Genomic DNA, 113,265 nt, shown 5'->3' with positions numbered 1-113,265 from the left:
CCTGAATACGGGCCCCCGTTTCCACGATAGCGGGCTTTAGGGTGTTAGTGGCAGTGTCACCTTTCAGGCCAGGCTCGGTGTAAGTTACTACCAGATCCACAGTGGTCGGCAACTCGGCCGTGAGTGGCTGCTCCGTTTCGGCGTGAAACAGGATGGTTGCTTCCTGGCCTTCCTTCATCAGGTCGGCAAAGGGCACCATGGCCTCGGGCAGTACTACTTGCTCAAAGGTAGCATTGTCCATGAAGGTGTAGCCGTAGTCGTCCTTGTACAGGTACTGGTGCGGACGCTGCTCCACGCGGGCCGTTTCCACCTTCACCCCGGCGTTAAAGGTGTTGTCAATGGTGCGGCCGGTTTTGATGTTACGGAGCTTGGTACGCACGAAGGCCGGGCCTTTACCTGGTTTTACGTGCTGGAATTCGGTGATGACGTGCAACTCGCCGTTGTAGTTCAGAACGAGCCCGTTGCGAAAGTCTGCGGTGGTGGCCATGGTGGGGAAAGAGTTGGAGAGGGAAAATTGGGCACAAAGCTACCGGAAACCAGTGGTTCGGGCACCAATCTTCAACAGTCAGAAAGTGAGTTACTAGGGTGGAAACGCAACGTGCCGCCCCGGAGAGATGGCGGGGCGGCACGTGTCGGGAGTGCAAGTATAGAAGTTTTTCCGCTTGCGAGCCGCCAGGTTAGGCTATTGAGGGGTCCGGTTTGGGGTCGTACGCCCATTTCAGGTATAAAGAGCCCCAAGTGAAGCCCCCACCAAATGCGGCAATAATCAGGTTATCGCCTTTGCGCAGCTGCTGCTCATAGTCGGCCAAGCACAGCGGAATAGTGCCATTGGTGGTGTTGCCGTACTTATGGATGTTGAGCATTACCTTCTCCGGGCCAATACCTACGCGGTTGGCCGTGGCATCAATGATGCGCTTGTTGGCCTGGTGGGGCACCAGCCAGTCAATGGTGTCGGCGCTGAGGCCGTTGCGCTCCGCTACTTGCGCAGCTACATCGGCCATGTTCTTCACCGCAAACTTGAAAACGGCAGCGCCCTCTTGGTAAACGAAATGCTCGCGGTTGGCAACCGTTTCGGCGGAAGGCGGGCGGCGTGAGCCTCCGGCTTTCTGGTGCAGGTATTGTTCGCCGTGCCCATCGGAGTGCAGCTCCTGGTCGAGCAGGCCGAGGCCCTCGGTGTTAGGCTCCAATAACACGGCCCCAGCGCCGTCGCCGAAAATAATACAGGTAGCGCGGTCAGTATAGTCGATAATGCTCGACATCTTATCGGCGCCTACCACAATCACTTTCTTGTAAGCGCCGGTAGCAATAAACTGCGAGCCAGTAGCCAAGGCGTACATAAACCCCGAGCAAGCCGCCTGCATATCGAAGCTGAATGCCTTGGTTGCGCCCACCGCCGCCGAAATGATATTAGCTGTGGCCGGAAATACCAGATCAGGGGTAGTAGTGGCGCAGATGATCAGGTCGATGTCTTCGGCCTTGTTGCCGGTTTTCGCCAGCAGCTGCTCTACAGCCTTGATACCCATGACGGAAGTGCCCTGGTTCTCGCCCTTCAGAATATGTCGCTCCTGAATCCCGGTTCGGCTCATAATCCACTCGTCGGTCGTGTCGACCATGGTTTCGAGCTCCTGATTGGTAAGCACGTAGTCAGGCACATAAGAGCCGACTCCAGTGATGGCAGCGGTAATCTTCATTAGAGAGGGAACAGAAAACGCGGCAAAGGAAAAGTCCGGCTCGGGGGCCGGACTCTGGGTTGCCCTTAAGACTTGAAGGTGTTTTTTATCTGGTCGGCGATGCCAGAGCTGGCCATTTGGTACCCTTGCAGCAGCATGTTGCAGATGGCCAAGGGCGTACTCACACCGTGCCCGATAATGGCGTTGTCGTTGATGCCAAGGATGGGCGAGCCACCCACGGCTTCGTAGTTAAATTTATCGAGGAAGGGGTCGTGAATGTTTTTCTCGGCGATGATGTCGTACACCGATTCCGCCATTTTAAGCACCACGTTACCCGTAAAGCCGTCGCAGACAATTACATCGGCTTTGTCGTTGAACAGGTCACGTCCCTCAATGTTGCCGATGAAGTGAATATGGGGGTTTACTTTTAGCAGCTGGTGCGCCGCCTGAGTAATAGCAGTACCCTTACCTTCTTCTTCGCCCAGGTTCATGAGGCCCACTTTAGGCTTCTCGATACCGAGCACGTACTGAGCATACAAAGAGCCCAACTCACCGAATTGCTCCAGCATTTCGGGTTTGCACTCGGCATTGGCCCCTACATCAAGCATAATGCCCATGCCGCCGTCCAGCTTCGGAACAAAGTTCGCAATGGCCGGCCGCAGCACGCCCGGTACGGCTTTCACGCTGAACATGGCGCCTACCAGCATGGCGCCAGTATTGCCCGCCGAGCAAAAGGCCTCTACCTCACCAGTAGCCAGCATACGGTAACCAACAGCAATGCTCGAATCCTGCTTCTGCTGATAAGCTTTGGCGGGGTGTTCGCCCATCTCAATAATCTGCGAAGCGGGTACTACCAGTAGTTCGGCAGCATCAGGACCGTGCTGGGCCACCAGGGGGCGCACAGCATCTTCCTGGCCGATAAGCACTATCTGGGCCTTGCCGGCCAGCACTTTGGCAGCCAGTACGGCCCCATCGACGGCGGCCTGAGGTGCGAAATCGCCCCCCATTGCGTCCAGGGCTATCTTCATGAACGGAAAATCAAAGAGGTCCGGGAGAGAAGCGTTGCGGAGCATCACAACCCCGGCCGTGCTTTCTTATAGAATCAACAGGGCCGGGGATGCTTACGCTATACTAGTACCGCAATGCGGGTAAGCAGCTATCGGGCGACTATTCTTCGTCGGTATCGGTAGCGGCCGGAGCGGCTACGGGAGCGTAGTCTTTGATGGCTACTTTACCGTTCAGGTACAGGTCGCCGTCAACTACGTAGGCTTTGTGACGCAGGTGCAGTTCGCCGGTAGTCGAGCAAACCGAAACAGCTTTCGGGGTCAGTTTGTAGTGGCTACGACGCTTATCGCGGGTAGCGGAGGAGGTCCGGCGCTTAGGATGTGCCATGGTTCAAAAAGAATTAAGAATTGTGAAGTGAAAATGAAGAATCAAGCCTGACACAGCCTAATTCAGATTTTTGAGCGCGTTCCAGCGCGGGTCGATGCCGTCGTTGTCGTCCTCATCGTCGTCGCCTTCCTGGCGGGTAGTGAAGATGAGCTTGGCATCGGCCTCAGGGTTTTCGTCGGGCTCATTCTGGAAGCGCGGATGCAGCTTCTTCATGGGCAGGGCCAACCCGATGTAGTCAAATAGGTGCTGGGCCAGGGGTAGCGTCTGGGTATCGGGCGTGATTTGCAGCACGTTGTCATCCAGTTCCAGGTTCTGGTCGCCGAAGCGCACCAGCAGTTGCTCCTGGGCTTCTACCTCCTGATCGTACTCATCCAGGCTCCGGTCGCAAATCTGCCGCACCGTGCCGTGCAGATCGAAATCTACGGTGATGAGCCGGTCGGTTTTGGTCAGGGTCACGTCGGCGTGTACCTGGCCATCGGGGATGAGTTGCTGGTCAAACTGCTCAAAAAAGGCCTTGTCCAGGTCAAACGCAAAGCGGTGCGTTTTATCGGCCAGCTTGGCAATGTTGATGTCGTATTGCGAGTCCTTCTTCACGGCTAGTTTGTAGCAGGGGGCAAAAGTAGAAAGTTTTGCCCGGTTTGTAAAAGCAGATGCGGAGTTGAGCGGTGGGCTACGCGTTTTTCAGAATAAAGTCTGATGGAATACCCAGACGCTCGTACAGCCGCTTGGCTAAATCGAGTGTTACGCGGCGCTTTCCGCTAAGGATTTGCGAGAGGCGCCCGGCAGGCACTTCCAGCAGTTCCGCCAGTTCTTTTTGCTTTAGCCGCATTTGCTGGCGCTTCAACTCTATCATCTCCGCCAAGGAGGTTGGCAGATTCGGGATGGGTAGCAGCCCAAGCTTGCTTTCGTAAGTATCAAGGGCCGTAATCAATTCCCGAAACTCAGCTTCCAGGGCAGCATTGCCTTCCACGCCAGCAGCTACCAAAGCATCGAGGCGACGCAGGGCAGTTCGGTAATCAGAAGGAGTGTGCAGCGTCATGCAGAGAAGCTATGAAAAGAAAATAGGCTGAGCCATTGGTTTAGTGGCTACAAAAGTAAGGCACAATTCTGAAAAGGCAAACAAAATTTCGTTTTTGGAAAGAAAGTTTCGCTTAGTAGTAGCTACTCAACGCCCATAACGGCGGCCTCACTGCTTTTTCTGCCGGAATGAGAGGGAGGTACCAGCTTAGTTCTCAAAAAACGAATCTGCTCTTCGCTCTGTGTGGAAATGGCGCAGCTTTAGTTCTTCCCCACGCTTACATAGCAACGGGCTCTTTTCCGCGGAAAAGAGCCCGTTGCTATAAAGAAACTAAGCAATATTACTCGTGGCGGCCGCCGCGTGGGGCCGGACCGGGGATGAGCGGCGTAATTTCGGCCAGGGCCTTGCGTTGCCGCACCAGGTCGCAGGCCATGTAGAGGGCTTCGCGGAAGGAAGTTTCGTCGGCTTTGTACTGGCCGGCAATGCCATAGGCAGTGCCGTGGTCGGGGGAGGTGCGGATGACGGGTAGGCCCGCTGTGAAGTTTACGCCCCGCTCGAAGGCCAGCGTTTTGAAGGGAATCAGACCTTGGTCGTGGTAGAGCGAGAGGGTAGCGTCGAACTGCCGGAACTGGCCGGTGCCAAAGTAGCCATCGGCGGGGAAGGGGCCATACACCAGGTGGCCTTCCTGCTGGAAGTGCTGGAGCACGGGCGTTACCACATCGGCCTCCTCAGTACCGAGCAAGCCATTTTCGCCGGCGTGGGGATTTAGTCCGAGCACGGCTACGCGCGGCTTTTCAATGCCGAAATCCTGCTTAAGCGAGTTCACCAGAATGCGCAGCTTGGCGGTAAGCAGTTCCTGGGTGAGGCGGGTAGGCACGTCTTTAAGCGGAATATGCCCCGTGACGGTAGCTACGCGCAAGTCTTCACTGGCCAAGAGCATCAGGCTTTCCTGAGCCCCGAAGAAGGTAGTGAGAAACTCGGTGTGGCCGGGGTAGCGAAAGTCGTCGGCCTGGGTATTTTCCTTGCTGATAGGAGCCGTTACCAAGGCGTCGAGCAAGCCGGCCTTCAGGTCGCGGGCCGCGGCGAGCAGGCTCTGGCGGGCGGCCGCGCCGCTGGCTTGGCTGGGCTGGCCGGGCGTAAGCGTAAAATCTTCATCCCAGCACGTTACCGCGTTGTGCTTGCCGGGGGCAATATCTTCGGCCTGGCGCACTTGGCGGAAGGTGAGGGGCTCGTGGGCTGCGTCGGCCGGAAAGTCATCGAAAAGCACCGTGGCTGTACCGTACACCACTGGGGTGCAGTACTTGAGCAGGCGCTGATCAAGAAACGTTTTATAGATAATTTCTGGCCCAATGCCGGCAAGGTCGCCGACGGAAATACCAATGCGTGGAAGCATTTGTGGGGGTAATATGGTGATGGAGGGGATGGGACGAGTGTAAAGGCCCTATCTGTCCTCTCGTAATGTGGCATCCTGAGCGGAGCGAAGGACCTCTCTACGAGGGTAACCCACTGCCTGAACTATCGGCTAGAGAGGTTCTTGGCTTCACTCAGGATGACAGGGAGGAAGAAAAAGGGTACGGCTATGCTCGGTTTTTCAAGAACTCATACGTGAGGCGTACGGCAGTGCCCGTGCCGCCCTTGCCCCGGTAAGAATCGGGGGCGGTCAGGAAGGCAGGACCGGCAATATCGAAGTGCACCCAGGGGTAGCCTTCCGTGAAGCGCTCCAGGAACTTGCCGGCCGAAATGGCGCCCGCCTCGGCCTTGCCCAGGTTGCTGATGTCGGCAATGCTGCTCTTAATGTGGTCGGCGTACTCATCCCAAAGCGGAAACTCTACTAACCGCTCGTGGGTAGCATTACCGGCTTTTTTGAGGGCGCTCATCGTTTCTTCCTCCGCCGTACCCATGTACACAATACCTTCTATACCAATAGCGCGGACAGCTGAGCCGGTCAGCGTCGCGTAGTCGAGGACCAGTTCGGGGTCGTACTTCTTGGCGAAGGCCAGGGCATCGGCCAGAATAAGGCGGCCTTCGGCATCGGTATTAAGAACTTCCACCGTGAGGCCGCTGTACATCGTGATGACGTCGCCGGGGGCCAGGGCGGGGCCGCCAGGGCGGTTGTCGGTGGCGGGTACCAGGCCAATGACGTGCAGAGGCACTTGGTTTTTCGCCAGCGCCGAGAGGACGCCCACCACCACGGCCGAGCCAGCCATGTCGCACTTCATTAAATCCATGCTGTTAGGTGTCGGCTTCAGGCTAAGGCCGCCCGTGTCAAACACTACCCCCTTGCCTACCAGTACAATGGGTTTGGCGTTGGTAGCACCCTCGGGCTTATACTCCATAATGGTGAAGGTAGGCGGCTCGGGACTACCCTGGTTTACGGCCAAAAGGCCGCCCATACGCAGGGCCTCGATGCGCACCAAGTCCAGCACCTCCACATGAAAACCAGCCGCGTCACCCGCTTCCTCGAAGCGTTGGGCCAGCTGAGTTGCGTTGAGGTGGCTGTAGGGCATGTTTACCAGGTCGCGGGCCAGGTATACACCCTGCAGTACGTTGTCCAGCTCCTGCACTTTTTCGGCTGTCAGCTCGGGGCTGATAAGGGTGAGCAGCTGCAGGTCAGGCGCTTTCTTGGACTTCTCGTCGGTTTTATAGCCCTCGAACTGGTAGGCGGTAAGAGCTAGGCCCTCTGCCAGGGGTAGGGCGCCCGTGCCGGTCAGGTCATTGATGAACAGCTCCGGTACCTTATCGGCTTTCAGGCGGGCGTGCAGCTGGTGCCCGGCCTTGCGCAGCGCTTCCGCCGTGAGGGCGGCCGTTTTCTTGGCTTCTGCTACCACATAATAATGGCGGTGGCTGTACTGATTAATGCCGAATAGCTTTTCACCGGCCACCAACTGCTCGGTCACGAACTGACGAGCCGGCTCCGGGAGGTCGGCGGCGGCACTGATGGGCAGTTCGGTAGTGCCAGCGGGCAGAATAAATACGGTATCCGCAAAAGAGGGAAAATCCGAGGAGTAAGCAAGAGATAAAGGCATGGGGCAGGTCGGGTAAAGACGGCCGCTACCCCTACCCCGCGCCCCAGGCACAGAGAAACGGTAGCCGCCGACGTATCTTTGGCCGTGAAGGTAGGAGGTAGAAACGAGAGCTAGATTGTCAAGGCCGAGAACTACGACGATGTTCTGTTGCCCTGACGCTTAAATAGCCGCTGAGTTCTTACTTTCTACCCGCTTAAGATTCTTCCCTTCCTCCAGTATGGATTCCGTTAAAGCCAAAAAGCACCTCGGGCAGCACTTTCTCACCGACCCTAACATTGCCCGCAACATTGTGGAGGCTCTGCGCCTGCCCGATGGGGTGCAGGAAGTGCTGGAAATTGGGCCAGGTATGGGCGTACTCACCCAAACCCTGATCCAGCACCCCGAGTACCGCACCTCCGTGGTGGAAATCGACCGGGAATCGGTGGAATACCTGGGCAAGCACTACCCCGCGCTGGAAGGGCGCATCTACTCCCAGGATTTTCTGAAGATGGACCTGGGAAAGCTATACCCAGGTCAGCCCCTGAGCATCATCGGCAACTTCCCCTACAACATCAGCTCCCAGATTTACTTTCAGGTGCTGGCCCACCGCCAGCAGGTGCGCGAGTGCGTGGGCATGATTCAGAAAGAAGTGGCCGACCGCCTGGCCGAAGGGCCCGGCACCAAAACCTACGGCATCCTGAGCGTGCTGCTGCAGGCCTTCTACGACATTGAGTACCTGTTCACGGTGCCCCCGCACGTATTCAACCCGCCGCCCAAGGTCCAGTCGGCCGTGATTCGCCTCACGCGCAACCAAACCGAGCAACTGGCCTGCGACGAGAAGCTGTTCTTCCAGGTGGTGAAGCAGGCGTTCCAGACCCGTCGCAAAACCCTGCGCAACGCTCTCAAGCCCTTCGGAATGCCCGCCGAAGCCACCACCGACCCCATTTTCGACAAGCGGGCCGAGCAGCTCAGCGTGCAGGATTTCGTGGGGCTGACGCAACGGGTGGAGCAGGCGCGGTCAGCGGCGTAAACCCTGGTGGTGCTGACGGGTTATAGCACCGATCTTAGTCCCTAACTTCTCTTCTAGAAGATGTCCCTCTGCCTCGTCATCGACGAAATGCACCCGAACCTGCCGGACTTGTTGCAGGACGTAGGCGTTGAACTGCACTACCGCCCCGACCTTAAAGCTGGTGAAGTGCCGGCCGCGTTAGCCGCGCATCCTTACGAGGGCCTGATTGTGCGCTCCAAAGTCCGCGTGACGGCCGATTTGCTGGCTCAGGGGCCCCAGCTGCGCTACGTGTGCCGGGCCGGGGCCGGGGTCGATAACATTGACGAAGACGCTTTGGCGGCGGCCGGCGTGACGCTACTCAATGCCCCCGAAGGCAACCGCGACGCCGTAGGGGAGTACGCCGTGGGGCTCCTGCTGGCGTTACTGCGAAACATTGTGCGCGCCGACCGGGAGGTGCGCGCCGGGGAGTGGAAGCGCGAGGCCAACCGGGGCGAGGAAATTGGGGGCAAAACCATTGGGCTGCTCGGCTACGGCCACATGGGCAACGCCTTTGCCAAGCGCCTGCAGGCCTTCGACTGCACGGTGCTGGCCTTCGACCACGACCCTCAGGTAGCAGGCAACCACCATGCTACCCTCGTAAGTCTGGCCGAGCTGCAGGCGCGGGCCGAGGTGCTAAGCATTCACATTCCGTACTCGCCGGCCAATCATCACTTCGTGAACGAGGAGTTTCTGGCTGGCTTCCGCAATGCGCTGTGGCTGCTGAACACGGCCCGCGGCGAAGTGCTCGACCACGCCGCCCTGGTGCGGCGCCTGCAAACCGGCCAGCTGCGCGGCGCGGCGCTGGACGTGCTGGAAAACGAAAAGCTCGCCACCCTTACTTCCGAGCAGCAAGCCCGCTTCGACTACCTGCGTGCGGCCCCGAATGTGGTACTCTCGCCCCACGTAGGAGGCTGGAGCTTTCAGAGCTACGAGCGGATTAACCACGTGCTGGCCCGTAAGCTGCGCGAGTTCCTGAGCCAGTAACGCGCCACCTGCGCTGGTAGCTTCGGCACAGTACCCGCGCATTATTTCTCGGTATTTCGTATATTTGCCTAAACCTGATTAGGGGAGAACGGCCAGCTACCTGGCCGTTCTCCTTGTTTTTTGAGCTTACATCACCCTACCATGGCAACCATCAACTATTATACTCCGGAAGGCCTGCAGAAGCTGAAGGATGAGCTGCAGGACCTTAAAATCCGTGGCCGCGCCAAAGCTGCCGACGACCTGCGTGAAGCCCGCGACAAAGGCGACCTGAGCGAAAACGCTGAGTACGACGCGGCCAAGGAAGCCCAGGGTCTGCTGGAACTCAAAATCGCCAAGCTGGAAGAAATTGTGGGCAATGCCCGCCTCCTCGACGAGTCGAACCTGGATACCAGCAAAGTGCTCATTATGAGCAAAGTGAAGCTCAAGAACCTGAAAAATAACATGGTTCTCGACTACACCCTGGTGGCCGAAGAAGAAGCTAACCTGGCCGCCGGTAAAATCTCAGTGAAGTCGCCGATTGGCAAAGGCCTGTTGGGCAAGTCGGCCGGGGATACGGCTGAAATTACCGTGCCTGCCGGCAAACTGCAGTTCCAGATTCTGGAAATCAGCCGCTAAGGCGAAACTACAAGACGGGAAATAGTGAACTGACTATTTTCCGGAGTAACCTCCCAGAAAAGGGCGAAGCCAGCGGCTTCGCCCTTTTCTGTTTTGCCCCGTACTTTGGCATAGCCCTTCGGCTTCCGCAGCGCCACACGGGGAAGCCCTGGGCTGCTACTCCCTCTACCTCACCCTTTCACTATCTCATCCTTTCACCGATGCCTTCCATTTTCTCCCGAATTGTAGCCGGCGAGCTGCCCGCGTATAAAGTTGCCGAAGACGAGCACCACCTGGCTTTCCTGGACATCACGCCACTGGTGGAAGGGCACACGCTGGTCATTCCGAAAAAGGAAGTTGATTACATCTTCGATTTGCCCCCGGCTGAGCTGGCTGCCTTGCACCAATTTGCCCAGCGCGTAGCAAAGGGGGTGCAGGCTGCCGTGCCGTGCCGCCGCATTGGGGTAGCCGTTATTGGGCTGGAAGTGCCGCACGCGCACATCCACCTCATTCCGATGAACCATGTCTCCGACATGAACTTCGCCAACCCTAAAATTAAGGTGGCTGATGAGCGCATGCAGGAAGTAGCCGCTGCCATTACGGCGAAAGTGCCCCAAACCGAAGCAGCCGCAACCCCCGCTGGTGGCCTAAACGCAAAGGGCGCGCGCGAAACCACCGAAAAAAACGCGGCAGCCGCTACCCCTTCCGCCACCGCCAACGACGCGGTGCTACAACAATTGCAGCAGCTGACCCAGGGTTTGGTGTACATGAGCGAATCGGATGCGCCGCTGGAGCCCGTGAGCTACCCCGCCCCGGCCGGTGGCCTTACCGATGCTGCTCTGGCGCAACTGGCGGGCGTGCCGGCTGGCACCACAGTAGAAAAGCAGGAGCTAACCCACTTCCTGCGCAACCACACCGCCGACAAGGGCGTGCTCGGCAACCCCGAGCTGGCCAACCGCTTCAAGGCCCTCCAGATGTACCTGAAGCAGGAGCTGAACGGCGTGCAGGTGTACCGCTTTGGCAGTGGCCCCCAGGTGCCCGTGCTGGTGCTGGGCGAAGCAGAGGGTGGCAAGCTGGCGGGCTTCAAAACCGTGCTGACGGAAACCTAAGCCAAGACCTCCTGCCTTACAGATTGCTTTGTTTACACTACCCCGATAAAAAACCAACAGGGCTGCCTCAGGCAGCCCTGTTGGTTTTCAGCGCCTAATTCAATTCCTTTAGAGAGGAAAAATACGGCTTATGAACGAATGGATGGCCGGCCTGATAGGTGGGCTCGTGGCTGGTGGTGTTATTATGTTGCTGCAAGTACTGCCAGCTTCCCCGGGCCGCTCAGACGGAACATACCGCCGGCACCTGACCCACGCCGAGAAAGTGCAGTTACAGGCCGGGCAGACCGTCACCAAAACCCACCGCACGGCCTCTGATATCTGGGGCAAAAACCACTACGAAGGTCCCCTACGTATTGAGCCCCTGCCAAATGGTAAACTGCGTTTCACCCCTTATGGCAAGTGGCAGCAAACGGAGTCCGACGGGCGGGTTTTTAGCACCTGGGAGTATACCGGCGTAGCGGATGAAACCATCAACCGGGTGTATCACCCCAACGGGGCGCCTGACATCGTACTATACTGGGTGCCCGCCCTGCTGGAGGGCGACTCGGTACGCGAAGAGCGGGTAGTATATTTTAAGTTGGACAGCCCACAGGATACAGCTTTTGTGCAGCACGCTTACTACAAAAACGGCAAGCACCTAAAAAAGGACTTTTGGTCGTACGACGCGCGGGGAAATCGGCCCGTACCAGCCGGCTGGAAATTCGTCCGCTGAATAGTGTAGGTGTACGCCTCCCTACGTGGTAGGGCTATTGGCTGGCCGGCGGCAACAGACCGGGCTCGGACTTGCCTAAGCGCAGGCGCTGGTGAATCCGGTTTTCACGCTCGAATACTTTAATCAGTACGATGAAGTAGGAAAGCAGCAGCGGGCCCAGCACCAGCCCCAGAATGCCGAAGATATTCACGCCCAGTACTACCCCCACCAGCGTAATCAAGGGGTGAATGTTGCCAAGACGACGGGCCAGCAAAATGCGCAGCAGGTTGTCGATGTTCATGATAACTACGATGCCCACAACCAAGATGCCCACGCCCTGGCCGGTATGGTTTTGGGCCAGCTTGAGAATGGCTGCCGGCCCCCACACCAGGGGGGTGCCCAGTACAGGAATGAAGGCCATAAAAAAGGCCACCACGCCCCAGAAGGAAGAATCGGGTACGCCGAAGATGCGCAGGGTGAGGCCCGTAAGCACGGCCTGTACCAGGGCAATCAGCACTTGGCCGAGCACATTGGCATTCACGTTGTTCTTCAGCGAGTCGCCTAGCTCGTGCAGGGTGCTGGGGCGGAAAGGGAGGTAGCGCCGCAAGCCGCGCAGGAAGCCTTCTTCCTGGGTGAACATAAAGTACAGGGTGAACAGCATCAGACCAATAACCACGGTGAAGTGTAGCAGCCCGCTGGCCAAGGACGGTAGGCGCTGACTAAGCCAGCTTACCGCCTGTTGCAGCAGCGTCCGGACGCTTTGTTCATTGGTGAAGGTATAACCGGTTTTCTGCTCGATTTTGTGCAGCACGGCCATAATCTGAGAGGTGTCCTGCCCATACACCCGGATGCGGTCTACCAGCATCAGACTTAAAGCCATGAAGGGTAGAATAATCACCACGAAGGCGAATAGTAGCAGCCCGACGGTCACGAGCTGTCGGTTCCAGCCCCGCTGGTGCACGAGTCCTACAAACCACGGCCGGAACACCACAAAGAGGATTCCCGCCCCCAAAAAAGCCGTGATGTAACTGCCCAGCCCTACCAGAATCAGCACGGAGATGCCAACCAGGCACAGGATCAGCAGCACGTACTGCTGGCGCGCGGTGTAAATAGTGGTGTCCGGGGCGGGAGGCGCGGGAGTAGGCATGGCAGCAGGGGGTAGTGACCGGGAAGAAAAGTACGAATTTGCCCATGGGCTTTACCAGAGGCATGGTCGTGCAAAAGAAAGGAAGCCGAGCAACTGCTCAGCTTCCTTCTGCTTTATCAAGTACGAAAACGCGGTTACTCTATCCCCGAGCGGCGCGCCAACCCTGCCACGGCCAGACCCATCACGGCAATCAGGGCAAACGACACGCGCAGGTTAGTAGCCCCGGCCACGAGGCCGATAACGGGCGGCCCCAGCAAGAAGCCCGCGAAGCCTACCGTTGAAACCGCCGCTAAGGCTACCCCCGGCGACATGGTTTTGGAGCGTCCCGCGGCCCCGTACACCAGCGGCACCACCGACGAAACTCCCAGACCCACCAGCATGAACCCCAGGGTAGCGGGCACCACGCTGGGTAGTAGCACGGCCAGGGTAAGACCCAGGGCTTCCAGCACTCCGCTCAGTACCAACGTGCGCTGGCGACCAAACCGGTCCGTGAACCAGTCGGCAATGAAGCGGCCGGCCGCCATCGTGCTCATGAAAGCCGCGAAGCCTACGCCTACCAGGTCTTTATCGGCCTGAATTACCTTACGGAAGTACACCCCACTCCAGTCGAACATGGTGCCCTCGCAGAGCAGGGAGCAAAACGCCAGTACCCCCAGCAGCAGTAACGACTTATCGGGGAGCACGAAGATGGGCGCGTCGGCGTCGCGAGGGGCATCGGCGGGTAGCAGGAAGGGCCGGGCGATGAACACTCCGCCAATAACCACGGCTGCCATCAGCAGGAAGTGGGGCAGAGGGGCAATGTTGTGGGAAATCATGAACGTGCCAATGGCCGCGCCGGCAAAACCGGCCAGGCTCCAGAGGCCGTGGAAGCTGGCCATGATGGACTTGCCGTAGAGAGCCTCCACGCCCACGGCCTGGGTGTTGATGCTAATATTGGCCATGTTGCTCGCCAGCCCAAACAATACCAGCGCGCCCATAAGCTGCGGAGTAGTGGTTGCCAGCCCCAGCAGGGGTAGGAATGCCGCGTACAGAAACAACCCCAGCACCGTGAGCAGGCGGCTGCCAAAGCGGGCCACCAGCCAACCCGACAGGGGCAAGGAGACCATAGAGCCCACTGGAACGGCCAGCAGCACCCCACCCAGCTCAGTATCCGTGAGCCCAAGCTGCTGCTGCACCGTAGGGATGCGCGCCGCCCAGGTAGAAAAACACAGCCCCTGGAGTAAAAACGAAGCACTGACGGCCACGCGGTGCGTACCTCGGGGCCGTAGGTGAGGGGTAGAAAAGGCGTGAGTCAGCATAGGAAAGCCTGAGATGCAGCCGGAAGATCAAAAAAACACCCATCATACCCCGGTAAGAGGCATGATGGGTGGGAGTATATTGGTCAGAAGAAGCTAACGATGGGCGCGGTGGGAAACGCACCGGGGCAAAGGTCGGAAAAGATTGGCGAATCATTATCCGGCCGCTGCATATGTACGCACTCCTTCTGCCGATGTTGCTGCCGAGCTGGGGGGTAAGCGGTAGCCCTCGCGAGTCGCAGCCCTGGGGCACCGGCACCAAGCAGAAGCGGACCGTTAGCGCGTGGGGCCCGCATCTATCCGCGCCTCCAACTGATCCTGCACGGGCAGGGGGAGTTTGCTGAGTAAATCAAGGCCGGAGGCTTCTTCAATGGCATCTACGCTCACGCGGTAGCGGCTCCAGTCGGGGCTTACGGACTGGTCGTTGGGCGTATCGACGGCCACGATGCGGGCCTGACCGGCGGCAATGCGCTGGAGGTCGTTGGAGCCTTCGGGCAAAATCACCAGTACTTTCCAGATGCGGGCCGGCACCGTTACGCGGCCCTGGTCCAGGGTAGTCATGCGGCCGTTCTGGCCGGTGCCGCCCTTGCCGTAGCTGCCCATTATCACGTAGGCTTCCTGGCCCTGGCGCACTTGGTCGCGGGTCCACTCTTCCAGGCTGCTCCAGGTGCGCTGGTTGTTGTTGCCGGCCTGCGGAATCATGTTGGTCATCAGGAAGGTAGCCGAGTTGTCGTCGAGGTCAGTGGTGCGGTCGGCGGAGGGGCAGTTGTGGCCTTTGTCGAAGCCGGAGCCCGAGTAAGAGTTGCGCGTCACCTGGTAGAACTGGCGGGGTAGGGCGGGGTCGGGGCGGAAGTCATCCTGGCGCGGCGCCTCGCCCATCCAGGCCCGGCTGAGGTGCCAGCTCACCCAGGTAGGGGTGCCGCGCTGGGCGTTGTAGCCGATGGTGAACTGGGGCTTCACCAACAGGTAGTTGGTAGGCATGTTCACGTTGGCCGTAGCCCCGCTGGGGTTACCCAGCGCCATATTATCGTCGCGCTGGCCAGCCTGTTGGCTGGTAGTAGCAGGTGCCGAAGGGGTGCCGGGCAGCTTTGGCGCCGGGGCCGGGGTAGGCGTGCTGGCCACCGAGCCCCCGGCCGCTGCCGCGCCGCTGGCCATTTCCAGGGCAATATCATCGATGTTGAGGCGGCCCTTGCCGCCGTCGGTTTTGCGAATCTCCAACCGTAGGCTACTGGCCGCGCCCCCCTGAAAGGTGGTGGTGAGCAAGCGCGGGCCCTGTACCCGCACGGGCTGCCCAATGCGGCGGAAACTGCGGCCCCCGTCTACGCTGCCCCACAGCTCCCAGGTGCTGGCCGGGTCGGTGCCGTAGGTGGCGCTTTTAATGCGGATGGTCTGCACGCCGCGGGGCGCGTCGAAGTTCATGCGCAGGCGGCCCTGGCCGCGGAGGCGGGCGGCGTGCTGACCGTTTTTGTGGTCCTCATCGGAAGAGCCAATCAACGCATCTTCGAAGTGCCAGGAGCCAGTGGTCAGGTTCTCGTCGGCGGTGGCGTAAGCGCCTTTCTCGGCGGCTTCAAAAGTTTCGGGGAAGCGGCCGGGGCTTTGGGCTGCAGCCGCCGCGCCGGTTTCCACCGGAATGGCTGGCGGCGCATCGGCACTAGGTGCGGTAGGGCGGGAGGTTTCGCGGGAGTTTTGCGAGCAGCCCAGGGCCGTGAGGCTGAGCAAGAGGCCAGAGAGCAGGGGGAGGGAGAAGCGGCGCATAAGAGAGAATGAATCTGCCCGGCGAAGGTAGCAGAACTGGTACACTGCGAAAAAGTGAACCAGCCGCCCCTGCGGTTGAGCTAGGGTCCAAGCATTTCGCGTGCCGGAATATAGCGCGCGGAGGCTTTTGGCCAGATTATCGGCTGGTGCGAGGCCCTGTCTCTTATCCAAGCCTGGTGCAGGAGCCGCCGGATGATTTTGATCAGGAAATAGCTTAAACCAGGGCAGTTCCTACCCCCATTCCGTGCCGGAGCCTTATCCTTGCGGGGGCTGGCTGCGTAGGCATTAGCTCCACTCTAGTCCGAAAACGCCCGAAGCCGTTGCTGCGCGGCTGGGCTCTACTCCTGTTTCGGTATGACCAAAACTGTCTTTATTGCTTCCGCCGAGCCCTACAGCGGCAAGTCGGTACTGGCCCTGGGCCTCGTAAACTTGCTGTTGGGGCAAGCCCAGAAGGTTGGCTACTTCAAGCCCATCATTGCCGGCGACCTTCCCCAGGACCCGCATATTGCTACCGTGCTCAGCTACTTCAAGCTGCCGCTGGCCTACGAGAATACCTTCGCCTTTACCCGTCCCGAAGCCCTGCGCCTGATGGAAGCCGATGCCCAGGGCGAGCTGATTGACACCGTCATTCATAAGTACAAGCAGCTGGAGGAGCGCTACGATTTTACGGTAGTAGAGGGTAGCGACTTCGTGGGGCCTGGCACGGCATTCGAGTTTGATGCCAACGTGTCCATCGCTAAAAATCTGGGCGTGCCCGTTATTACGGTGGCGTCGGGCGAGGGCAAAACCACCGCTCAGATTGTGAGTACGGTGCTTACGGTGCTGCGCAGCTTCGAGGCCCGGGAGGTGCAGGTGCTGGCCGCCGTGGCCAACCGCATTCCGCCCCAGCAGGTAGACGACGTGCGGGAGCTGCTGCGCACCCAGCTGCCGGAGGAAGTGCTGCTGGCCGTCATTCCCGAGGATACCACCCTGCTGCATCCTACCATGCGCGAAATCCAGGAGGGGCTGGGTGGCAAGCTATTACTAGGCGAGGCCGAGCTAAGCAATCAGGTAGATAACTACGTGATTGGGGCCATGCAGCTGCCCAACTTCCTGAACTACCTGAAGGAAAACGTGCTCATTGTAACCCCCGGCGACCGGGGCGACATCATCATTGGGGCCCTGCAAGCCAACCTCTCGGCCAGCTACCCGCGCGTGGCCGGCATTGTACTCACGGCGGGCTCGGAGCCGGAGGAGCCCGTGCGGCGCCTGATTGAAGGCCTGCAAACCATAGTTCCTATTCTGGCCGTGCCTACGGGTACCTTCGAGACGAGCACCCGGGTAGGCGCCATCAAGTCGCGCATCTCGCCCGATAACGTGCCCAAGATTCAGCTGGCCATCCAGACGTTTGAGCGCTACGTGGACGTGCGCGCCCTGCAGGAGCGCATGGTGAGCTACCAGCCCGAGGGCATCACGCCCCATATGTTCCAGTACCGGCTGCTGCAGTGGGCCAAGCGGAAGCGCCAGCACATTGTACTACCCGAGGGCAACGACGACCGGATTCTGCGCGCCGCGGCCCTGCTCCTGCACCAGGACATCGTGAACCTGACCATTCTCGGCAACCCCCAGGAGGTAGCGGCGTCGGCTAAGCGGTTGGGCCTGCACCTGCCCGTAGGCGAGCATCTGCAGGTGCTGGATCCGGTAAACTCCGATTACTACCCCGGCTACGTGCAGGCCTTCTATGAGCTGCGCCGCAGCAAGGGCGTGAACGAGGACATGGCCCGGGACCTGATGCGCGACGTGTCGTACTTCGGGAGTATGATGGTGCACCAGGGCCACGCCGACGGCATGGTGTCGGGGGCGGTGCACACCACCCAGCACACCATCCGGCCGGCCCTGCAGTTCATTAAAACCAAGCCGGGCGTGTCGGTGGTGTCGTCGGTGTTTTTCATGTGCCTGCCCGACCGCGTGGCCGTGTTCGGCGACTGCGCCGTGAACCCTAACCCTACGGCCGAGCAGCTGGCGGAAATTGCCATTTCCTCGGCCGAAAGCAGCCAGGCTTTCGGCATTGAGCCCCGCATTGCTATGCTGTCCTACTCCTCGGGCACGTCCGGAGCCGGCGCCGATGTAGAGAAGGTGCGCCAGGCCACCGAGCTGGTCCGCCAGTTGCGCCCCGACCTGAAAGTGGATGGCCCCATTCAGTACGACGCCGCCGTGGACCCCATCGTGGGCCGCCAGAAGCTGCCCGACTCGGAAGTGGCGGGCCAGGCCAGCGTCCTCATCTTCCCCGATCTGAACACCGGCAACAACACCTACAAAGCCGTGCAGCGCGAAACCGGGGCGCTGGCCATCGGGCCGGTGCTGCAAGGCCTCAACAAGCCCGTCAACGACCTGAGCCGCGGCTGCACCGTCGACGACGTCTACAATACGGTCATCATCACGGCTATCCAGAGCCAGCAGGGGTAGCACGCGGGCGTGGCAGAGTGGCGGTAGCTAAAATGCTGCTACCTCGTTTGCTTTCCTGTAGCTTGCACCCTGATAAAAATGGGAAAGAAGTACACCATTTTCTGAAACAGAAATAGCGTAGCCAACACAGAATATGCCTTCAGGATTTTTTGCTTTACTAGATGATATTTCGGCTTTGGTAAAAGTCAGCGCCGCTAGCCTCGACGACGTGCCGGCGCAGGTAGCCAAAACCACCGGCAAGGTTTCCGGCATCGTCATAGACGACACGGCAGTTACCCCCAAGTACGTCGTGGGCCTGGACCCTTCCCGGGAGCTGTCTATTATCTACCAGATTGCCAAAAAGTCACTCATCAACAAGCTGCTGATTTTAACTCCGGCAGCCTTGGTGCTGGGGTATTTCGCTCCCTGGGCTATTACGCCCATTTTAATGCTGGGAGGGGCGTATTTGTGTTTCGAAGGCTATGAAAAGGTACATTCCATGTTCAGCAAGCACCCCGAGGTGCATCCTGAAAGTGAGCAGGTAAAGGCCATTACGCCCGAGGAGCTGGAGAAAGAGCGCGTTACGGGCGCCGTTAGAACGGATATTATCTTATCGTCGGAAATCATGGCTATTGCCTATAGCCAGGTAACCGATCAGCCCATCGTTAACCAAGTTATCGTGATGCTGGCCGTAGCGGTTTTTATTACCGTAGCCGTGTACGGCTTCGTGGGCCTGATTGTAAAAGCCGATGATATTGGCCTGCATTTGGCCGGGGAAGGGTACGGTCCCACTACCCAGAAATTTGGGCGGGGAATTGTGAAGTTCATGCCGAATTTCCTGCGCATCCTGAGCTACGTAGGTACGGCTGCCATGCTGTGGGTAGGAGCCGAAATCATTGCCCACGGCATTCCGTTTACCGCCCACCTGCTGCACGACCTGGAACATGCTTTAGCCAACGTGCCGGCCGTAGCCTGGCTGGCCAAGGTACTTGCCTGCGGGGTGTTTGGGCTCGTGGTGGGTTTCTTTATTGACCAAATTGTTCGGCTGGTGAAGAAAGTCCTGCCGAGCAAAAAATAGGGAATACCTACAAAGCCCACTCGACAGCCCGGCGGGGAATTCAAAGCTAAAAAGCCAGCTTGGTTTTCTTGCATGAGCTTTCTGCCTCTCTTTTTGCTCTATGAACATATTCGTTGTCAACTCCGGTAGCTCTTCCATCAAGTACCAGCTGTTCCGGTGGCCGGCCCGGCAACCCGTATGCAGCGGACTGGTGGAGCGCATCGGCTACCCCAATGCCACCATCACGCACAAAGTTTATGGCCCGGAGGCTACCCCGGATGCGCCCCGCGAAGTGCGGCGCACCCTGGCCCTGCCCGACCATGAGGCCGGTTTGCGCGAGGTAGTGGCCCTGCTGACGGATGCGGACCAAGGCGTGCTGCGCGACCCGGCCGAAGTGGAAGTGGTCGGGCACCGGGTAGTCCACGGGGGCGAAAGTTTTGCGGCGACAACCGAAATAACTGAGGAGGTAAAAGCGGAAATCCGGCGGCTGTTTGCGTTGGCGCCCCTGCACAACCCGGCCAACCTGCTGGGCATTGACGTAGCGGAGCGCATCTTCCCCCAGGCCCGGCAGGTAGCCGTGTTTGATACGGCTTTCCATCAGACGCTGCCTGAGCACGCCTTCCGTTACGCCCTGCCCGAAAAGCTTTATACCGAGGAGCGCATTCGGGTGTACGGCTTCCACGGCACCAGCCACCAGTACGTGGCAGCTCAAGCCGCTACCCACCTGGGCCTGCCTGATGCCCGCCTGATTACCCTGCACTTGGGCAACGGCTGCAGCGCCGCCGCCGTGCATGGCTCCCGCTGCCTCGATACCAGCATGGGTTTTGGCCCCCTCAGTGGCCTGGTAATGGGTACCCGCACCGGCGACCTGGACCCTTCCGTGGTGCTGCACCTCATGGGCCAACTCGGTTACACGGACGAACAAATCAGCACGCTGGTTAATAAAGAAAGCGGCATGCTGGGCCTCACGGGCCTCAGCGACATGCGCGACATCACCAAAGCCCTGGAGCAGGGCGATGCCCGCGCTACCTTGGCCTACGACCTGTACGCCTACCGCATCCGCAAGTACATTGGGGCCTACGCGGCCGTGCTAGGCGGGCTCGATGCGGTGGTGTTTACGGCGGGGGTAGGCGAAAACGACGCGCTGGTGCGCCGGAAAGCCTGCGAGGGGCTCGAGTTTCTGGGCATTGAGCTGGATGAGCAGGAAAACCAGCTTCGCCGCCCCGGTATTCGGGAAATCAGTCGGCCGGGTGCGCGCGTGAAGGTGCTGGTGGTGCCCACCAACGAGGAGCTGGAAATAGCCAGCCAGTGCGCCACGCTGCTGAAAAGCTAACCTGTAAACTCAGCCACGCTTTGCGGCAACTACCCCATCCTGCAGAGCTGAAGCGTACCGTGTGCAGTCGTTATAATACTACGGTCGCTTCTAGCTCAGGGCGGAATCTGGCCGGCTGACGTTGCACTGCTCCAAGCAGCAACAACTCACATAACGAACCGCCTGCCGGCGTATTGACTACCTACGTTGAAAAGCAGTGCACAACCTCGTCTTAAGTAGGAGGTGGGGCTGCCTTACCCCTCAAAGCTTCTGAATTGTTTTCGTTTCCTTTCCAGATGACTTGTTACTTCAGCTGCCATTTGTATCGTAAGGTGTTGGGGGCCTTACTACTAGGCATGAGCCTCGGTGTTGCGCCAGTGGCAGCTCAGGCGCAACAGGTAGCCCCGGTGGTTAAAACCAAGCAGGGCCGGGTTCAGGGCGTGCAGGAGGGTAGCCTACGGGTATTCCGTGGTATTCCGTACGCCCAGCCTCCGGTAGGCCCGCTCCGCTTTCGGCCCCCGCAGCCGCCGAAGCGCCACCGCAACCCGCTTGCCGCCTTGCAGTTTGGCTCGAAGGCAATGCAAACGACTGGGGCAACCGGGGTGCAGGGCTCCGAGGACTGCCTCTACCTGAACGTGTGGGCGCCGGCCACGGCCAAGCGGCGGCCGGTGGTAGTATGGGTGCACGGTGGGGCCTTTACCGGGGGCTCGAGCCAGGATAACGACGCCTGGACGTTTGCCGCGCAGGATACCATTGTGGCCGTCAGCATCAACTACCGCCTGGGTAGCCTGGGCTTTCTGCACCTGGGCCCGCGCCTAGGACCCAGCTACGCTCAGGCTGGCAACAGCGGCCTGCTCGACGCAGTGGCGGCCCTGCGCTGGGTGCACCAGAACATTGCCGCCTTCGGTGGCGACCCTAACCAGGTAACGGTCATGGGCGAATCGGCGGGGGCAAAGCTGGTAGGCGGCCTGCTGGTGACGCCTGCCGCGCAAGGCTTGTTTCAGCAAGTGATTCTGGAAAGCGGCGCCGTGCAGGCCATCCGCGACACGGCTACTGCCGGGGCCGTGACGCGAGACCTGCTCCAGGCTCTGCATCTGCCCACCGCTGGCGCCCTGCTCACCCTGCCCGCCGATTCTCTGGTGCGGGCTCAGGCACGCTTTGCCAATGGCACCGGGGGCTTGCAGGTGTTCGGGCCCGTGCTCGATGGCAAGACCATTGTGGCGCCTCCCTTGGATTACCTGCGCCAGACGCGGCCGCCCGTACGGGTGCTGCTGGGCACCAACCTAGAGGAAGCGCGGCTGTTCAGTGGGCCCGGCTCGGTGCTGCATGAGCCCAATGAAGAAGGCTTGCGGTTGGTGTTCGGCTCGAAAAACAGCTCCTACGTATGGCAGGCCTACCAGGCGCGCCGCGGCTCCCAGCCGGATCTAGACGCTTGGAATGCAGTTCTGACGGATTACCTCTACCGGCTGGCTACCTACCGCCTGGCGGACCAGCTGGCCGCCCAGGGCACGCCTACCTGGCTCTACCGCTTCGATTACGCGGATGCCCGTACCCAGCCCATCCATGCCCAGGAGCTGGCTTTCGTGTGGAATGCTCCCGCCGGTAGCTCCGCCGCAGCAGCTGCGGCGGCCACGGCCACAGCCCCTAGCAAAGCCTCCAACCCCGCTTTGGCGGCGGCCATGCACGCGCACTGGGCCCGCTTCATGAAAACCGGGCAGCCGGGCCCCAGCTGGCCTCGCTACACCCCGGAACGGCGCGAGGTTATGCTGTTCAAAGCCGATAGCCAGGCCGAGCCCGTGTTGGCTCCCTATGAGGACCCGGCCTTCCCGGTGCAGGGCTACCAAAGATAAGCTGCAGCCCCAGGGCCGTGGGCGGCAATTAAAAAGCTACCCCGTTACTTACTCGTAGACTTCGGCGTTGCTTTGGCCTGCTTCATCTGGGCGGCAAGGGGTAGGCTCGACATGGCCAGGATGGCATTATCGTCGCTCCAGGAGGCGCAGGAAAGGGCCACCTGCCGGCCCTGCCACTTGCAGCTGAAGCCTTCTATCTTGCCCGGGCCATACACGTGCTGGAAGGTGGGTAACACGCGCTGGGCATGTTCGGCGCCCTTCACGATGATAGTAACAGCGGCAAACTGCCCCCGGAAAAACTTGTAGTGAATGCGCGTGGCCGAAAAAGAGCCCAGGCGCAGGTCCTCGTCGGTGCGCTCGTAAATCTTCTCGTCGCCGCTGTCCTGAACGAGGCGCAGGTGCAGGGCCTCGGTGAGCGGTGCGCCAAAGTGCAGGCCCCGAAAGCCATTGCTCTCATCGAGCCGCTGCACCGAACCGGCTTGCTGGGCACGTAAGGAGAGGGGAAGGAGGGCCAGCAGTGCCAAGCCACCAAGACGTTTCATAACAAGCTACAGAAGAAAAGAAAAATCGGCTGGCTTGCGGCTGCGCAGCGCCAGGAGCCGCTAAGCAAACGTCAAGCCAGCCGAAATAGTACCCTTCTTCAACTCCGTCGGCTACCCCTTAGCCCCGCAGAAAGTCGGGGTATACCTGCAGGCATACGGGGGCCGTCATGGGTACGCTCACGCCGGTGGGCGTGAGGCGGCCGGTGCGGGCATCGGCGAAGTAGGTAACCACGGTATCAGACTGCTGATGAGCCACGAGTACTATCCGGCCGGTAGGGTCGAGGGTGAAGCTGCGGGGCGTTTTGCCGGGTAGCATCACGTGCTCCACCAGGCTCAGGCGGCCGCTGCCGGGGTCAATGGCGTACACTACCAGGCTGTTGTGCCCGCGGTTGGAGCCGTACAAAAACCGGCCGTTGGGCGATACGTGCACGTCGGCGCAGGCATTCCACTCGGTGAAGCCGACGGGCAGGGTGGTTATTGTCTGAATTTCGCGGAAGCTACCCTTGCCAGCGTCGTAGGCCAGGGCCGTCATGGTGGAATCCAGCTCGTTGATGAGGTAGGCCCAGGGCTTGCTGGGGTGGAAGGTGAGGATGCGCGGCCCCGCGCCGGGCTTGGTTTGGTGGGCTGGGGTAGGCAGGCGCTGCAGCTTGCCATCAGCCGCCAAGGTGTAGCCGTACACGGTATCGTTGCCCAAATCCACGGCGAAAAAGTACTTGCCGGCTGGGTCAGGCAAGATGCAGTGGCCGCGCGGGTTCGTTTGGTTTTTGTGCGGACCGTGGCCCGTGTGCTGATCTACCGAAGAAGCCGGCTGTAGCTTTCCGCCCTCACCCAGGGGTAGGGCCGCCACCGTGCCATTGCCGTAGTTGGCGACCAGCGCGTGCCGGCCCTGGCGGTCGAGGCTGATGTAGCAGGGAATGGTGCCGCCCGAGGCCTGCTGGTTCAGCAGCGTCAGGCCCCCGCTTTGCCGGTCGATGGCAAAGGCGCTGACGCCCCCATTGGGTGTGCCCTGGTAATTGTCTACCTCATTCACGGCGTAGAGGGTGCGGTGCTGGGCATCCACCGTCAGGAAGGAAGGGCTGGCGCCGCCCCGGGCTCCCGTTACCCGCGTCAGCGCCCCGGTAGCCGGTTCCAGCCGGTAGAGCCAGATGTTGTCCTGCTCCTGGGGGCCGTAGGTGCCCACGTACACCAGGTAGCTGTTGGCAGCGGGGGAGCCTGAACCAGCACGGGCGCAGGCCGCCAGCAGGGCGCTGCCGGCTAGCCCGGCGCTAAGGATTTGAAGAAAATGGCGGCGGCTTTGGGCAGATTGGGGCATAGGAAGGGGGTAGGGAATGGGAATAGAGTGGCCTAAAAATGCATAGAGAAATGCACAACATAGCTGTAGTACCCACTATCAACTCGGCCAGGCCTACCTCCGGGGAGCTTGGCCCGCAACGCCGAGCGCCATTCTCGCGTCCTTGTCCGCTACCTTGGCACCTGAATTACTACCCCTCTCCCTGTATTTATGACGCAATCTTACTCTTCCCGGCTGGCGCTGCTGGCGGCCGTGGCTGGCCTGGCGGCTTTCTCCGCCTGCAATTCCAACACCAAGCCTACCTCCGGCACGCCCGAAACGGTGGATGCCGACTTCGACCGTTACAAGCAGCGCTTCATTGACTCCTTGTGGTACTACAACCCCGAGTGGGCTTCTTCGGCCGGCTACCACCGCTACGATTCCCTGCTGGTGATTCCCTCGGCGGGCCGCCGCCAGACGGAAGCCGCCGCTCTCAAGCGCCGCCGCCAGGAAATGGAAATCTTCAAAGTGGAAGACCTCTCGGTGAACAACCAGACCGACTACCGCCTGCTGCAGAACTACCTGGAGTCGGCGCGCTTCTACGCCGACAGCCTGCGCGACTGGCAGTGGAACCCGGCCGGCTATAACCTGGGCTCCTCGGTGGCCGAAATCCTGAACGGCCGCTACCACCCCCTCGACCGCCGCCTGCGCGCCATCAGCAGCAAGATCAGCCGCGCCGCCGACTACTACGAGGCCGCCAAGCAAAACATCCAGACGCCCACCCGCGAGCATACCAACCTGGCCGTTCTGCAAACCCAGGGCGGGCTGGCCGTATTCGGGCCGGCTCTGCAAGATTCGGTGGCGAAGTCGGGCCTCACGGCGCGGGAGAAAAAGGACCTCACGGACCGCATTGCTACTACCCGCCTCGTAATGGAAGGCTACGTGCGCTTCCTGCAGCAGGAGGTGCTGCCGGCCGGCAAGTTCCGGAGCTTCCGCATCGGTAAGCCGCTGTTCGACCGCAAGTTTGCCCTCGATATTCAGTCGACGTACTCCGCCGACCAGGTGTACCAGAAGGCCCAGCGGCACCGCCAGGAGCTGCTCCGGGACATGGGCAAGCGTGCTGCTCGCCTCTGGCCCACCTACTTCCCCGGCCAAACCGCGCCCTCAGATTCAGTGGCAATGATCAAGCAGGTCATCAGCAAGCTTTCCGAAAAGCACGCTACCCCCGCCGGCTTCGTGCAGGCCGTGAAAGACCAGATGCCTACCCTCGTGAAGTGGGTGGATGACCATAAGCTCTTGACCCAGGACCCCACCAAGCCCCTGGTAGTGCGCGAAACCCCGCTGTACATGCGGGGCAGCGGCGCCGGCGCCAGCATTTCGGCCCCCGGCCCCTACGACAAAGCCGCCAATACCTACTACAACGTGGAGCCACTGGACGGGCAGACGGCGGCCCAGGCCGAAAGCTACCTGCGCGAGTACAACCAGTACACCCTCCAGATTCTCAACATCCACGAAGCCATTCCGGGCCACTACACCCAGCTGGTATATGCCAACCGCAGCCCCTCGCTGGTGAAATCCATCTTCGGCAACGGGGCCATGATTGAGGGCTGGGCCGTGTACACCGAGCGCATGATGCTGGAAAGCGGCTACGGGGGTAACACCGACGAAATCTGGCTGATGTGGGACAAGTGGAACATGCGCGTGACCCTGAACGCCATCCTCGACCACGATGTGCAAGCCGGCACCATCACGGAGCCCCAGGCCGTGGCTTTGCTCCAGCGCGACGGGTTTCAGGAAGAAGCCGAGGCCCGCAACAAATGGCGCCGCGCCACCCTCAGCCAGGTACAGCTGAGCAGCTACTTCACCGGCTCCACCGAAATTTATGATTTGCGCGAGGAGCTTAAAAAGCAGCAGGGCAGTAAGTTCGATCTGAAAACCTTCCACGAGCAGTTCCTCAGCTACGGCAGCGCGCCCGTGAAGTACATCCGCCAGATGATGCTCGGGAAAAACTAAGGAAGCGGGTCGCTCGTTTCAGGCAATTAAAAAACCATTCTGTCATGGAATTTTTCCGGGATGGTTTGTTGTCTGCCGGAGAAGCCCTGAGTTGGGCCACCGAGCTTCAGGCCGACCTTCACCTAGCACTTCCTGCATGAAAGTAATTGACACGAACGACGAAGGTCTCCGCACCATCATCCACGACTACCCCCGCGTGCTGGCCAAATTCACCTCTGAAAACTGCGACGTGTGTGACCTGCTGGCTCCACCCTTCGAGCGTTTCTCCAAGGATGCCCGCTTCCAGAAAACCGTTTTTCTGCGCCTCGATGTCGATGAAAACCCGGTAGCCCGCAAAATGATGGACGCCAAAGTAGCGCCGTTCTTCGTGGCCTACTGCCGGGGCCGGCTGATGGAGTGCGACACCCTCCGCACCGAGGAAGAGGTTCTGAACATGCTCACGCACCTGCAAACCTGCACCGACGAGCTGGTAGCGGCACTTTAACAGGCATCTGCCTACAGAACGGGCGGTGCTTATTTTCTTTAAGTGAACAAAAGGCGGCCGGTTACTACCGGCCGCCTGTTTTGGTACTGGGTTTGGCGGGTACTTGCTGCTACCCAGCCAGGGCCACCAGGCAATACAGGTGGGCAATGTGGTGCGCTAGCCCGCCGCGCGTAGCTTTGTGCTATGTTCTTCGTGCTATCTAAAATCCTGGATTTTCTTATATCGCCTACCGTCTGGCTGGCTGGCCTGCTGGTTCTGGCCTTCTTGCTGCGCCACTCCCGGTGGTATCGTCGGCTGTTGAGGCTGGCTGTTGCCCTGGCCCTGGTGCTGACCAACGGGGCGCTGGTGAACGAAGCGTTGCTGGCCTGGGAGGTGCCGCCCGTAACGCTGCGCCAGTTGGGCCGCCACGATGCCGGCGTGCTGCTGACGGGTATCACGAAGGGCCGCAAGTCGCCGCACGACCGGGTGTATGTGGAGCAGGGCGCCGACCGGCTGCTGCACACGTTGTGGCTGTATCGGGCCGGTCGAATCCGCAAAATCATTGTGTCGGGCGGGTCGGGGGCGTTGGGCGGAACAAAAGGGCAAACTGAGGCCGAAGAGTTGGGCATTTTGCTGCGACTGGCCGGCGTGCCCCGGCAGGATATTCTGCTGGAAACCCGCAGCCGCAACACCCGTGAAAATGCCCTCAACACGAAGGCGGTAGTAGCTCAGCATCCCGAAATCAGGTCTATTGTGTTGATTACGTCGGCTTTTCATGAGCGAAGAGCCTTGGGCTGCTTCCGGGAGGTAGGCCTGCAGCCAGCCGTTTTCCCGGCTTCCTATTACTCCACCGACCGGCAGCCTACGCTCACCTACTGGCTTATTCCCAGCGACGACGCCCCGCGTTTGTGGAGTATTCTGATACACGAAATAGTTGGCTATGCCGTGTACTGGGTGCGGGGCTACCTGTCGTAGCAGCAGCTACCCACTCCGGTAAGTTGCGCCGTTAGCTGCCGCTGGGGCCGAACCGCTCGGTGCGAATAGCTCCCGCAGGCACTCCCTGGGCTACCAGCCCAGTGGCGGCGGATTCTACCAGTCCGTTTGGCCCACAGATAAAGCACTGCGGTGGGGTAGGGAAGCGGCTAACTACCTCGGCCAGCAGGGCTGCATCTAGGCGGCGCTGGTAGCCGGCCCAGCCGGCGGGTGCCTGGCGGGTAAAGGTTAGCAGCAGCGTGAAGGATGAATCAGCGGACGCCATGGCGTGTAGTTCCGGCCCGTAAATAACATCCTCTGGGGTCCGGACGCTGTAAAGCAGCACAGTGGGGTTGTGCACCCCGGCCCGCTGGCGGTGGCGCAGCATGGCCATCAGCGGCACCACGCCCGAGCCCCCCGCTACCAGCAGCAGCGGGCCGGCCTGGGGCGTAGCTTCCCACACGAAATACCCGCCAATGGGCCCGCGCACTTCCAGCTGGTCGCCGGGCGCAATGCCCTCGAAGAGGTAGCCCGATACTTCTCCTTCGTCAATCAGCTCCACGGTTAAGGCAATCTGGCCGGTTTGTTCGGGCGCAGAGGCAATGGAGTAGCTGCGCTGGGCCTGGTAGCCATCGGGGGCAGTGAGGCGGAGCGTGTAGTGCTGCCCGGCCCGGTGGGGCGTCCAGGAGGGTAGGTTCAGCAGAAAGGTTTTTACCCGCGGAGTTTCCGGCAGTACGGCGGCTACGGTAGCTAGCTGCCACTCTAGCCGGCTCATCGGGTGCCAGCGGCCAGGTCCTCGTCATCGTCGAGGTAGCGCTGCTCCTTCCACGGGTCGCCGTACATGCTGTAGCCGGCCCGTTCCCAGAAGCCGGGGGTGTCTTCGGCCAGCAGCTCCAGGCGCTGCACCCACTTGGCACTTTTCCAGAAATAGAGGTGGGGCACTACCAGCCGGGCCGGGCCGCCGTGGTCGGGGGGCAGGGGGTTCCCGTCGTAGAGCAGCCCGATAAAGGCTTTGCCGCCGGTAAGGTCGGCCAGGGGCAGGTTGGTAGTGTAGCCGCCGTAGCAGTGTACCAGTACGTAGCGGGCCTCGGGGGCAGGGCCCGCCAAGTTCAGCAGCGTATCTAGGCTGACGCCCTGCCAGCGGGTGTCAAACTTCGACCATTGGGTTACGCAGTGAATATCTACCGTGAAGTCCTGCTGGGGAAGGGCGTTGAACTCGGCCCAGCTCCACTGCTGCGGAGTCGTCACCAGCCCATCAAGCCCAAACGACCACTTAGCGGTGGCAACCCGCGGCGTAGGGCCCGCGCTGAGAACCGGAAAATCCTGGGTTTCGTACTGGCCGGGGGGTAGTACGTGAGTGCTGGCCGGACGCTTGCGCTGAAAGCCGCGGTTGAAGAAAGGGTTCTGCATCAGGAATAGGGTAGGGATACGTTCGGGAGCAACTTCCCATTGCCAAGGTTGCTCTTTCAGGCCGAAGCAGAAAGGCTGTTGTGCTCTTTCGGAGGCTTTACTAGGTAACCGGGGCACGCCGCGTCGGCTGGGCTGAGGGCTTTATTGCACTGCGGCTTGCTGGGTTTGCCACTGTTCAAACTCGGTGGCGACGATGCGCTGGCCGGTAAGGCCGGTACTGGCGTCGGAGGCGAGAAACACGATGGGGCGGGCCATGATGTCGGGGCTGAGCAGCGAGACGTGGCCCGCCAGGGCTGCGCGCTGCTCCTCCGGAATCATGCCGGTTTCGGTGGCCCCGCCGGGTAGCAGCATGTTCACGTCTACCTGATGTTCGCGCAGGTCTTCGGCCATAATCAGGGAAAGCGACTCGGCCCCGGCCCGCGACGGGCCGTAGGGAATAAAACCCTTGCGCCGCATCGTTTCGTGGTTCATCGATATGTTCACGATTTTGCCATAGCCCTGCGCTACAAACAGTGGGGCAAAGGCTTTGGCTACCAGAAAGTACCCCGTCAGGTTCGTGTCCAGTAGGTTGCGGAAGCCGGCTGCGCTGACGTGGTAGAAGGGCTGGGGCGAGGTCATGAAATCGGGGTTGACCGTGCGCATGCCGATGCCCGCGTTGTTCACCAGCATATCCAGCCCGCCCCAGTGCGCCCGCACCCACTCCACCGTAGCAGCAATGGATTCCTCGTCGCGTACGTCCAGCACCCGAGCCTGTACGCGGCCCTTCAGATGGCTTAGCCGCAGGCAGGCATCATCGAGGGCCGCGCGGCTGCGGGCCGTAATAAGCACGGCGGCACCCGCTTCGGCCAGGGCCTGGGCCATGGCAAACCCCAGGCCGCTGGAGGCGCCCGTTATAAGGGCTTTTTTGCCCGTGAGAAGTTCATTTTCCATGCAGGTAGTGGGTAAGCAGGTGGGGTAGGACAACGCTAGATGTACGGTGCCGGCAGCCCTGTCAGATGCTACGAAACTAAACCTTTAGGGCCCCAACTTGGTTTTTTCGCCTTCCGCTGCTAGGTCGCGCATGGTCGGGTTGGCAGCAGAGCAGGAGCGAGATTTTTCCTCGTCCATCACCGGTTTTTACTACCCCCATCTGTTATGAATACCACTCCGCTTGCCTCTCTATCCCTGTCGGTGCTGGACTTGGCCGCCATCCTGGCGGGCTACACCCCCGCCGATACGTTCCGCAACACCGTGGACCTGGCGCGCCACGCCGAGCAGTGGGGCTACCAGCGCTTCTGGCTGGCCGAGCACCACAACATGGCCAGCATTGCCTCCTCGGCCACGTCCATCCTGATTGGGCACGTTGCGGGCGGCACTTCCAGTATCCGGGTGGGCTCGGGGGGCATTATGCTGCCCAACCACGCCCCGCTGGTTATTGCCGAGCAGTTCGGGACGCTGGCCTCGCTTTACCCCGGCCGTATTGATTTGGGCCTGGGCCGCGCCCCCGGCACCGATCAGCTAACGGCTATGGCCCTGCGCCGCGACCAGCACACCGCTGCCAACGACTTCCCCCAGAACGTGCAGGAGCTGCAAACCTACCTTTCGGCCGAAAACCGGGGTAGCCGGGTACGGGCCGTGCCGGGCGAGGGGCTGGACATCCCGATCTGGCTGCTGGGCTCCAGCACCTACAGCGCCCAACTGGCGGCCATGCTGGGCTTGCCCTTTGCCTTCGCCAGCCACTTTGCGCCTACCTACCTGCACGAGGCCCTGCGCCTGTACCGCAGCAACTTCCGGCCGTCCGCGCAGCTTGCGGAGCCGTACGCCATGGCCTGCATCAACGTCATTGCCGCCGATACCGACGAAGAGGCCGAGCGGCTGGCTACCTCGTTCTATGTATTTGCCCTGGGCATCATCCGCGGCACCACACTACCCTTGCAGCCCCCGCTCGACAGCATGGAGGGCTACTGGACCGACTACGAGGAGGCCGCCGTGCGCCAGATGATGACCTACGTGTTCATTGGCGGCCCCGAAACCATTGCCCGCAAGCTGGAAGAATTCGTGGCAAAAACGCAGGTAAATGAGCTGATGGTCGTCTCCCACATCTACGACCACGCCGCCCGCCTCCGGTCCTACGAAATCCTGGCCGAGCTGAAAGGCACGGCCCGGCATGCCGTACAGGTGGAGGTAGTACCCAACCAAGTGTAAGCACGTTACCCCTTCCAGTGCTGCAAACGCACAAGATATCTGGGGCATCCATAAGTAACCATAGCCCGATTCCTCGGGCGTCTGCAGCAGGCGCGGTGCGAGAAAATTTCGCCTAAAACAAAAAGCCCCAACCAAGCGGTTGGGGCTTTTTGCTGAAAGCTAAGTTTGTAGCGGGTTAGTGCTGGATTACCAGGCGCTTGTTGATGACCTCCTTATCGGTGATGAGGCGCACCAGGTACACCCCATTGGCAAAATCGTGGGCATTCCACTCCAGGGAAATCCGCTGGCTGCTCACCGGGCCGCTGCTGATTGTCTTCAGCAAAGTGCCTTTCGAGTCGTAGATGGCCAGCGAGTAGTGGGTGCTGGGGGCCAGCGTCACGTCCAGGTTGATGCGCTCCTGAGCGGGGTTGGGGTAGAAGCTTACATCGGTAGTAACGGCGCTGCTAGCAGCGGCCACCGAAGCCGCTGGGGTAGCGCCAGGGCGGGCCGCCGTAGCCGAGCAGCTGCCGAGCTTGTCGCCGTGGTTGAGGTGAGCCGCAACGGCATTCGAGCTGACTTCGAGCACCTGACCCTGATGGCATACCAGCACTTTATCCTGGTGCTTTATGCCGCGGGCATCAATCACGGTGATGGTTACGGTAGCGTTGGCGGTACAGCCGGCGGCATTCCGGGCCGTTACGGTAAAGGTGTAGCTGCCGGCTTGGGAAGGAGTGAACTGCACCGTAGCACCCGTGGTAGCGCTCAGGCCGGCAGCAGGGCTCCAGGAGTAAGCCGTAGCCGAGGCAGCTGAAGCCTTCAGCTGCACGCTTTGAGCACCATAGCCCAGGTAAATGGTCTTGGAATCGCCACCGGTATATACCGAGGACGAAGGCTGCACGGCCACCGTGGGCGCCGCTTGGGCCGGCAGGTCCAGCTTACCGTCGCAGTTGCGGTCTTGGCCGCACACATCCTTCGCGGCGGGGTTGATGGCGGCGTCCTGGTCGTTGCAGTCACCGGCCTGGCGGGTGTAGCCGGCAGGAGCAGTGCAGGCCGTTACCGTGGGAGCTGTGGCGTTACCGAAACCGTCGCCATCGGCATCAGCATAGAACACGAGGCCGGGATGCACGGCGGCATTCTGGTCGTCGCAGTCCTGGTCGGCAGGGTAGCCGTCGCCATCGGCATCGGGAATGATGACGGTAATAGCCACGGCGGCTGAGGTAGCCGAAAGATCTTTGTCGTCAAAAGCTTTGGCCGTGAGCGAGTAGTTGCCGGCGGGCACGTTGCTCCAGGTGAAGCTGTACGGGGCCGTCGCATCGGAGCCCAGCAGGGTGGTGCCCTGATAGAATTCTACTTTGCTGATGCTGCCATCGGTATCCGCGGCCGAAGCCGTAAGCGTGATGGTAGCCGGAGCGGAGAAGCTGGTAGCCGTGGGCGAGGTGAGGGCCACGGTGGGCGCTACGTTAGCCGGAGCAGCTCCGCAGCTGGCGCCTACGGTGTACGTATGAGGGGTAGCGGAGGTATTACGCTCGCCGCCACCGGCGCCTACCTGATACGTGAAGTACACGTTCAGAGCCGTGCCAGCGGTTTGGTTGGCAACGGTATAAGTGAAGTCGCCAGCCGAGTTTTTGGTCATGCCATAGCCGGGGCCATTCACGTACACAATGGCCAGGTTGCCGCCCGCCGTAGCGCCCAGCGGATGGAAGGTAAAGGTTACGTTGGAGCCACTGGTTACAGCCTTCCAGCTATAGTCGCCGTTGGGAGCCGTGCCGCAGTAGCCGCCCGCGTCGCCGCCGGGGGTGGTGCCACTGCTAACCGTTACGGCCACCGGAGCCGAGGTAGTGGAAAGGCCCGAGTTGTCGAAGGCTTTGGCGGTAAGCGAATAGCTGCCGGCCGCGGCACCCGTCCAGGTAAACGTGTACGGGCTGGTGGTGCTGGTGCCGAGCAAGGTAGTGCCCTGGTAGAACTCTACTTTGCTGATGGTACCGTCGGTATCAGCCGCGTCGGCCGTGAGGGTGATACTCGCCGGGGCCGTGAAGCTGGCCGAAGCCGTGGGCGAGGTCAGGCTAACTGTGGGCGCCGCAGGAGCGGGCGTGCTGCCGCACGCGGTGCCTACTGTGTAGCTGTGGGGCGCAGCGGCCGAGTTCCGTTCGCCGGCACCGGGCACGGCGTAGGTGAAGTAGAAGTTCAGGGCCTGGCCGGCCGTTTGGTTGGGCAGGGTGTAGGTGAAGTCGCCAGCGGCATTTTTGGTCATGCTGTAGCCCGGGCCGTTCACGTAGAGAATAGCCAGGTTGCCGCCGGCTACGCTACCCAAGGGGTGGAAGGTGAAGTTCACGCTGGTGCCCGTAGTTGTAACGGCGTAGCTGTAGTCGCCGCTGGCGGCCGTGCCGCAGTAGGTAACGGGGGCTACCACTACCGGCTGCGTGTTGTAGTGCACGTGGTCGAAAAAGAAGTCGGCCTGAGCAGCGGGGGCGTCGCCGGCAAACATCAACGACTGCTCCAGGGTAGCCCAATCAAGGTTGCCAAAGGCGCGCAGCGGAATAATCACCTCGTGCCATTGCCCGTCGCGCTGGAGGCCATACTGGGTGGCACCAGCCGGGAAATCAACCCAACCTTCGGCTCCACCAGTTTTCACCCCAAACTTAAATTGGCCGGTATAGGAGGTTTTGAACTGAAACTTCAGGGAGCCATCCTTGAAAGCCGCCAGGTTCTTGATGTCGTTGGCAATACCGAAGCCAAACCAGTTGCCAGCTGCCGCGCGCAGGGCCAGCACGTTCGGGCCCTCGAAGGGGGTAGGGGAGGCAATGTTGCTGAGGTTGTTCCAGATGTAGAGGTTGGCATCCTGGCCAAATACCAGCTTGTCAGTCATCTGGGCGTTATCAGTGTACACCCCAAAGTTGGGGCCGGCTATGACGTTGCTTTTCACCGTGATGCTCACGGGGGCGGAGGTCGTCGAGACTTTGCCGTTGTCGGTTACTTTGGCCGTGATGGAGTAGGTGCCGGCGGCTACCCCGCTCCAGGTGTAGGTGTACGGGCTGGTGAAATCGGTGCCCAGCAGAGTCGTGCCGTTGTAGAATTCCACTTTGTACACGCTGCCATCCGAGTCGGTGGCATTGGCCTCCAGCGTGATGGTAGCGGGCGTGGTAAAGCTGGTACTGGCCGTGGGCGAAGTCAGGCTGACAGCCGGGGCCACGTTGTTAGGCGAGGCCACAAACACGGTTACGGGAGCCGAAGTAGTTACTACCCCTTGGTTGTCGGTGGCCTTGGCCGTGAGGGTGTACACGCCGGGCGCTACGTTGGCCCAAGTGGCGCTGTAGGGGGCCGTGGTGGAAGTGCCAACCAGGGTAAAGCCGCTGTAGAACTCTACCTTGGTTACCGACCCATTGGCATCGGCGGCGTTGGCCGTCAGGGTGAGGGTAGCAGGCGTCGTAACCAGGGCCTCGTTGGTGGGCGAAGTTAGGCTCACGGTAGGAGCGGGGTTGGCCGCCACGCCGCCGCTGTAGTAGATGTTGTCGAAAAAGAAATCGGCCTGGCTGCTGGCGGCGTCGCCGGCAAACATGAAGGTTTGCGTCACCGAGCCCAGGTCGCCGTTGCCGAAAGCCGACATCGGAATAACCACTTCGTGCCACTGCCCGTCGCGCAGCAAACCGTGCTTGGTCACGCCAGCCGGAAAGTCCACCCAGCTTTCCCCCGCGCCCGACTTGATACCGAACTTGAACTGCCCGGCGTAGCTAGTCTTGAACTGGAATTTGAGGGAGCCATTGTTGAAGGCCGCCAGGTTCTTCACCTGGTTATCCACCCCGAAGCCAAACCAACTGCCAGCGTTAGCGCGCAAGGCCAGCACTTCCTGACCCTCGAAGGGGGTAGGGGAGGCAATGTTGGTGAGGTTGTTCCAGATGTAGAGGTTCGCATCTTGGCCGTAGACCAGCCGGTTGGGTATGGCCGGGTTTTCGGTATAGATGCCAAAGTCGCCGGCAATGCTGTTGTTGGAGCCTAGGTACAGTTCGTCGCCGGGGCTTTGGTAGAGGCGGATGTAGTCAACCAGCATTTGACCGGGCAGGGGCGCTGTAATGGCGTTCTGGTCGTAAATGCCGGTGTACTGACCGCCCACAGCTAGGTTCAGCAGAATATACTGGGCCTGATGAAACTCCTCCAGGTCGGCGGCGGCGGCCCGGGAAATATCGATGGCGTAGTACTCGTGGTCGTCAATAAACATGCGGATAGCCTGGCTGTCCCAGGTCATCCGGTACACGTGGTAGTCGGTGGTTAGGTCGGTGGGGCTGTCGTAGTGGGTGTCGTAGGCGGCGTGGCTGTTGTTGTTTTCCCAGTGGGTAGCGCCACCCAGGCGCCGGTTGGTAAGCCCGGCCTGAATGGCCGCCGCCGAGCCCATTTCCATAATATCAACCTCGCCGCTGGCGGGCCAGGTGCCGCTGGCGCCCAGCATCCAGAAGGCCGGCCACAGCCCGTTTTGCATGTTGGGCACTTTGATGCGGGCTTCTAGCGTGCCATACTTGAACTGCACGCGGCCCAGGGTTTTCAGGCGGGCCGAAGTGAAGGCCTTACCCTGATAGTTTTCGCGCCGGGCCTCAATGATGAGGTTGCCGCCTTCCACGCGGGCGTTTTCGGGGCGGTTGGTGTACGTTTCCAGCTCGCTGTTGCCCCAGCCGCACACGCCTTGGGCGCACCCATCACCCTGGTCGAAGGTCCAGGTACTGGGGTTGATGGTGGTGCCGTTGAAGTTTTCTTCCCAGACGAGCTGCTGCTGGGCCTGAGCCGGCGCTTGGCTCAGAAAGAAGAGTCCGCCGAGCAAAGCCAGGCCTTGGGTACGGACGCGCTGAACATACCTGTAGAAGGTTCTGTGCATACGGGTGGGATTTGGGGACAAAAAGGGTTAGACGAAAGAGCGGGAGCTGAACAATTCAGCAGTAGTGCAAGCAGATCGGCAGGGTAAAAGCTGAATTTCTACCCAGTAAGTGGCTGCGTACTCAAAAGAAAAAATGAGCCAGAAAACGATTGCAGGAATGTCTGCATAGCCTGGGAAATAATTCAACAGGAGCGGTGAATAATGCTAATGTATCCTCGTTTATGCTCTAGTTGCAAACCTCTTTTTCAGCCCTCGTGCGCATATTTTAGGCCTTAGCCACAAGCCATTACGCTTAGTGCACAAGCAAAACTACCTGCCAGTCGGGTTAGAAAAGCCCCGGTGGCAGGTAGAGGAAGGCGCGGATTGTCGCTTAAAAAACAAATGCGCAGCCCAATATTTTTTACTGTTGCGGAGTACTTGCCTAACCAAGGCAGAGAGGTTTCCTACCCTCTGCCTTCACATCAGGCTGCTCGCCTTTCCACATGAGTTGGTTCTACATCCAGCGCATCAATTTGAGCCCGGTATTCCACCGGAAGCAAGCTCGTCTTTACCCATTTGCTCAGGGCCAGGTGTTGGGTGTGTCGGTACAGAGGCATCACCGGCCGTAGCCAGGAGCGGCGCCCAAGCCGTAGCAACTCCCGCACGGGCTCGGGCACTACCAGCGCCTGACCTTGCAAAAGCAACTGGTAACGCAACGGCCCCAGGTGCTTCCGGTACTGTTGGTAGAGGTTAGTCGTAAAATGACTGTGCGCCAGGTCCTGGGCCAGATGCAGCTCCCGGTCGGGGAGCCAGGCGGCATAGGTAACCGGCAAATCAGGAATGCCCATACGCTGTCCTACCCGGCAAAAGATGGTAAACACCTCCGCCTTTTCGGCCTCGGACAGTCGCCGCTCCAACAACTCAAAGGCGCGGATAGAGTAGTCGATGAGCATGTACAGCACGTCGCGGTAAGCCCAGGCCGGGATGCGCTGGCCCCGCTTGGCCTCGACGGCTTCATGAATGGCGGCAATGGTATCAATGGCCCGCTCCGCCCCGTGGCGCTCGGCAAACACAATCTGCCGGGCGTATTCTACGGTAGAGAATAGACGGCCGAGCGGGTCAGCGGGGAGACGACCGGTAAAGTACAGCCAGTCGACGGCTTTATTAACGGCAAACTCGGCGGCCGCCCCGGCAAAAATGAATAGCACTGTATCGGCCTTGCCCCAAATAGTGCGGACCACCGATTCTTTCTCTACAAAATATTCCATGTCTTCTTAACAATCCGGGGTAAAACGCCTGCGCTCCGCAACGAGTGCCAACGCGCTGCAATTGTATGGCAAATTACTTTGAAATACAAAGTAAATACTAGTTTTGATCCGTCATTACCTCTACAACTTTGACTACAGTATCTAAACACAGAATCCGCTACGCTCTACTAAGCCTGCTGACCGTAGCGTTGGGCCTGGCATCGCGCCGGTTTTCCTTGGTGTTGCCAGCCTGGGTAGGCGCCTACGCCGGCGACGCGCTTTGGGCCTTGCTGGTATTCTGGATGTTAAGGTTCTGGCGCCCGCTAGGGGGTAGCACTAAAACTGCGGCCGTGGCCCTGGGCTTTGCCTTTCTTATTGAGCTAAGCCAGTTGTACCATGCCCCTTGGCTAGATGCCGTGCGTAGCACTACACTAGGCAGCCTCATGCTAGGCCACGGCTTTTTGTGGAGTGACCTACTGTGTTACACTTTGGGCGTGCTGGCAGGGGTAGGGCTGGAGCAACTTTGGGCGCGTGTCAAAGCCAAGGCTTCAACACACGCGGCGCGAGTCATACGTAACTAAGCAAGCCAAACGGCAGGTGTACTACCTGCCGTTTGGCTTGCTTAGTTACGAAAAAGCTTATTTTACTACGGTAGCTTCCAACTCGATGGTCAGGCCAGCGAAAAGGCCCTGCACTTCTACCATGGTAGTCGCCTGCTTAACGCCGTGACGGGCAATCCAGGCCTGGTAGATATCGGTGCAGGTCGTGAAAAACTCCGCTACCGAAGTGGTGTACACATTCAGCCGCACAATACCCTGGCACTCATACCCCGCTTCGCTGATTAAGTGCTCCAGGTTCTGGAAAATCTGCTGCAACTGGCTGCGCATGGCGGCGGTGCTGGGCCGGCCCTCTGCATCAATGGCTACCTGGCCAGAGCAATAGAGCGTGCCAGCGGGCTGCTTGATTTCAACGGCTTGTACGGAGTTGGTTTGCTCTCCCCATTTCCAGGGGTCAATGGTGCGTTTTCCATTTTTTACTTTGTAAAGAGGGGTGAAAAGGTGTTTGTCACTTTCGACTCTACAAAGGTTGGGGTGCCCACTGACAGCCCTATGTCAGCATGTTTTTGGGCTTGCAAAAAAAGAATACACCCGTTGCGCCAACTCACGCAGATGCTCTTCCAGAGCCGCCGGTTCAACCACGGTTACGGCCCCGGCGTAGGGTAGCAGCCAAGTAGCCAGGTAGGGCAGGTCGCCGATTAAGAAGGTCATTTCCAGGCTACCATCCAGTAAAAGCTGTTCCTGGGTCCACCCATATTGGTACTTGGTATCTTGCAGGTGCTGAACTGAGGCAGGCAGCATAGCCGTGGGCTGAAACCGGAGCACGACTCTCTCCCTGGGCCGTTGTTTAGCCTGTGCAGCCCAGTGCTGCTGCAGCGCTTCAGGGCGCGGGGTAAAAACTTCCGTCTGCAACTCTAGTTGCTGAATCCGGTCCAGGCGGAAATCCCGAAAGGTCTTTCGCAACCGGCAGTACGCTACCACGTGCCACACCCGGCTTCGGTACAAGCTAACGGGCTCAATGTTGCGGGTGGAAGGGGCGGCGGTATCAGCGGACTGGTAGTGCAGGCGTACCACCTGGCGCGTGGCTACAGCAGTTACCAGTTGCTGGTAGGCCTCGGGGGAGCCAGTTTGTGCACGAGGTCCTAATACCTGAATATGCGGGGCCAGGGTTTCGAGATGGTCGCGGTCCGGGCGGCGCAATACGGCGCGCAGCTTGTCCATGGCGGCACTGCTGAGGCGGGCGGTGGGAGCGTCGGTGAGGTGGGCGGCCAGCTTTTCAGCGGTGAGCAGGGCCGTGGCTTCCTCGCGGGTAAACATCACGGGGGGCAGCCGGTAGCCTTCTACCAGGGAGTAGCCCACTCCTGGTTCGCCCAGGAGTGGCACCCCGGCTTCTTCCAGCGTGCGCAGGTCGCGGTAAATGGTGCGCAAGCTCACGCCAAACTGCTCAGCTAAGGTGGGGCCACTCACCGTGCGTTTGGCCTGCAACTGGATTAGAATGGCTGTTACGCGGTCAAATCGATTCATCACCCAGATAAACCAAATAAAAAGAGAGTGCAAGTTGCGTAAGCAAACAGTAGCCTACTAGCTGCTGGGCAGCAAAGGTACTTGCTCTACTAGAGGTCTGATGGGCAATAAGGGGGTAGGCGAAAGAGAGTTGACCTCCGCCAAAACACTCGTTGCTGAATCGGTTGGCGCGCCGCCTCTGCGGACTACTCTACTTTCTTCTGAGCTTCCGGCTTGGTTTCCTTCGCGACCCACACTGATTTCTGGTTGACGAACTCCCGGATGCCGAGGTGGGAAAGCTCGCGGCCGTAGCCCGATTTCTTCACGCCCCCGAACGGCATTTCCGGCGACGACTTCACCATGCTATTCACGAATACGGCCCCGGCTTCCACACGGCGCGCCAGCTGTTCCCCGCGTTTGACGTCGTGGGTCCAGATGGAACCGCCCAGCCCGAAGCGGGAGTCGTTGGCGAGGCGGATGGCATCGTCGGCATCTTTGGCCTCCAGGATGATGGCGACAGGTCCGAAAAACTCTTCCTCGTAGGCGCGCTGGCCCGGCTTTACATGGGTGAGCATCACGGGGCGGAACAAAGCGGTGCCCGGCTTGCTCTGCCCCCCGAACAGCTCCACCTTGGCGCCCTGCTTCACGGAGTCCGCTACCTGTTGAGTCAGCTCGTCGGCTAGGTCAGGGCGGGCGAGGGGGCCGTACTGGGTAGCTTCGTCGAGTGGGTCGCCGGTCTGGAAGGCCAGTAAGTGCGCTTTCATTTTGGCCACAAACTCTTTAGCTACCGGCTTCTCTACAATAAAGCGTTTGGCGGCAATGCAGCTCTGGCCGGCGTTAATCATACGGGCCTGGGCGGCGGTTTTGGCAGCCAGCTCCACATCGGCGTCGGCTAGCACAATAAAGGCATCGGATCCACCCAGCTCCAGCACGGTTTTCTTGATTTCGCGGCCCGCCGTGGCGGCTACCTGCGCCCCGGCCGGCTCCGAACCAGTCAACGTCACGGCTTTCACCCGGTCGTCTTCAATCAGCTTGCTTACCAAGTCGGAGCCAATGAGCAGGGTGCGGAAGGTAGCGGGCGGAAAGCCCGCGTCATGGAAGATCTGCTCCAGGGCCAGGGCGCACTGCGGCACATTAGAAGCGTGCTTGAGCAGGCCCACATTGCCTGCCATCAGGGCCGGGGCTGCAAAGCGCACCACCTGCCAGAACGGAAAGTTCCAGGGCATCACGGCCAGCACTACCCCAATGGGCTCATGCGAGATAAAGCTGTGCTGGGCTTCCGTCTTGATTTCCTCGTCGGCCAGGAAGTGCTCGGCGTGCTCGGCGTAGTAGTCGCAGGTGAGGGCGCACTTCACTACCTCGGCGCGGCCATCGACCACGGGCTTGCCCATTTCAATGGCCATCAGGCGGGCCAGCTCATCCTGCCGCTCGCGTAGCAACTCGGCCGCCCGGCGCATGAGGGTAGCCCGGTGGGCGAAGGCAGTAGTCCGCCACTCGCCGAAGGCTTTGTGGGCCTGGGAGAGAATACGCTCGGTTTTAGTCCAGCTGAACGCCCGGAAGCGGCGCACCGTGCGGCCGGTATAGGGGTTGAAAGATTCAATTGCCATGCTAAGAAGGAAAGGAAGATTCGGGAGGCTACTCGTGCCGGGGGCGGGCCGCAGGAAACGAAACAAGCCGGGGACTTTTAGGTTAAGCTCGGCCTTGGTAACTTCACTTGAATGAGAGCCGTAGCAATACGGCCCAGGTAGGGTAGGTGCACTTTTCAGGTGCTGCTACGCCGAAGTTTAGGTTTATCCAGTACTTTCGTTTCATCCGCAGGGCCCGTAGAGTTACGCCGCCCTGTTTCTCTTAGTTGCTGCCCGTGTCTGCTCCCACTCCAGAGTCAGCTGCCCTCGAAACTGAAGTTCTGCTCGTGCAACGCCTGCGCGACCGGGACGAAGGGGCCATGACCATTTTCTACGACAAGTACTCCGCAGCTTTGTACGGTGTGATTCTGCGCATCGTCAAAAAAGAAGAAATTGCGGAAGATGTACTGCAGGAAGCCATGGTTAAAATCTGGCACTCTTTCCCTTCGTACGACGCCGATAAGGGCCGTTTGTTTACGTGGGTGATGAATGTGTGCCGAAATTTAGCTATCGACAAAATCCGGTCCCGACAGTACCGCGTAGGTAGTCGTACGCAGCCGATAGAGGAAAGTGCAGCGCTGCGCCAGGCGGCCGAACCCTCGTTCCGACCTGAGCACATTGGCTTGCAGGAAATGACGCGCCAGCTGAATCCGGAGCAGCGGCAAATCGTGGACCTGCTTTATTTCGGCGGATTTACGCAAAGCGAAGTGGCAGACGAACTCAACCTTCCGCTCGGCACGGTGAAAACCCGCGCCCGGGCGGCCATTAAAGTACTTTCTAAATTGATTCGGTAATCGTGAACATTCAAGAGTATATCGAATCAGGTATCCTCGAGGAATACGCCCTAGGCGTACTCAATGAGGTCGAGCGCGCCGAAGTTGAGCGCATCGCACGGGAACACCCGGAAGTTGCCCGGGAGTTGAACAGCATTATCAGCGGCTTGGATGCCTACGCCCAGGCGCATGCCATTACCCCGCCCGCCGAAATGCGCGACCGGGTGTTGCAGAACTGGCAGCAGGCAATCCGCCAGCCCCAACAACCCGCCGCGGCACCCCTCAGCGGTGATGGGTCTTCGGCTACCCCCCGCATGGTAGCTTCTGCACCAGCCCCTGCGGCTGCGCCGGTGCAGCAAGAAGCCGTTGTGCGGCAACTGCCTACCCAGGAATCTGGCAGCAGCCGGACGCGGTGGCTGGTTGCTGCTTCAGTAGCTTTGCTGCTGCTGAGCGGTATTGGTAACTTCTTGCTTTACAACCGGCTCAAGCAAACCGAAGCCAACCTGGAAGTAGCACAAACCGAACAGTCGCGGTACGCAGCTACCCAGAAGGCGGCTCTTAACGAGCGGGATCAGCAGCTCTCGGTGCTGCGCAACGAAGCCTTCCGCGCCGTGGAACTGAAGGGTACGCCCAAAGCCCCCGACGCCCTGGCCCGCGTGTACTACAATGCGAAAACCAAGGCTGTGTACGTGGATGTCCGCAACCTGCCCGAACTGCCAACCGGCAAGCAGTACCAGCTCTGGGCCCTCGACAACGGCAAGCCCGTTGATGCCGGGGTACTGGCTACGGCCACGGCCACCGGTGACAGCATCCAGCAGATGAAGGACATTGCCAGCGCCCAGGCCTTTGCCATGACGGTAGAGGACGAGGGTGGGGTAGCCTCGCCGACGCTGAGCACCATGACGGTAATCGGTAACCTGTAGGAAGTTCGTCCTGCGGTTGACAGAAAGAGCAGGTTGTGCAAGCAGCCTGCTCTTTATCGTATTTGATAGTTCCTACGTAAAGGGTTTTGGGTATCTTTTTACCCGTAACCTCGTCCCTATGCACGGAACTATATTCACCCTGCTGAAGCGCTACGTTCAGACCCAATACGACCACAGCACTTGGATTCAACTGCTGGAGAACTCCGGGCTGTCCGCGGCCGACTTCGACCATAAGCATGTCTATCCCGACGAGCACATGTACCAGCTGGTAGGGCAAGCGGCCGAAATGACTGGGCTTTCTGCGAATGAACTGCACGAAAAGTTTGGCGAGTACCTGGTGCCTGATCTGATGTATATGTATCAGAAGCTGCTACAACCCGAGTGGACTACCCTGGATATGCTGGAGCACACCGAGGGCACCATGCACCGGCAGGTGCGGCAGGAGCACACCGAAAACTCGCCGCCCGTTCTCAACGTCACCCGCGTCGGCCCCGATGAGTTGTTTATCGACTATGTGTCGGCACGACGAATGGGGGCGCTGGCCGTGGGCATTGTGCGGGGGGTAGCCAAGTACTACGACGAGGCTGACCGCATTGAGGTAGAGCCGACAACCAGCGAAAACGGGGAGCATGTTCGCATTCGGGTACGCCGCCGGCCGGCGTAACCTGGTGTTTCGCCGGCACTCAGCCCCATCCACTTTTCCACTATTTCTTTTTAACTACCCCTTGGCTTTTCTTTTATGAGCACGTACTACAACCCCGCCGACCTGGCTAAATTTGGCAACATCACGGAGTGGCAGCCCGAAATGGGCAACAAGTTCTTTGCCTACTATGCCGAAGTATTCAAGGATGGCGCCCTCACGGAACGCGAAAAATCCTTGATTGCCTTGGCCGTAGCTCACGCCGTGCAGTGTCCGTATTGTATTGATGCCTATACCAGCGATTCGCTGCAAAAAGGGGCCGACGAGGCCCAGATGATGGAAGCCGTGCACGTAGCGGCGGCCATCAAGGGCGGTGCCGCATTGGTACATGGGGTGCAGATGATGAATAAAGCCAAGGAGCTTTCGATGTAAAGGGGGAGGGAACCCCACGGCGGTAGGCGGTAAATTGCAGTGGCCCCGAATCCAACGCAGCCTTTTCTTGTTACCTCGCCGGGCCTCTGGGTCGCTGTTATTTCCTGCTTACTCTTCCTCCGGTATGACCAAGTCACTTCTGGCCCGGCACGCGCCGCTGGCCAACACGGCCTACCAGCTTACCGTTTTAACCCAAGCTGAGGCAGAAGGGGCGCACCTCCCAGCCTTCGCCCACAAGCTGCGGGAAAGCGGCCTGCTGCCCCTGCGCCCCACCGGGTTGGGGGTGATGCAGATTAACGTGGGCAAAATGTGCAACCAAACTTGCAAGCATTGCCACGTGGATGCCGGACCCGACCGCACCGAAATCATGACCCGCGAAACCATGCAGCTTTGCCTGGACGCGCTGGCCCTGACCGACATTCCAGTGGTAGACCTGACGGGTGGCGCTCCTGAAATGAACCCGGACTTTCGGTGGCTGGTAGAGCAGATTTCGGCGCTGGGCCGCGAAACCATTGTGCGCTGCAACCTAACCATCATTGTGGCCAACCCTAAGTACCACGAGTTGCCGGAGTTCTTCGCTCGGCACCGGGTGCGGGTAGTGTCGTCGTTGCCCCACTTTTCAGCGGGCCGCACCGACGCCCAGCGCGGCGACGGGGTGTTCGGGCGCTCCATCCGGGCCCTGAAAATGCTGAATGCAGTTGGGTATGGGGTAGAGGGCTCGGGGCTGACGCTGGATTTGGTGTATAATCCTTCGGGAGCCTTTATGCCGGGTAGCCAGGTAGGACTGGAGCGGGAGTTTAAGCAACGGCTGGGGCGGGAGCACGGCATTGAGTTCAACAACCTGCTCACCATTACCAACCTGCCGGTGAGCCGGTTTCTGGAGTACTTGCTGGAAAGCGGCAACTACGAAAGCTACATGCAAAAGCTAATAGCGGCGTACAACCCGGCCGCAGCCGCTAATGTAATGTGCCGCTCTACCCTCAGCATTGGGTGGGACGGTCAGCTCTACGACTGCGACTTCAACCAACAGCTGGACCTGCTGGTGGCCCCCGGCGCCCCCCAGCATATCCGCGACTTCAATGCTACCCGGCTGCTGGAGCGTGCCATTGTGGTCAACCAGCACTGCTATGGCTGCACGGCCGGGGCAGGCTCCAGCTGCGGCGGCGCCACCACGTAACGGCGGGCGGTTCCGGTGCAGGGCGAGGCTGTTTTCTAGCTGCCAAACCAACTTGCCGGGCACCGGCATGCCGAGAGTGCGCCTCCAGCGTATCGTTTGGTTTAACAGCTTTTGCCCCCGTTGCGTTTTCGTATGAGCACCCCGGTTCCCGTGTCCGCGTCGTATCCACACCTCATTATCTTCGCTCGCCGGCCCCGGCTGGGGCAGGTGAAAACGCGCTTGGCGGCCGACATTGGCCCGGCCGCGGCCCTGGCCGTGTACCAGCAACTGCTGGCTCACACCCGCGAAATGATTGCGCCGCTACTCGTGCACAAAACCGTCTGGCTAACGGGTGCTGCGCTGGCTCCTGAGGCGGCTGATGAGTGGGCGGACTACGAGCAGCTGCCCCAGCCAGAAGGCGACCTGGGCGAAAAAATGCAGGCCGCTTTTGCGCATGATTTCGCCCGGGCGGCCGGGGCGGTAGTCATTATCGGGACGGATTGCCCCGGCCTGACTACCGCTCACCTGCAGGCCGCTTTCGAGGCCCTGAGTACCCATGACGTGGTGTTAGGGCCGGCCACCGATGGAGGCTACTATCTGCTGGGAATGAAGCAGCTACGGCCGAGCTTATTTCAGAACAAGGCCTGGAGTACGGCCACCGTGCTGGAGGCTACCGTAGCCGATGCGCAGCAGCTGGGCTTGCGCCTGCACCTGCTGCCTGCCTTGAGCGACATTGACACCGGCGCCGACCTGCGCGACTGGGAAGCTGCCGCTGGCAAAACATTTCAGCTGGGTTTGCGCGTACAGTAGCCACCTCCAGCTTTTGCCAGCATGCGTACAGATGCCCTGGTAGTTGGCGCCCTCCTGAGCGCCAGTCTACTTTCCTGCTCCTCCGACCCTGGGACAACGCCGCCCACCGTATCTGCGCCGCTGCCAGCAGGGGCTACCAGTAATCCGTTGGCGCGGCGCGGGGGCCCCCTTCGTCAGCAGTGGGCCATGGACCAGTTATGGGAAGATGGGAAGGCCGAAGTGGCAACCTACCAGGCTGAACAGGTGCTGGGTGACGAAGTGCAGCAGTTTGAATGCACGCTTATCACGAGCAAGGAAGAATTTAACCAGCAGTACAACGTCCGCACCGACAGCCTTAAGCGAAAGGACCTTTTTCCGGTCATGCAAGTCACGCAGCTCTACTCCATTCCCACTGCTACCTACCCGGCTCATTTCCTGACGTCTCTGTTTTTCCGCCGCGACCAGCCCGTGCAGCTGCACAAGCTCACGGCGTCGGTGCAGGAATGGCAGGGAGCCACCTTCAAGACGATAACCGACGACGGTATGCAGTACGTGCAAACCTACGATTCGTACCGGGACGGGCAGGGGAGCGGGCAGCGCCAGCTGCAGCGCATGGCCTTATTTGAAGATGCCCTCCCATACACGCTCCGTAGCCTGCGCTTTGAGCAGCTGCCGAGCTTTTCAACCAGTATCTACGAGAGGCAGCAGGCAACCCCGGCCCGCCCGCCGGTGCTCTATCAGGCGCAAGTGCGCACCGAGGACGCGCTGGCGGCGGACACCCCGGAGCCGGCCTGGCGCGTCCTCGTCACGCTCAGTAACCAGCGGCAAAACGTGTATTGGTTTAGCAAGCAGTACCCCAACGTGCTACTGCGGCAGCGCACCTGGGATGGACGCACCTTGCGCCTCCAGCAGGTAAAGCGTGTAGCCTACGAGGCCAGCAGTGTAGTGGAAGCCAAAGTGGACACGCTGCAGCGGCCAGTGGCGCAGTAAAGCCGGCTACTATAGCCAGACGTTCTCTGCCCCCGCGCCCACCCCTACCGGCTACTTCCTGCGGGTTGGGCACTACCTTTGTGTCTTCGTGCTTACGTTTCTTTCTTATGCTGCAACTCGGCGACCTTGCCCCCGACTTTACCCTTCGTACTACCACCGGCGAAACGTTTCGCCTTCGTGACCAGCGCGGCCAGCGCAGCGTAGTGCTGTACTTCTACCCCAAAGACGACACGCCCGGCTGCACGGCCGAGGCGTGCTCCTTCCGCGACCAGTACCAGGATTTTCAGGACCTGGGCGCCGAGGTAGTGGGCGTTAGCTCCGATACGGAAACCTCCCACCAGAAATTCTCGCAGAAGCACCGCCTGCCTTTCCCCTTGCTCGCGGATGTGGGCGGGCAGGTGCGCAAGCTCTACGAAGTGCCCCGCGCCTTGCTGGGGCTGCTGCCCGGGCGCGTAACGTTCGTGATTGACAAGCAGGGCGTTATCCAATATATTTTCAACTCCATGAGCCGGGCCACCGACCACGTGGCTCAGGCCCGCGAGGTACTTAAAAAACTTGAGCCAACTCCCTAGCGTCGAGCTTGCGGATTGTCTGGTTTTGCCACTCCTACCTACTGTTAAGCTTCGGCTACCTGTGGGCCGGGAGTGGTTTTCTTTTTCTGAGTAAGCAACCTACGGCATGTACTCTTGCTCAGGTAAAGCAATACCCAGGTAGCCGGGAGGAGGGTGTGTGGAGGGGGCGTGTAAGTGAATAGACCTCAGCTGTTTCAGTAGGTATTTGGTGGTATTTGAGCGGGCCCGCCAGGAAAAGCGGCTGCTGGGAGGGCGCACCAGCCACCATGACCCGTCGCGTTTTTTAGGTGGGGTAGGGGCTCAGCTATTCCGAATCCCGGAGTACGGCCTGCCCGACGGCCTCGTGGTGTGCCGGTTGGAAGACGTGCGCAATTTCATTGGGAGCAACGAGGATACCTGCGCAGCGCCAGGCGGTTGGCCACTCGGGCTGCGGCCGTGCTGCATAGGCCCGGCGGACTGCTAGAGAAAGAACGGCCCTTCTTTCTGCAGTGGGCTGCTCGCACTGGCCTGGGAGTTGCGCAGGTCCGGCGGGGTCTGGATGTGCAGTTAGGCCCCGCCTTCACCGACAACCGGGCCCAGGGTACTAAGGCAGCTTCCTTGGGTAGGGCGGCACTATCCTGGAGCGCGGGGAAGGCTGCTTCCGGGGGAGAAGGCAGGGCCGGCCGTAACCCAAGGCAGGGGAAGTTGGTTGGAGGAAGAATACCATCCTTTTCTAACTCATGCTTCGTTTTGTTGCCTGCTTTCTGCTCGTGCTTGCCGCCACGGCCACTATGGCCCAGCCTACTCCCCCCACCAGCCTGAATGCTACCCTTGATGGCTACGAGTACCCGTACCGGGTGCGCTACCTGCCCCTGACTCTGGAGGGCCAGCGTGTGCGCATGGCCTACATGGATGTGGCTGCTACAGGCCAGCCCAACGGCCGCACGGTGGTGCTGCTCCACGGCAAAAACTTTTTCGGGGCCTACTGGCGGGAAACTATCAAGGCTCTAAGCGGTGCCGGCTTCCGGGTGGTAGTGCCCGATCAGGTAGGGTTCGGCAAGTCGGACAAGCCCGATATCCACTACTCTTTTCACCAGCTAGCCCTGAACACCCGCCGCCTGCTTGATACGCTGGGAGTGCGGAAGGCAGTAGTAGTGGGCCACAGTATGGGCGGGATGCTGGCTACCCGCTTTGCCCTGATGTACCCGCAGGTTACGGAGCGGCTGGTGCTGGAAAACCCCATTGGACTGGAAGATTATCGTCTAGGTGTGCCCTTCCAACCCATTGCGCAGGCCGAAGCTACCGAGCGCAAAAGCACTGAGGAAAGCATTCGTAAGTACCACGCCACCTACTACCCTCATGGCTACCCCCAGGCGCACGATGAATGGCTGCTGCCGGTGGTGGCCCAAACCCGCCACCCTGATTTCCCGAAAGTGGCCCGCGCCAATGCCCTGACTTTCGACATGATCTATCAGCAGCCCGTGAGCTACGAGTTTGGCCGCGTGCAGGTGCCTACCCTGCTTATCATTGGCCAGGACGACCGCACTGTGGTAGGAAAAGGATTGATCAAAGACCCGGCCGTGGTTGCCCAACTGGGCCAGTATCCTGAGTTGGGCCAGCGCACCGCCGCCCACATGAAAGGCTCCAAGCTGGTAGCCCTGAAAGGCATTGGCCACATTCCGCACCTGGAGGCAACCCCGCAGTTTCTAACGGCGCTGCTAGCGTTTGTGAAGTAGCAGCTTTCGCGCAGCCGGGAGAGGAAGGCTGCCGGGTGATAAAGCAACCTTTCGTTTAGGATAGATATCTGATTTTGGTACTGCTTAACTACCTGACTATATGAACGCCTTACTTCCAGCTATCCTGTGCAGTGCCTTTCTGGCCGCTGCTGCCCAAACCAGGCCCGTACCCTATGCCAGCGGCCGCCCGGGGGCGGGGGAACCTCCGAGCAGATTGTTCCAGGCGAAGCCGCTTCGAGCAGGAGAGGGGAAGGTAACCGGTAGCTTCCGCACCCAACCACATACGATGCGCATTGTGGTGCCCGACACGGCAGGACAGAAAATGAAGCGTACAAAATTGCCACCGGCTTTATCAGACGGCGGAGTAGTGCCACTGCCTAAGCAGCACAACCTACCGCAGTAAATAAGGCGGTTGCGTGCAGTAAGGCCGGTTGCTGCTCCCCAACCAGGCGGCTGGGGATGCCTAGTGGTGATGATGATGGTGCGGATCGTGGGGCTTGCCGAAAAGATTGAGCAAGGAGCCAGCTACGTACAAGCCCAGCCAGCAGAGGTATAGCCAGTTATACCCCTCGGGCTGGGTGTGGCCTAACCAGCGGATAATAAGCTGCGCAGCCCCGCTCATGATGGCGCCCACCACGGCAATGTACTGAAAGCTGTTGAGGGCGCTGGGGCGGTAGAGTTTGGAGAAATCCATAGAATAGAAGAAAGAAAAAAGCAGTGTGCGCTGTCGGCAAGCACTTCACGGCGGCTCGTGGGCACGCCTGGATAGCATCGGGAGCAAGTCGGCTCGCTACCGATGCTATCCAGGCGTAAGCAGGGAAGCGGGGCAACAAGCGCAAGAGCAAGGGTGCGCAAAGCTACGCCAGCGGCCCGAAACTGGTTGTGGCGCCGGCCGGCCGCGCGCCTGAACCTAACCCGCGCTAGTCGCATCCGTACAGAGAGCATACCCATCTTCACTTAAACTACTGCACTGATGATAACGCCCCAGAACGAGGTTGATAACGATAATGAAAACCAGAACCTCTCCGAAGATACCGCCCATGCCGCTCCGTACAGCGAGCAGCAGGAGAAGGAGAAGGAATGGAAAAAAATGATGAGCAACGGCAAGGAAGCCAACGACCCTACGGCCTATCGTAACCAGGGGGCCGGCGGCTATACCCAACGCTCCGACCAGAAGGACCAGCTCGAAAACCTGCACATTGGCGGGGCCGAGGGCGTGCCCCAAGGAGGCAATGAACACAACGACGCCGGAGAGCACGCCGCAGGCCCCGGCTTCGAGTCGGAGGGTAGCTATGAACTGGATTACCAGCTGCGCACCCAGGACCAGAAGTTTGGCGAATCTGGTACCAGCGGGCCCTCTAAGCCCGTAGAGGACTAAGTACTGGCAGCAGGGTTGACTGCCACAAGGCTTACCGCCGGCTCGTTCCTAAAATTGGTACGGGCCGGCGTTTTTATTGCCAATATGGCAACTAGCAGGCCCTGGAGCGAAAATAAACTCAGCTAAATAGTGGATACTATGCCAACAGGAAAATTAGGTTGCCAGGCTTTCCTGCCTCTATCTTTAGGGTTCACTGGGATGAGTAGGCTGGCTAAGTAAGCAGCCATTATTCCGGGCCCAGGCAACTCGCAAGATTCCTGCTCAACTCTCACTCTTAGTTATTGTATGAATGCCAAAACAACTACCCGTACTGAGCCCGAAGAAGTAACACCAGAACTGCTTCCGGAGGACGAGGAGCTTTCCTCGGGCAATGGCCGCCTGGCGGTTATCGTAGGAATACTGGTAGCCGTTGTGGTGCTAGGCTACGTGCTGCTGCCGGCCCAGGCTACTCGCCGCATCGTTAGCGCTATGCCACCTAGTATGCAGTTGGGTGAAGCCAATGTAACGGGGCACCGTCTACCTGAAGAAACCAAAGTAGCTGAGGCTACTGCCGAAGCTGAACCCGAAGCGGAAACTCCTGCGGCGGGTAGCAAAACCGAGGATAAGGCCGAGGCAGCTAGCCCGGAAGCAGTTGCTACAGCTGCTTCCGACGTAACTCTAGCGGCTGAACCCGTGGCAATTGAGCCTGTGCCAGCGGCCGCCCCGGCTGCTACGGAAGCTGCTCCCGCTACCGTCACCGTGTCGGGCCGCATCCTTGACGAGGAGGGCCAGCCGCTCGCCGGGGCTACTGTGCTGCTGAAAGGTTCACACAAGGCTACCGGCACCGATGCCAATGGCAACTATACCCTGGAAGTGCCGGCCGGCGACAACACGCTGGTGTATGGCTACGGTGGCTACGAAGACCAAGAACTGCACTCCCGCAACGGCCAGACGCACAACGTGACCCTGGTGCCGCGCGAGGACGCGCCGCGCCGCCGCCGCCGCTAGAGAACAAGCGGGCTACTCCCCACAAAAAAGCCGCGCCGGAGGATCCGGCGCGGCTTTTTTGTAGGAAGGGGCTGGCTACCTACTCATCAGCGGAACTAGGGGCGAAGCGCTTACGAAAGAGGAAGTACACCGGCACCCCCAGGGCTACCAGCAGCAGCCCCCGCTGCGCGAACTTGGAGTTCTCGGGGTCCGTGAGCAGGATAAAGCAGAAGGCCGAGGCCAGTACCACGTACAGCAGCGGCACCAGCGGGTAGCCGAAAGCCCGGTAAGGACGAGGCACCTCGGGGCGGGTGCGGCGCAGTACAAAAATTCCAATAATAGTAATGACGTAGAACAGGATAACGGAGAACATGACGTAGTTCAGCAACTCGCCGTAGGAGCCCGAGAGGCACAAGCCGCAGGCCCAGGCGCACTGCGCCCACAGCGCCACGCTGGGCACGCCGGCTTTGTTGAGGCGCCCCAATCCCGAAAAAAATACCCCGTCCCGGGCCATGGCGTAATACGCCCGCGCCCCCGACATCAGGATGCTGTTATCGGCGCTGAAGGTGCTAATCATGATGAGCACGGCCATAACGTAAGCGCCGGGTGCGCCCAGAATGCTCTCGGCGGCGGCCGTGCCTACCCGCTCATTGGTGGCATACATAATGCCGCGGCCCAGCACATCGGTGGCGTTCGGGTTGCCGTGGAGCGGAAGCACCAGCAGGTACACCACGTTGATGAGCAGGTAAAGCGCCGTAACGATGGCCGTACCCAGGGCCATGCTCAGTACAATGGTACGCTCAGGCTTCACGATTTCGTCGCCGGAGAAGCCAATGTTGTTCCAAGAGTCGGAGCTGAACAAAGAGCCTGTCATGGCTAGGCCAATGGCCGTTACCAGGGCCGTGGCCGAGAGGGGCGTACCCTGGCCCGCGGCGTTGAAGCTCATGGCCTGCCACAGGTTCTGGAAATTCTGGCTCACCGCCTCACTGTTGATGCCGAAGGTAACGCCGCACAGAATCAGCAAAGCCAGGGCCACCAGCTTGGTGCTCCCGAACACGTTGGCAATGAGCTTGCCCGAGCGCACCCCGCGCGAGTTGATAAACGTGAGGAACACCAGCAGGGCAATGGCCAGCAGCTGCACCGTAGTAAACTTGAAAGACCCCGCCGCCACCAGTACATTGCTTTCCGAAAACCACGGGAGGAGCACCCCGGTGAAGCGGGCAAAGGCCACGGCCACGGCCGCAATAACGCCGGTCTGAATTACCAGAAACAGCGTCCAGCCGTAAAGAAACGCCACCAGCTTGTTGTAGGCTTCGCGTAGGTATACGTACTGCCCCCCTACCTTCGGGAACATGGAAGACAGTTCGCCGTAGCTCACAGCCCCGGCCAGGGTGATGACGCCCGTTACCAGCCACACCACCAGCAGCCAGCCCGCTGAGCCCACCAGCCGGGCAATGCCCGTCGTGACAATAAAAATACCGGAGCCAATCATGCTGCCGGTGACAATCATGACGGCATCAAACAGCGTAATGGCCCGCTGAAAATGGCCTTGTTTTTCGGACATAGGGGGAGAGTAGAAAGTGTTTCAGGCCGGAAGATAGAAGATTAGGGCGGTAGATATACCGAAACTCGCTGCTACTATTGGGCGCAGTTCTCGTAGAGGGCTTTTCGAGTTATCATGTTCGCAATGGGGCAGAAAGCTATACGTAGGCACGGGGCGTTGGCGAGCATGTTGCTCTGCGCTGGTTGTGGCGAACAGGGCTGCAACCTGCCGGAGCCAGCAGCCCTGCAGTATGCTGTGCGGCTGGTAGAAGACCGGACTGGGCAGGACCTGTTCGCGCCGGGTACTGGCTTTCTGGCGGATTCGGTGCGCTTCTACGAGGTTTTGCCGGGCGGGAGCCTGGCCCTGAAAGCGGTGGCCGCGCAACGAACTGGCCGCCAGACGCAGTTTGGCCCTATCCGGCATCAGCCCGGCACTGGCAGCAGTAGGGTGCCCGGCAGCAGCGGGCTCGGGCTAACCTATACCGATGTGCTTGTGCGCCTGAACCGGCAGGATACGGACACGCTGACCCTCGTTGTCCAGAGTACGTTTCGGGGCGGGGATGAGTGCGGACAGGTACTTCCGGCTCGGCTACAGTTCTACTACAACGGGCGCCTGAACGCAACGTACTCCGTGGCAACGCCCGACAGCCTGCGCGCCTTTACCGCGCCGGCCGTGCCAGTAGTAGAGCTGCGGAAATAGCCCGGTTGCTTTTGCCGGTCTTGCAGAAAAGGGTAGCTCCGCAACCTTTTACCGCTGCTCCGCTCCGCCACCGCCCGCTGCTGCCCGCCGAATCCCTATTTTTGCCGCCCCACCGCCCCTGAGTTTCCTGCATGTCGCAACGAGTACTGGTTTTTTTAACGGGTCTGCTGCTGCTTACGGCGCTGGGCTCCTACGTGTACTACCGCCGTACTGTGGCGCGGGTACCCGTGGACCCCTGGGCCCTCGTGCCTGATGATGCCGTGTTGGTGGCCGCCACCCGCGACCATCCCACGCTGGTGCGCCACCTCAAAGAAACCCAGCTCTGGGACAACGTAATGGCCGTGCGCTACTTCCAGCAGATGGAGGACAACCTGACCCTGGCCGACAGCTTGACCGGAGGGCGCAACGTGGTGTTGCGTTTTCTGGGCCGCAAGCGGGTACTGACTTCCCTGCATGTAACCGGCCCGGAGCGCTTCGACATCCTGTTTCAGGTGCCCATCAGCAGCGTGCGCGAGTACCGGCAGGTGCGCAGCCTGGTAGAAGGCCTCGGCCGCGACGCCCGCTTTCAGGTCAGCACCCGCGAGTACCTGGGCCAGCTGCTGACCGAAGTACGGCCGCAGGGGGGCGGGGAGGGGGTAACCCTGCTGAACTACCGCAATCATCTGCTGCTTAGCGCCAGCTCCGCGCTGGTAGAGGCCGTGGTCCGTCGTATCGAAAACCTGGATGCGCCTACCGTTGCCGCCGAGTTTCAGAGTACCGACTACTTTCGCCTGCGCGATGTAGACGCCACCCTGCTGCTCAACCAGCGCCGCCTACCCCAACTCATGAGCGTGTTTTTTCGCCAGGAGCTGGGAGGAGAAATTGCCGCCGTAGCCAGCCTGGCCCGCAACGAAATGACGCAGATGAAGCTGGTGGGCAATAAGGTGATATTCAACGGGTTTGCCAACCCTGAAACCGCCCGCGACGCCTTGCACCGCCGTCTGGTGGGCCAGCCTGCCCAGCGCCTGCGCATGGCCGAGGTGCTGCCGCTGCGAACTGCCCTGGTCGTGCACCTGGGGCTGGGGCCCGCGGCGGCCCTGCGCGGCCCCAGGCCCCCGCATACGGCTTCCGATTCGCTGGCCCCTACCGTGCAGCCCCTGCTGGATAGCCTAACGGCACAGCTGGGGCAGGAAGTAGCCTTGTGCTACCTGGCTACGGCCTCCGCCCGGTCGCGGCCCGGCAAGCTGGCCGTGGCCTACACTCCCAACCCCGCCCGGGTGGGCAACTTGCTGGGGCAGCTCCGGCGCGCGGTGGGCACTACGCCCGCCTTCGGGCGGGTAGGCCCCTACCAGCTTTACCAAACCGGCGTGGCCGAGTTGCCACGCCAACTGCTCGGATCCTTATTTGGCGGCTTCGAGCACCCTGTAGTAGCGCAGGTAGGCAACTACGTTGCTTTCGGCGACGAGGACACGACCCTCCGTCAGTGGCTAACGGATGTGGCCGCCGGGGAAGTCTGGAGCCGTTCTCCCACGCAGGTAGCTTTTTTGCAGGAAACGCAGCCCCTGGCCCGCCTGAGCGTACTGATGGACACTCGCAACTGCTGGAATCTGCTGCTACGGGGCTTGCAGGAAGAGCGTCGGGCCGGGCTGCTGCGCAACGAAACCCTGTTTAAACGATTTCCCCAGGTGGCCATGCAGTGGGTGCCAGCAGCCAATGAGCAGGAAGCCGGTGCCCAGTACTTCACGCAGTTTGTGCTGCGCCATCCGGTGGTGGGGCCCGCCGTGGCCCGCCCCCAAAACGCCGGTGGTACGGGCAGCGTCCTGGATTTCAAGCTGCCCCTTAGCTCTTCCCCCGAGCTGGTGTTCGTAACCGGCACCAAGCTGCCCGGCGTGCTGGTGCAGGACACGGCCCAAGTGCTGCACTACGTCACGCCCGACAACGTCGTGGCGTGGTCTGATTCCCTGCCTGGCCCCCTGGTGGAGCCTCCCTACCATTTGCCCGGTGGCGCAGGCGTCCTGCTCACTACTCCCAGCCAGCTCTTCCTCTACAACAGCCAAGGCCAAAGCCAGCCTAACTTCCCCCTGAACCTACCCGACACCGTGCGAGCTACCTCCCTGAGTGTGTCGCCGCCCGGTGGGGCCGCTGCCCCGCGCCTGCTGGTAGCCGGGGCCAGCGGCAACCTGTTTCTCTATGACACCCAAGGCCGTACCTACCCCGGCTGGCAGCCCAAGCAGCTGGAGTTCCGGTTGGCCGGCCCGCCCCAATACTTGGTGGTAGCTGGGCGCGACGTGATAGTGGTGCTGCTGGAAAATGGCTACGTATACGCCTTCGACCAGGCTGGGGGCACCTACCCTGGCTTTCCAATCAGTATTGGGGCACGCCTGGGAGGCGGGGTGTTGGTAGAAGCCGGCTCCTCATTTAGCCGCAGCCGCCTGACGGCGGTGAGCCAGCGCGGGGAGCTGGTGAGCTTCACCCTCAGCGGCGACGTAGTGGCCCGCCGCCGCGTGGCTACCTGGAGCCGCACTTCTCAGTTCCGGCTGGTGCCCGATCAGCAGCAGCGCAGCTACGTGGTAGTGCGCGAGGATGGCGGCCAGCTGGCGCTCTTTACTGCCGCCGGCCAGCAGGTGCTCAGCCAGCGCTTCATTACGTCGGCGCCGCGTTCCGTGCAGTTCTTCAGCTTTGGGCCGGGGCGGCAGGTGTACGCCCTCACCGAAACCGGCCCGGGCAAAACCTACCTCTACGATGCCCGGGCCCGCCTTGTCGGCGGTCAGCCCTTCGACAGCAGCGTCCCCCGCGTCGGCCTTACCTATGACCCCGCCACCGGCCTCTACCACCTCTTCCGGGTAGCCAGCCAGGAGCTGCGCCGCACCGACATCCGGCTGGCGCAGTAAGTGAGGTGGAGATTGGGCGAAGTGGTAGGGCGAGGGAAGCGACGATGCCATCCGCCTCTCTCCCCCCGCGACTTTCTTGCCTTAGCAGGGTAGCAGGTTGGGCAGCAAGGCTGGCGTCGAGGCTGGCGTGACGCTACTTCTTCGCCCAATCATTACCTCACCGGTTCACCACGTTACCTTTTCGAAAGCCAGCCTTTGCGATAAAAGTAGGTGAGCTGACCGATGACGATGAGCAGCAGCACCAGCAGCAGCACGGGGTAGCCCCAGGGGCTGTACAGCTCGGGCATGTTCAGGTAGTTGATGCGGCCGTCGGGGCCCTCGCGCTGGAAGTTCATGCCGTAGAGGCCCACCACAAAACTCAGGGGAATAAAGATGCTGCTGATGATAGTCAGCACCTTCATCACCTCGTTGGCGCGGTTGCTCTGGTCCGACATGTACAGGTCGATAAGGCTGCTGACGGTTTCGCGGTAGCTCTCGGCCAGGTCCAGGGCCTGAATGGCATGGTCGTAACAGTCGCGGAAGAACACCTTGATTTCTTCAGGTACTTCCTCGTCCGGCAGGCGCAGAATTTCGGCAATCTTGTCGCGCTCCGGGTACACCAGGCGGCGGAAGCGGACGATGTCTTTCTTGATGTGCAGGATGCGGTTAAGCACACGACGGTCGGAGCGGCCCTGAAAAATGCGTTCCTCCAGCACCTCCAGATAGTCGCCAATGGCGGCCATGGTGGGGTAGTAATGATCCAGCACCACGTCCGTAAGGGCGTAGGCCAAGTACAGGGAGGAGCGCCGCCGGATGGAGCTGCGGGAGGAGCGCAGGCGCTGCCGCACGGCATCGAGGCAGTCTTCGTAGTCGTCCTGAAACGTGAGTACGTAGTTGGGGCCCGTGAAAATAGAAAGCTGGTCGTCGTCGATGTCGAGCAAACGGGTAAACTCGGTCATGCGCGACACCAAAAACAGCCCATCCTCGGTTTCTTCCAGCTTGGCCCGCTGAAAGTCGCCCAGCACGTCCTCCATTTGCAGGGGGTGGATGCGAAAATCCTCCTGCAGCCGCTGCATCAGGGGCAGGTCATCGTAGCCGCGCACATCAATCCAGTGGCGCAGGTCGGAGCGCTGCCGGAAGTAGGCCAGCAGCTGGTCGTAGCTCTGGTACTCGCGCTCCTCCACGTGGTTGTCGTCGTAGGAGGTCATAAACAAGCGCGGAGGCAACGAGTCCTCGCGCACAACGAGCGTGCCCGGCCGCTGGCCCACGAGCTGTTCCTTGGCCTGGCGGGTTGCGTCGTGGTCGGCTAGCCCGCGGGAGTGGAGCTGATCGTCCTCGTCCTCGAGAAGGGAGGCAGAAGGCGGGGTAGTGGGGAGGGGAGTAGAGTCGGGGGCTGGCATCATCAGGGGAAAGAACGCTAATACAGTAATCCGTGTACGCAGCCAGCCGGGCAATCTGTTGTGCTTGCCGCATCGTAGGCAGGTAGGGAAACAGACAAAGAAAAGCTGGCAAGCGGTAGGAAACCGAAGTTGCCGGTCAAAATCCTTGTACTTTCGCCCGCTGATTTCCCGTACCCCTTGCCTGCCTCTTCCCTTGCCTCTGCTCTTGTATGGCCGCTCCCGCTACCCGGCGAGCAGTACGCCGTGCGCGTGTTGTCGGCCCCGGAGCCGGTGCTGCCCCTGGCGTATACGCCCTGGCTTTATCTGACGCCGGCTCACCTGGCGCTGCAGCGCAACCCGGGCGAGCAGCTGCACTTTTTGCTGGAAGAGCGGGCCGCGGGCCAAACGGTGGCTCAACTAGCCGTATTCGAGGAAGAAACGGCCACGGGCGTAGTGGCCCGCAGCCCCTGGCAGGCGCCTTTCGGGGCCGTGCAGGCGGCTGAGCACGTGCCCGCTGCCGCGCTGCGGGCGTTTCTGGAGGTAGTGGAGCAGCAGCTGGCCCGCCGCGGGGTGCGCCACCTGACCCTGCGGCCGCACGCCTTTGTGTACCAGCCCCGCGCCAGCGCCCAGCTAAGCCAAGTGCTGACCGCCCTGGGATACGCCGTGGAACTGGCCGAGCTGAACATGCACCTGCCCCTGCACCAGAGCTACTCCGGGCGCCTGCATCCCTCGGAGCGGCGGCGGCTCCTTAAGTGCGAGCGGCACGGACTACGCTTTGAGCAGGAACCGCCGCTGCTGCTGCCCCTGGCGTACGAATTTCTGCGGCGCTGCCGCGAAGAAAAAGGCCAGACCCTGTCCATGTCGCTGGAGCGGCTGCAAGAGTTGTTTCAGAAATTCCCGCGCCAGCATTTCCTGTTCTCGGTGCGCGACGCCCAGGGTGAGTGGGCCGCCCTGACGGTTGTTGTGCAGGTCAGCGACGATGTACTGTATAATTTCTACCCCGCCAGCCCCCTGGCCTACAACTCCCTGAGCCCCGTGGTCATGCTCAATGCGGGCCTGCACGCCTTCGGACAGGCCAGCGGTATGCGCCTGCTGGATCTGGGCACTTCCACGCTGCCGACGGGGCTGAACCAGTCGCTGCTGCAATTCAAGCGTCACCTGGGAGGCATCCCCAGCCTGAAGCTCACCTTTGCAAAGGCGCTGCCGACCCCGCAGCAGGCTAGCCCGGGGTAGGGGGTAGGGCAGAGGCTGCGGAGCGTCGATTTTCCAGCTACTACCGAAAGTTCTGGTGGGCAGGCCGTCGGGCATAAGAGCCACCTCTGCCCGCAACGTGCAGTGTTTTCGGCGAGCTATAGCTCGCGCGGTGCGCGGCAGCGTTGCCCTTCTGTGCTGAGCAAAGGGCCGTGTGGGCTCACTACGGCAGGGGTAGCTACTTCTACCGTACTACGCCGGGGTAAACCGGTTTCCGGAAGCTTGCAATAGTCGTAACTCAGGCCTTCGGGGAGGCAGGAGCCGACGTTGCACCGCGTAACTTGCGGGCCATGTCTGCTCCTGCTTCCCCTGCTGCTTCCCGGCCCGAACCCCGCGCCGCCGTGCTGGGCCGCTTTCTGCGCGGCTCGCTCGGCTCCGGGGTGGCAGTCGGCGCGCGCACGGCCGGGGCCCTGGTGCTCAACAAGCTGCTAGCCGTATACGGCGGCCCCGGCGGCCTGACGCTACTGGCGCACTTCCAGAACCTGATGGCCTTGTTCACCACCCTACCCAACGAGGGGGTACACGTGGGAGTAGTGAAGTACCTGGCTCCGTTGCGGCCCGGCTCGGGCCGGTACCGGGCCTGGCTGGGGGCTGGCTTGCTGCTGAATATAGGGGCGCTGGTGCTGGCTGCCGGGGCCGTGCTGCTGGCCCCCGGCCCGTTGGTGGCCGTGTTCGGGCTAGGCCTGGGCTGGATAGCACTGTTTCTGGTGGGGCTGACGCTGCTCACGGGCCATGCTCTGATCGTGTCGGTGTTGCTGGCGGCCGGGCGGCTGCGGGCCTACGTGGGCCTGACGGTGCTGCTGAGCCTGCTGGGGCCGGCGGCCGTGGGGGTGGCGCTGCGCACCGGGGCCTCCGTGTCAACGGCATTGCTGACCTACCTGCTGGCCCAGGGCGCTACCCTGGGACCGGCAGCGGTACTAGCTCAGCGCGCTGGGCTGTTGCCCGGGCTGGGGCGGCGCATTAGCCGGGTGGCGCTGCGTGGCCTGGGGCGCTTCCTGCTTATGGCCCTGAGCGTGCTGCTGTTCAGCAAAGCCGTGGATTTTAGTTTGCGCCGGGTGCTGATCTGGCACTTCGGGCTGGCTCCCACGGATTTGTGGCAAGCCGTGGCCAAGCTCTCCGACAACTACACCATGGTGTTTTCGGCCCTGATGAGTAGCGTGTACTACCCCCGGCTGGCGGCCCTAAGCAGCCAGCCCGCGGCCCGGCGTCAGCTGGTACGCACGGTGCTGGCGGTGCTGGCTCCCGGGTTGGGCCTGGGCCTGGGCCTTCTGTGGCTGCTACGCGGCTGGCTGCTGCCGCTGCTCTTCGATGCCCGTTTCGCGGGGGCTACCTTTCTGTTGGCTCCCCAACTGCTCAGCGACTGGCTGAAGTTTCTGACGTGGGTGCTGCTGTTTCTGCTCACGGCCCAGGCGCGGGTAGGCCACTACGTGGCCGTGCAGGCCGCGTCGGCGGCGGTGCTGGCTTTGCTGCTGGCCCTGCTGCTGCCGTACTACGGCCTGGTGGGAGCCCCACTGGCCCAGGCTGCTCGCTACGGCCTGCTGCTGGGCTGGTGCCTGTGGTACTTCCGACGGGAGGTATGGTAGGGCTGGCTCCCGCCCGTACCACCCCCCGCCCCGTGCCAACCACAAAACTGCCGTACTATTGCCTGTCTTATGTCCAGCGCACCTCACCTGCCCCTCGTTTCCATCGTAGCTCTGTGCTACAACCACGCCCGCTTTCTGGAAGTGGCCCTAGATTCCATTCTGGCCCAGACCTACCCGAACCTGGAAGTGATTCTGGTAGATGATGCCAGCACCGACGACAGCGCTGCCATTCTGCGGCGGTACGCCGCCGCGCACCCGCACTGGCAGCTGCACCTGCTCCCAGAGAATGTGGGCAACTGCCGGGCCTTCAACCACGGCTTCCGGCAGTCGGCGGGGGAGTTTATAGTGGATTTCGCTACGGATGATGTGCTGCTGCCCGCGCGCCTGAGCCAGCAGGTAGCGCAGTTTGCACTCGTAGGCGAGCGTTGTGGCATGGTGTATTCCGATGCGGAGCTGATTGATGAGGCCGGCCGGCACGTGCGCTACCACTTCCGCCGCAATGCCCGCGGCCAGCTGCAACCTTACCCCGCCTCCGGTCTGGTTTTCGCCGACGTGCTGGCCCGCTACTTCATCAGCACCCCTACTATGCTCATGCGCCGGGCTACGCTGGAAGAACTGGGTGGCTACGACGAAACCCTGGCCTACGAAGACTTCGACTTCTGGGTGCGCGCCAGCCGGAACTGGGAGTTTCACCTCCTACCGGACGTTACTACCCAGAAGCGGCTGCACCCGCAGTCGATGTCCCGGAAAGGCTACCGCCCCCACGACCCCTACCTGCGTTCCACCATTCGCGTGTGCCAGAAAGCCCTGGCCCTGTGCCGCACCGACGCCGAGCGGGCCGCCTTGGCCGGGCGAGTGCGCTGGGAGCTACGCCAGGCCGTGCGTTACCGCAACTGCCCCGAGGCCCGCGTCCTGTACGAGCTGCTCAGCAAGCTGCGCGCAGTGCGGCCTCTGGATTGGCTGCTGGCAAAAACCTGCTAGCGCGGAGGTAGCTCAAACAACGTCACCGGCCCCTGTTGCGCCACCAGCCGGCGGCGCGGGTACCAGCTGAGCACCGAGTCGGGGGAGTAGCGAATCAGCTTGCGGGTTAGCTCATCGTTGGCGAGGGTAGCGCGGTTGAGCAGCAGCCAGGCCCGCTGCCCCGGCTGCAGCCGCACCGAGTCGCGGGCCCAGTAGCGGCGGTAGCGCAGCCCGCGCGGCACCTGAAAGCCGTAGTAGAAGTCGTAGTTGCCGATAAGGTAGTCGTCTACGAACACCACGCCCCGGGCCGGTGCCCGCAGGTGCTCGTGAATGATCTGGTCCTGGGCAAAGTGCCCGGAAACGGAGGGTTTGCGCATAAAGTGTAGGGGCCGGATTGCCAGTGCCCCAGCCAGCACCAGCACGGCAGCCGCGGCCAGCCCGGGCGTGCCCGTTCGCAGCGAAACAGGCCAGGCCGGGCGGCCGGCTCCTGCTCCCAGCAGCACCAAAAACACACCCGGCAGCACGTAGAGTACCGCTGCCGCGTTGTGCAGCCAGCCAGCCAGCAGCAGCAGCAGCACACCCGCTACCACGGCCTGCACCCCCGCCCGCTGCACCAGCGCGCGTAGCCCAAAGCCTGCGGCCAGGGCCAGGGGCGGCAGCAGAGGAGTGGTCATCCGGGGCAGCAGCGTAATAGGATTGTACTGGCTCAGCGAGGTGCTGCCAACCCAGTAGAGGATCAGCGTAACCAGCCCCAGGGCTAGCCAGTACCAGCGGTCCGGCGCCTCCACCGAAACGTGCTGGTCGGTAGCCCGGTAGGCGTTGGCCGTGAGGCGAGGGACGGCGGGACGGGCAAATCCAAACGCGGCCAGCACCAGCATTAGTCCCAGGCCCGCGCCGGCAAAGAATAGCAGGGGCTGCCAGGTTACGCGGGCCAGCAGGGCCGCCCGGTTGCCAGCCAGGTAGTTGCCTTCCCGCAAAAACTCGTTGGTGCGCTCAATCAGGTGGAGGCGGTAGAGGGCATCGTGGGTGTAGTACTGATAGAAGCCCAGGTAGGCCGCCAGCAGCACTGCCCCCGTGCCCAGCGCCGCCCCCCAAAACCGCCCGTGCCGGCGCCGGCAGGCATCGAACCCCAGTACCCCCAGGTAGAAGGGCAGGTAGTAGACAATGGTTTCCTTGCTCAGCAGCGCCGCCAAGGAAAGCAAGGCAAACCCCGCGCCCCACCAGCCTGCGGCCCGGCCTGGCTCACGCCCGCGCAGCAGGCTGGCGCTGCCCGCCAGGCACCAGAACATCAGGATGTTATCGGGGTAGAGGTAGTTGGTCAGGTTCAGGGTGAAGTAGTGCAGGCCCAGCAGCAGCATAGCCCCGGCCGCCACCACCGGCTCGCGCCGGCGGTAGAGGATCCAGATCAATACTGCGCAGCCCAGGGTAGCCAGCAGGGGCCACAGGGTAGAGCTGATGATGTTGATGCCGAACAGCCGGTAGCACAAGGCCACGGGCCCGAAAACCAAGGGGCGCTCTTTCAGCGGGTCGTGCAGCAGCCCCAGCGGATCGGGCGCCACCCGGAACGTGCCGCTGAGCAGTTGCTGGGCGTAGCGGGCATAGTAGTAGTCATCAAGGGCGTACAAGCCTTCGTGGGAAAGCAGGAAATAAGCCACGGTTAGCCCTACTACCAGTAGCAGGGTCCAGTCGGGAAGGCGGGCAAGCAGGCGGTTCACCGGGGCAAGGTAGGGGTGAAATAGTGAACTGGTGAGATGGTCAGATAAGGAATTGGGGAGGTAATGAACCGGTGAGTTGCCGGGCATGCCGCGCGGTATAGGCTACCAGAACACCGAACTCACCAGTTCACTATTTCACCCCTACCTTGCGGGCCATGATGCTACGTCGGCTTTACGTACTGGGCCTGCCTCTGCTGCTGCTGCTGCTAAGCGGGGCAGTGCTGGGCTGCTACTTTGAAACCAACGACGACCTGACCATCATCGAACTGCTGCGGGGCAGCACAGCCGCGGCCCCCGTAACCGATCTGCACTTGTATTTCCACGGCTACGCAGCCCTGTGGAGCTGGCTCTACGGGGCTTACCCCGCAGTACCCTGGTACGGGCTGACGCTCTACGCCCTGCTTTACGCGGCCACGGTACTGTTGTTTGCGGCGCTCCGGCGCTTAGTGCGGGAGCACGCGGGGCGTGGGGCGGTGCTGGTAGCCACGCTGCTATTCTGGTTTGTGGCCTGGCTGGAACACGGCTTCTGGTTTAACTACGCACGGGTGCCGGTGCTGCTGGCCGGGGCCGGCCTGCTCTTTGCCGCCCAACGGGCCCCGGCCCGCCGGGCGCTGGCTGTGGGCCTGCTCACCTTCGGGCTGGCCTGGCTGATCCGGCCGAGCGCGGCGCTGCTGGGGGCGCTGGCCGCCGCGCCGGGGGCATGGTGGCTGGCGGGTCGCCAAAGTCTGCCGCTACTGGGAGGGGTAGGGGCCTGGGCCGTAGCCGGGGCGCTGTGGCTGAACCTAACCTGGAGCCCGGCCGCCGCTACCTTCCGCCGCCTCGACGTGCTCAAGTCCAACCTCAACGATTTCCAGCTGGCTGCCCCGGCCCCGCACCCTATAGCCCCGGCCGATAGCCTGGCTCTGGAAGCTGTCCGTCACTGGATGCTGGCCGACTCAGCTCTGGTCAATGAAGCGTTTTTCGCGCGAGCTGCCCCCGTGCAGCCCGCGTACTTCCTCCGGTACACAGCGCCCGGCAAGCTCAGCAGCACGCTACGCCAGCTGGGCCGCGACTATTTCCCGCTGCTGCTGCTCGTGCTGGCTACCGGGGGAGTAGGGGCGCGGCACCGGCCAGCCAGCCGGGAGTTCTGGGGCGTGCAACTGGCCTACCTGGGCTTGGTCCTGGGCCTTGGCACGGTGCTGAAGCTGCCCCCGCGGCTGGCGCTACCCCTGCTGGATCTGTGGGTACTCAGCAACCTAGTGTTTCTGCTCCGCCCCGCCGCCGGTCCACTGCCGCGCTACGCCCCGCCGGCCCTGCTGCTGGTGCTGGCCTTGGCGGCCGGGCCCTACGCGTATAAAACCTGGCACCGGCGCAGCGTGCTGGCCCAGGAGCGGCAGCGCAACCGCATCGAGCGGCAGCCGCTGCTTACGCCTGCATCTATCCTCTCCCCCGACCAGCGCCGGGCTTTGCCCGCCCCACCACGTGCTACGCAGGAGCAACGGCGCCAGCACCTGCCTCTTTTACGGCTGGCCGCTGGGGCAAAAGTTGTTGTTTCCGATGCGTTGGAAGAAACCTACAAGTCGGAGTCGCCCTTCACCGAGGGGCATCCGCCCCCGGCCCTCTACTCCCTTATGCGAACTTCGCCCCGGCGCTATCTGTCCGTGGCCGGTTGGCAAACCCTGCACCCTTCGCAGGCCGCCCTACGCTACCACCTTACCGGCACCCGCAGCTTTCCGGAGGCGCTGCGGCGGCTGGGGGCGCGGCCGGATGTGGCCTGGGTGCTTACCCGGGAGGGCGCGGCCTTGCTCAACCGGCAGCTGGCGCTGGAGCAGCTGCCCGGGCAACCCAGAATGTGCCTATTTCCTGTGGAGTATGGCGCTACGCCTGGTGCCATAGCTCAGCTTTACGAAATGCGTACAAAATTCCCGCAATAAGTGCCGGAAGCCAAAATTTTGTAGGTGGCTCCGGGACTTATTCGAGGGTGGGGCGGGTAGGAGAAGTATACCTTTGACCTTCCATATTACTCCCGTTACCACCCGTTGCCATGATTACTGCCTCCACGACTTCCCGGGCGGAAGTGCTCCAGCATATTGAGTCCTTTGTGAAGGAAAACATTGGTACTTTCCTCAAAAGCGTGGAAAGTAGCTGGCAGCCCTCCGACTTTCTGCCCGACCCGCGCCTCGATAACTTCTTCGACGAGGTAAAGCTGCTGCGCGAGCGGGCCAAAGAGCTCAGCTACGATCTGCTGGCCGTGCTCATCGGAGACACGATTACCGAAGAAGCCCTGCCCAACTACGAAGCGTGGTTTCATGAGCTGGACGACCTGAACCGGGACCCCAACAACGGCTGGGCCCAGTGGATCCGGGGCTGGTCGGCGGAGGAAAACCGGCACGGCGACCTGCTCAACCGCTACCTCTACCTCTGCGGCCGCGTGAACATGCGCGAGTTCGAGGTGAGCACCCAGTATCTCATCGCCGACGGCTTCGACCTGGGTACGGCCCACGACCCCTACCGGGCCTTTGTGTACACCAGCTACCAGGAAGCCGCTACCAACCTCTCGCACCGCCGCGTAGGTACCCTGGCCCGCAAAGCCGGCGACGACCAGCTTTCCAAGATCTGTGGTATGATTGCCGGCGACGAAACCCGCCATGCCCGCGTGTATCAGACGTTTGTGCAGAAGATTTTCGAGGTAGACCCCTCCGAAATGATGCTGGCTTTCGAAGACATGATGCGCAAGAAGATTGTAATGCCGGCCCACTACATGCGCGAGATGGGAGTGGAGATGGGCAAAACGTTTGGCCATTTCACGGACGCCGCCCAGCGCTTGGGTGTATACACCAGTCAGGACTATACCGACATTCTGGAAAGCCTGATCAACACCTGGAGCATCGACCAGATTACGGGCCTGAATGGAGCCGCGGAAAAAGCCCGGGAGTATATCATGGCCCTGCCCAACCGCCTGCGCCGCGTCGCTGACCGTATGCCGGTGCCAAAGCTGGAGTACCGCTTTAAGTGGATTGACTAACTGGCCCCAGTCCTGCCAACAAAAAGCCCCCGCAAATAGCTTGCGGGGGCTTTTTGTTGATGTTCGGGAAAGGTTGGAACTAGGGGCGAGCATCCATGGATTGACCCATTACCAGCTTGCCCGTGGTATCGAGGGTATACTCTACCGTGCGGGTACTGGGCGTAGCGGTGGCGCTGGTAGTGCCGGCTGTGGTGCCGGCTGTGGTGCCGGAGGTAGTGGCGCTGGCCGTGGCTGTGCTGCTGGTTACGGGGAAGGTGCGCACCAGCTTGTTACCGCTGATTTGGTAGGTATCCTGGCCCGAATAGCCGGAGCCGGCGTTGCCGCCCGGCGTGCCGGGAGCCGTAATGGGGGTGTAGCCCCGCTCGCCAAACTCAAAAGCGTAAAGGCCGCCGTTGGCGCGCTTGTTATCGGTCATCACGTACAGCTCAGGTTTGCCGTTGCCGTTCAAATCGCCCGAAACGACGTTCGTAACGGCACCGCTTACTTCCAGCCGCAACGGGTCAATGGTTTGGGCCGAGCCACGGTACGAGCGGATGCTAATCACGCGGGGCTCCTGAGAGCCGTAGGTTTTCACCGCAAACCGGTAGTCTCCCTGCGTCACCTCCCGGTTGAAGCTTACGTCGCTTTCATCTACGGTAGGAGAAACCGGTACCGATTCCGAGGAAGATTCGCTGGCTACGGGCCGCGTCGAGTCGCAGGCCGTCAGGGAGGCCGCTACCACGCCGGTAGCCAGCAGCAGACGAGGAAAAGAAGAAGTAAACATGGTAGAAGTGGAATTAGGGAAGATGCTCGAGGAGGCCAATATCAGCCGCCCGCCGGATGTACGGGGGAGAGTTTGGCAATTGTAAACGCAAGGTAAAGAGAATGAGTTGTATTTTTTCTATTATGTATTGGTTATTGGCTTACTATCTAGGTATATACAAATAGATAGATGTTGTGGCTCGCTGCAACCGGCTTTTTGCGCGTTTCTTCCTGCTTCTACCGTCCTGGTTACGGTACCACCTGTACCCCTTTCCAGAAGGCCACTCGCCCCTGGATGTGCTGGGCTGCTTCCTTCGGGGTAGGGTAGTACCAGGCGGCATCCTTATTCAGCTCGCCGTTCACGCGCAGGGAGTAATAGCTGGCCCGCCCTTTCCAGGGGCAGGTGGTGCCAGCAATGCTGTCCTCGAAGTACTCCGGCTTGATGGAGTCGGCGGGGAAATAGTGGTTGTTTTCTACCACAACCGTTTCGTTGCTTTCGGCCACAACGGTATTGTTCCAGATGGCTTTCATGGGCTTAGGGTGATGAAGTGACAAGTACCACGTGACGGGTAGGACGGTCACGGGAAAGGCGTGTCGCGGCTAGCTGATTCCGTGTCGCGCTTGAAAACGAACATTGCTACCCCCGCTGTTGTTCTACTAGCTCACTCCCCTAGTTATGGCAGCAGGCTTTCGTTTCCGGGATTTTATGCCCGAGGAGTCAGGCGAGAAAGGCTTTGACTCCCTTTTCAAGATATTCATGCAGCTCGTCACCGTCACCTCCGGCGACGTGAGCGAGGCTCTGCAGTGGCTCAACGAGCTGGACAAGCAGTACGGCCTGACCGACAACGACTACGGCATGGGCGACTTCATCGAGGACCTGAAGAAGAAAGGGTACATCGATGAGGACCCCCAGCAGCCGGGCGCCTTCAACATCACGGCCAAGAGCGAGCAGAACATTCGCAAATCGGCGCTGGAGGAAATCTTCGGCAAGCTCAAGAAATCAGGCCAGGGCAACCACCGCACCCCCCACACCGGCCAGGGCGACGAGCTGAGCACCGACATGCGCGAGTTCCGCTTTGGTGACTCCCTGGAGCAGATTCAGATGACTGAATCCATCCGCAACGCCCAGCTCAACCACGGTATGGATGGCGAAGGCGGCTTTATGCTGACCGAGGGCGACCTGGAAGTGCGTGAGAATGAGCATAAGTCGCAAACCAGCACGGTGCTCATGATTGACATTTCGCACTCCATGATTCTGTACGGCGAGGACCGCATCACGCCCGCCAAGAAGGTAGCCATGGCCCTTTCGGAGCTGGTAAAGCAGAAGTACCCCAAGGATTTTCTTGATGTGATTGTGTTCGGCAATGATGCCTGGCAGATCGAGGTAAAGGAACTGCCCTACCTGCAGGTGGGCCCTTACCACACCAACACCGTGGCCGGCCTGGAGCTGGCCCTGGACCTGCTGCGCAAGCGGAAAACGCCTAACAAGCAAATCTTCATGATTACCGACGGCAAGCCTACCTGCCTGAAGGAAGGCAACGGCTATTATAAGAACTCCTTCGGCCTGGATAGGAAGGTAGTCAACAAAACCCTGAACCTGGCCGCCGCCGCCCGTCGGCTGAAGGTGCCCATTACTACCTTCATGATTGCCTCCGACCCGTACTTGCAGCAGTTTGTGCAGGAGTTCACGGAGGTTAATCAGGGCAAAGCCTACTATAGCTCCCTGAAAGGGTTGGGCCACCTGATTTTTGAAGACTACAAGCGCAACCGTCGGAAGTCGGTGTAGGCACAGAAGCAAACGTATAATCTGCTTTTCGTGAGTTGGTTACAAGAAAGCCGCTGGGGTAGCGTTACCTCAGCGGCTTTTTTGTATCGTGCCTACATGAACTACAAAGTATTGGTAAGCCTATATGTACTCAGCAGCTGCGTTGCCGCCCGGAGTACCCCGCCGCCTACCCCTGCTGTACCCCCCAAACCGGCCACTACCGCCGTGTTGCGCGGCACCGTGACCAATGCCCAGCCCGGCGACAGCGTGCGGGTGTGGCGCAAGCAGCCCGGGCAACTACTACGAACCGCACGGGCGGTTGCTATTGCCCCGGATGGTGCGTTTCGGCTGCGGGAAGAGAACGTATCAGATTCGTTGGATGTACAGCTGGGGGTAGGCAGCGCCCTGACGCTCTACCTCCAAGCTGGCGACTCGCTGAACGTGACGGTAGACCGCACAAGGTTTTACGAAACGCTCCGTTTCAGCGGCCGTGGCGTCCACGCTAACAACTACCTAGCCCGCGCTCAGCAATACTTTGACTACAATTTTGACGGCTTACCCGAAAGTCAGGCCAGCGTGGTGAGCCTCGGGGAATTTGTGCGGCTAGTAGATGCGTACCAACAGCGCCAGCTAGATACCTTAGCCGCCTGGCAGGCCCGCGCCCCGCTGCCGGAGCCGTTGCTGCGTCTGCGCCAACGAGTACTAGCGCAGCAGCGGGAACTTTCATTGTTGCGCTATGCCGGTAAGGTGAAAGCGGCCACCAAGCAGGAGCCGGTACTGCCACCTGATTACTTTGCGTTTCTGCGCCAGCTGCACTGGCCTCCGGAGGGAGTGTACGCGTGCCAGCCCGCGGAGCTGCAACCGGTGGCGTACATGCTGGGGGCCTACCGCTCCGCTTTCCTGGTGGCACCCTCCGGGCGCTTGGCAGCTACCCCCGGCACAGGAGAGCAACTCTATGCCCGTACCACGGCTGATTTCGGCGAAACCACGTTGCGCGACCAGATAGTGGGCGACCTGCTTGTAAACCAACTCTACGACTTCCCGGATGAGGGCCGGGCGGCGGTACGGGCAGCCCTACCCGCCTTTCGGGCCCACAACCGCGACTCTACCATCGCCCGGAACCTGCGCGAGGCCTGGCGCAGCACAGCGGGCTTGCAGGCGGGAAGCCCGGCCCCGGATTTTACCCTGCGCGATGCCAACGGCAAACGTGTTTCTCTGCATGACTTCCGGGGTAACGTAGTATACCTGGATTTCTGGTACAGCAGCTGCGCTCCGTGCCTGGCCGAGGCCCCCGCCGCCGGGAGGCTGAAAAAGCAGTTTCAGGGCCGCGACGTAGTATTTCTGTACGTGTCCGTGGACCGCAAAGCCGAGGACTGGCACCGCGCGTTGGCTAAGTATCCGCTAACCGGCCCTACCAGCGTACATCTGCTGGACCCGGGCGCAACCCAGGCCGCGGCGGCCTACGGCGTGGGCGGCTACCCTACCTACTGGGTTATTGGGCGCAACGGGCGCATCTGGCGCGGGGGCGCCCCGCGCCCCTCAGCCGGCCCCGAAACCGTAACGCTGCTGGAGCAAGCGTTGGCTGCCCGGCCATAGCGCCCCGCCTTGCCTTTATTTCCCGCTACGAACCCGTAAGAGGATACCGCTCCAGCACTACGGTATTGGCAGCGCGCTGATACCAATCGTTATACACCAGCTCCAGGGTATCGACCTGAAAAGTGCCGATAGGTGTGTGCTGATGGCTCTGGAGCGCGGCTACCAGCCGGGCCGGGTGGTGCAGGGGAGTGGTGAAGCGTAGCACGGTGGAATGGGCCGTTTGCAGGGCGTACCGCTGGTCGATGGATTGCGGCAGCCCGGAGCGCCGGAAAGCCGTCCGCAGCTTGTTGCGCAGCCGGTTTAGGGTGTCATCTTCCGGGAAGCCCTGCACCATCAGGCCGCCCGCTGAGGCGGTTAGGCCCGCGTAGCGGATAACAAATGGGCCTACCTGCTCCAGGGCGGCGCGTACTACTTCCTGGTAGGCGGCCGGGGCAATATCCGTCAGCAGAAAGCCGGGGAAGCAGGAAATAATGGACAGGATGGTCAGGTGCATATCGGCGGCGGGGTAGTAATACTGCTCCGGGGCTACTAGCTGAAAATCAGCTAAGACGCGGCTAACTCCGGCCGTGACGGACTCGGGTGGGCGGGCCAGCAGCGTAATACCCCGGCGCGCATCCTGCCCGGAGTGCAGCATCCGGTCGGGCTCGGCTCCAGTGGTCAGCAGTTGGGAAACGGCCTTCACGCGCATCGCGTCGTAGTGTTCTAATAGGTTCATAGCGGAAACAAATGCCCGTGGACTGTTGCTGGCAGGGCCCCTAAACCCAACAAAAACAAAGAGGATTCAGGATAGCAGCTCGCCTCCTCACAAAACCACGGGGAAAAGTAAGGTGTCGCCTTTGCTTTCCGGGTGGGCAGGCCAGCCGCTCCACGGCCGAGTAGGCCCATTTTAACCCGGCAGAAGCGGCATCTGGCGGGGGCAGCCATCTTTCCCGGGCAGGTTAGTCAATTTTACCCGAACCAACCGCCCGGCTTGCTAGTTATACTACTACTCCGGCTACCTGAACCAGACTGACCCTGGTCTGGGTACGTAGGTAGGCCGGTAATCCACTCCCCCGTATGACCCAACCTGATATCCGCACCCTCGGTGCCCTGAAGCAGTCCGGCTACCAGCCCCGCTCCGTGAAACAGGAGCTGCGCGACAATCTGATTAAGAAGTTACAAAGCAAGGAAGACGTGTTTCCCGGCATTTTCGGCTACGAGGAAACCGTTATTCCGGAACTGCAGCGCGCCATTCTGGCCGGCCACCACATCAACCTGCTGGGCTTGCGCGGGCAGGCCAAAACCCGCATTGCCCGCCTGCTGGTAAGTTTGCTCGATGAGTACGTGCCCGTAGTGGAAGGCTCGGAGCTGAACGACGACCCCTTGCAGCCCCTGTCCGTGTTTGCCCGCAACCTCATTGCCGAGCGCGGCGACGAGACGCCCATCACCTGGCTGCACCGCGACGACCGCTACACCGAAAAGCTGGCGACCCCCGACGTATCGGTGGCTGACCTTATCGGCGACGCCGACCCCATCAAGGCCGCTACCCTTAAGCTGCCCTACAGCGACGAGCGGGTAATCCACTTCGGCCTGATTCCACGGGCCCACCGGGGCATCTTTGTGATTAACGAACTGCCCGACTTGCAGGCCCGCATTCAGGTGTCCTTGTTCAACATCCTACAAGAGGGCGACATCCAGATTCGGGGCTTCAAGGTGCGCCTGCCCCTCGATATCCAGTTCGTTTTCACGGCCAACCCCGAGGACTACACCAACCGGGGCTCCATCGTGACGCCCCTCAAAGACCGTATTGACGCGCAGATTATCACGCACTACCCCAAGAGCATTGAAATCGGCAAGCGCATTACCAAGCAGGAAGCCCGCATCCGGGAGGAGCAGCGCGGTCTGGTAACCACCAACGAAATCGTGCACGACCTGGTAGAGCAGGTAGCCATTGAGGCCCGCGGCTCCGAGTTCGTGGATGCCAAGTCGGGCGTATCGGCTCGCCTCACCATCTCGGCCTACGAGCAGGTGATTGCTGCCGCTGAGCGCCGGGCGTTGCTCAACGGCGAAACCCAAACCTACGTGCGCATCGCCGACTTCCTGGGGGCCGTGCCGGCCGTAACCGGCAAGGTGGAGCTGGTGTACGAAGGCGAGCAGGAAGGCGCGGGCATCGTGGCCGAAAAGCTCATGGGCAAAGCCATCCGGACCCAGTTCCTGCAGTACTTCCCCGACCCCGAGAAAAGCAAAAAGCAGAAGGACAAGCCCAACCCCTATAAGCCCGTGCAGGACTGGTTTGGCTCCCGCACCATTGATTTGCTGCACGATGCCTCCGACGAGGACTACCGCAAGGTGCTGGACGTAGTGCCCGGCCTCCGGGACCTGGTGCAGCAAAGCGTGCCGAGTGAGCTAAGCAAGGAAAACGCCCACTTCTGGATGGAGTTTGCCCTCCACGGCATGGCCGAGCACAGCCTGATTTCGCGCAACCGCCTCACGGCCGGCGCCCAGTTCAAGGACCTGCTCAGCAGCATGTTCACCATGCCCAACTTCGGCGACGATGACGACGATGACGACGAGTACCAGTCGTCGAAGAAGCGCAAGCGCCGGTAGTCCCCCGGACGCAGCGGCAGCTAAGAAACGGCCCGCCCGCGGTGAGAACCGGGGGCGGGCCGTTGGCTTTTGACCGGAAGGGTAGGACTCCGCCCGGAAAAAGGAGCGGTTCGGATAGGATTTTGCCCGGCTTGCTAACTACCCGCCCGCGCTGCCCGGGGGTACTGTTCCTTTGTAGTGTTCCCGGCGGGTAAGGCCCTGCCGGCGCCCTCTCTAAACTTCCTGCCCCCTTCGTATATGAAAGCTGTTCTCGCCGCCCGGTTCGCCTGCCTTGCCCTCGTCCTGGCCCTGCTGGCTCCCGCCCTAACGGCCACGGCCGGCCCCTCCGGCCCCGCCCGCTACTACAAAGGCGGCTTGCACCGCCCCGTCTACAAGAAATACCAGCCCGGCTGCCGCTGGATTTTCCAGAAGCGCTAATACGCAGTACCTCGCACCTCTATTGCAACGCAGACGCTCCGCGTACCGAAAGGTGCGCGGGGCGTTTTGGCGTTTGAGTGGACGTATAGGATATTGGAGCTTATTTTTTATACTTTAAAAAATAAGCTCCAATATCCTATACCTGTATGCCACGTCCTTCCACGCCCTCTACCACACTACCCGCCCGAATTCGCAAATACTTTGGGTTGGAGCAGCAGGAGCTAGCGGCCTTCCTGGGCATCAGCCGGCAACTGCTGGCGCACATTGAGGCTGGCCGCCGCACCCTCACCGGGCCAGTACTGCGCCGCCTTACCCCCCTGGCCGCCCTGTTGCCGCCCGAGGCGGCGCCCGTCGCCCCTGAGGCCGAGCCAGTCGGGGAGCCACCGCCCGCCCCGCCCGCGCCCGGCCCTCTGGAAGCCCGCCATGATACCTGCCGCCACCAGGCGGGCAAGCTGTGCCAGGAGCTACGGGCGTTGGAGGGGGCACTAGCCCTGGCCCGGCGCTGGGAACAGGCGCTGCCGGAGCTGCTGGCCGCCGCGCCCCCGCCCGACGGAGCCGCATTGGCTTCCCCGCCCGATAAAGCTACCCGGCAGTGGCTGCTACGCCGACAGCAGCAGAGCCAAGCCCTGCTGCATGACGCCGACCTGGCTGCCCGCTACCAGTTGCTGCGGCTGCGCGTTGCGGCCCTGGAAGCAGAGGCCGCCGGGCTGGAGGAGCTGCTAGGACCGGGGCAGCTGAAGGGGTAGGGCCACCCGGCGGGCGGGTATACTCTGCCGCAACCTTCCGGGGGCCGGCGGAGTATACCCGCCTGTTTATTTTTTATCTATCCACTTATTCTACTTATCTGTATGGCTCTTGATGTGAGTGTACTGACTACCCGTGCCGAGTGCGACGAAGCCCTGGCCGACCTGAACGCTGAGCTGGACAGCTACCAGCAGCGGACCGCAACCCTGGAGTATGCCAGCCGGCAGGCCACCCGCACTCTGGCCGATACGGCCGGGCAGGTGGCTGGCCTCAACGCAGAAATTGCGGCCTACACCGCCATTCTGGCCACCCCCGACCTAACACCCGTCCTGCGCCGCCAGAACGAAAGCAAGCTGCGCCGGGCCAACGACCGCCTTGCCAACCTGGAGGAGCGGGGCAGTGCCCGCAGTGGAGCCGCCCGCCTACTGGCCGCCGTAGATGCCGAGCAGGTAGTGGCCCAGGTGGCCGTGCTGACGGCTGCCAAAGAGCAGGTAACCACCCGGCGGGCCGCGCTGCCAGCCTAGGCTGCCGGTGGCGGATGCTTTGCTACCAGAAAGGCCCCTCGCTGCCTGGCGAGGGGCCTTTTGTATAGAGGAGCCCGGGCTGCTGGCTATGGGGCCTGCCTGGGGTAGGGCTTGGGCAGCCAGAGCCCGGGCGGGCGGCGGCGGAAGCAACCTGGGCCGCGCAGGTTAAGGGGTAGGAGAATCCGGGCGCTTTACGGTGGGCAGCAGGGCGGCAGGCTCCGGCTCCTGCTCCGGGGCCAGGATTTCGCCCCGCAACGCCCGCTGGTGCCGGGCCTCGTCGAACTCGTTTTCGCTTTTGGCAATCACCAGGGTGGCTACCCCGTTGCCGATGACGTTGGTAATGGCCCGGGCCTCGGACATAAACCGATCCACGCCCAGCAGCAGAGCTACACCCTCTACCGGAATAACCCGGGTAGCGGCCAGCGTGGAGGCCAGCACAATAAAACCCGAGCCGGTGACGCCTGCCGCACCCTTGCTGGTTACCATCAGAATGCCAATCAGGGAAAGCTCCTGGCCCAGGGTCAGGTTGATATCGAAAGCCTGGGCCAGGAAAATGGCGGCAATGGAGAGGTAAATGGAAGTGCCATCGAGGTTGAAGGAGTAGCCCGTAGGTATCACCAGGCCGGCCACCGAGCGGGAGCAGCCGTAGCGCTCCAGCTTGTCAATCATGCGGGGCAAGGCCGACTCCGACGACGAAGTGCCCAGCACCAGCAGCAGCTCTTCTTTGATAAAGCCCAGGTAGCGCCACAAGCTTAGGCCGTAGAACCGCATAATGGCGTTGAGTACCCCAAACACAAACAGAAACATGGTTAGGTACACTACCAGCATGAGCTTGCCCAGGGGCAGCAGCGTGTGCAGGCCGTACTTGCCAATGGTGAAGGCCATGCCCCCGAACGCCCCAATGGGGGCCAGCTTCATAACCAGGGCCAGCACCCCAAACATGGCGTGGGAAAGCCGATCGAAGGTTTTCAGCAGAGGCTCGCCCAGCTCCCGGGGCAGGCGGCTCAGGGCAAACCCGAACAGCACGGCAAACAGCAGCACCTGCAACACCTCACCCTCGGCAAAGGCCCCCACCACACTGTGGGGCACTATGTGGGTCACGAAATCAACCCAGTGCATGCCTTCCCCGCCGGCGGCCTGGGCCGTGTATTTGGAGGCCTCGGCCGCCTGGGCGGCGCTTTGGGTAGCCACCGAGGCGCGGGCATCAATGCCGGTGCCGGGGTGGGCCAGGTTGGCCGCCGTAATACCGATGACCAGCGCCAGGGTGGTCACAATCTCAAAGTAGAGCAGGGCCTTGCCGCCCACCCGGCCTACCTTCTTCAGGTCGCCCATGCCGCCAATACCCAGTACCACCGTCAGGAAGATGATGGGGGCAATGAGCATCTTAATCAGGTTGATGAACGTGTCGCCGATGGGCTTGAGGGCCGCCCCGAAATCGGGAAACAGCGTGCCGACGAGCACGCCCAGCGTAATGGCCGTGAGAACCTGAAACGTAAGGTTGGAAGCAAGTTTTTTCATCTAACAGAAGGAAAGGGCAGTCAGGGCAGTACGCTGCGGGTACCGGAACAGGCAAGCTACAACAGTTACGGCGAGGGAAGCCGCCCAGATGGGCGGCTTCGCGTGCAGGCGCCTGCTGAAGCTGGGCAAGCAGCAGGCCAGGCGCCACGCGCTGGCCCAGGCGTGCTGACTTCTCATCTGTGTCCCTCGCCTCTGGTCCGCCCGTACTTCATCGAAGAGAGGAGCGGGCAGCGGATCACCCCCTTTTCCGGCCCCGGTTACCCGAACGAGCCCCCGGCGAAGCGGCCCAACTACGGCGGATGGGGCGGTGCTAGCATTGCCCGCCCGCCACGGGCCGCTTCATCAGGATGTCGGTCTGCGCATCATCGCCCAGAATGAATACGTGCGTGTCGAAGGCTACAAACCCGTTTTTCTCGTAAAACCGGATGGCCCGCGGGTTTTTCTCCCACACCCCCAGCCATACGTACTCTACCTGCGCCTGCTCGGCCGCCTGCAGTGCCTGCTGGTAAAGCAGCTGCCCGACCTGCTTGCCGTGGTAGGCGCGCAGCACATAAATACGCTCGATTTCCAGCGCGTTGGCCGTTTGCAGCTCGGTTTGTGCCGGTCCGGTATTGACTTTCAGGTAGCCAATGGCGGCGTGGTTCAGCTCGGCCAGGTAAAAGGCCGAATGCGGATTTTGCCACTCCGCTGTCAGCTTGTCGCGGGAAAATCCCTCTTCCAGGTATGTTTGCATGTTCTGGGCGGAGTTGCTGGCGGCGAACGTCTCGAAAAACGTTTGTCGGCCAATCTGCTGTAGCTGCGCTATATCCTGAAGGGTGGCTAGCCGGATGATAAGCTGTTCCATGTTCTTATTATGTAGTGTAGAATGAGCGTGCCGCCTCGTTTACCGCTAGCTGCTATGCTGCAGGCTACGTACCCACTGCCCAGCTCCTCGCTGGAGAAAATGGTGGCTTTGGCTGCGTATGTGGAGTTGCCCCCCGGCACAATCTTGTTTCGGGATGACCAGCTCGCCCACCACATCTACGTGCTGCAATACGGCCTGGCGCGGGCCTACGCCCGGCGGGAGGACCGGGAGGTAACGTTCTGGTTTTCTGGTGCCGGGGCGGTGCTTGTGTCCATGCGGGGGTATACTGAGCAGGCGGTGAGCTACGAGACGATTGAGCTGCTGGAAGACAGCGGGCTGTTTCGGCTGGATATGTGTGCCCTGCAGCTCCTGTACCGCACGGACCTGCACCTGGCGAACTGGGGGCGCGTGATGGTGGAGCGAGTGTGGCAGCAAACCGAGCAGCAGCTCATTGCCCGGCAGTTTCGCACCGCTGAGGAACGCTACGCAGACCTGGTGCAGCATTCTCCGCACTTGTTGCAGCGCGTACCCCTGGGCTACATTGCCTCCTACCTGGGCATCACCCAGGTTACCCTAAGCCGTGTGCGCGCCAAACGCCGGCCACCGAAGCAGCCATAAGGTGCTCACCGGTGGGGCCGGCAGGAGCACCGCAGGGGCTGAGCACGAACAGGCCGGGGCCGGTTAGTCAGCAGGGGGCCGCGTGAGCGACTGCCCAGCGGCGCTGGGCCCGCGTCCTGCGTCAGGTTCTGGCCGCCTGAGCGCCCGCCAGGCGCAGGCTGGGCAAGCTACCGCACGGGGCTCCATACTCCGCAAGAGTTGCATGGCAGACGAGGAACGCATACTTCCGGTGCACTTTGCGTTGTGTGGCCAGCGTGCAAACCGGCCGTCGGGTAGGATAGTGCTCGGTAAAAACAACCTCTGCATACTGGGTAAAAGATGGGTAGGGCAAAGGTCCCCAACGTCATCCGGGTTTCTTTTTACCAATGTTAAAAAGACTCTAGAAAGGGGCGGTAGTACCGAGCGTTGCAGGGCGGGCTTTCTGCTGAGCGGAAACGCAGCCAACCCAGCAGAGCCAGGTAGCACCGCGGCTGTAGCGCCGGCCTGTTCCCCTAGCCGGCAGCAGCCCCAATGATCTGGCGCAACGTCCGGCCCACTGCTCCGGAAAGACCACCAAGTCTTTTCCAGCCGATAGCGGCAGCCTTCTATGGTGCTGTCCGCCCGCCCGGCGCCGGAATCGGCAGACCAGGGAAATGACAAAGGCCGCCTGCTACGGAAGCAGGCGGCCTGGTCGGAGCGAAGGTATTGGAGGCGACTAGGCTTCGTTTACCACAATTTTCTCGATGGTATCGTTGGCCTTGATCTGGTCGATGATGTCCTGGCCTTCCACCACTTTGCCGAAGCAGGTGTGGTTGCGGTCGAGGTGGGCGGTGTTGTCGCGGGAGTGGCAGATAAAAAACTGCGAGCCCCCCGTGTTGCGGCCAGCGTGGGCCATGCTCAGCACGCCCCGGTCGTGGTATTGGTTGTCGCCGTTCAGTTCGCAGTCAATCTTGTAGCCGGGTCCGCCGGTGCCGGGCGTACCCTTGGCCCCGTCGCGGGAGTTGGGGCAGCCGCCCTGAATCACGAAGTTGGGAATAACCCGGTGAAACTTCAGGCCGTCGTAGTAGCCCTGCTGGGCCAGGTCCGTGAAGTTTTTCACCGTGTTGGGAGCGTCTTTCTCATAGAACTCCACTTTCATCACGCCTTTGTTGGTGTGGATTTCGGCAGTTTTCATCGTAAGGAAATAAGTAGTAGGTGGAATGGCCCCGTATACGCACCGGTAAGCCCGGTGGGTACCGGTAGGGGGGCAAAAGTAGCCAATTTGCGCGGGCAAAGCATCCGGGCGGAGCATTCGTGCGTAAGCATAGCACTAGCCGGCTGGCCCGGCCGGGTCCCGCTCTTTCCTTCTCTCTCCAAACATCCTGTATTGCGTCTTATGAAGAAGACTCTGCGCCTTGCGGCTTTCACGCTGGTATCAGCAGGCTCCCTGAGCCTGGGCCTCAGCAGCTGCGGCGACAATAAGCAAGCCTCCGAAACAACTAGCACCACGGAGTCTATGGCGACTACCGTCGATTCCACCGCTCTGCTGTCGGACTCGGCCCGTATGGGCAAGCCCCAGGGCGTGGAAGTGGATGGCGTACCGATGACGCCCGACAAAACCATTGTGCAGAATGCCGTGCAGGCCAGCAGCGTCACTACCCTGGTGAAAGCCGTAAAAGCCGCCGGCCTCGACGGCACCCTCAGCGAAGCAGGACCCTACACGGTATTCGCCCCCACCAACGCCGCCTTCGACAAACTGCCTACCGGGGCCCTGGCCGGCCTGCTCAAGCCTGAAAGCAAGGAAAAGCTCAAGGGCGTGCTTACCTACCACGTGATTCAGGGCCGCCTGCTGGCCCAAGACCTCAAAGATGGCCAGCAGCTGACGACCGTTAATGGGGAGAAGGTGAGTATATCGGTGCAGAACGGCAAGGTGATGATCAGCAACGGCACAGATGCCCCGGTGAACATTCTCACCCCCGACGTTATTTCCAGCAACGGCGTTACGCACCTCATTGATGGGGTGCTGCTACCCCCGCCGCCTGCAAGCTAAGTACCTATACCCGATCTTCCTGATTGGTTAAAAAGGCCCGGCTGCTTCAGCCGGGCTTTTTTGTGCGGTGGGTTTTCAGGGGATAAGGTGAGGTAGTGAGTGTAACGATGCCCGTCGTCCTGAGCGTGTGGCGCATCAAGGCACATGCTCAGGACGACAGGGCTTAAAAAGAGCGTACTACCTCACCTTATTGCCCCTCTTGCTGCTTTACAGCCCGGCGCCTTCGGTTACGCGCTCGGCGAAGCCGGCCCAGTCGTTCTGCTCGCCTTTGGCGACGCTGGTGGAGAGGTGGTCGTGGATGATGTTGGCGAAGGGCATGGGCACCACCCGGGCGCGCGACTCGTCCAGAATCAGGCGCAGATCTTTGCGGATGATGGCCGGCGGAGCCCCCACGGGCTGGTAGTGGCGCTCGGCAATAAGCTTACCGTAGCTTTTGTAGATGGGCGTGTTGAAGAGGGTAGAGGTAAAGAACTCATACACCTGCTGGCGCTCCAGGCCACTTTTCTGGGCCAGGGTAAAGGCCTCGGCCATGGCCTCAATGGCCGCCCCCAACATAAAGTTGCCGCAGAGCTTTACTACGCTGGCTGCTCCTACATCCTCACCGAAATCATGCACGCCCTGGCCTAGGGCCTCCAGCACGGGTTTAAGCTTCTCGCGGGCGCTGGCCGGGCCGGCCACGGCCAGCCAGAGCTTGCCCGCCGCCGCTACGTCGGGCTTTCCGAATACCGGGGCCGTTACCAGAAAGCTGCCGTGGCGGGCGTGCTCCTCGGCCAGCTGGCGGTTGGTATCCGGGGCTACGGTGCTGCATGAGGCGTGGACGGCTCCGGGAGGCAGAGCCGGCAGAATACCGTCGGGGCCCAGGCACACGTCGCGCAGGGCCGCGTCGTCGGTGACCATGCTGAACACGAACTCGGCCTCGCGCACGGCTTCGGCGGGGGTAGCGGCTACGGTAGCGCCCAGCTGACGCAGGGGCTCGGCCTTGCTGGCTGTGCGGTTGTATACGGTCAGGCGGTGGCCGGCTTTCAGCAGGTTGGTGGCCATGGCCTCGCCCATGCTGCCCAGGCCCAGGAATGCAATAGTATGTGACATCAAAGGTGAAGTAGTGAAAGTAGTGGAAGGGTGCGCGTTTGCCGGTCAGGGTAGCTTTACGCTGATAAAGCCCCACGTAGCCATCAAGCGGGAACCCCACACGGATGTTTGCAACCGGAGAAGCCTATCGGGAAAGACGCAGCCTGCCCTGCTCTTTCCAGTGGGGCGGAGAACCTAGGCTGCCTACCCACAGCGCATCCGGCAGAGCCTTATGCTCGGCACAGTCTGGGGTAGCTACCTGATAACAGCGGCCACATTCCCCGCCCGGCCCACCACAAGAAGCATCTGCTCAGCGCCACTTCCCGACCAGAGTGGCGAGAGGGGAGGCGCAGGGACGGGTGCCTGGAATACACAGCCCGCTCTGTCCTCGCCGGATAGGTAAGAACCGTAAACGACTCATTGCACCAGCAATGCCTACTTGCGGTTGTCGTCGCCCTCCAGCATGCTCACGTAGCTGTCGTAGCGGGGGAGGGCAATTTTGCCTTTGTCCACGGCTTCGCGCACGGCGCAGCCAGGCTCATGCAGGTGCTGGCAATTGTGGTAGCGGCACTGGTTGAGCAGGGCGCGCATTTCGGGGAAGTAGTGGGCCAGCTCACCGGGCTTCATATCCACCAGCCCCAACTCCTTGATGCCGGGCGTATCGATGAGGTAGGTGCCGGGGCGCACTTCCAGCATTTCGGCGAAGGTAGTAGTGTGCACACCCTTATCGGAAAACTCGCTGATTTCGGCCGTTTTTAAATCAAGGTCGGGCACCAGGGCGTTGATGAGCGTGCTTTTGCCTACCCCCGAGTGGCCGGAAAGCAACGATACCTTGCCGTCGAGCAGGGCATCGACGGCCGCCACGCCCTCGCCCGTGTGGGCGGAGCAGCGCAGGCCGGGGTAGCCCACGCGCTGGTACATTTTCAGAATCTGCTCCTGGTAGTCAGCCAGGTCCTCGTCGTAGAGGTCGGTTTTGTTGAAGAGCAGCGTGACGGGAATGCTGTACGCCTCGGCGGTTACCAGAAACCGGTCAATAAACCCAAAGGAGGTAGCGGGGGAAGCCAGCGTCACTACCAGCAGGGCCTGGTCGAGGTTGGCGGCCACGATATGGGCGTGCTCGGCCTTGTGCACTGAGCGGCGGATGATGTAGTTGCGGCGCGGCTCGATGTGGTGAATTACCCCGGCGCCTTCCGTCTGCTCCTCCACCGTGAACTCCACCTGGTCGCCCACGGCCAGCGGATTGCTTACTTTCAGTCCCTTGTGCTTGAACTTACCCCGCAGGCGGCAGCGGTGCAGCTGCCCGTTGCCTGTTTCGCGCACCACGTACCACGAGCCCGTCGATTTAACAATAGTTCCGGTCATGCGAAAAGTGAAATTGTGAAGTTGTGAAAGGGAAGAGCCGTGGGTGTGCAAGTGGCCGGAAGCTATAGGCTACGCGGGGCAGGTATACTTCGCAACTTTGCTTTTCACAATTTCACCTGGGCTTCCAGCCAGGTCATAATTTTGCTGGTGGCGCCGCTGTGGTCGTGTACGTAATCGAGGCTGAGGTCCTGCACGGCCAGGCGGGCTTCTTCGCGGTGGAAGAGGGGCCCGAAAGCCGTCAGCAGCTCGTCGGCCGAGGATACGGGGAAAGCGCAGCCCATTTCCACCAAGTCCTGGGCTTCCTGAAACTTGTAGTAGGTAGGCCCGAAGAACAGGGGTAGGCCAAAGGCGGCCGCTTCCAGCGTGTTGTGTAAGCCTTTGCCAAAGGCGCCGCCGACGTAGGCGTAGTGGCCAAAGCGGTAGAGCTGGCTAAGCAGCCCCACGTTGTCCATGAGCAGCACCCGGCTTTCGGCCACGGTGGCTTCCTGGGCCTGGGAGTAGCGCACCACCCGGCCGGGCAGGGCTTCTTCCACCAGGCGCAGATTCTGCTCGTTGATTTCGTGGGGGGCCACAATGAAGCGGAGCTGGTCGGCGTACTGACGCAGCAAGGGCGTAAGGGCTGGCATGTCCTCGGGCCAACTGCTGCCCACGATAAACACTGGGCACCAGTCGTCGGTGAAAGCATCTACCAGGGGCAGCGGACGGGGCGGGGCCGAGGCCGTACGCACAACTGTGTCAAAGCGCGTGTCGCCGGCTACGCTCACGCGGGGCAGGCCCGCGTGCCGCAGTAAGTCGGCGGAGCTTTGGTTTTGGGTGAAGATGTGGGTGAAACGGCTCAGTATGCGGCGGAAGAAGCCGCCCCAGGGCTGAAAAAAGGCCTGCTCGGGCCGGAAAATAGCCGACACGCAAATGGTTGGGACCCGCTGGCGCTCCAGTTCCGTGAGGAAGTGGTACCAGAACTCGTATTTCACAAACACGGCTAGCACGGGGCGCACCGCCATTAGGAAGGCCCGGGCGTTTGGGGCCGTATCCAGGGGTAGGTAGAACACATACGCGGCGCCGGGCCAGTTTTTGCGTACCTCGTAGCCCGAGGGCGAAAAGAACGTCAGCACAATCTTGTGGCCAGGATGCCGGGCGGCGTAGGCTTCCATAAGCGGGCGGCCCTGCTCGAACTCGCCCAGGGAAGCACAGTGAAACCAAGCCAGCGGCGCGGTTTCAGCCCGAAGCGCCTCCTGTATGCGCGGCAGCAACTCGTGGCGGCCGGCTACCCACTGCGCCGCTTTCGGCACGAAAGGAGCCACCAGGCGCAGCAGCAGCGCGTAGAGGGGCAAGGCTGTAGAATATAGAAAAAGCAAGACGAGACTTACAGGAGTGAAGTGAGCAGAGTAGCCGAATGGCAAAACCCTTTGACAGGCAACGACCAAAAAAAGGAGGGTGCTGCCAGAACTCGCAAAAGTAGGCGATTACCGGACGGTAAACGAAACACCTGGCCCATCATGAAACGAGTCTTGCCGGGTAGCCTCTGCAGCGCCCAGCGCTTTCGTAGCCATTCCGGCCCGCAGCGTCAGAAGTCGAAGGTTTCGAAGTGCTGCACAGTCGGCTCGAATTCCAACAGATACTGGGCATCCTCAGGGTAGTAGCGGGCCTGCTCGTACTGCGCGCCCGCAAAGCGGCAGATACTCTCGTAGCTGTTCCAGCGGCTTATCGTCCAGAAGTGGCAGACGTCCTCCTCTACGCGTCGTAGTACCTGCACTCCTAAGTTGCCAGGTGTGCTTTTATACTCCGCAATGCCGGATTCCTGCAAATACTGCAGGTACGTCTCGGCGTGGTGGGCAGGCGTACGGCCGTGCCAGATGCGCGTGATGATGGAGGACATAAGAAACTGCCTACGAGGTGCCTACGCACCTAGTACGCTGCCAACTGCCGCGCGTTACACTCAGGGTTCTGGCTGCTGATGGACGCCGCCTGTACGCTGCCGCCTTTGAGAATACGCTGTTATCACCCTTCAGGGAGGGCCAGCTGCCTGACCGCGGGCATACCGTCGGTGGTAATACGGCCTTCTTATGCAAAGCAAAAAGTAAAGCCGCCCCAGCCAACTGGCTGGGGCGGCTTTGCATAAGCTGTTGCAGGGCAACTCACCAGAATAAGAAAGAGGTTAAAGCCTCAGGCCTATCTGGCGGTACTCCGGCTTAGTGAGCCGAGTGCTTGCCGAGGTAGTTGGCTACCCCTTCGCGGGTGGCCGACATGGCTTCCTTGCCTTCTTCCCAGTTGGCGGGGCACACCTCGCCTTTCACTTCGAAGTACTGCAGTGCGTCCACCATGCGCATGGCCTCGTCGATGCTGCGGCCCAGGGGACCGTCGTTCACTACTTGGTGGCGCACGATGCCGTCTTTGTCAATCAGGAACAGGCCGCGGTAGGCCAGGGGCGAGCCCACGAAGGTCATTTCGCCAGCGTCGTTGTAGTCGTAGTGGCCGCCCAGCACGTCGTAGTTGGCCGCAATGGTTTTGGTAGCGTCGGCTACGAGGGGGTAGGTTACGCCCTGAATACCGCCGTTGTCACGCGGGGTTTGCAACCAGGCAAAGTGCGAGAAGTGCGTGTCCGTGGAACAGCCTACAATGGCTACCCCTTTGGCTTCGAAGTCAGCCAGCCGCTCCTGGAACGCAATGATTTCGGTGGGGCACACGAACGTGAAGTCGGCGGGGTAGAAGTAGAAGATAACGTGCTTCTTGCCCAGGTACCGGTCGAGGGAGAAGTCCTCCTCGAATTCGCCATCAATAACGGCGGTGGCTTTGAAAGAAGGAGCGCGCTTACCTACGAGAACTGCCATGAGTTTGGTAATGAAGTGAAAAAAGGAAAGTGGTACTGGGGATAGAGGGCGGCGAATGATGATAAACTGACAAGGCAGAGGGGTGGACATCGGGTAGGGCAGACAGGCAAGAGTAACCTGGCTTTCTCACTTTTTACCACACCGCCTTGGCACTTGGTTTCCCCATCACTTCACCACCTTACTACCCGTAATGTGCAGGGAGAAGGAGTGGGGCTGAAAGTCGTGCAGGCCCTTAGCCGCGAAAAACTCCCGAATCAGGGCGTCAAGCTGCGGGTCGCAGTAGTCGATAATTTCCTGGGTTTCGGTGCAGAACAGGTGGTGGTGCTCCGTACAGTCGGCGTCGTAGCGGCGGGAGGTGCCTTCGGCCGCAGCCACGCGCCGGGTAAGGCCGGCAGCCACGAAGGAATCGAGGGCTTTGTAGACTGTGCCGAGCGAAATGCTGGGCTCCTGGCTGATTACTTGCCGGTGCACCTGCTCAGCGGTGGGGTGGCCCGGCAGTGTGAGCAGGCTTTCCAGAATTACGAGGCGCTGACGGGTAGCGCGCAGGCCAGCCTGGGCCAGCCGGGCGCGGAGGTGTCCCGCGTCGGGAGCGGGAAAAAAAGAATCAGTAGAGGAAGCCACCAGACAAGAATAATTCTCCGCAAAGATACGCGGATAAGGCGCAAGAGGGCAAAATTGTTTCCGGTGGGCCGTTTTTGCCCTGACTTCTGACGGTAAGCTTCCGGTACACTCCCAGAATCAGTTCACTAGCAAGGGCCGGTAGGGAGCTGGCCGCGGCTGGGGAGGCGGCACCCCAGCCACTGCTTTTACAGTAGCTGACCTGGCTCGTTTTCCACGGCCCGGCACACAAACTGAAAGGTCTGGCGGGTGCGCTGCTCCAGCAGCAGTTCCCGCTCGTGGGTAAGCCGACGAAGGCTGGCCGCATCGTAGTTTTTGATGGTGTACAACTCCAGGCCCGTGTTGTAGTGAATGGTAAACTGCTCGCGTAGTGCTGCAAGCAATTTTTCCAAACGGTAGGGCGAGAAGTCAGTGCAGACGGAAAAGCTAATAGCCGAATTCTGCATTAAGTGAATCTTGAGCCGCACCTGCGCCAGCACGCCAAAAATCACCTCCAGATTTTCCTCTGAAATAAAGGTGAGGTCCTTGGACTCAAAGGAAATCAGGCACTGATTGGTTTTGCGGATAAAGGCCGGGGCCAGCAGGCCGTGGCGGCAATCGTGGATACGTGTGCCCTCGGCCCCGGGGTCCAGAAACGACTTAACCAGCAGTGGAACGCGGCGTACGGCCAGGGGCTTAATGGTTTTGGGGTGGATAACTGACGCCCCGTAGTAGGCCATTTCAATGGTTTCCTGGTAGCTAATTTCCGGGTAGCGTACGGGATTAGCGAAGATTTTGGGGTCGGCGTTGAGTAGGCCAGCCACGTCCTTCCAAATCGTGACCGACTCGGCGTTGAGGCAGTACGCAAAAATAGCCGCCGTGTAGTCGGAGCCCTCCCGGCCCAGGGTGGTGGTTCGCCGCTGCCAGCCTTGCCTACCTGTGCTTTCCAGGTAAGCCTCCGGAACCGGCACGCTTGGGGCACCGCCAATGAACCCCTGCGTAATGGTGATGCAGTGGGCAAAGGCGGCGTGTTCATCCTCCTGGTAACGGTTCAGCTGGGCCTGGGTAGCGGCCCAGTCAACTTTCCCTTCCCGCCAGGTTTCGTCGGTGCAAATACTCCGGCGGGCATCATGCCAGCGCCAGTGCCGGACCGCAGGCGGAAGCTCATTCTGCCGGTGAATAACCTCGTACACCAGTTGGGAGGCCAGCAGCTCGCCGTAGCTTACTACCTGATCGTACTGCTGGTCGTACCCGGCCTGAGAGTCAATGGCGGCCAACGCAGTCCGCAGTTCGCGCAGCCAGTTGCGTATTCTCAGCAACTGAGAATCAGTTTCTTCGCCCACTTCCTCGGGACCCAATAGTGCAATAGCCGTGGATAAGTGAAACTCTTCTACCTGTTGCAGGGCTTGCTCGTAGGGCTGCCCCTCAAAGGCCAGCTGAAACACGGCTTCCAGCGCGTTCGTTGTTTTGCCCATGGCCGATACTACAATAACCAGAGGCCCGGCGCTGTGCTCCTGCACAATGCGGCAGAGGTTGCGGATAGCGGCGGCATCTTTCACAGAGGCGCCGCCAAACTTAAAAATCCGAAGGGGATGCGGGTGCTGCATGGCCCAAATGTAGGGCCCAGCACCGGGTGAACCACACTTATCTGCTCAGATGCCTTGTTGAACTACCCCGCAAGCGTGCAGCGAAATTTCGCTCGGCTCTGCGGCAAATTGGTTAATTTTGGTCTTTCCCACCCATCGTTTCCTCCGTATTCTATGACAAACCACGACAAGCTGGCCCTGCCTGTTGGCACCACCCTGGACCGCTTCATTATGCGCAAGCAGGAAGATTTTCCGTATGCTACCGGGGAGCTTTCCCAATTGCTGCGCGACATTGCCCTGGCAGCCAAAATCGTCAACCGCGAAATCAACCGCTCCGGCCTGATTGATATTGCCGGGGCCTACGGTAACCGCAACGTGCAGGGGGAAGATCAGCAGAAGCTCGACGTGATAGCCAACATCCGCTTTATCCGGGCCCTGCGCAATGGGGGCGAGGTGTGCACCATTATCTCGGAAGAAGACGAGGAGATGATTCAGACCGGCAACGTGCAGGGCAAGTACGTGGTAGCCATCGACCCCTTAGATGGCTCCTCCAATATTGATGTGAACGTGTCTATCGGGACCATCTTCAGCATCTACCGGCGCGTCTCGCCCACCGGCACCGAAGGTACCCGCCAAGACTGCCTGCAAACCGGCACCCACCAGGTAGCGGCCGGCTATGTGATTTACGGCTCCAGCACTATGCTGGTGTATACCACCGGCAACGGCGTGAACGGGTTTACTTACGAGCCTTCCCTGGGGGAATTCTTTCTGTCTCACCCCACCATCCAGACGCCTAAGTCGGGCACTATCTACTCCGTGAACGAAGGGGTAGCGGAGTCTTTCTCCGAAGGCATGAAACGCTTCGTAGCCTACTGCAAAGAGCAGAACTACTCGGCCCGCTACATCGGCTCCCTGGTAGCCGACTTCCACCGTAATCTGCTGAAAGGGGGTATTTATATGTATCCTACCTCCAAGAAAGCACCCAACGGCAAGCTGCGCCTTATGTACGAGTGTAATCCGCTGGCCTTCATTGTGGAGCAAGCCGGAGGCAAGTCTAGCAACGGCCGGCGCCGCACCCTGGAGCTGGAACCCGGCGACCTGCACGAGCGGTGCCCCTTGTTTATTGGCTCCTCCGATATGGTAGAAAAGGTGGAAGAGCTGCTGGCCCCCGAATTTGCCGCCGATGCCGTGTTGAAGGAGTAGCAAAGCTACCCGCATAAAAAAAGCCGCCCAGGACCCTGGGCGGCTTTTTTTATGCGGGTAGCAGATAGAGTACTCTACTCGGCCTTCTTCTTGGTAGCTTTCTTGGGCTTGGCTTCCGTAGCAGCCTCGGGGTTGCCGGCCGCATTAGTTTCTTCCGTAGCCGGAATAACGCCCGCCGTGCTCAGGGCCTCATCGGCGCCGGCTTGTCCAGCGTCGGCGGTGGTGTCGTCATCCTCGGCCGGGGCTTGGTACTCCAGACGCTTGCTTACGGTGTTGTACCACTGCACCAGCTTCTTGATGTCGGAGAGGTACACCCGGTCCCGGTCGTAGTCGGGCAGTATCTCGCCCATGAAGGCAATCAGGTCCCGGTCGTCCGCCTTGTGGGTGAGGGCCAGTTCGGTGCCGTGCTGCTGGTAAATCCGGTCGAACACCTCCGTGAGCGGCACCGTGTGGTCGTAGTCCTGGGTATAGATGGAAATTTCGTGGAGCAGAGACACCTTGTTGCGCGCAGAGGCCACAGAACGGGTGCCTTTTTCGTCGAGAGCTTCAATGATAACGCCGGCGCGGGTAGGCTTCACGAGACGGTACAGACCGGGCATTCCGCTGATGGCGGCAATTTCCTTCAGGTCGTAGGGCATAAGAAAAGGCAGTTGTTGAAAGTGCGAAGTTACTCAGTAGCGGCGGCCTGACCGGGCGCAGGCAGTTTAAATGTAACCGGGAGGCTGGTCAGGATGGCATAGTCGGGCTTCTTGAACTTGAGCAGGCGCACCACGCGCAGGGCTTCTTCGCCGCAGCCGCCCCCAATGTTCTTCACCAGCTTAATCCCCGACATGGTGCCGTCAGTATTCAGCGTAAAGCTGACGATGCACTGACCCTGAATGCGGTTGCGCCGGGCCATGATGGGGTATTTCAACTCCTTTTCAATAAAGGCGTACATGGCTTCTTGCCCGCCTTCGTAGTACTCGGCCACCGGAATGGCTTTGGGGGCGTGAGCCGGCGCGGTTTGGGCGGCTTCGGCGGGAGCCGCGGTGGCCTCCGGTACCGGACCGTCGGTTTTTACTTTTATTTTGGTTTTTTGGGCCGTGGCCGCGGTAGAACAAGCCAGCAACCCGATACCCAACAGGAGGGATACTTTTTTCATGGAGAAATGAGCGGGAAAAGACGAAAAAGCAGCGGCCGTATGGCCAGGATAAAGAGGGCAATTACGGGGCCAATTTACGCATTATCGGCTGCTTGCGCGAGCTGCTGATTTATCTCGGCAATGAAGCCCAGAATCTCCTCGCGGCCCGTCTTTTCCTCCGCCGAGCTAATAAAATACCGCGGCACTTCGTCCCAGCTCTGCTCCATCGACTGGATATAGGCCGCAACGTTCTGCTGGGTACGCGTCCCTGATTGTTTGTCGGCCTTGGTAAATACCATCACAAACGGAATACCTTCCGAGCCGAGCTGTTCCATAAATTCCAGATCAATAGCCTGGGGAGAGTGGCGCGAATCTAGCAGCACAAAAACGCAGGCTAAGTTTTCTCTTTTGCGCAAATAATAATTAATCATGCGCCCCCATTTCACCCGCGAATCCTTACTAACCCGTGCGTAACCGTAGCCCGGTAAATCGACCAGGTACCAATTATTATTTATGAGAAAGTGATTGATTAATTGTGTTTTGCCTGGCAAAGAAGAAGTTTTGGCTAACCCTTTCTGCCCTGTAAGCATATTGATAAGCGACGACTTTCCCACATTAGAGCGCCCAATGAAGGCGTACTCGGGCAGTGTAGGAGGGGGGCAATCCTCCACGCGGGAATTGCTCATCAGAAATTTTGCTTCTTGGATATTCATAGGCAAACCGTAATCGGGTGCACAAAGGTAGATATTCGAGCGCACTGCGCCGATTCATAATTTTTTGGAGAAAAACCTTGTAGTTTAAGTAGTCAGACTATATTTGTGCGGTCAGATATGATGGTAGACAGGCAGTGAAATTGGAAAATTCCACTTCTTTTCTTTCTCTAGACCAGTGATTTTACAAAATTGGATGCGGCTAAGGCCGTATTATAAAATTTCTATCTTTGCCCGCCAATTGCTTTGTTTGAAGGCAGTGTACAGAGGTGATTATGGAAAGATGATGGAGACATAGTGTCCGCCACTCTTACATTTTTGCCAGCCCTGCCTCAACCCTGATGCAGGTTTTCAGTATAAGAGGCAACTCTTGAAAACTGCCTGCACAGCCGGTGTACGGCATTTCTCAACTCCTCCTTTGCAACTCCTTATTTCCTTAACTCCTCCAACAATGGACAACTTAGTCAGAAGGTTATTGAAAGCCTCGTGCGCCTTCGCGCTTACGGCTGCTATGGCCCAGCCCGCCCTGGCTCAGAGCACACGCAAGCAACTGAAGACTGCTAACAAGTTCTTTTCTCAAGAGAACTACCGGGCCTCTATTCCTTACTATGAACAAGTGTTGGCCAAGGAGCCGAACAACGCACAGGCGCTGTTCCGGGCGGGTATTGCCTATATGTCATTCGACAAAGAGAAGGCCAGCGACTATATCTATAAAGCGCAGCGCCTGAAGAAAAACGTGTCGAAGGATGTCGAGTACTGGTTGGGTCGGGTGGACCACCTGAACTATAACTTCGATGAGGCCATAGCCCACTTCCAGGCCTACAATGCGACACTGAAAAGCAAGGATACGCGCAAGAAAGAACTGGCGCAGCTGATTCAGCACAGCAAAAACGCCAAGGTGCAGTTCAACAGCCCCAAGGATATCTTCGTGAAGAACCTGGGCCCGACCATTAATACCCAGTACTCCGAGCACAGCCCGGTTATTTCCGGCGACGACAAGCTGCTGCTCTTCACCTCGCGCGGCGAAAACGTAACCGGTGCCGGCAACGCCGAAGGCAAAAAAGGCGGCAACCTGGCTTCTGATGGCGAGTACTTCGAGGATATCTTCGAAGCTAAGCGCATTGACGACGAGAACTGGGAGAAGCCCCGCTCCCTGAGCGGCGTGCTCAACGGCAAAGGCCACGACGCCTCCATCCAGGTGTTCGACAACGACACCAAGATGCTGATGTACCGCCAGGATGAAAACGGTGACATCTTCTACACGGAAAAAACCGGCGGCGACTGGACCGCTCCTAAAAAGCTGAATAATAACATCAACTCGAAAGCATTTGAGTCTGATGCCTTTATCACTGCAGATGGGTTAACCATGTACTTCTCCACCAGCAAATTCTCGGAAGAGAACACGCTGGACATCTACACCTCCACCCGGCAGCCCGGCGGCGACTGGGGGCCGGCTAAAAGCATCGGCAATGCCGTGAATACGGCCTACGATGACGATAGCCCTTACTTGAGCAAGGACGGCAAGACGCTGTACTTCTCCTCGCGTGGGCACAACACCATGGGTGGCTACGACATCTTTAAGTCGGAGTGGGACTCGGTGGGCAACAAGTGGGGCCGCCCCGAAAACATGGGCTACCCCGTTAATACTCCCGACGATGATACCTACTACCGCCTGAGCCCGGATGGTAGCTACGCCTATCTGTCGTCGTACCGGATTGGAGGCTACGGCGAAAAGGACATCTACACCATCAACTACATCAAGAACGCCATTATTCGCGGCCGCGTGTTGTCACAGCGGGACAGCACGGTGATTCCGGGTGTAGAACTAGTGTTCAGCGGCACCCAGGCCGATAAAACAGCCCTGAGCTACCGGGACGTGACCAAGCCTGAAACCGGCGACTACCAGGTAAACGTACTGTCGGGCCGTACCTACCAGGTAGCCGTATCGAAGGATGGCAAGAACATCGAGACGCAGGAGTTTGCCGTACCGATTTCGACCAACGACTCAACCGTCATCGAAAAGGATTTCTACGTTCCCTACATTGATACGGCGTCGTACGCACAGTTCAAGAAAATCTACTTCGACACGGATAAATACAAGCTGCGGCCCGAGTCTATCACGGAGCTGAATAACATCAGCAGCATCCTGAAGGCTAATCCTGGCGTGAACATCTCCATCGAGGGCCACTGCGACTCGCGCAACACCGACGAGTACAACATGGTGCTGGGCCAGAATCGCGCCGATGCTGCCTACAACTACCTGAAGAAGTCGGGTATTGCTGAAACGCGCATGGTAACGGTTAGCTACGGCGAACGTCGTCCGGAAGCGGCCAACGATTCGCCGGAGAACATGCAGCTAAACCGCCGCGTGGAATTCCGCGTGATTGTGAAAGAGGGCGACACGTCTCCCCGGCTGACGAACCCCTCGGCGGGCGCGGGCTCTACCGGCGCAAGCTCCACGGGCTCTTCCTCCAGCTCTACCTCTACTACGCGCAGCACGCTGCCCCTGCAGCCGGGCAAGAGCAAGGCCAAACTGCCCGATGGCACGAAGGTGAAAACCAAAGTGGATGAGGACAGCGACAAGGTGAAAGTGAAAACCAAAGGCGCCAACGACGAGAAAAGCAAGACTATCACCAAGGATGGTACTATTGACTCGAAGGCTAAGGAAGCTGATGGCTCCAAAACCAAAGTGAAGACGGACAACGACTAAACCGTTGCCGCCAGCGAGCAAAACGGGTCGGGCTACTAGTCCGGCCCGTTTTTTTTCAACATAATGCAGGCTGAACCGTTCTATTTGGGCAATTTCGCCCTTGTTTTCTCGTTGTTCGCCCCAGGCAAGTACCGGGCAAAAGTCAGGGGTAGGGGCTCGTATCCGAAGGATGCGACACCTGCTTCGGTCTGCTGGCCGGCTGCTACCTGCCAACTACCCCCCGTATGTCCGTAGTCCCGTATAAAGATGATGCCGCCGGTAAAAAGTCGCAGGTGGCGCAGATGTTCAACAGCATTGCCGGTAAGTATGACTTCCTGAACCACTTTCTGAGCGTGGGCACGGATATCTATTGGCGGCGCAAGGCTGTAAACGAACTCCGGCAGCTGCGGCCGGCCCGGGTGCTGGACATTGCCACCGGCACGGCCGACTTTGCCATCGAAACCCTGCGGGCCGCTACCCCCGACGCCCAGATTACGGGCGTGGATATATCGGAAGGCATGCTGGAGGTAGGCCGCCGCAAGCTGCAGCAAAAGGGCCTCTCGCACCGCATTCAGCTGGAACTGGGCGACTCGGAGAGCCTGCCTTTCCCGGATGACCATTTTGATGCCGTAACGGCCTCGTTCGGAGTGCGCAACTTCGAGAACCTGGAAAAAGGCCTGGCCGAGATGCGCCGGGTGCTGCGGCCGGGCGGAAAAATGGTGGTGCTGGAGTTTTCCAAGCCCACGGCTTTCCCGATGAAGCAGGCCTACAACTTTTACTTCAAGAACATTCTGCCGGTGTTTGGGAAGATGATTTCCAAGGACCGCGCCGCCTACACCTACCTGCCCGAATCGGTGCAGGCCTTCCCGGATGGACAGGACTTTCTGGCCATTCTGCGTAAAATTGGCTTTAACTCTCCCGCATGGCAACCCCTTACCTTCGGTATCAGCTCCATTTACACCGCGCAAAAATAACCCGCCTAGTTCTGCTGGCCCTAGTGCTCGGCGCCCTGCCTTTCGGGGCGCAGGCCCAGCGCAAAAGCCGCAGCAGCGCTAGCCGGGGCCGCAATGGGCAAGTGAAGTCCGTGACGGTCGATAACCTGCTGGGCTACGACGACCGGTGGCTACACCTGGGTATGTACGTGGCCCCGCACGCTTCCCGCTACAAGATTGAGCGCGCCAACCTGCCCGCCGGAGGGCTTGACACGAGGGTAATAGCCAACTCTATTATAAGCCCGGGTTTTTCGGTGGGGTTTCTGAGCGACTTCCGGATTGGGGACTACGGCGCGCTTAACTTTTCGCCCGGCGTGAGCTTTCTTACGCGCCGCATTGAGTTCAAAAGCAATGGCTACTCTCCTTCCAATAGCAACGACCCCGCCGAGCTGGAAGACCAGGAAGTTGGCAGCACGCAGGTGGATTTACCTATTCTGTTCAAGCTCAAGTCGCAGCGGCGGCGGAACACCCGGGTGTACCTGATAGGGGGCGTGAAGCCTAGCTTCAACCTCGGCAACCGCCGCAAAGACCCCGAAGTAAACCTGCTGCAGGCCCAGAGCAGCGACGTGGCGCTGGAATACGGCGTGGGCCTGGACTTGTTCTATCCTTTTTTCAAGTTCTCCCCCGAGCTGCGCTTTTCTCATGGCCTGACCAACCTGCATAAGGCTGGCCCGGACGTGTACAGCCGTAGTCTGCAGAGCATGAAGAGCAACACCGTGACCTTGTACCTGAATATCTGGTCGGGTCGATAATCTGACACATCTGGAAATGACAAAAATTGCCTTGATTACGGGTGCCTCATCGGGTATTGGTCGGGCCACGGCCATAGCGCTGGGCAAGGCGGGCTTCCGCCTGGTGCTGGCGGGCCGCCGCCGGGAGCGGCTGGAGGAGTTGGCCCGGGAACTAGGGGAGGATGCTACCCACGTGCTGACCTTCGATGTGCGCGACCGGGCCGCAGTGGAAGCGGCCGTGCAGAGCCTGCCGACCGGGTTTCAGGACATCGATGTACTCATTAATAATGCTGGTAATGCCCACGGCCTAGCCCCAATTCAGCAAGGGGACCCGCAGGACTGGGACGACATGCTGGACGGCAACGTGAAGGGCCTGCTCTACGTGAGCCGGGCCGTACTACCCGCCATGACGCGCCGTAATACGGGCCACATCATCAACATTGGCTCCATTGCCGGCCACGAAACCTACGCCAACGGCAACGTGTATTGCGCCTCCAAAGCGGCCGTGGCTGCCCTTACCAAAGGGATGCGCCTTGATTTGCTATCCCACCACATCCGGGTGGCCGAAGTAAACCCCGGTGCTGTGGAAACCGAGTTTTCGCAGGTCCGCTTTAAGGGCGATACGGAGCGGGCCGCTAACGTGTACAAGGGCTTCGAGGCACTCCGGGCCGAGGATGTAGCCGACCTGATCCAGTTTATGGTTACCCGCCCGGCTCACGTCAATATAGCGGAAGTACTGATTCTGCCGGCGGCCCAAGCCGCGGCCGCTACCATCCGTAAAGAGGCATAGCGGGTCAGGCGCCCGGCTATTCCCACTAACGCAACAGGCCGCTTCCCCACGGAAGCGGCCTGTTGCGTTAGTGACAGGACAGCTCAGCCTCGTGCAGGTGCCGTAGTACGGCCGCATCCAGGGTGTGCTTCCCGGCAAAGCGAATTAGGACCGGCTCGGCTCCCAAGCTGCCCAGCAGCTCTGCCTGCTGAGCTAGAGCAGCCTCGGAAACATACTCATCCTCGGTGCCGCACACCAGTGTAACCGGTGTCTGCTGGAGCAGGTGGGCAGCCACAGTAAACTCCATGTCGGGCGGGAAGGCGCCGGCCCACAAAACCAGGCGGGCGGGACGGAAAATAGTCTGGGCCAGCCAGCGGCTAACCGTGGCGGCGCCCTGCGAAAATCCCAGCACCGTAACGGTAGTGTCCGGAGCCGCCTGAGACAGTATGGTTGTCGCCAGTTGATTGAGGTAGGTCACGTAGTCGTGAATCTCGGTCAGGCGGTCCTCCCGGGTCATCCAGGTGGCGCCTACCCGCCCGCTGGTACCCTGCAGGTAAAAGCGCGACGTTCCTTCGGGCGCTATGACTACCAACTCCGGGTCGGCGTCGGTCAGGGGCGCGAAATGGCGGATAAAGTAGGCCGCCAGCTGTCCATAGCCGTGGGCTACAAACCACACCCGGCGGGTGCGGGCCGACAGCTCGCCGAGCTGGTAGTACCGGGCCGTGCGCACAACCGGCAGATGGTGCTCCTGGGCAGTCATAGGAAGAGAAAAGAGGGTAGGGCGGAGTAACCGGGCAGGCCACTGGCCCCGCAGCTATGTTATTTTTCCTGCGGCAAGTCGTCAGGGGTGAACCCGAAGGGGAGCAGGTCGGAGAGGGTGCTGAAGCGGTAAATGGTGCCATTAGGCCCAGGAAGCAGCAACGGAATGGCTTGCTGCTGGCGGTGCTCGTACTCGGCCATTACCTGGCGGCAGGCCCCGCAGGAGGTTACTGGCACAAACCCGCCTTGGGCCGGGCGAGCCGCCACGGCCATGCCCATAATGCGACGCTCGGGCTGGGTGGCGGCCAGGCCAAACAACGCGGTGCGCTCGGCACACAGCCCCGAGGGAAAGGCCGCATTTTCTTGGTTGGTACCCCGGAAGATGGTGCCATCATCGAGCAGCAGCGCCGTTCCCACATGAAAATGCGAGTAAGGGGCGTAGGCGTGGTCGGTGGCGGCGCGCGCCGCCTGCCAGGTAGCCATTTCGGCGGGAGAGAGGTCGGCTTCGGAAGCCACCACGTCGACGGTGATGGTCAGATGAAGAGGATGGGCCATCGGGGGGCGGGAAAAACGGCCCGGTTCCGGCTGGCGGCCCCGGGTAGTGAAAAGGGGCGGTGAATGTACGATTTTTTCGGGTGGTGTGGTAGGATGCTTCTAAAAAAGGTGTGACCAGCCGGCGCCGCTATCTGCCTGCTCGGGGGCAAGGTGGCTGAACAACGCACTCCCCCGGGAGGAAAGGCTGCCTGCTGACGGGCAAATCTTTAATATTGGCCACCCAATTCCCATCCGTTTTGCCTACCCTCATGATCCGCATCCTGCTTCTCGGCGCCGGCCGTTCGGCTTCCTCTCTGCTGCGCTACCTGCTGCACCACGCTCCCACGGAAAACTGGCAGCTTACAGTAGCCGACCTGCAGCCGGCGCATCTGGAGCCCGTGCTGGCCGCCTACGGCAGCTACGCCCGCGCCGTGTTGTTTGATTTGCAGGACGAGGCCAGCCTGCACCAGCTGGTGCGGGAGGCCGATATTACGGTGTCGATGCTGCCGGCGCTGCTGCACGGGCCGGTGGCGCGGGCCTGCGTGCAGTACGGGCGCCATCTAGTAACGGCCAGCTACGTGAGTGAGGAAATCCGGGCGCTACACGATGCGGCCCAGACGGCCGGCAGCACCCTGCTAATGGAGTGCGGCCTCGACCCCGGCCTCGACCATATGTCGGCCATGCGGCTGCTGACCAATATCCGGAGCCGGGGTGGACAGCTGACAGCCTTCAAATCGTATTGTGGCGGGCTGCTGGCACCTGCGGCCGAAGCAGATAATCCCTGGCAGTACAAGTTTACCTGGAACCCCCGCAACGTGGTGCTGGCAGGCCAGAGCACGGCTAAATACCTGGAAAATGGCCGGCTGCGCTTTATTCCCTACCAGCAGCTGTTCGCCCGTACGGAACGGGTAGTAATGCCGGGGGTAGGCGAGTTTGAAGGCTACGCCAACCGCGACTCGCTCAGTTACCGGGCCCCCTACCACCTGCTCAACATCCCGACAATGCTGCGCGGTACGTTGCGCCGCCCAGGTTACTGTGCTGCCTGGCACGCCCTGGTGCGCCTGGGCCTCACCGACGACTCAGTGCACCTGGGCAACGCCGCCGGGCTACCCTGGGCCGAACTGGTAGAAGCCTATTTGCCCGCCAGTTCCGGCTCCCAGCCCCTGGCGGCGCGGGCTGCTGCCTACCTCGGCCTCGACCCCAATGGCCCGGAAATGGAGCGCCTGACGTGGCTGGGGCTGTTCACGGAGCGGCCCGTGGAGTTGCCCAATGCCACCCCCGCTCAGCTGTTGGAGCGCCTACTTACGGAAAAATGGTCCCTGCAGCCCACCGACCACGACATGATTGTCATGCAGCACCTGATAGAATTCACTCTTGACGGTACGCCACACCAGGCTACCTCGTCCCTGGTCGTGCTTGGTACGGATGCCGTGCACACGGCCATGGCCCAAACGGTGGGCCTGCCCGTGGGAATGGCCGTGCGGCGCCTAGCCCAGGGGAAACTGCCGCAGCGCGGCGTGCTCATCCCCACCCTCCCCGACCTCTACGAGCCCATTCTGGCGGAGCTGGCCACTGACTACGGCATCCGGTTCGTGGAAGAAGAGCAGGTAGGACAAGTGCATGAGCCGGCTGGGTAGTTGGGTTCCTATGCGGAAAAAACGGGCGAGGCTGCCAGTTTTTGCGTACGGCTGGGCGGCTCCAGTGAAATAGAACCCGTGTTCCCTCGTTGACAAGCGCATGCAAAACTACCTGTTGCTGCGCGGCCGGCTGCTGGGCCGACTGCTGCGCGAGCTGGGCTGGGTCAGGCTCCTGCTGTTAGGAACCCTGCTCGGGCTGGTGGCCGCCCGCGCCTTGGTGCTGGCCGCCGCCCACGCAGGGGCCGCCTGGACCGTGCCACTGGTGGTAGCCGGATTGATTGTAAGCACGCACCGCCAGCGTGCCGACCTTCCCTTTTTGCGCCTAATGGTTCCGGCCTTTCGTCGCTGGCTGGCTGCGGAGTATGCCCTGCTGAGCTTGCCGGCGGCCTTGCTGCTGCTGGCCTATGGGCGTGTAGTACCGGGGCTGCTGACTCCACTGCTAGCCGCCGGGGCGGCGCTGGCTCCGCCCGCCACGGCGCGGTCGGCGCGAAGGCGCCGGGCCAGTCTGTTTCGGAGTGTGGCGTTTGAGTGGGTAAGTGCCGGCCGGCAAGGTGGGGTAGGGCTGGGCTGGGTTGGGCTGCTCACGCTGGCTCTGCTTACCCGCCACACAGCTACTGGTCCGGCCCTGGCCCTGGTGGGGTGGGTGCTAGTGCTGCTGGAGGTATATGGCCCGGCTGAGCCCTGGACCTGGCTGCTTCCGGTGCTGACCTCTCCGCGCCGCTGGCTGGCCGCCCGGGTAGGATGGGCGCTGCTCTACTTCGGGCTGACGGTGGCACCCCTGGCGGCGGTGCTGCTTATAAGCCGGGCTGGCGGGGGCGCTACTGCGGGCCTGCTGCTGTGGGCCAGCGCAGTGGCTACCACGGTGGTACTGGCCAAGTACGCCTTTTACCCGCACGCTACCCTCGGGCGGCTTACGCAGGCCGGCGCGGTAGTTGTCGGCTTCTCCATCGTAGGAAGCAACCCCGCCTACGGGGCCTTGTGGGCTGCCTGTTTTCTGGGCCTGGTGGTGAAAAGCCAGCGCCGTTTAGCGCCGTATCGATATGATTGAAGTTCGCAGCTTGGGCAAAAGCTTCGGGGGGAGCCCCGTGCTACACCACATCAACCTCGCCCTGCGCCCCGGTACGCTGCACGGCCTGGTAGGAGCCAACGGCGCCGGCAAAACAACCTTGCTGCACTGCCTCTACGGCCTGCATACTGATTACACCGGCAGTGTGCTGGAAACGACGGGCCTACCCATTCGGGCGCATACTGGCCTGCTGCCCTACGAGCCCTACTTCTACCCGCGGCTGACCGGGCGCGAGTACGTAGAGTTTTGCCTGCAGGCCCGCGGGCGCCCCGTGCCTGATCTGGCGGGCTGGAACTACCTGCTGGAGCTACCCCTGGATCAGTACGCCGAGGAGTACTCGGCCGGTATGAAGAAGAAACTGGCTTTGCTGGCCCTGCTGGTGCAGGACTTTCGCTACCTCATCCTCGACGAGCCCTTCAATGGCCTGGACCTGAGCACGAACCTGCTGGTAATGGAAATTCTGCGGCGGCTACGCGGGCAGGGAGTGGGCATTCTACTCACCTCGCACCTGCTAGGCTCCCTGGTGGAACTCTGCAATGAAATAACCGTGCTGGCCGACGGCCGGGTGCTGCGGCACTATCCCGCCGCCGAGTTCAACCATTTGCACGCTGATTTACTCGACACCCTGCACCAACAAAAGTTAACTCAGTTGCGCCAGCTGCTTCCGGGTAGGGCCTAGCCCGTCGCCTGTTCTGGCGTTGCTCCCTCTGGTCGGCAGTAAAGCTTAGAGGGCGAGATAAAATGGGCTCAGCAACTCCCGAAACGGCCGCGAATACGTGGTGCCGTCCTCGTGGTGCAGAAACAACAGCTGGGTTGAGGCTACCCCGGCCTGCCAGCCGAAGCTGGTGATGTGGCGCAGTGGCTTGCTGCCCGGGCGGTGGTGCAGGATGCAGCGGGCGGTAGGGTAAAGGCCGGTGGCGGCCGCTTCCCGCTCGAAGTAGCCCATTTCGGAAGGGGGCAGCAGCACAGTCAGCTGGCCCGCAGGCGTCAGAAAGGTAGCGGCAAACTCCGCCAGCTCGCCAAACGTCAGCGAATCAGCGGCGGTGTGGCGGGCGGTGGTGCGGCCGGCGTTGGGGGAGCGGAGGGAGTTGCGGAAGAAGGGCGGGTTGCAGAGGATGTGGTCGAAGGGGGCGGGCCGGGAGGCTGCAAAGCGCGCCAGGGGTAGGGCGTGCAGTTCCAGCCGGCCACTCCAGGGGCTGGCCCCGAAATTAGCGGCCGCCTGCGCGGCGGCGGCGGCCTCCAGCTCCACGGCCACCACGCGGGCCGCGGGGTTGCGCTGGGCCGCCATCAGGGCCAGCAGGCCGGTGCCGGTGCCCACGTCCAGAATACGGGCGGAGCCTTCCACGGGCGCCACCGCCCCCAGCAGGCAGGCATCGGTGCTGACTTTCATGGCGCAGGCATCCTGCTCCACCCGAAATTGCTTAAACTGGAAGTAGGAGTTGGGCACGTTACTGAACCGCGAGCAGGTGTCCTTGCGAAAACCTGAAGTAATACGTGGTGTTCTTGCTTTCTGCACCCAGCACCCCCGTGAATATCACTAGACTGCTGGTCACCCGAAAGTCTAGTGGCGTGAAGGGTTCCGGCGTGGTAGCTCCCCACCAGGTCAAGGCGACGTTATCAAAGTAAACGGCACCGGTTAGTACATCAACAATGGCGTAGTGCAGGCACTCCGAGCCGCAGCCCCAGGTAGTAAACACGTAGTGGCCCGCGAAATTAGGGTGTTGTTGGGCCGCCTCCCGGATTCTGGTTCGGAACTTCCAGGCGGGAGAATTCCTGGCAACTCTGGCCCGGGCCTGCGGACCCGCGTACACCTTCGAAACGGGGTACTTCTGAAAAGCAGGGGATTGCGCCGGAGCAGAAGAAGCGAAGCAGATCAGTCCTGCGACTAGCCCTGGGATTTGTTGGCCTACCATGCTAGCCGCGCTTTGCCTCAATCAGCTCGTAGCCCTCGTCAATCAAAAGCTTGCCTTGGGTAGCGCTCCACACGGCCAGCTGGTCGCACCGCTCGTTTTCGGGGTGGCCGTTGTGGCCGCGCACCCAGCGGAACTGCACGCTGCGCTGCTTGTACACTTTCAGAAAGCGCCGCCACAGGTCCTCGTTGGCTTTTTTGCCGAAATCGGGCTTAGTGGCCCAGCCGAACACCCAGCGCTTCTCCACGGCATCGACCACGTAGCGCGAGTCTGTGACGACGGTAATGGGCAGCTCGGGGCGGGTAATGGCCTCCAGGCCCACAATCACGGCCAGCAGTTCCATGCGGTTGTTGGTGGTTAGGCGGAAGCCCTGGGTCAACTCTTTTTCGTGCTGGCCAAAGCGCAGAATGGCCCCGTAGCCTCCGGGCCCCGGATTGCCCCGTGAGGAACCGTCGGTATATAAATGAATCATGCGGTGGGAAGCTTAGAAGCACTTTCAGGAGGTAGGAACTGCGCGAAAATAAAACACCAACCGGTGCAGTGCAGCCCAGTTCCTACTCCCTGAAAGCCGACCAAACCCTAAAAATTACTTTTGAACAGTTTGATGGCAATGGCCAGTAGAATCACCCCGAACACGCGGCGCAGAATGTCCTCGCCGGCCTTGCCCAGCTTCCGCTCAATCCAGGCCGAGCTTTTCAGCACCAGGTACACAAACACCAGGTTGACCAGCACCCCAGCCAGCACGTTGGGCAGCTGGTAGGCGGCCCGCAGCGAGAGTAGCGTGGTCATGGTGCCGGCGCCCACAATCAGCGGAAACGCCAGGGGCACGATGGAGCCCGTGGAAGCCAGCGGATTGTGCTTAAACAGCTCTACCCCCAGAATCATTTCCATGCCGATGAGGAAGATGATAATGGCGCCGGCCAGGGCAAACGATTGAAAATCAACCCCAAACAAGGAAAGAATGCTCTGGCCCAAAAACAGAAAGGCCACCATCAGCAGGCCCGCTACCAGTGTGGCCTTCTCCGACTCAATCTTGCCTTCCCGCTGCCGGATCTGGATGATAATCGGGATGGAGCCCAGAATGTCAATGATGGCAAACAGGGTAAGCGTGACCGACGCTATTTCCTTAAAACTGAATACCATGGCAGAAGGTAGAGCTAAAGCAATGGGGGGTACAACTGCGTTTCATAGATGAGCCTACGTCTGGTGCCGGGCTGCAGGCAGTACGTGGAGTAAGCACTCGAACCGGGGGTAGTATACTGCAGAAATGTGCTCTTGAGAGTGCGCCAACCGGGTGGCTTTACCAGAAAAGAACTTCTTTCAGCCTGCCGGAGTAGCTTGTCCTCCCGAACAGACAGCCGGCTTCATTCCGGCAAAGCCACTACCTCCGGCCAGACGATGTGCTCGTTGGAGAACGGACCCGACTGGCAGTACTGCCCGCGCACTACCGTTCCGTTTGCCGGCGGCGGTTCGCTGGCCCAGTACTGGTAGGCCTGCCGGGCGTTGGTAGTTTGTAGTTCCCCGCCGCCCGCCAGCAAAAATGCGCCTGGTCTAGCTTCTCTCCTGGCCCCAGGCTAGGAGAGAAGCTAGACGCCGCAGTTCCACGGCTAAGCAAACTCGCGGGCGAAGAACTGCACGAGCTGTTCGAAGGCGGCGTCGGGGATGGCGGGGAAGTTGGCGATGCGCAGGCTGGTGGGTTTCCAGGAGCCGTAGCCGCTACCCAGCTGCAAGCCCTGGGTCAGGGCCCGGCGCTTTACTTCCTCAATGAGGGCGGCCGGGCCTTGCAGGCCGATAACGGTAGTGGAGCGGGTTTCGGGGTTGGTCACGAGCGGGGAAAGCTGGGTGGCCTGGTCGAAGTAGTCGTAGAGCTTGGTGGCCCGGTCCTGCAGGTGCTGGTGGATAACCTTGATGGCTGGCCGATCAGCCATGACACGGCTCAGCAGGTAGATGCCCAGCACATTGGGCGTGTGGGTGGTCTGGTAGTTGAGCATCTTCTCGTACTGGGCCATGAGCGAGTTGTAGTGCTTGCGCTCATTGATTTTACGCAGGCGCTCCACGGCCCGGGGCGAGAGCAGCATTACGGAGAGGCCCGCCGGCAGCCCGAAGCACTTCTGCACCGAGGCGTACCAGATGTCGGCCTTGATGTATTTGAGCTGAATGCCGCCCAGCGAGGAGGTAGCATCTACGGCCAGTAGGGCATTGCCCGGCAGTCGATTATAAATATTCAGCACTACCCCGTCGCGAAGTTGGGTAGCGTTGCTGGTTTCGTTTTGGGTGATGCATACCAGGTCGGTTTTCTCGTCGAGGCCCGGCAGGCTCGTCAGCTCGGGCACGTCATCGAGACCAAAGCGGACGCCTGCCGTGGCGGGCCGCAGCTCCTTGGCGTACTCGTACCACTTTTCCCCGAAGGCCCCGCTGTAGAGGTGGAAGCTCTTGGTGGGCGTCAGGCTCTGGGCCAGCACCTCCCAGCACTCCGTGGCGGAACTCATGAAAAATACCGTGTAATCCTGAGGGACGTTGAGCTTGTTTTTCAGCTCCTGCACGGTTTGGCGCATCAGCTGCACAAACCGCTCCCCGCGGTGCTGGGCCGAAAGCCAGCCCTCGTCAAAGGCATCCTGCAGGTACTGGCGCACCTGTGGGTACACTTGCGAGGGACCGGGATTGAATGTATACATAGGAAGGAAAGGCTAGGCAGTGGAAACGCAAAGGTAGGCGTGGCGAACTAGTGAACTGGTGAAATCGTGCGTTTGATGCGCTATTCGCACCAGTCAAGCAGCCTGAACGTCAAACGCACTATTTCATTATTTCACACCTTGAACCCTACCCGCTTGGGGCGCTGGCTGTCGAAGTAATGCAGGGCCAGCTTGTAGCTTTCGAGCTTGAAGCCGCTGATGCTGCCTACGCAGTTGCGCCCGATAAGGCTTTTCTGACGGAACTCTTCGCGGGCGTGCAGGTTGCTCAGATGCACCTCTACCACGGGGGTAGCAATGGCCGCAATGGCGTCGGCCAGCGCTACGCTGGTGTGGGTGTAGCCGCCAGCATTGAGCACGATGCCGTGGTAGCTGAAGCCTACCTCGTGGAGCTTGTCCAGCAGCTCGCCCTCGTGGTTGCTTTGGAAGTACACCAGCTCGAACTGCGGAAAGGCTTCGCGCAGCTCGGGCAGGTACTCCTCAAACGAGCGGGAGCCGTAGATGCCCGGCTCGCGGCGGCCGAGCAGGTTGAGGTTGGGGCCGTTAAGAAGAAGAATCTGCATAACAAGAAGGGCATAAGAGCTGCGGTACGCAGCCAGCGCAACAAAGGTATTGGCATTCTGCCCCGGGAGAAGCATTTGTTGCGCTTCAAGGGGGTAGGGGCCTGCTAAATCCGGCCGCTCTTCAGCATGGGCGCATAACTAGCTGTACTTTTGCCCTACTTTTCTCCTTTCCCGATTTCGTGGTATGTCTACCTGGCCCCTCGCCCTCAAGCAATTTGAAGGCTACCTGCAACTGGAAAAGTCCCTCTCCGCCAACTCCGTGGAAGCATACGTGCGCGACGTACAGAAGCTGCGCCAGTACCTGGAAATAGAAAAACTACCCGCCTCGCCCCAGCAGGTTACTACCCGCATTCTGCGCGACTTCCTAACCTGGCTCGGGGGGCTGGGCATGACGGCCACTTCCCAGGCGCGCACCCTGTCGGGCATCAAGGCTTTCTACCGCTTTCTGATTATGGAGGACTTGCTGACTCTGGACCCCACCGATACCCTGGACGCACCCAAAACCGGCCGCAAGCTCCCCGATACGCTCAGCTACCCCGAAATCGAGCTGATGCTGGACGGCATTGACCTGAGTACCCCCGAGGGTACCCGCAACCGGGCCATGCTGGAAGTGCTCTACAGCTCGGGGCTGCGGGTAAGCGAGCTGACGGGCCTGCGCCTCTCCAACCTTTACGCCGACCAGGGCTTTGTACGGGTAACGGGCAAGGGCAACAAGGAGCGTCTCGTACCCATCGGCCGCGACGCCCTCAAGCACCTGGGCTTCTACCTGCAGGGCATCCGGGCCCACCTTGATATCAAGCCGGGCCACGAAGACACCGTGTTCCTGAACAAGCGCGGGGCGGGCCTCTCGCGGGTCATGGTTTTCAATATCATCAAGGCTTCTGCCGAAAAAGCGGGCATCCGCAAGAGCATCAGCCCCCACACCTTTCGGCACAGCTTTGCTACCCACCTGATTGAGGGCGGCGCCGACCTGCGCGCCGTGCAGGAAATGCTGGGCCACGAGAGCATCACCACCACCGAAATCTACACCCACCTCGACCGGGACTACCTGCGCCAGGTTATCACGGAGTTTCACCCGCGCAGCTAGCGGCGGGGTTACTTAGCTGGCAAGCTTCTGGCAGCTGCTTAGCCACTCGGCGGCCTCTACCTCTTTCTCGAAAACCTGAATTTCAAACCGCGTCAGCAGCAACTCGGCGGCCGGGTTAATCCAGGCATTCACAATGGTATCGGGCTGAGCCACGTGGGCCACGTAGCGCAACCCGGCGGCAGAGGCGGCCGGGCCCCACACCGTGGCCAGCCAGTCCAGCGAGTCGAACCAGGGCCCCTGCAGGCGGCTGTTGTCATTCAGCAGATAGCGGCAATGTACCTGCTCCAGCATCTCCAGGCCCACGGTGGCACCGTCGCGGGCGTACTCGGGTCCTACGTAGCCGACCCAGGTGGCCCGGAGCCACTGCCGGGTTTCGTCGTAGGTCAGCTGACAAAAGTCAGGGTTGCTGGCTGTGGTAAGGATGCGCTGGTACATAGTAGGCATAGAATAGCATTCGCCTCATATAACGTGGGCGGTTGAGTGTAGGATAACACCTCGACAGGGAAATTTTACTTTTGTTCTGGCCGAAACGCCGTTCTCTATGGTTGTACCTTCCGCTCCCGAGGGGCGTTCGTCTGTTTTGCCTGCTGCGCTGCTGTGGGCCGTGGGTATTTTGTTGCTGCTCAGTCTGGCCTACGTAGGGCAGGGAGGGAATATCTACGTGCTTATCGATGACAACCTGGATACGGAGCTGGTCCCGCCCTTCGTGCTACTGCAGGAAGGCAAAGCGCTGGATTACCGCCCCACTACCACCGTGGCCCGGCTGCTGCATGGGGTGCCGCGCAACGCCCTGCGGCCGGGGCTACAGCCCTTGGTGGGGCTGATGGCCTTAGGCAGTCCGCTGAGCGCCTACCTCGCGCACGAACTGCTGGTGCGGCTGGCCGGCTTGCTGGGAATGTATCTGCTCCTGCGGCGCTATGCGTTGCCCGGCCCCGCGCAGGCGGGCTGGTGCGCGGCGCTGGCCTTGGCCTGGGCAGTGCTGCCTACCTACACGGTCTACGGGGTATCGGTGCTGGGGCAGCCGTGGGTAGTGCTGGCTCTGCTGAACCTGCACCGGGGCTCCGGCCGGTGGACGGACTGGCTGACGCTGGTGGCGTTTGCATTCTGGTCGAGCCTGGTGCTGGCGGGGGTGTTTGTACTACTTGCCGCGGGTCTGGTCCTGGCCGCCGATGCGTGGTACCACCGCCGGCTAAAGTGGCGGCCCTGGCTCGGACTGGCCGTGCTGGCCCTGAGCTACGGGGTAGTGGAGTATCCGCTGCTGTACTCACTTGTACTGGAGCGGCAGTTTGTGCCCCATCGGCTGGAGTTCGACTACGCCCGGCTGGCCCCCGGTGGGGTAGGGGCAGGGCTGGCGGGAGCCGCGCGCTACTTTCTGCTGGGCCAGTACCATGCCAGCCTGTTTCTGCGGGCGGCGCCGCTGCTGGCTGTTCTACTGGCGCTGTGGCATACCCCTGCCGGCCCGGCCCGCTGGCGTCTGGCGCGGGTGGCGGCGGGCAGCCTGGGGCTGCTGGCGGCCGGGGCGCTGTTGTGCGGCTTTTATCCTCAGTTGAGTGGGGTTTTGCAGCAAGCCATGCCGCCGCTACGGGCGTTTAACTTCTCCCGCTTTCACTTTCTGATGCCGCTGGCCTGGTTTGGGGTGCTGGTGCTGGGCCTGCGCCATCTGCCGCGCGGACCGCTGGCCGCCGGCCTGATTGGGCTACAGCTGCTACTTGGGCTGGGCATGAACACGGAATGGACCCTCAACCTACGGCGCCTGCTGGGCCGGCTGCCCGTCACCGAGCCCACGTACGCCGCCTACGTGGCCCCGGACCTGTTCGCCCGGATTCAGCGGGACATAGCCCGGCGCACCGGTCAGCCGCCGGCCTCCTACCGGGTGGCCTGCCTGGGGCTTCCGCCGGCTGTAGCCTCGCTCAACGGCTTCTACACCCTCGACGCCTACCAGAACAACTACCCGCTGGCCTACAAGCACCAGTTCCGGGAGCTTATCCGGGGGGAGCTGGCCAAGAGCCCAGTGCTACGCACCTATTTCGACGCCTGGGGTAACCGCTGCTACTTATTTTCGGCTGAGTTGGGCAAGAACTTCCGGGTGGGGGCGTTTGCCAACAAGCAGGTTGCGCACTGGGCCTTTGATGCGTCGGCCTTCCGCCGACTGGGCGGGCGCTACGTGCTGTCGGGGGCCCGCTTGGCCCAACCGGCCCAGAGCGGGGTGCGGCTAGCGGGAGCGTATACTGCGGCGGGCGCCTACTGGCGGGTGTGGGTGTACGAGGTGCGCTAGGTGGAGCCGCGGGCCGCTGCCGCAAAGCCGGGTCTGCCGTGCGGGCTGCACTTGGGCAACACGGCATGGCACTATTTCCCGACCTCACCTAATCAGCACCTTAGCAAATTAGGCCATCAGCGCATCACATAATTGTCTAGATTTGGTCTTTGGCGTGTCTCTAATGGCTAAAAATACCTACAAGCAACCCTCCTCTGCGGCCCCTGGCCGCACTAACGAGCCCCGGCCGGTGGCCGAGCCGCGCGCGGCCCGCAACCAGCCCCGGCCCAGTGAACCCGAGTCCGCGCGCGAAAGCCGCCGCAACGAGCCGGCTGGCCGCGCTCCGAAATCTGCCGCTGCCCCGAAAAGTCCGCGCAAGCCTCTGAAACTGCCCGCCGTCAACCTGACCGGCATCTTCGGCTTCCTGCGCGACCGGCGTTTTCAGCTATTTCTGGGCTTCTTCTTTCTCATAGGTTCCATCTACCTCACCATTGCGTTCATTTCCTTCCTGTTCACGGGCCACGCGGACCAGAGCGTAACGGAGAGCATCGACCGTACGCCGCTAAAAGACGCCGGGCAGGAAACGGGCAACTGGCTGGGGCTGGTGGGCGCAATGCTGGCCCAGTTTCTAATTCAGGATGGCTTTGGGGTAGCAGCCTTTGCGGCCATTCCCATTGTCTTTTTTATCGGCTACAAGATTGTGTTCCGCCGGGCGGGCATCTCGTTCACCTACGTGCTGGCTCTATGTCTGTTTACCATGCTGTGGCTGAGCGTGTTGCTGGGCTACGTGGTGCTCACCATCCAAAGCCCCGATGTAGACCCGGCCCTGGCCCACAGCCTCGACTTTCTGTGTGGTGGCGTGGGCTACGAAACCGCCTTCTGGCTTGATAGCCTCATTGGCTGGGGTACGGTGCTGCTGCTGGCTTTCCTGCTGATTTCCTTTGTGGTGTTCTTCTTCAACGTTACCAGCCTCAACCTGAACCTGCGCCGTAGTGCTGGGGATGAAGGGGACGAAGAAGAAGAGCTAGTGCCGCAAATGGCCGTTAGCTCTAGTACCCGTGGGAACTATGCCGCCAGCCCCAGCCCCTTTGAGGAGCCCCAGGAGCCTAAAGATGACTCCCTAGGCATCACACTCAAGCGGGTAGGCCCGCTGGCTGCTCGCCCGGAACCAGTAGAGCCCGATGAGGAGGACGAAGAGCTGGAAATAGAGCCCCAGCGTACCGGTCCGGTAGCAGCGCCTACTCCTGCCTTTGTTGCCGCCACCAGTACGGCCGCCACTACCGCTACGATAGGCGCGGGCGGGCTTGCGGCCGCAGCAGCTAGTGTGCCCCTGAGCGTAGCCACTTCTGCCGGCTCGGCCCTTACCGGGGCAGCCGCTACCTTGGCTACCCCCGCCCCGGCCAGCGGCCCCAGCTTCTCCATCGAAATGCCCGAGCCCGAGGTAGCACCAACGCCCGCACCGAAAGCGCCGGTAGCCGTCTCCAGCGTGCCGACGCCGCTTTCCCTGGCCGACTTGGTAGCCGATGAGTCGCCGCTGCCGGCTCCATCTCTGCCTATAGCTCCTGTAACTCCCTCCAGTGTACCGGCAGGCTTGTCGTTTGAGGTGGAGGATGCTACTACCTCTACCCACGAGCTCGACCCTTCGGCCGGCGCCGATATGGCCGTTATTGCCGAGGAGGACGAGGAAGAAGAGGCCATGCCCACCGGCGAGTACGACCCGACCCTCGACCTGCCCCGCTACCAGTACCCTACCCTGGAGCTGCTCAACGACTATGGGGTAGCCAAGGCCCAGGTGACCAAAGAAGAGCTGGAAGCCAACAAGGACCGCATTGTGGAAACCCTGGGGCACTACGGCATCAACATCGCCAGCATTAAGGCCACCATCGGGCCCACAGTTACGCTCTACGAAATCGTGCCCGACGCCGGGGTGCGCATCTCCAAAATCAAGAGCCTCGAAGATGACATTGCCCTGAGCCTCGCGGCCCTGGGCATCCGCATCATTGCCCCTATTCCGGGCAAGGGCACCATTGGTATTGAGGTGCCGAACACCAAAAAGGAAATGGTGAGCATCCGCTCAGTGTTCAATACCGACAAGTTTGTGGCCACCGAAATGGACTTGCCCATTGCTTTCGGGCGGACCATTACCAATGAGGTATTTGTGGTGGACCTGGCCAAAATGCCTCACTTGCTGATGGCGGGTGCTACGGGTCAGGGTAAATCGGTGGGTCTGAACGTGATTCTGGCCTCGCTGCTCTACAAGCGTCACCCTTCCCAGCTCAAGTTTGTGCTCGTCGACCCCAAGAAGGTAGAACTGAGCATCTTCAACAAGATTGAGCGCCACTTTCTGGCCAAGTTGCCCGAGTCGGAGGAGCCCATCATTACTGATACCAAGAAGGTAGTGAACACGCTCAACTCCTTGTGCATGGAGATGGACAAGCGCTACGACCTGCTCAAGGACGCTGGCTGCCGCAACCTCAAGGAGTACAACCGTAAGTTTGTGGAGCGCCGCCTCAACCCGAAAAAGGGCCACCGCTACATGCCCTTTATTGTGCTGGTGATTGATGAGCTGGCTGACCTCATGATGACGGCCGGCAAGGAGGTAGAAACTCCCATTGCCCGCCTGGCTCAGCTGGCCCGCGCCATCGGGATTCACCTGATTGTGGCTACCCAGCGTCCGTCCGTGAACGTTATTACGGGTATCATCAAAGCCAACTTTCCCTGCCGTATTTCCTTCAAGGTGACCAGCAAAATCGACTCGCGCACCATTCTCGATGCCGGTGGCGCCGACCAGCTCATTGGCCAGGGCGACATGCTAATTTCCCAGGGCTCCGACATCATCCGGGTGCAGTGCGCCTTCATTGACACGCCCGAGGTAGACCGCCTCTGCGACTTCGTGGGTGAGCAGCAGGGCTACCCCAATGCCTACGAGCTACCCGAAGTACCCGGCGAGGCCGGCAGCGGTAACGGTGATGTTGACGACTTCGACCCCACCGACCGGGATTCTATGTTCGAGGAAGCCGCCCGCGTAATTGTGCTGCACCAGCAGGGAAGCACCTCCCTTATCCAGCGCAAGCTCAAGCTAGGCTACAACCGCGCCGGCCGATTAATCGACCAATTGGAACACGCAGGCATCGTCGGACCGTTTGAGGGTAGCAAGGCTAGGGAAGTACTGATTCCAGATGAGTATAGTTTGGAACAGTTGTTGAATAGCCTGCCCAAGTAGAATAGAGATAATAAAACTTCGTGCGTAGAATTTGTTCTATTGTTTTTCGCCTTGCGTTTAAACCTTATTTACGTTCTACGCTCTTACGCTTGAGCTGTTAAGCGCTCCAAACACCACCTCCTTTTGCAATGAAGAAGTATTTCGCCCTGCTCGCCCTTTCCGTGTCGCTGACCTCCGTCGCCACGGCCCAGCAGGACCCCAAAGCCGGCAAGATTCTGGACCAGATGAGCGCCAAGTATCAGGCCATGAAGGCGTTCAAGGCCACGTTCACGCAGACGCTGGAAAATGATGCTGCCAAGGTGAAGGAAAACCTTTCTGGCGACATCACCGTGAGCGGCCAGAAGTTTCGGCTGAAAATGAGCGGCCAAGAGGTCATTAACAATGGCCAGACCATGTGGACGTACATGAAGGCTGAAAATGAGGTGAATATCTCGGATTATGAGCCTGAGGATCAAGAGATTTCGCCTTCCCAGATCTACACCCTCTATAAGAAGGGCTATAAATATGCCTACGTGCAGGAAGCCAAAGAAAACGGGGAGGTAGTAGACGTAATTGAACTCTCGCCGGAAGACCGCAATAACCCCGTGTACAAGGTGCGTCTGAAAGTAGGCCGCAATGATAAAGCGGTGAAAAGCTGGCAGATGTTCAAGAAGAACGGCAACCGCTACACCTACAAAATCAGCAAGTTCCAGCCCAATGTACCGGTAGACGCTACCACTTTCAATTTCGATAAGAGCAAGTACAAAGGCGTAAAGGTTATTGACCTGCGCTAGTCTGGGCTCTGCCAAGTTGACCGGCCCGCTTCTGTCGCAGACAGAGGCGGGCCGGTTTGTTTTGGTGCGTGAGTAAAGAGAACAATCTATATCTTACCCGTCTGATACTTATGCTATATTCTTTATGCAGGAAGATTTTCTCCACTACGTTTGGCAGCACCAGTATTTCGATAAAACGAATCTAACCACCGAAGACGGACAGCCCATTATCGTGCTGCGGCCCGGCCAGCGCAACCCCGATGCCGGACCGGATTTTCTGAACGCTCGGGTGCAGGTAGGAGAGGTAGAGTGGAACGGAGCCGTGGAAATACACATTCGGGCTTCCGACTGGCTTCGGCATCAGCACCAAACGGACCCTAAGTACGACCAGGTAATTCTGCACGTGGTGTATTCCGCCGACCAAAACGTGGCCCGCACCAACGGTTCGGCCATACCACATCTGGCCCTGAGCAGCCGCATTGCCGACCACCTGTTGGCTACTTATGAGCGCCTTCGGGAGCAGCCTCCCGAAGCTACCCTACCCTGCGCCCCGCTGCAAAGCCACGTGTCGGAGCTGACGCGCACTATGATGATGGGCCGCACTTTGCTGGAGCGGGTAGAGCAGAAAGCAGACCTGCTTACGGCGTTGCATCAGCAGAATGGCCAGGACTGGGAGGCGACTACCTGGCATGCCCTGGCCATAGCCTTCGGGTTTCAGAAAAATGCCGAACCTATGGCCCGTCTAGCCAAGGCCCTGCCGCTATCCGTCGTGCGTCGGCACCGCCACGACGCCCACCAAGTGAGTGCTCTGCTGTTTGGGCAAGCGGGCTTTCTGGAAGAAGCTGGGGTAGCAGATGCCTATGTAGAAGAGTTACGGCAGGAGTTTGCTTTTCTGCGGCACAAGTACAACCTCGGGGGCACCGCCCTGGCTGCGCACGACTGGAACTTCCTGCGCATGCGGCCCGCCAACTTCCCGACGGTACGCTTAGCCCAGCTCACGGGCTTATTGCACGCGCGCCCGGTACTTTTTGATGCGTTGCTGAGCGCGGCCACTATCAAGGCTTTAGAGGAGTTCTTTACCGCCCCTCTGCCCGCCTACTGGCAAACTCATTACCGCCCTGGCAAAGTTGGGAAGGTAGCCGCCCCAGGACGTAGCAGCATACATCTGCTGGTTACCAACCTGGTGGTACCGTTGCGGGTCGCCTACGCCCGCTACGTGGGCAACCAGGAGCTGGTAGAAACCGCCGTTACATTACTTGATCAGCTGCCCGCCGAGCAAAACCATGTGCTGGATGCCTACGAAGCCGCCGGCTTCCGCAATGCCTCCGCCGCCGATTCGCAAGGGTTGCTGGCGTTGCACCGCAGCTACTGCTCGCCGCGTCGGTGCGTGCAGTGTGCCATTGGGGGTAGTATCTTGCGCAAGCGTTAGGGTAGGGCCGGGTCCTGCCTGCGCTTTTCTGCTAACCTATCTGTCGTTGCTGCTCCGCCTTCTTCCTGCCCT

The 113,265-nt window shown here is 60.7% G+C and carries 103 protein-coding genes and 1 pseudogene (2 of these 104 only partly in view); 55 read left to right on the top strand and 49 right to left on the bottom strand.

Going from position 1 to position 113,265, the window contains the following annotated elements; genetic code table 11:
- The 8 genes from efp to K3G63_RS06230 all read right to left on the bottom strand — a co-directional run.
- Positions 1-487: the 5' portion of an elongation factor P gene (gene efp, locus K3G63_RS06265; RefSeq protein ID WP_220613206.1), read on the bottom strand. The gene continues 77 nt to the left of window position 1, outside the view; the window shows 487 of its 564 coding nt (coding positions 1-487); its start codon is at positions 485-487; its stop codon lies off the left edge, out of view.
- Positions 488-677: 190 nt separating this feature from the next.
- Positions 678-1,691 (bottom strand): beta-ketoacyl-ACP synthase III, encoded by a 1,014-nt coding sequence (locus K3G63_RS06260; protein WP_220613205.1) that lies wholly within the window; start codon positions 1,689-1,691, stop codon positions 678-680.
- 65 nt (positions 1,692-1,756) lie between these two features.
- Complete coding sequence (plsX, locus tag K3G63_RS06255) at positions 1,757-2,698, bottom strand: phosphate acyltransferase PlsX (protein WP_220613204.1); 942 nt, start codon at positions 2,696-2,698, stop codon at positions 1,757-1,759.
- Positions 2,699-2,837: 139 nt separating this feature from the next.
- Complete coding sequence (gene rpmF, locus K3G63_RS06250) at positions 2,838-3,062, bottom strand: 50S ribosomal protein L32 (RefSeq protein WP_220613203.1); 225 nt, start codon at positions 3,060-3,062, stop codon at positions 2,838-2,840.
- A 57-nt stretch (positions 3,063-3,119) separates the two neighbouring features.
- Positions 3,120-3,656, bottom strand: a complete 537-nt coding sequence (locus K3G63_RS06245) for a DUF177 domain-containing protein (protein ID WP_220613202.1) — start codon at positions 3,654-3,656, stop codon at positions 3,120-3,122.
- Positions 3,657-3,732: 76 nt separating this feature from the next.
- Complete coding sequence (locus tag K3G63_RS06240; RefSeq protein ID WP_220613201.1) at positions 3,733-4,101, bottom strand: helix-turn-helix transcriptional regulator; 369 nt, start codon at positions 4,099-4,101, stop codon at positions 3,733-3,735.
- A 319-nt stretch (positions 4,102-4,420) separates the two neighbouring features.
- A complete protein-coding gene (gene pdxA, locus K3G63_RS06235) occupies positions 4,421-5,473 on the bottom strand; it encodes a 4-hydroxythreonine-4-phosphate dehydrogenase PdxA (protein WP_220613200.1) in 1,053 nt (350 codons plus the stop codon).
- Between the two features lie 184 nt (positions 5,474-5,657).
- Positions 5,658-7,106 (bottom strand): M17 family metallopeptidase, encoded by a 1,449-nt coding sequence (locus K3G63_RS06230; RefSeq protein ID WP_220613199.1) that lies wholly within the window; start codon positions 7,104-7,106, stop codon positions 5,658-5,660.
- Positions 7,107-7,323: 217 nt separating this feature from the next.
- Here K3G63_RS06230 and rsmA point away from each other — a divergent pair, with 217 nt between their 5' ends.
- The 5 genes from rsmA (at position 7,324) to K3G63_RS06205 (ending at position 11,532) form a co-directional block, all read left to right on the top strand.
- The gene (gene rsmA / locus K3G63_RS06225; protein WP_220613198.1) at positions 7,324-8,115 is read left to right on the top strand and encodes a 16S rRNA (adenine(1518)-N(6)/adenine(1519)-N(6))-dimethyltransferase RsmA; all 792 of its coding nucleotides are present in this window, start codon (positions 7,324-7,326) and stop codon (positions 8,113-8,115) included.
- Positions 8,116-8,175: 60 nt separating this feature from the next.
- A complete protein-coding gene (locus K3G63_RS06220; protein WP_220613197.1) occupies positions 8,176-9,117 on the top strand; it encodes an NAD(P)-dependent oxidoreductase in 942 nt (313 codons plus the stop codon).
- 141 nt (positions 9,118-9,258) lie between these two features.
- The gene (gene greA, locus K3G63_RS06215) at positions 9,259-9,732 is read left to right on the top strand and encodes a transcription elongation factor GreA (protein WP_220613196.1); all 474 of its coding nucleotides are present in this window, start codon (positions 9,259-9,261) and stop codon (positions 9,730-9,732) included.
- A 200-nt stretch (positions 9,733-9,932) separates the two neighbouring features.
- Complete coding sequence (locus K3G63_RS23035; RefSeq protein ID WP_220613195.1) at positions 9,933-10,820, top strand: nuclease A inhibitor family protein; 888 nt, start codon at positions 9,933-9,935, stop codon at positions 10,818-10,820.
- A gap of 130 nt (positions 10,821-10,950) precedes the next feature.
- Positions 10,951-11,532, top strand: a complete 582-nt coding sequence (locus K3G63_RS06205; RefSeq protein ID WP_220613194.1) for a hypothetical protein — start codon at positions 10,951-10,953, stop codon at positions 11,530-11,532.
- 34 nt (positions 11,533-11,566) lie between these two features.
- On the opposite strand, the gene K3G63_RS06200 is transcribed toward K3G63_RS06205, so the two are convergent.
- From K3G63_RS06200 to K3G63_RS22745, 3 genes are all read right to left on the bottom strand, one after another.
- Entirely contained in the window at positions 11,567-12,658 is a 1,092-nt protein-coding gene (locus K3G63_RS06200; RefSeq protein ID WP_220613193.1) for an AI-2E family transporter, read from the bottom strand.
- A 134-nt stretch (positions 12,659-12,792) separates the two neighbouring features.
- The gene (locus K3G63_RS06195) at positions 12,793-13,956 is read right to left on the bottom strand and encodes an MFS transporter (protein WP_220613192.1); all 1,164 of its coding nucleotides are present in this window, start codon (positions 13,954-13,956) and stop codon (positions 12,793-12,795) included.
- Positions 13,957-14,229: 273 nt separating this feature from the next.
- On the bottom strand, positions 14,230-15,708 hold the full coding sequence (locus K3G63_RS22745) for a DNA/RNA non-specific endonuclease (RefSeq protein ID WP_259404281.1): 1,479 nt from the start codon (positions 15,706-15,708) through the stop codon (positions 14,230-14,232).
- A 354-nt stretch (positions 15,709-16,062) separates the two neighbouring features.
- On the opposite strand from K3G63_RS22745, the gene pta reads away from it, so the two are divergent.
- From pta to K3G63_RS06170, 4 genes are all read left to right on the top strand, one after another.
- Positions 16,063-18,153 (top strand): phosphate acetyltransferase, encoded by a 2,091-nt coding sequence (pta, locus tag K3G63_RS06185; protein ID WP_220613191.1) that lies wholly within the window; start codon positions 16,063-16,065, stop codon positions 18,151-18,153.
- Positions 18,154-18,286: 133 nt separating this feature from the next.
- Positions 18,287-19,210 carry a DUF808 domain-containing protein gene (locus K3G63_RS06180; RefSeq protein ID WP_220613190.1) on the top strand — a complete coding sequence of 308 codons (924 nt, stop codon included), beginning with the start codon at positions 18,287-18,289 and terminating at the stop codon, positions 19,208-19,210.
- Positions 19,211-19,310: 100 nt separating this feature from the next.
- Positions 19,311-20,522 (top strand): acetate/propionate family kinase, encoded by a 1,212-nt coding sequence (locus K3G63_RS06175; RefSeq protein WP_220613189.1) that lies wholly within the window; start codon positions 19,311-19,313, stop codon positions 20,520-20,522.
- Positions 20,523-20,797: 275 nt separating this feature from the next.
- Positions 20,798-22,351: a carboxylesterase/lipase family protein gene (locus K3G63_RS06170; RefSeq protein ID WP_220613188.1), complete on the top strand. Its 1,554-nt coding sequence runs from the start codon at positions 20,798-20,800 to the stop codon at positions 22,349-22,351.
- Between the two features lie 44 nt (positions 22,352-22,395).
- Here the strand turns inward: K3G63_RS06170 and K3G63_RS06165 are convergent, their stop codons facing one another.
- Together K3G63_RS06165 and K3G63_RS06160 are read right to left on the bottom strand one after the other, a co-directional pair.
- Entirely contained in the window at positions 22,396-22,893 is a 498-nt protein-coding gene (locus tag K3G63_RS06165) for a hypothetical protein (protein WP_220613187.1), read from the bottom strand.
- Positions 22,894-23,011: 118 nt separating this feature from the next.
- A complete protein-coding gene (locus K3G63_RS06160; RefSeq protein WP_220613186.1) occupies positions 23,012-24,205 on the bottom strand; it encodes a lactonase family protein in 1,194 nt (397 codons plus the stop codon).
- A 189-nt stretch (positions 24,206-24,394) separates the two neighbouring features.
- Between K3G63_RS06160 and K3G63_RS06155 the strand changes: the two genes are divergently transcribed.
- From K3G63_RS06155 to K3G63_RS06145, 3 genes are all read left to right on the top strand, one after another.
- A complete protein-coding gene (locus K3G63_RS06155; protein ID WP_220613185.1) occupies positions 24,395-26,176 on the top strand; it encodes a DUF885 domain-containing protein in 1,782 nt (593 codons plus the stop codon).
- Between the two features lie 136 nt (positions 26,177-26,312).
- On the top strand, positions 26,313-26,660 hold the full coding sequence (locus K3G63_RS06150) for a thioredoxin family protein (RefSeq protein ID WP_220613184.1): 348 nt from the start codon (positions 26,313-26,315) through the stop codon (positions 26,658-26,660).
- A gap of 183 nt (positions 26,661-26,843) precedes the next feature.
- A complete protein-coding gene (locus K3G63_RS06145; RefSeq protein ID WP_220613183.1) occupies positions 26,844-27,614 on the top strand; it encodes a YdcF family protein in 771 nt (256 codons plus the stop codon).
- Positions 27,615-27,645: 31 nt separating this feature from the next.
- On the opposite strand, the gene K3G63_RS06140 is transcribed toward K3G63_RS06145, so the two are convergent.
- From K3G63_RS06140 to K3G63_RS06130, 3 genes are all read right to left on the bottom strand, one after another.
- Positions 27,646-28,386 (bottom strand): ferredoxin reductase, encoded by a 741-nt coding sequence (locus K3G63_RS06140; protein ID WP_220613182.1) that lies wholly within the window; start codon positions 28,384-28,386, stop codon positions 27,646-27,648.
- Entirely contained in the window at positions 28,383-29,021 is a 639-nt protein-coding gene (locus tag K3G63_RS06135; RefSeq protein WP_220613181.1) for a sulfite oxidase-like oxidoreductase, read from the bottom strand. Before K3G63_RS06135 ends, K3G63_RS06140 begins: the two co-directional genes overlap by 4 nt.
- Before the next feature lie 141 nt (positions 29,022-29,162).
- Entirely contained in the window at positions 29,163-29,951 is a 789-nt protein-coding gene (locus K3G63_RS06130) for an SDR family NAD(P)-dependent oxidoreductase (protein ID WP_220613180.1), read from the bottom strand.
- 204 nt (positions 29,952-30,155) lie between these two features.
- Between K3G63_RS06130 and K3G63_RS06125 the strand changes: the two genes are divergently transcribed.
- The gene (locus K3G63_RS06125) at positions 30,156-31,205 is read left to right on the top strand and encodes an LLM class flavin-dependent oxidoreductase (RefSeq protein ID WP_220613179.1); all 1,050 of its coding nucleotides are present in this window, start codon (positions 30,156-30,158) and stop codon (positions 31,203-31,205) included.
- Positions 31,206-31,380: 175 nt separating this feature from the next.
- Here the strand turns inward: K3G63_RS06125 and K3G63_RS06120 are convergent, their stop codons facing one another.
- Together K3G63_RS06120 and K3G63_RS06115 are read right to left on the bottom strand one after the other, a co-directional pair.
- Positions 31,381-36,045: an Ig-like domain-containing protein gene (locus tag K3G63_RS06120; RefSeq protein WP_220613178.1), complete on the bottom strand. Its 4,665-nt coding sequence runs from the start codon at positions 36,043-36,045 to the stop codon at positions 31,381-31,383.
- Positions 36,046-36,506: 461 nt separating this feature from the next.
- A complete protein-coding gene (locus K3G63_RS06115; protein ID WP_220613177.1) occupies positions 36,507-37,292 on the bottom strand; it encodes an oxygenase MpaB family protein in 786 nt (261 codons plus the stop codon).
- A gap of 128 nt (positions 37,293-37,420) precedes the next feature.
- Here K3G63_RS06115 and K3G63_RS06110 point away from each other — a divergent pair, with 128 nt between their 5' ends.
- The gene (locus K3G63_RS06110; protein WP_259404280.1) at positions 37,421-37,852 is read left to right on the top strand and encodes a DUF2809 domain-containing protein; all 432 of its coding nucleotides are present in this window, start codon (positions 37,421-37,423) and stop codon (positions 37,850-37,852) included.
- Positions 37,853-37,909: 57 nt separating this feature from the next.
- Here the strand turns inward: K3G63_RS06110 and K3G63_RS06105 are convergent, their stop codons facing one another.
- From K3G63_RS06105 to K3G63_RS06095, 3 genes are all read right to left on the bottom strand, one after another.
- Positions 37,910-38,236 (bottom strand): RidA family protein, encoded by a 327-nt coding sequence (locus tag K3G63_RS06105; protein ID WP_310794573.1) that lies wholly within the window; start codon positions 38,234-38,236, stop codon positions 37,910-37,912.
- Between the two features lie 147 nt (positions 38,237-38,383).
- Positions 38,384-39,352: a YafY family protein gene (locus K3G63_RS06100; RefSeq protein WP_220613176.1), complete on the bottom strand. Its 969-nt coding sequence runs from the start codon at positions 39,350-39,352 to the stop codon at positions 38,384-38,386.
- A gap of 185 nt (positions 39,353-39,537) precedes the next feature.
- Entirely contained in the window at positions 39,538-40,938 is a 1,401-nt protein-coding gene (locus tag K3G63_RS06095; RefSeq protein WP_220613175.1) for an NAD-dependent succinate-semialdehyde dehydrogenase, read from the bottom strand.
- A 254-nt stretch (positions 40,939-41,192) separates the two neighbouring features.
- Here K3G63_RS06095 and K3G63_RS06090 point away from each other — a divergent pair, with 254 nt between their 5' ends.
- The 9 genes from K3G63_RS06090 (at position 41,193) to K3G63_RS06050 (ending at position 48,946) form a co-directional block, all read left to right on the top strand.
- Positions 41,193-41,750: a sigma-70 family RNA polymerase sigma factor gene (locus K3G63_RS06090; RefSeq protein ID WP_310794563.1), complete on the top strand. Its 558-nt coding sequence runs from the start codon at positions 41,193-41,195 to the stop codon at positions 41,748-41,750.
- A 2-nt stretch (positions 41,751-41,752) separates the two neighbouring features.
- Complete coding sequence (locus K3G63_RS06085) at positions 41,753-42,652, top strand: anti-sigma factor domain-containing protein (RefSeq protein ID WP_220613173.1); 900 nt, start codon at positions 41,753-41,755, stop codon at positions 42,650-42,652.
- A gap of 118 nt (positions 42,653-42,770) precedes the next feature.
- Positions 42,771-43,316 carry a heme NO-binding domain-containing protein gene (locus tag K3G63_RS06080; RefSeq protein WP_220613172.1) on the top strand — a complete coding sequence of 182 codons (546 nt, stop codon included), beginning with the start codon at positions 42,771-42,773 and terminating at the stop codon, positions 43,314-43,316.
- A 75-nt stretch (positions 43,317-43,391) separates the two neighbouring features.
- Positions 43,392-43,724 carry an arsenosugar biosynthesis-associated peroxidase-like protein gene (locus tag K3G63_RS06075; protein ID WP_188557586.1) on the top strand — a complete coding sequence of 111 codons (333 nt, stop codon included), beginning with the start codon at positions 43,392-43,394 and terminating at the stop codon, positions 43,722-43,724.
- A 124-nt stretch (positions 43,725-43,848) separates the two neighbouring features.
- The gene (arsS, locus tag K3G63_RS06070) at positions 43,849-44,901 is read left to right on the top strand and encodes an arsenosugar biosynthesis radical SAM (seleno)protein ArsS (protein ID WP_220613171.1); all 1,053 of its coding nucleotides are present in this window, start codon (positions 43,849-43,851) and stop codon (positions 44,899-44,901) included.
- Positions 44,902-45,033: 132 nt separating this feature from the next.
- Entirely contained in the window at positions 45,034-45,690 is a 657-nt protein-coding gene (locus K3G63_RS06065; protein WP_220613170.1) for a TIGR04282 family arsenosugar biosynthesis glycosyltransferase, read from the top strand.
- A 21-nt stretch (positions 45,691-45,711) separates the two neighbouring features.
- Positions 45,712-46,659: a hypothetical protein gene (locus K3G63_RS06060; protein WP_220613169.1), complete on the top strand. Its 948-nt coding sequence runs from the start codon at positions 45,712-45,714 to the stop codon at positions 46,657-46,659.
- A gap of 107 nt (positions 46,660-46,766) precedes the next feature.
- A complete protein-coding gene (locus K3G63_RS06055; RefSeq protein WP_220613168.1) occupies positions 46,767-47,231 on the top strand; it encodes a peroxiredoxin in 465 nt (154 codons plus the stop codon).
- A 719-nt stretch (positions 47,232-47,950) separates the two neighbouring features.
- Positions 47,951-48,946: an alpha/beta fold hydrolase gene (locus tag K3G63_RS06050; RefSeq protein WP_220613167.1), complete on the top strand. Its 996-nt coding sequence runs from the start codon at positions 47,951-47,953 to the stop codon at positions 48,944-48,946.
- Between the two features lie 463 nt (positions 48,947-49,409).
- On the opposite strand, the gene K3G63_RS06045 is transcribed toward K3G63_RS06050, so the two are convergent.
- Positions 49,410-49,640 (bottom strand): hypothetical protein, encoded by a 231-nt coding sequence (locus K3G63_RS06045; protein WP_220613166.1) that lies wholly within the window; start codon positions 49,638-49,640, stop codon positions 49,410-49,412.
- Positions 49,641-49,919: 279 nt separating this feature from the next.
- Between K3G63_RS06045 and K3G63_RS06040 the strand changes: the two genes are divergently transcribed.
- Together K3G63_RS06040 and K3G63_RS06035 are read left to right on the top strand one after the other, a co-directional pair.
- Entirely contained in the window at positions 49,920-50,324 is a 405-nt protein-coding gene (locus tag K3G63_RS06040; RefSeq protein WP_220613165.1) for a hypothetical protein, read from the top strand.
- 285 nt (positions 50,325-50,609) lie between these two features.
- Entirely contained in the window at positions 50,610-51,311 is a 702-nt protein-coding gene (locus tag K3G63_RS06035; RefSeq protein ID WP_220613164.1) for a carboxypeptidase-like regulatory domain-containing protein, read from the top strand.
- Positions 51,312-51,390: 79 nt separating this feature from the next.
- Here K3G63_RS06035 and K3G63_RS06030 read toward each other — a convergent pair whose 3' ends face one another.
- Positions 51,391-52,854 (bottom strand): APC family permease, encoded by a 1,464-nt coding sequence (locus tag K3G63_RS06030; RefSeq protein ID WP_220613163.1) that lies wholly within the window; start codon positions 52,852-52,854, stop codon positions 51,391-51,393.
- 165 nt (positions 52,855-53,019) lie between these two features.
- On the opposite strand from K3G63_RS06030, the gene K3G63_RS06025 reads away from it, so the two are divergent.
- Together K3G63_RS06025 and K3G63_RS06020 are read left to right on the top strand one after the other, a co-directional pair.
- Positions 53,020-53,532, top strand: a complete 513-nt coding sequence (locus K3G63_RS06025) for a hypothetical protein (RefSeq protein ID WP_220613162.1) — start codon at positions 53,020-53,022, stop codon at positions 53,530-53,532.
- Positions 53,533-53,663: 131 nt separating this feature from the next.
- On the top strand, positions 53,664-56,402 hold the full coding sequence (locus K3G63_RS06020) for a hypothetical protein (RefSeq protein WP_220613161.1): 2,739 nt from the start codon (positions 53,664-53,666) through the stop codon (positions 56,400-56,402).
- Between the two features lie 173 nt (positions 56,403-56,575).
- Here K3G63_RS06020 and corA read toward each other — a convergent pair whose 3' ends face one another.
- Positions 56,576-57,784, bottom strand: coding sequence for a magnesium/cobalt transporter CorA (corA, locus tag K3G63_RS06015; RefSeq protein ID WP_220613160.1), 1,209 nt, complete (start codon positions 57,782-57,784; stop codon positions 56,576-56,578).
- A gap of 174 nt (positions 57,785-57,958) precedes the next feature.
- Here corA and K3G63_RS06010 point away from each other — a divergent pair, with 174 nt between their 5' ends.
- The 3 genes from K3G63_RS06010 to K3G63_RS06000 all read left to right on the top strand — a co-directional run bounded on the left by K3G63_RS06010 (position 57,959) and on the right by K3G63_RS06000 (position 61,575).
- A complete protein-coding gene (locus K3G63_RS06010) occupies positions 57,959-58,993 on the top strand; it encodes a hypothetical protein (RefSeq protein WP_220613159.1) in 1,035 nt (344 codons plus the stop codon).
- Positions 58,994-59,301: 308 nt separating this feature from the next.
- Complete coding sequence (locus tag K3G63_RS06005; RefSeq protein ID WP_220613158.1) at positions 59,302-60,594, top strand: hypothetical protein; 1,293 nt, start codon at positions 59,302-59,304, stop codon at positions 60,592-60,594.
- 69 nt (positions 60,595-60,663) lie between these two features.
- Positions 60,664-61,575 (top strand): glycosyltransferase, encoded by a 912-nt coding sequence (locus K3G63_RS06000; RefSeq protein WP_220613157.1) that lies wholly within the window; start codon positions 60,664-60,666, stop codon positions 61,573-61,575.
- Here the strand turns inward: K3G63_RS06000 and K3G63_RS05995 are convergent.
- Positions 61,572-63,269 carry a glycosyltransferase family 39 protein gene (locus K3G63_RS05995; RefSeq protein ID WP_220613156.1) on the bottom strand — a complete coding sequence of 566 codons (1,698 nt, stop codon included), beginning with the start codon at positions 63,267-63,269 and terminating at the stop codon, positions 61,572-61,574. The genes K3G63_RS06000 and K3G63_RS05995 overlap by 4 nt on opposite strands.
- A gap of 155 nt (positions 63,270-63,424) precedes the next feature.
- Between K3G63_RS05995 and K3G63_RS05990 the strand changes: the two genes are divergently transcribed.
- Positions 63,425-65,182 (top strand): hypothetical protein, encoded by a 1,758-nt coding sequence (locus tag K3G63_RS05990; protein ID WP_220613155.1) that lies wholly within the window; start codon positions 63,425-63,427, stop codon positions 65,180-65,182.
- Between the two features lie 110 nt (positions 65,183-65,292).
- Positions 65,293-66,273, top strand: a complete 981-nt coding sequence (locus K3G63_RS05985; RefSeq protein WP_220613154.1) for an acyl-ACP desaturase — start codon at positions 65,293-65,295, stop codon at positions 66,271-66,273.
- A 79-nt stretch (positions 66,274-66,352) separates the two neighbouring features.
- On the opposite strand, the gene K3G63_RS05980 is transcribed toward K3G63_RS05985, so the two are convergent.
- Entirely contained in the window at positions 66,353-67,036 is a 684-nt protein-coding gene (locus K3G63_RS05980) for a hypothetical protein (RefSeq protein WP_220613153.1), read from the bottom strand.
- Positions 67,037-67,263: 227 nt separating this feature from the next.
- The gene (locus K3G63_RS05975; protein WP_220613152.1) at positions 67,264-67,545 is read right to left on the bottom strand and encodes a DUF427 domain-containing protein; all 282 of its coding nucleotides are present in this window, start codon (positions 67,543-67,545) and stop codon (positions 67,264-67,266) included.
- Between the two features lie 145 nt (positions 67,546-67,690).
- On the opposite strand from K3G63_RS05975, the gene K3G63_RS05970 reads away from it, so the two are divergent.
- Positions 67,691-68,800, top strand: coding sequence for a VWA domain-containing protein (locus K3G63_RS05970; protein ID WP_220613151.1), 1,110 nt, complete (start codon positions 67,691-67,693; stop codon positions 68,798-68,800).
- 96 nt (positions 68,801-68,896) lie between these two features.
- On the top strand, positions 68,897-70,375 hold the full coding sequence (locus tag K3G63_RS05965) for a TlpA disulfide reductase family protein (RefSeq protein WP_220613150.1): 1,479 nt from the start codon (positions 68,897-68,899) through the stop codon (positions 70,373-70,375).
- Between the two features lie 25 nt (positions 70,376-70,400).
- Here the strand turns inward: K3G63_RS05965 and K3G63_RS05960 are convergent, their stop codons facing one another.
- Positions 70,401-71,090 (bottom strand): 2'-5' RNA ligase family protein, encoded by a 690-nt coding sequence (locus K3G63_RS05960; RefSeq protein ID WP_220613149.1) that lies wholly within the window; start codon positions 71,088-71,090, stop codon positions 70,401-70,403.
- Between the two features lie 341 nt (positions 71,091-71,431).
- Between K3G63_RS05960 and K3G63_RS05955 the strand changes: the two genes are divergently transcribed.
- The 4 genes from K3G63_RS05955 to K3G63_RS05940 all read left to right on the top strand — a co-directional run bounded on the left by K3G63_RS05955 (position 71,432) and on the right by K3G63_RS05940 (position 74,646).
- The gene (locus tag K3G63_RS05955; protein ID WP_220613148.1) at positions 71,432-72,961 is read left to right on the top strand and encodes a sigma 54-interacting transcriptional regulator; all 1,530 of its coding nucleotides are present in this window, start codon (positions 71,432-71,434) and stop codon (positions 72,959-72,961) included.
- Positions 72,962-73,198: 237 nt separating this feature from the next.
- Positions 73,199-73,378, top strand: a complete 180-nt coding sequence (locus tag K3G63_RS05950) for a hypothetical protein (protein ID WP_220613147.1) — start codon at positions 73,199-73,201, stop codon at positions 73,376-73,378.
- 146 nt (positions 73,379-73,524) lie between these two features.
- A complete protein-coding gene (locus tag K3G63_RS05945; RefSeq protein ID WP_220613146.1) occupies positions 73,525-74,124 on the top strand; it encodes a helix-turn-helix transcriptional regulator in 600 nt (199 codons plus the stop codon).
- Between the two features lie 102 nt (positions 74,125-74,226).
- Positions 74,227-74,646 (top strand): hypothetical protein, encoded by a 420-nt coding sequence (locus K3G63_RS05940; protein WP_220613145.1) that lies wholly within the window; start codon positions 74,227-74,229, stop codon positions 74,644-74,646.
- Positions 74,647-74,811: 165 nt separating this feature from the next.
- Here K3G63_RS05940 and K3G63_RS05935 read toward each other — a convergent pair whose 3' ends face one another.
- Entirely contained in the window at positions 74,812-76,164 is a 1,353-nt protein-coding gene (locus tag K3G63_RS05935) for a dicarboxylate/amino acid:cation symporter (protein ID WP_220613144.1), read from the bottom strand.
- A gap of 310 nt (positions 76,165-76,474) precedes the next feature.
- The gene (locus K3G63_RS05930) at positions 76,475-77,008 is read right to left on the bottom strand and encodes a GNAT family N-acetyltransferase (protein WP_220613143.1); all 534 of its coding nucleotides are present in this window, start codon (positions 77,006-77,008) and stop codon (positions 76,475-76,477) included.
- Positions 77,009-77,062: 54 nt separating this feature from the next.
- On the opposite strand from K3G63_RS05930, the gene K3G63_RS05925 reads away from it, so the two are divergent.
- Positions 77,063-77,626, top strand: a complete 564-nt coding sequence (locus K3G63_RS05925) for a Crp/Fnr family transcriptional regulator (protein WP_220613142.1) — start codon at positions 77,063-77,065, stop codon at positions 77,624-77,626.
- A gap of 694 nt (positions 77,627-78,320) precedes the next feature.
- On the opposite strand, the gene K3G63_RS05920 is transcribed toward K3G63_RS05925, so the two are convergent.
- Positions 78,321-78,779, bottom strand: coding sequence for a peptidylprolyl isomerase (locus K3G63_RS05920; protein ID WP_220613141.1), 459 nt, complete (start codon positions 78,777-78,779; stop codon positions 78,321-78,323).
- Between the two features lie 201 nt (positions 78,780-78,980).
- Here K3G63_RS05920 and K3G63_RS05915 point away from each other — a divergent pair, with 201 nt between their 5' ends.
- A complete protein-coding gene (locus K3G63_RS05915; RefSeq protein WP_220613140.1) occupies positions 78,981-79,634 on the top strand; it encodes a fasciclin domain-containing protein in 654 nt (217 codons plus the stop codon).
- Positions 79,635-79,841: 207 nt separating this feature from the next.
- On the opposite strand, the pseudogene K3G63_RS05910 reads toward K3G63_RS05915, so the two are convergent.
- From K3G63_RS05910 to K3G63_RS05880, 7 genes and pseudogenes are all read right to left on the bottom strand, one after another.
- Positions 79,842-80,729 (bottom strand): annotated as a pseudogene (locus K3G63_RS05910) (NAD(P)-dependent oxidoreductase); the annotation flags it as partial.
- Between the two features lie 408 nt (positions 80,730-81,137).
- Positions 81,138-82,064, bottom strand: a complete 927-nt coding sequence (gene rsgA, locus K3G63_RS05905) for a ribosome small subunit-dependent GTPase A (protein WP_220613138.1) — start codon at positions 82,062-82,064, stop codon at positions 81,138-81,140.
- A 104-nt stretch (positions 82,065-82,168) separates the two neighbouring features.
- Positions 82,169-83,395 carry a 3-deoxy-D-manno-octulosonic acid transferase gene (locus K3G63_RS05900; protein WP_259404278.1) on the bottom strand — a complete coding sequence of 409 codons (1,227 nt, stop codon included), beginning with the start codon at positions 83,393-83,395 and terminating at the stop codon, positions 82,169-82,171.
- Positions 83,396-83,628: 233 nt separating this feature from the next.
- Complete coding sequence (locus K3G63_RS05895; RefSeq protein WP_220613136.1) at positions 83,629-83,940, bottom strand: antibiotic biosynthesis monooxygenase; 312 nt, start codon at positions 83,938-83,940, stop codon at positions 83,629-83,631.
- Positions 83,941-84,253: 313 nt separating this feature from the next.
- Positions 84,254-84,892 (bottom strand): peroxiredoxin, encoded by a 639-nt coding sequence (locus tag K3G63_RS05890; protein WP_220613135.1) that lies wholly within the window; start codon positions 84,890-84,892, stop codon positions 84,254-84,256.
- A gap of 165 nt (positions 84,893-85,057) precedes the next feature.
- Entirely contained in the window at positions 85,058-85,513 is a 456-nt protein-coding gene (locus K3G63_RS05885; protein WP_220613134.1) for a Fur family transcriptional regulator, read from the bottom strand.
- Positions 85,514-85,698: 185 nt separating this feature from the next.
- Complete coding sequence (locus K3G63_RS05880; RefSeq protein WP_220613133.1) at positions 85,699-87,096, bottom strand: aspartate kinase; 1,398 nt, start codon at positions 87,094-87,096, stop codon at positions 85,699-85,701.
- 153 nt (positions 87,097-87,249) lie between these two features.
- Here K3G63_RS05880 and fbp point away from each other — a divergent pair, with 153 nt between their 5' ends.
- Complete coding sequence (gene fbp, locus K3G63_RS05875; protein WP_220613132.1) at positions 87,250-88,278, top strand: class 1 fructose-bisphosphatase; 1,029 nt, start codon at positions 87,250-87,252, stop codon at positions 88,276-88,278.
- A gap of 74 nt (positions 88,279-88,352) precedes the next feature.
- On the opposite strand, the gene K3G63_RS05870 is transcribed toward fbp, so the two are convergent.
- From K3G63_RS05870 to yihA, 3 genes are all read right to left on the bottom strand, one after another.
- Positions 88,353-88,916 carry a DUF5606 domain-containing protein gene (locus tag K3G63_RS05870; RefSeq protein WP_220613131.1) on the bottom strand — a complete coding sequence of 188 codons (564 nt, stop codon included), beginning with the start codon at positions 88,914-88,916 and terminating at the stop codon, positions 88,353-88,355.
- Between the two features lie 29 nt (positions 88,917-88,945).
- On the bottom strand, positions 88,946-89,419 hold the full coding sequence (locus K3G63_RS05865) for an energy transducer TonB (protein WP_220613130.1): 474 nt from the start codon (positions 89,417-89,419) through the stop codon (positions 88,946-88,948).
- A 74-nt stretch (positions 89,420-89,493) separates the two neighbouring features.
- Positions 89,494-90,111, bottom strand: a complete 618-nt coding sequence (gene yihA, locus K3G63_RS05860) for a ribosome biogenesis GTP-binding protein YihA/YsxC (RefSeq protein ID WP_220613129.1) — start codon at positions 90,109-90,111, stop codon at positions 89,494-89,496.
- A 448-nt stretch (positions 90,112-90,559) separates the two neighbouring features.
- Here yihA and K3G63_RS05855 point away from each other — a divergent pair, with 448 nt between their 5' ends.
- The 4 genes from K3G63_RS05855 (at position 90,560) to K3G63_RS05840 (ending at position 95,310) form a co-directional block, all read left to right on the top strand.
- On the top strand, positions 90,560-92,818 hold the full coding sequence (locus K3G63_RS05855) for an OmpA family protein (protein ID WP_259404277.1): 2,259 nt from the start codon (positions 90,560-90,562) through the stop codon (positions 92,816-92,818).
- Between the two features lie 224 nt (positions 92,819-93,042).
- The gene (gene ubiE / locus K3G63_RS05850; RefSeq protein WP_220613128.1) at positions 93,043-93,771 is read left to right on the top strand and encodes a bifunctional demethylmenaquinone methyltransferase/2-methoxy-6-polyprenyl-1,4-benzoquinol methylase UbiE; all 729 of its coding nucleotides are present in this window, start codon (positions 93,043-93,045) and stop codon (positions 93,769-93,771) included.
- Positions 93,720-94,541 carry a porin family protein gene (locus K3G63_RS05845; RefSeq protein ID WP_220613127.1) on the top strand — a complete coding sequence of 274 codons (822 nt, stop codon included), beginning with the start codon at positions 93,720-93,722 and terminating at the stop codon, positions 94,539-94,541. Before ubiE ends, K3G63_RS05845 begins: the two co-directional genes overlap by 52 nt.
- Before the next feature lie 16 nt (positions 94,542-94,557).
- On the top strand, positions 94,558-95,310 hold the full coding sequence (locus K3G63_RS05840; protein WP_220613126.1) for an SDR family NAD(P)-dependent oxidoreductase: 753 nt from the start codon (positions 94,558-94,560) through the stop codon (positions 95,308-95,310).
- Between the two features lie 67 nt (positions 95,311-95,377).
- On the opposite strand, the gene K3G63_RS05835 is transcribed toward K3G63_RS05840, so the two are convergent.
- Both K3G63_RS05835 and cdd read right to left on the bottom strand, forming a co-directional pair.
- Positions 95,378-96,049, bottom strand: a complete 672-nt coding sequence (locus K3G63_RS05835; protein WP_220613125.1) for an alpha/beta hydrolase — start codon at positions 96,047-96,049, stop codon at positions 95,378-95,380.
- Between the two features lie 59 nt (positions 96,050-96,108).
- Positions 96,109-96,603, bottom strand: a complete 495-nt coding sequence (gene cdd / locus K3G63_RS05830) for a cytidine deaminase (protein ID WP_220613124.1) — start codon at positions 96,601-96,603, stop codon at positions 96,109-96,111.
- A 248-nt stretch (positions 96,604-96,851) separates the two neighbouring features.
- Between cdd and K3G63_RS05825 the strand changes: the two genes are divergently transcribed.
- The 3 genes from K3G63_RS05825 (at position 96,852) to K3G63_RS05815 (ending at position 99,964) form a co-directional block, all read left to right on the top strand.
- Complete coding sequence (locus tag K3G63_RS05825) at positions 96,852-98,219, top strand: saccharopine dehydrogenase family protein (RefSeq protein WP_220613123.1); 1,368 nt, start codon at positions 96,852-96,854, stop codon at positions 98,217-98,219.
- A gap of 100 nt (positions 98,220-98,319) precedes the next feature.
- Complete coding sequence (locus K3G63_RS05820; RefSeq protein ID WP_220613122.1) at positions 98,320-99,267, top strand: hypothetical protein; 948 nt, start codon at positions 98,320-98,322, stop codon at positions 99,265-99,267.
- Positions 99,260-99,964, top strand: a complete 705-nt coding sequence (locus tag K3G63_RS05815) for an ABC transporter ATP-binding protein (RefSeq protein ID WP_220613121.1) — start codon at positions 99,260-99,262, stop codon at positions 99,962-99,964. Before K3G63_RS05820 ends, K3G63_RS05815 begins: the two co-directional genes overlap by 8 nt.
- A gap of 45 nt (positions 99,965-100,009) precedes the next feature.
- Here K3G63_RS05815 and K3G63_RS05810 read toward each other — a convergent pair whose 3' ends face one another.
- The 3 genes from K3G63_RS05810 to K3G63_RS05800 all read right to left on the bottom strand — a co-directional run bounded on the left by K3G63_RS05810 (position 100,010) and on the right by K3G63_RS05800 (position 102,338).
- Positions 100,010-100,732, bottom strand: a complete 723-nt coding sequence (locus K3G63_RS05810; protein ID WP_220613120.1) for a methyltransferase — start codon at positions 100,730-100,732, stop codon at positions 100,010-100,012.
- Between the two features lie 467 nt (positions 100,733-101,199).
- On the bottom strand, positions 101,200-101,667 hold the full coding sequence (rnhA, locus tag K3G63_RS05805) for a ribonuclease HI (RefSeq protein ID WP_220613119.1): 468 nt from the start codon (positions 101,665-101,667) through the stop codon (positions 101,200-101,202).
- 107 nt (positions 101,668-101,774) lie between these two features.
- Positions 101,775-102,338 (bottom strand): MarC family protein, encoded by a 564-nt coding sequence (locus tag K3G63_RS05800; protein ID WP_220613118.1) that lies wholly within the window; start codon positions 102,336-102,338, stop codon positions 101,775-101,777.
- Positions 102,339-102,533: 195 nt separating this feature from the next.
- On the opposite strand from K3G63_RS05800, the gene K3G63_RS05795 reads away from it, so the two are divergent.
- Positions 102,534-102,686, top strand: coding sequence for a hypothetical protein (locus tag K3G63_RS05795; protein WP_220613117.1), 153 nt, complete (start codon positions 102,534-102,536; stop codon positions 102,684-102,686).
- 116 nt (positions 102,687-102,802) lie between these two features.
- Here the strand turns inward: K3G63_RS05795 and K3G63_RS05790 are convergent, their stop codons facing one another.
- On the bottom strand, positions 102,803-103,870 hold the full coding sequence (locus K3G63_RS05790; protein WP_220613116.1) for an aminotransferase class V-fold PLP-dependent enzyme: 1,068 nt from the start codon (positions 103,868-103,870) through the stop codon (positions 102,803-102,805).
- 131 nt (positions 103,871-104,001) lie between these two features.
- Entirely contained in the window at positions 104,002-104,448 is a 447-nt protein-coding gene (gene aroQ, locus K3G63_RS05785) for a type II 3-dehydroquinate dehydratase (protein ID WP_220613115.1), read from the bottom strand.
- A gap of 184 nt (positions 104,449-104,632) precedes the next feature.
- Between aroQ and xerD the strand changes: the two genes are divergently transcribed.
- Positions 104,633-105,535: a site-specific tyrosine recombinase XerD gene (gene xerD, locus K3G63_RS05780; protein WP_220613114.1), complete on the top strand. Its 903-nt coding sequence runs from the start codon at positions 104,633-104,635 to the stop codon at positions 105,533-105,535.
- A gap of 12 nt (positions 105,536-105,547) precedes the next feature.
- Here the strand turns inward: xerD and K3G63_RS05775 are convergent, their stop codons facing one another.
- Positions 105,548-105,979 carry a hypothetical protein gene (locus tag K3G63_RS05775; RefSeq protein WP_220613113.1) on the bottom strand — a complete coding sequence of 144 codons (432 nt, stop codon included), beginning with the start codon at positions 105,977-105,979 and terminating at the stop codon, positions 105,548-105,550.
- A gap of 97 nt (positions 105,980-106,076) precedes the next feature.
- Between K3G63_RS05775 and K3G63_RS05770 the strand changes: the two genes are divergently transcribed.
- From K3G63_RS05770 to K3G63_RS05750, 5 genes are all read left to right on the top strand, one after another.
- Positions 106,077-107,810 carry a DUF6044 family protein gene (locus K3G63_RS05770; RefSeq protein ID WP_220613112.1) on the top strand — a complete coding sequence of 578 codons (1,734 nt, stop codon included), beginning with the start codon at positions 106,077-106,079 and terminating at the stop codon, positions 107,808-107,810.
- A 163-nt stretch (positions 107,811-107,973) separates the two neighbouring features.
- Positions 107,974-111,012, top strand: a complete 3,039-nt coding sequence (locus K3G63_RS05765; protein WP_220613111.1) for a DNA translocase FtsK — start codon at positions 107,974-107,976, stop codon at positions 111,010-111,012.
- A gap of 128 nt (positions 111,013-111,140) precedes the next feature.
- On the top strand, positions 111,141-111,785 hold the full coding sequence (locus K3G63_RS05760; protein ID WP_220613110.1) for an outer membrane lipoprotein carrier protein LolA: 645 nt from the start codon (positions 111,141-111,143) through the stop codon (positions 111,783-111,785).
- Positions 111,786-111,909: 124 nt separating this feature from the next.
- Positions 111,910-113,193 (top strand): DUF2851 family protein, encoded by a 1,284-nt coding sequence (locus K3G63_RS05755; RefSeq protein ID WP_220613109.1) that lies wholly within the window; start codon positions 111,910-111,912, stop codon positions 113,191-113,193.
- Positions 113,194-113,239: 46 nt separating this feature from the next.
- A protein-coding gene (locus tag K3G63_RS05750; RefSeq protein ID WP_220613108.1) for a hypothetical protein crosses the window boundary here: on the top strand, positions 113,240-113,265 show its 5' end (the start). 1,246 nt of this gene lie beyond the right edge of the window; 26 of the gene's 1,272 nt are visible here — the first part of the coding sequence; the start codon lies at positions 113,240-113,242; the stop codon falls past the right edge of the window.

Source organism: Hymenobacter sp. HSC-4F20 (assembly GCF_019599275.1).
In the GTDB taxonomy this organism is placed as follows: domain Bacteria; phylum Bacteroidota; class Bacteroidia; order Cytophagales; family Hymenobacteraceae; genus Hymenobacter.
The sequence above is the reverse complement of the archived record's forward strand: the minus strand, read 5'-3'. Positions and strand labels throughout refer to the sequence as shown.

Bases quoted from the DNA above. Each gene is read 5' to 3' on its own strand.
- K3G63_RS05960 (WP_220613149.1), bottom strand. From the start codon at position 71,090: ATGAACCTATTAGAACACTACGACGCGATGCGCGTGAAGGCCGTTTCC.
- K3G63_RS06260 (WP_220613205.1), bottom strand. From the start codon at position 1,691: ATGAAGATTACCGCTGCCATCACTGGAGTCGGCTCTTATGTGCCTGAC.
- K3G63_RS05990 (WP_220613155.1), top strand. From the start codon at position 63,425: ATGATGCTACGTCGGCTTTACGTACTGGGCCTGCCTCTGCTGCTGCTG.
- K3G63_RS05920 (WP_220613141.1), bottom strand. From the start codon at position 78,779: ATGAAAACTGCCGAAATCCACACCAACAAAGGCGTGATGAAAGTGGAG.
- K3G63_RS06095 (WP_220613175.1), bottom strand. From the start codon at position 40,938: ATGGCAATTGAATCTTTCAACCCCTATACCGGCCGCACGGTGCGCCGC.
- K3G63_RS05840 (WP_220613126.1), top strand. From the start codon at position 94,558: ATGACAAAAATTGCCTTGATTACGGGTGCCTCATCGGGTATTGGTCGG.
- pta (WP_220613191.1), top strand. From the start codon at position 16,063: ATGACCAAAACTGTCTTTATTGCTTCCGCCGAGCCCTACAGCGGCAAG.
- K3G63_RS06145 (WP_220613183.1), top strand. From the start codon at position 26,844: ATGTTCTTCGTGCTATCTAAAATCCTGGATTTTCTTATATCGCCTACC.
- arsS (WP_220613171.1), top strand. From the start codon at position 43,849: ATGACCAAGTCACTTCTGGCCCGGCACGCGCCGCTGGCCAACACGGCC.
- cdd (WP_220613124.1), bottom strand. From the start codon at position 96,603: ATGGCCCATCCTCTTCATCTGACCATCACCGTCGACGTGGTGGCTTCC.
- K3G63_RS05870 (WP_220613131.1), bottom strand. From the start codon at position 88,916: ATGCCCTACGACCTGAAGGAAATTGCCGCCATCAGCGGAATGCCCGGT.
- K3G63_RS06230 (WP_220613199.1), bottom strand. From the start codon at position 7,106: ATGCCTTTATCTCTTGCTTACTCCTCGGATTTTCCCTCTTTTGCGGAT.
- K3G63_RS06035 (WP_220613164.1), top strand. From the start codon at position 50,610: ATGAATGCCAAAACAACTACCCGTACTGAGCCCGAAGAAGTAACACCA.
- ubiE (WP_220613128.1), top strand. From the start codon at position 93,043: ATGTCCGTAGTCCCGTATAAAGATGATGCCGCCGGTAAAAAGTCGCAG.
- K3G63_RS06075 (WP_188557586.1), top strand. From the start codon at position 43,392: ATGAGCACGTACTACAACCCCGCCGACCTGGCTAAATTTGGCAACATC.
- K3G63_RS06135 (WP_220613181.1), bottom strand. From the start codon at position 29,021: ATGCAGAACCCTTTCTTCAACCGCGGCTTTCAGCGCAAGCGTCCGGCC.
- K3G63_RS05925 (WP_220613142.1), top strand. From the start codon at position 77,063: ATGCTGCAGGCTACGTACCCACTGCCCAGCTCCTCGCTGGAGAAAATG.
- K3G63_RS06140 (WP_220613182.1), bottom strand. From the start codon at position 28,386: ATGAGCCGGCTAGAGTGGCAGCTAGCTACCGTAGCCGCCGTACTGCCG.
- K3G63_RS06055 (WP_220613168.1), top strand. From the start codon at position 46,767: ATGCTGCAACTCGGCGACCTTGCCCCCGACTTTACCCTTCGTACTACC.
- K3G63_RS05880 (WP_220613133.1), bottom strand. From the start codon at position 87,096: ATGCAGCACCCGCATCCCCTTCGGATTTTTAAGTTTGGCGGCGCCTCT.
- K3G63_RS06005 (WP_220613158.1), top strand. From the start codon at position 59,302: ATGTCTGCTCCTGCTTCCCCTGCTGCTTCCCGGCCCGAACCCCGCGCC.
- rsmA (WP_220613198.1), top strand. From the start codon at position 7,324: ATGGATTCCGTTAAAGCCAAAAAGCACCTCGGGCAGCACTTTCTCACC.
- K3G63_RS05755 (WP_220613109.1), top strand. From the start codon at position 111,910: ATGCAGGAAGATTTTCTCCACTACGTTTGGCAGCACCAGTATTTCGAT.
- K3G63_RS05770 (WP_220613112.1), top strand. From the start codon at position 106,077: ATGGTTGTACCTTCCGCTCCCGAGGGGCGTTCGTCTGTTTTGCCTGCT.
- K3G63_RS05790 (WP_220613116.1), bottom strand. From the start codon at position 103,870: ATGTATACATTCAATCCCGGTCCCTCGCAAGTGTACCCACAGGTGCGC.
- K3G63_RS06205 (WP_220613194.1), top strand. From the start codon at position 10,951: ATGAACGAATGGATGGCCGGCCTGATAGGTGGGCTCGTGGCTGGTGGT.
- K3G63_RS05800 (WP_220613118.1), bottom strand. From the start codon at position 102,338: ATGGTATTCAGTTTTAAGGAAATAGCGTCGGTCACGCTTACCCTGTTT.
- K3G63_RS06195 (WP_220613192.1), bottom strand. From the start codon at position 13,956: ATGCTGACTCACGCCTTTTCTACCCCTCACCTACGGCCCCGAGGTACG.
- K3G63_RS05835 (WP_220613125.1), bottom strand. From the start codon at position 96,049: ATGACTGCCCAGGAGCACCATCTGCCGGTTGTGCGCACGGCCCGGTAC.
- K3G63_RS05980 (WP_220613153.1), bottom strand. From the start codon at position 67,036: ATGTTTACTTCTTCTTTTCCTCGTCTGCTGCTGGCTACCGGCGTGGTA.
- K3G63_RS06100 (WP_220613176.1), bottom strand. From the start codon at position 39,352: ATGAATCGATTTGACCGCGTAACAGCCATTCTAATCCAGTTGCAGGCC.
- K3G63_RS06130 (WP_220613180.1), bottom strand. From the start codon at position 29,951: ATGGAAAATGAACTTCTCACGGGCAAAAAAGCCCTTATAACGGGCGCC.
- K3G63_RS06065 (WP_220613170.1), top strand. From the start codon at position 45,034: ATGAGCACCCCGGTTCCCGTGTCCGCGTCGTATCCACACCTCATTATC.
- pdxA (WP_220613200.1), bottom strand. From the start codon at position 5,473: ATGCTTCCACGCATTGGTATTTCCGTCGGCGACCTTGCCGGCATTGGG.
- K3G63_RS05935 (WP_220613144.1), bottom strand. From the start codon at position 76,164: ATGAAAAAACTTGCTTCCAACCTTACGTTTCAGGTTCTCACGGCCATT.
- K3G63_RS06050 (WP_220613167.1), top strand. From the start codon at position 47,951: ATGCTTCGTTTTGTTGCCTGCTTTCTGCTCGTGCTTGCCGCCACGGCC.
- K3G63_RS05760 (WP_220613110.1), top strand. From the start codon at position 111,141: ATGAAGAAGTATTTCGCCCTGCTCGCCCTTTCCGTGTCGCTGACCTCC.
- K3G63_RS06165 (WP_220613187.1), bottom strand. From the start codon at position 22,893: ATGAAACGTCTTGGTGGCTTGGCACTGCTGGCCCTCCTTCCCCTCTCC.
- K3G63_RS06200 (WP_220613193.1), bottom strand. From the start codon at position 12,658: ATGCCTACTCCCGCGCCTCCCGCCCCGGACACCACTATTTACACCGCG.
- rnhA (WP_220613119.1), bottom strand. From the start codon at position 101,667: ATGATTCATTTATATACCGACGGTTCCTCACGGGGCAATCCGGGGCCC.
- K3G63_RS06080 (WP_220613172.1), top strand. From the start codon at position 42,771: ATGCACGGAACTATATTCACCCTGCTGAAGCGCTACGTTCAGACCCAA.
- K3G63_RS05765 (WP_220613111.1), top strand. From the start codon at position 107,974: ATGGCTAAAAATACCTACAAGCAACCCTCCTCTGCGGCCCCTGGCCGC.
- K3G63_RS05945 (WP_220613146.1), top strand. From the start codon at position 73,525: ATGCCACGTCCTTCCACGCCCTCTACCACACTACCCGCCCGAATTCGC.
- plsX (WP_220613204.1), bottom strand. From the start codon at position 2,698: ATGAAGATAGCCCTGGACGCAATGGGGGGCGATTTCGCACCTCAGGCC.
- K3G63_RS05975 (WP_220613152.1), bottom strand. From the start codon at position 67,545: ATGAAAGCCATCTGGAACAATACCGTTGTGGCCGAAAGCAACGAAACG.
- K3G63_RS06045 (WP_220613166.1), bottom strand. From the start codon at position 49,640: ATGGATTTCTCCAAACTCTACCGCCCCAGCGCCCTCAACAGCTTTCAG.
- greA (WP_220613196.1), top strand. From the start codon at position 9,259: ATGGCAACCATCAACTATTATACTCCGGAAGGCCTGCAGAAGCTGAAG.
- K3G63_RS05955 (WP_220613148.1), top strand. From the start codon at position 71,432: ATGACCCAACCTGATATCCGCACCCTCGGTGCCCTGAAGCAGTCCGGC.
- fbp (WP_220613132.1), top strand. From the start codon at position 87,250: ATGACAAACCACGACAAGCTGGCCCTGCCTGTTGGCACCACCCTGGAC.
- K3G63_RS06115 (WP_220613177.1), bottom strand. From the start codon at position 37,292: ATGGAATATTTTGTAGAGAAAGAATCGGTGGTCCGCACTATTTGGGGC.
- K3G63_RS06060 (WP_220613169.1), top strand. From the start codon at position 45,712: ATGCGTACAGATGCCCTGGTAGTTGGCGCCCTCCTGAGCGCCAGTCTA.
- K3G63_RS06220 (WP_220613197.1), top strand. From the start codon at position 8,176: ATGTCCCTCTGCCTCGTCATCGACGAAATGCACCCGAACCTGCCGGAC.
- K3G63_RS06030 (WP_220613163.1), bottom strand. From the start codon at position 52,854: ATGTCCGAAAAACAAGGCCATTTTCAGCGGGCCATTACGCTGTTTGAT.
- rsgA (WP_220613138.1), bottom strand. From the start codon at position 82,064: ATGACCGGAACTATTGTTAAATCGACGGGCTCGTGGTACGTGGTGCGC.
- K3G63_RS05985 (WP_220613154.1), top strand. From the start codon at position 65,293: ATGATTACTGCCTCCACGACTTCCCGGGCGGAAGTGCTCCAGCATATT.
- K3G63_RS05940 (WP_220613145.1), top strand. From the start codon at position 74,227: ATGGCTCTTGATGTGAGTGTACTGACTACCCGTGCCGAGTGCGACGAA.
- K3G63_RS23035 (WP_220613195.1), top strand. From the start codon at position 9,933: ATGCCTTCCATTTTCTCCCGAATTGTAGCCGGCGAGCTGCCCGCGTAT.
- K3G63_RS06025 (WP_220613162.1), top strand. From the start codon at position 53,020: ATGTTGCTCTGCGCTGGTTGTGGCGAACAGGGCTGCAACCTGCCGGAG.
- K3G63_RS06125 (WP_220613179.1), top strand. From the start codon at position 30,156: ATGAATACCACTCCGCTTGCCTCTCTATCCCTGTCGGTGCTGGACTTG.
- K3G63_RS05890 (WP_220613135.1), bottom strand. From the start codon at position 84,892: ATGGCAGTTCTCGTAGGTAAGCGCGCTCCTTCTTTCAAAGCCACCGCC.
- corA (WP_220613160.1), bottom strand. From the start codon at position 57,784: ATGATGCCAGCCCCCGACTCTACTCCCCTCCCCACTACCCCGCCTTCT.
- K3G63_RS06180 (WP_220613190.1), top strand. From the start codon at position 18,287: ATGCCTTCAGGATTTTTTGCTTTACTAGATGATATTTCGGCTTTGGTA.
- K3G63_RS05865 (WP_220613130.1), bottom strand. From the start codon at position 89,419: ATGAAAAAAGTATCCCTCCTGTTGGGTATCGGGTTGCTGGCTTGTTCT.
- K3G63_RS06040 (WP_220613165.1), top strand. From the start codon at position 49,920: ATGATAACGCCCCAGAACGAGGTTGATAACGATAATGAAAACCAGAAC.
- K3G63_RS05815 (WP_220613121.1), top strand. From the start codon at position 99,260: ATGATTGAAGTTCGCAGCTTGGGCAAAAGCTTCGGGGGGAGCCCCGTG.
- K3G63_RS06000 (WP_220613157.1), top strand. From the start codon at position 60,664: ATGTCCAGCGCACCTCACCTGCCCCTCGTTTCCATCGTAGCTCTGTGC.
- K3G63_RS06175 (WP_220613189.1), top strand. From the start codon at position 19,311: ATGAACATATTCGTTGTCAACTCCGGTAGCTCTTCCATCAAGTACCAG.
- K3G63_RS05775 (WP_220613113.1), bottom strand. From the start codon at position 105,979: ATGCCTACTATGTACCAGCGCATCCTTACCACAGCCAGCAACCCTGAC.
- K3G63_RS06170 (WP_220613188.1), top strand. From the start codon at position 20,798: ATGACTTGTTACTTCAGCTGCCATTTGTATCGTAAGGTGTTGGGGGCC.
- K3G63_RS06120 (WP_220613178.1), bottom strand. From the start codon at position 36,045: ATGCACAGAACCTTCTACAGGTATGTTCAGCGCGTCCGTACCCAAGGC.
- K3G63_RS05970 (WP_220613151.1), top strand. From the start codon at position 67,691: ATGGCAGCAGGCTTTCGTTTCCGGGATTTTATGCCCGAGGAGTCAGGC.
- K3G63_RS05895 (WP_220613136.1), bottom strand. From the start codon at position 83,940: ATGTCCTCCATCATCACGCGCATCTGGCACGGCCGTACGCCTGCCCAC.
- K3G63_RS05915 (WP_220613140.1), top strand. From the start codon at position 78,981: ATGAAGAAGACTCTGCGCCTTGCGGCTTTCACGCTGGTATCAGCAGGC.
- K3G63_RS22745 (WP_259404281.1), bottom strand. From the start codon at position 15,708: ATGCGCCGCTTCTCCCTCCCCCTGCTCTCTGGCCTCTTGCTCAGCCTC.
- K3G63_RS05855 (WP_259404277.1), top strand. From the start codon at position 90,560: ATGGACAACTTAGTCAGAAGGTTATTGAAAGCCTCGTGCGCCTTCGCG.
- K3G63_RS05965 (WP_220613150.1), top strand. From the start codon at position 68,897: ATGAACTACAAAGTATTGGTAAGCCTATATGTACTCAGCAGCTGCGTT.
- aroQ (WP_220613115.1), bottom strand. From the start codon at position 104,448: ATGCAGATTCTTCTTCTTAACGGCCCCAACCTCAACCTGCTCGGCCGC.
- K3G63_RS06160 (WP_220613186.1), bottom strand. From the start codon at position 24,205: ATGCCCCAATCTGCCCAAAGCCGCCGCCATTTTCTTCAAATCCTTAGC.
- K3G63_RS06150 (WP_220613184.1), top strand. From the start codon at position 26,313: ATGAAAGTAATTGACACGAACGACGAAGGTCTCCGCACCATCATCCAC.
- K3G63_RS05820 (WP_220613122.1), top strand. From the start codon at position 98,320: ATGCAAAACTACCTGTTGCTGCGCGGCCGGCTGCTGGGCCGACTGCTG.
- K3G63_RS06240 (WP_220613201.1), bottom strand. From the start codon at position 4,101: ATGACGCTGCACACTCCTTCTGATTACCGAACTGCCCTGCGTCGCCTC.
- yihA (WP_220613129.1), bottom strand. From the start codon at position 90,111: ATGAATATCCAAGAAGCAAAATTTCTGATGAGCAATTCCCGCGTGGAG.
- K3G63_RS05950 (WP_220613147.1), top strand. From the start codon at position 73,199: ATGAAAGCTGTTCTCGCCGCCCGGTTCGCCTGCCTTGCCCTCGTCCTG.
- K3G63_RS06020 (WP_220613161.1), top strand. From the start codon at position 53,664: ATGTCGCAACGAGTACTGGTTTTTTTAACGGGTCTGCTGCTGCTTACG.
- K3G63_RS06155 (WP_220613185.1), top strand. From the start codon at position 24,395: ATGACGCAATCTTACTCTTCCCGGCTGGCGCTGCTGGCGGCCGTGGCT.
- K3G63_RS05845 (WP_220613127.1), top strand. From the start codon at position 93,720: ATGGCAACCCCTTACCTTCGGTATCAGCTCCATTTACACCGCGCAAAA.
- K3G63_RS05930 (WP_220613143.1), bottom strand. From the start codon at position 77,008: ATGGAACAGCTTATCATCCGGCTAGCCACCCTTCAGGATATAGCGCAG.
- xerD (WP_220613114.1), top strand. From the start codon at position 104,633: ATGTCTACCTGGCCCCTCGCCCTCAAGCAATTTGAAGGCTACCTGCAA.
- K3G63_RS05825 (WP_220613123.1), top strand. From the start codon at position 96,852: ATGATCCGCATCCTGCTTCTCGGCGCCGGCCGTTCGGCTTCCTCTCTG.
- rpmF (WP_220613203.1), bottom strand. From the start codon at position 3,062: ATGGCACATCCTAAGCGCCGGACCTCCTCCGCTACCCGCGATAAGCGT.